At 65.6% G+C, this 112135-nt stretch carries 105 protein-coding genes, 5 tRNA genes and 5 pseudogenes (1 of these 115 cut by a window edge); 47 read left to right on the top strand and 68 right to left on the bottom strand.

Features of this window, described 5'->3' with window-relative positions; translation table 11 throughout:
• Positions 1 to 34 precede the first annotated feature (34 nt).
• Positions 35 to 472 (bottom strand): nucleoside deaminase, encoded by a 438-nt coding sequence (locus BLT81_RS10015; RefSeq protein WP_019193718.1) that lies wholly within the window; start codon positions 470 to 472, stop codon positions 35 to 37.
• Between the two features lie 35 nt (positions 473 to 507).
• A complete protein-coding gene (locus BLT81_RS10020; protein ID WP_019193717.1) occupies positions 508 to 990 on the bottom strand; it encodes a tRNA adenosine deaminase-associated protein in 483 nt (160 codons plus the stop codon).
• Positions 991 to 1029: 39 nt separating this feature from the next.
• Between BLT81_RS10020 and BLT81_RS10025 the strand changes: the two genes are divergently transcribed.
• Positions 1030 to 2064 carry a prephenate dehydrogenase gene (locus BLT81_RS10025; protein WP_019193716.1) on the top strand — a complete coding sequence of 345 codons (1035 nt, stop codon included), beginning with the start codon at positions 1030 to 1032 and terminating at the stop codon, positions 2062 to 2064.
• A 50-nt stretch (positions 2065 to 2114) separates the two neighbouring features.
• On the opposite strand, the gene BLT81_RS10030 is transcribed toward BLT81_RS10025, so the two are convergent.
• The 6 genes from BLT81_RS10030 to wzm form a co-directional block, all read right to left on the bottom strand.
• A tRNA-Arg gene (locus BLT81_RS10030) sits at positions 2115 to 2187 on the bottom strand.
• 77 nt (positions 2188 to 2264) lie between these two features.
• A complete protein-coding gene (mgtE, locus tag BLT81_RS10035; protein WP_019193715.1) occupies positions 2265 to 3608 on the bottom strand; it encodes a magnesium transporter in 1344 nt (447 codons plus the stop codon).
• Positions 3609 to 4326: 718 nt separating this feature from the next.
• Positions 4327 to 5517 (bottom strand): trypsin-like serine protease, encoded by a 1191-nt coding sequence (locus tag BLT81_RS10040; protein WP_019193714.1) that lies wholly within the window; start codon positions 5515 to 5517, stop codon positions 4327 to 4329.
• A gap of 5 nt (positions 5518 to 5522) precedes the next feature.
• Positions 5523 to 6446, bottom strand: coding sequence for a DUF418 domain-containing protein (locus BLT81_RS10045; RefSeq protein WP_040421005.1), 924 nt, complete (start codon positions 6444 to 6446; stop codon positions 5523 to 5525).
• A 148-nt stretch (positions 6447 to 6594) separates the two neighbouring features.
• Positions 6595 to 7380: a galactan export ABC transporter ATP-binding subunit Wzt/RfbE gene (gene wzt / locus BLT81_RS10050; protein ID WP_019193712.1), complete on the bottom strand. Its 786-nt coding sequence runs from the start codon at positions 7378 to 7380 to the stop codon at positions 6595 to 6597.
• A 13-nt stretch (positions 7381 to 7393) separates the two neighbouring features.
• Positions 7394 to 8242, bottom strand: coding sequence for a galactan export ABC transporter permease subunit Wzm/RfbD (gene wzm / locus BLT81_RS10055; RefSeq protein ID WP_051011435.1), 849 nt, complete (start codon positions 8240 to 8242; stop codon positions 7394 to 7396).
• A gap of 213 nt (positions 8243 to 8455) precedes the next feature.
• Here wzm and BLT81_RS10060 point away from each other — a divergent pair, with 213 nt between their 5' ends.
• Positions 8456 to 9697: an aminotransferase class V-fold PLP-dependent enzyme gene (locus BLT81_RS10060; RefSeq protein WP_019193710.1), complete on the top strand. Its 1242-nt coding sequence runs from the start codon at positions 8456 to 8458 to the stop codon at positions 9695 to 9697.
• A 137-nt stretch (positions 9698 to 9834) separates the two neighbouring features.
• Here the strand turns inward: BLT81_RS10060 and BLT81_RS10065 are convergent, their stop codons facing one another.
• Positions 9835 to 9990, bottom strand: coding sequence for a zinc-binding dehydrogenase (locus tag BLT81_RS10065; protein WP_231286579.1), 156 nt, complete (start codon positions 9988 to 9990; stop codon positions 9835 to 9837).
• A gap of 78 nt (positions 9991 to 10068) precedes the next feature.
• Complete coding sequence (locus BLT81_RS10070) at positions 10069 to 11025, bottom strand: NAD(P)H-quinone oxidoreductase (protein ID WP_019193708.1); 957 nt, start codon at positions 11023 to 11025, stop codon at positions 10069 to 10071.
• A gap of 51 nt (positions 11026 to 11076) precedes the next feature.
• Between BLT81_RS10070 and BLT81_RS10075 the strand changes: the two genes are divergently transcribed.
• A tRNA-Ser gene (locus BLT81_RS10075) sits at positions 11077 to 11161 on the top strand.
• Between the two features lie 24 nt (positions 11162 to 11185).
• On the opposite strand, the gene BLT81_RS10080 is transcribed toward BLT81_RS10075, so the two are convergent.
• The gene (locus BLT81_RS10080) at positions 11186 to 12316 is read right to left on the bottom strand and encodes an aminotransferase class V-fold PLP-dependent enzyme (protein ID WP_019193707.1); all 1131 of its coding nucleotides are present in this window, start codon (positions 12314 to 12316) and stop codon (positions 11186 to 11188) included.
• A 94-nt stretch (positions 12317 to 12410) separates the two neighbouring features.
• Here BLT81_RS10080 and BLT81_RS10085 point away from each other — a divergent pair.
• The 3 genes from BLT81_RS10085 (at position 12411) to glfT1 (ending at position 13528) form a co-directional block, all read left to right on the top strand.
• A tRNA-Ser gene (locus BLT81_RS10085) sits at positions 12411 to 12502 on the top strand.
• A 1-nt stretch (position 12503) separates the two neighbouring features.
• A tRNA-Arg gene (locus tag BLT81_RS10090) sits at positions 12504 to 12579 on the top strand.
• A gap of 40 nt (positions 12580 to 12619) precedes the next feature.
• On the top strand, positions 12620 to 13528 hold the full coding sequence (gene glfT1, locus BLT81_RS10095) for a galactofuranosyltransferase GlfT1 (RefSeq protein WP_040421003.1): 909 nt from the start codon (positions 12620 to 12622) through the stop codon (positions 13526 to 13528).
• On the opposite strand, the gene BLT81_RS10100 is transcribed toward glfT1, so the two are convergent.
• The 3 genes from BLT81_RS10100 to BLT81_RS10110 are packed head-to-tail and all read right to left on the bottom strand — an operon-like array spanning position 13479 to position 15309.
• Positions 13479 to 13982 carry a GtrA family protein gene (locus BLT81_RS10100; RefSeq protein WP_019193705.1) on the bottom strand — a complete coding sequence of 168 codons (504 nt, stop codon included), beginning with the start codon at positions 13980 to 13982 and terminating at the stop codon, positions 13479 to 13481. The genes glfT1 and BLT81_RS10100 overlap by 50 nt on opposite strands.
• Before the next feature lie 11 nt (positions 13983 to 13993).
• Positions 13994 to 14857, bottom strand: a complete 864-nt coding sequence (locus BLT81_RS10105; RefSeq protein WP_019193704.1) for a hypothetical protein — start codon at positions 14855 to 14857, stop codon at positions 13994 to 13996.
• 2 nt (positions 14858 to 14859) lie between these two features.
• Positions 14860 to 15309 (bottom strand): hypothetical protein, encoded by a 450-nt coding sequence (locus BLT81_RS10110; RefSeq protein WP_019193703.1) that lies wholly within the window; start codon positions 15307 to 15309, stop codon positions 14860 to 14862.
• Positions 15310 to 15346: 37 nt separating this feature from the next.
• On the opposite strand from BLT81_RS10110, the gene BLT81_RS10115 reads away from it, so the two are divergent.
• The 7 genes from BLT81_RS10115 to BLT81_RS10145 all read left to right on the top strand — a co-directional run bounded on the left by BLT81_RS10115 (position 15347) and on the right by BLT81_RS10145 (position 26006).
• Positions 15347 to 15583: a hypothetical protein gene (locus BLT81_RS10115; RefSeq protein ID WP_019193702.1), complete on the top strand. Its 237-nt coding sequence runs from the start codon at positions 15347 to 15349 to the stop codon at positions 15581 to 15583.
• Positions 15584 to 15670: 87 nt separating this feature from the next.
• Complete coding sequence (locus tag BLT81_RS10120; RefSeq protein ID WP_019193701.1) at positions 15671 to 17086, top strand: FAD-binding oxidoreductase; 1416 nt, start codon at positions 15671 to 15673, stop codon at positions 17084 to 17086.
• Positions 17087 to 17110: 24 nt separating this feature from the next.
• The gene (locus BLT81_RS10125; RefSeq protein ID WP_019193700.1) at positions 17111 to 17875 is read left to right on the top strand and encodes a decaprenylphospho-beta-D-erythro-pentofuranosid-2-ulose 2-reductase; all 765 of its coding nucleotides are present in this window, start codon (positions 17111 to 17113) and stop codon (positions 17873 to 17875) included.
• Positions 17876 to 17925: 50 nt separating this feature from the next.
• A complete protein-coding gene (locus BLT81_RS10130) occupies positions 17926 to 19905 on the top strand; it encodes an arabinofuranosyltransferase (protein WP_019193699.1) in 1980 nt (659 codons plus the stop codon).
• 11 nt (positions 19906 to 19916) lie between these two features.
• Positions 19917 to 23348, top strand: coding sequence for an arabinosyltransferase domain-containing protein (locus tag BLT81_RS10135; RefSeq protein WP_331271096.1), 3432 nt, complete (start codon positions 19917 to 19919; stop codon positions 23346 to 23348).
• A gap of 55 nt (positions 23349 to 23403) precedes the next feature.
• Positions 23404 to 25311 (top strand): M13 family metallopeptidase, encoded by a 1908-nt coding sequence (locus tag BLT81_RS10140; RefSeq protein WP_040421133.1) that lies wholly within the window; start codon positions 23404 to 23406, stop codon positions 25309 to 25311.
• Positions 25308 to 26006 (top strand): hypothetical protein, encoded by a 699-nt coding sequence (locus BLT81_RS10145; RefSeq protein ID WP_019193696.1) that lies wholly within the window; start codon positions 25308 to 25310, stop codon positions 26004 to 26006. Before BLT81_RS10140 ends, BLT81_RS10145 begins: the two co-directional genes overlap by 4 nt.
• Before the next feature lie 200 nt (positions 26007 to 26206).
• On the opposite strand, the gene BLT81_RS10150 is transcribed toward BLT81_RS10145, so the two are convergent.
• Complete coding sequence (locus BLT81_RS10150) at positions 26207 to 26986, bottom strand: VOC family protein (protein ID WP_019193695.1); 780 nt, start codon at positions 26984 to 26986, stop codon at positions 26207 to 26209.
• Positions 26987 to 27268 (bottom strand): RNA-binding S4 domain-containing protein, encoded by a 282-nt coding sequence (locus tag BLT81_RS10155; RefSeq protein WP_019193694.1) that lies wholly within the window; start codon positions 27266 to 27268, stop codon positions 26987 to 26989.
• 35 nt (positions 27269 to 27303) lie between these two features.
• Between BLT81_RS10155 and BLT81_RS10160 the strand changes: the two genes are divergently transcribed.
• A complete protein-coding gene (locus BLT81_RS10160) occupies positions 27304 to 27846 on the top strand; it encodes a sugar O-acetyltransferase (RefSeq protein ID WP_019193693.1) in 543 nt (180 codons plus the stop codon).
• Here BLT81_RS10160 and BLT81_RS10165 read toward each other — a convergent pair.
• Both BLT81_RS10165 and BLT81_RS10170 read right to left on the bottom strand, forming a co-directional pair.
• The gene (locus BLT81_RS10165) at positions 27843 to 28550 is read right to left on the bottom strand and encodes an SDR family oxidoreductase (RefSeq protein WP_051011434.1); all 708 of its coding nucleotides are present in this window, start codon (positions 28548 to 28550) and stop codon (positions 27843 to 27845) included. The two genes, BLT81_RS10160 and BLT81_RS10165, sit on opposite strands and share 4 nt — an antisense overlap.
• An 11-nt stretch (positions 28551 to 28561) precedes the next feature.
• Positions 28562 to 29209, bottom strand: coding sequence for an alpha-ketoglutarate-dependent dioxygenase AlkB (locus tag BLT81_RS10170; RefSeq protein ID WP_019193691.1), 648 nt, complete (start codon positions 29207 to 29209; stop codon positions 28562 to 28564).
• Between the two features lie 23 nt (positions 29210 to 29232).
• On the opposite strand from BLT81_RS10170, the gene BLT81_RS12755 reads away from it, so the two are divergent.
• Positions 29233 to 29409: a hypothetical protein gene (locus BLT81_RS12755; RefSeq protein WP_155860802.1), complete on the top strand. Its 177-nt coding sequence runs from the start codon at positions 29233 to 29235 to the stop codon at positions 29407 to 29409.
• On the opposite strand, the gene thpR (BLT81_RS10175) is transcribed toward BLT81_RS12755, so the two are convergent.
• The 5 genes from thpR (BLT81_RS10175) to BLT81_RS10195 form a co-directional block, all read right to left on the bottom strand.
• Entirely contained in the window at positions 29406 to 29927 is a 522-nt protein-coding gene (gene thpR, locus BLT81_RS10175) for an RNA 2',3'-cyclic phosphodiesterase (protein ID WP_040420994.1), read from the bottom strand. The genes BLT81_RS12755 and thpR (BLT81_RS10175) overlap by 4 nt on opposite strands.
• A 101-nt stretch (positions 29928 to 30028) precedes the next feature.
• The gene (locus tag BLT81_RS10180; RefSeq protein ID WP_019193688.1) at positions 30029 to 32131 is read right to left on the bottom strand and encodes an HtaA domain-containing protein; all 2103 of its coding nucleotides are present in this window, start codon (positions 32129 to 32131) and stop codon (positions 30029 to 30031) included.
• Between the two features lie 346 nt (positions 32132 to 32477).
• Positions 32478 to 33017 carry an RNA 2',3'-cyclic phosphodiesterase gene (thpR, locus tag BLT81_RS10185; RefSeq protein ID WP_040421130.1) on the bottom strand — a complete coding sequence of 180 codons (540 nt, stop codon included), beginning with the start codon at positions 33015 to 33017 and terminating at the stop codon, positions 32478 to 32480.
• A 24-nt stretch (positions 33018 to 33041) separates the two neighbouring features.
• Positions 33042 to 33218: a metal-sensing transcriptional repressor gene (locus BLT81_RS13015; protein WP_081582896.1), complete on the bottom strand. Its 177-nt coding sequence runs from the start codon at positions 33216 to 33218 to the stop codon at positions 33042 to 33044.
• 91 nt (positions 33219 to 33309) lie between these two features.
• Positions 33310 to 33951 (bottom strand): hypothetical protein, encoded by a 642-nt coding sequence (locus BLT81_RS10195; protein ID WP_407918952.1) that lies wholly within the window; start codon positions 33949 to 33951, stop codon positions 33310 to 33312.
• 98 nt (positions 33952 to 34049) lie between these two features.
• On the opposite strand from BLT81_RS10195, the gene BLT81_RS10200 reads away from it, so the two are divergent.
• From BLT81_RS10200 to BLT81_RS10210, 3 genes are read left to right on the top strand one after another with little or no spacing between them, the layout of a single operon-like run.
• Entirely contained in the window at positions 34050 to 36290 is a 2241-nt protein-coding gene (locus tag BLT81_RS10200) for an ATP-dependent RNA helicase (RefSeq protein WP_040420992.1), read from the top strand.
• A 29-nt stretch (positions 36291 to 36319) separates the two neighbouring features.
• Positions 36320 to 37621 (top strand): glycoside hydrolase family 1 protein, encoded by a 1302-nt coding sequence (locus BLT81_RS10205; protein ID WP_019193684.1) that lies wholly within the window; start codon positions 36320 to 36322, stop codon positions 37619 to 37621.
• On the top strand, positions 37618 to 38886 hold the full coding sequence (locus BLT81_RS10210; RefSeq protein ID WP_019193683.1) for an MFS transporter: 1269 nt from the start codon (positions 37618 to 37620) through the stop codon (positions 38884 to 38886). The genes BLT81_RS10205 and BLT81_RS10210 overlap by 4 nt, the downstream gene beginning before the upstream one ends.
• Here the strand turns inward: BLT81_RS10210 and BLT81_RS13415 are convergent.
• The gene (locus BLT81_RS13415) at positions 38883 to 39167 is read right to left on the bottom strand and encodes an integrase core domain-containing protein (protein ID WP_081582895.1); all 285 of its coding nucleotides are present in this window, start codon (positions 39165 to 39167) and stop codon (positions 38883 to 38885) included. The genes BLT81_RS10210 and BLT81_RS13415 overlap by 4 nt on opposite strands.
• Here BLT81_RS13415 and BLT81_RS13120 point away from each other — a divergent pair.
• Positions 39142 to 39501, top strand: coding sequence for a hypothetical protein (locus BLT81_RS13120; protein WP_231286577.1), 360 nt, complete (start codon positions 39142 to 39144; stop codon positions 39499 to 39501). The two genes, BLT81_RS13415 and BLT81_RS13120, sit on opposite strands and share 26 nt — an antisense overlap.
• Here the strand turns inward: BLT81_RS13120 and BLT81_RS10225 are convergent.
• Complete coding sequence (locus BLT81_RS10225) at positions 39498 to 40742, bottom strand: HNH endonuclease signature motif containing protein (protein ID WP_083337270.1); 1245 nt, start codon at positions 40740 to 40742, stop codon at positions 39498 to 39500. The genes BLT81_RS13120 and BLT81_RS10225 overlap by 4 nt on opposite strands.
• 189 nt (positions 40743 to 40931) lie before the next feature.
• On the opposite strand from BLT81_RS10225, the gene BLT81_RS10230 reads away from it, so the two are divergent.
• Both BLT81_RS10230 and BLT81_RS10235 read left to right on the top strand, forming a co-directional pair.
• Positions 40932 to 42281, top strand: coding sequence for an IS256 family transposase (locus BLT81_RS10230; RefSeq protein WP_019193680.1), 1350 nt, complete (start codon positions 40932 to 40934; stop codon positions 42279 to 42281).
• Positions 42282 to 43558: 1277 nt separating this feature from the next.
• Positions 43559 to 44542, top strand: a complete 984-nt coding sequence (locus tag BLT81_RS10235; protein ID WP_019193679.1) for a S41 family peptidase — start codon at positions 43559 to 43561, stop codon at positions 44540 to 44542.
• Between the two features lie 382 nt (positions 44543 to 44924).
• On the opposite strand, the gene BLT81_RS10240 is transcribed toward BLT81_RS10235, so the two are convergent.
• Positions 44925 to 45410, bottom strand: a complete 486-nt coding sequence (locus BLT81_RS10240) for a hypothetical protein (protein WP_040420987.1) — start codon at positions 45408 to 45410, stop codon at positions 44925 to 44927.
• A 253-nt stretch (positions 45411 to 45663) separates the two neighbouring features.
• On the opposite strand from BLT81_RS10240, the gene BLT81_RS10245 reads away from it, so the two are divergent.
• Positions 45664 to 47094, top strand: a complete 1431-nt coding sequence (locus BLT81_RS10245; RefSeq protein WP_019193677.1) for a basic amino acid/polyamine antiporter — start codon at positions 45664 to 45666, stop codon at positions 47092 to 47094.
• On the opposite strand, the gene BLT81_RS10250 is transcribed toward BLT81_RS10245, so the two are convergent.
• A complete protein-coding gene (locus BLT81_RS10250) occupies positions 47091 to 47678 on the bottom strand; it encodes a TetR/AcrR family transcriptional regulator (protein WP_019193676.1) in 588 nt (195 codons plus the stop codon). The genes BLT81_RS10245 and BLT81_RS10250 overlap by 4 nt on opposite strands.
• 79 nt (positions 47679 to 47757) lie before the next feature.
• Here BLT81_RS10250 and BLT81_RS10255 point away from each other — a divergent pair, with 79 nt between their 5' ends.
• Entirely contained in the window at positions 47758 to 48777 is a 1020-nt protein-coding gene (locus BLT81_RS10255; RefSeq protein WP_019193675.1) for an AbrB family transcriptional regulator, read from the top strand.
• Here BLT81_RS10255 and BLT81_RS12775 read toward each other — a convergent pair.
• Both BLT81_RS12775 and BLT81_RS10260 read right to left on the bottom strand, forming a co-directional pair.
• A complete protein-coding gene (locus tag BLT81_RS12775) occupies positions 48774 to 48950 on the bottom strand; it encodes a hypothetical protein (RefSeq protein ID WP_019193674.1) in 177 nt (58 codons plus the stop codon). The genes BLT81_RS10255 and BLT81_RS12775 overlap by 4 nt on opposite strands.
• Before the next feature lie 121 nt (positions 48951 to 49071).
• On the bottom strand, positions 49072 to 50790 hold the full coding sequence (locus tag BLT81_RS10260) for a DUF885 domain-containing protein (RefSeq protein WP_081582870.1): 1719 nt from the start codon (positions 50788 to 50790) through the stop codon (positions 49072 to 49074).
• A gap of 58 nt (positions 50791 to 50848) precedes the next feature.
• Between BLT81_RS10260 and BLT81_RS10265 the strand changes: the two genes are divergently transcribed.
• On the top strand, positions 50849 to 51601 hold the full coding sequence (locus BLT81_RS10265) for an NAD-dependent deacylase (RefSeq protein ID WP_019193672.1): 753 nt from the start codon (positions 50849 to 50851) through the stop codon (positions 51599 to 51601).
• A gap of 39 nt (positions 51602 to 51640) precedes the next feature.
• Positions 51641 to 52720 (top strand): ROK family transcriptional regulator, encoded by a 1080-nt coding sequence (locus BLT81_RS10270; RefSeq protein WP_040420985.1) that lies wholly within the window; start codon positions 51641 to 51643, stop codon positions 52718 to 52720.
• Here BLT81_RS10270 and BLT81_RS10275 read toward each other — a convergent pair.
• Entirely contained in the window at positions 52676 to 53200 is a 525-nt protein-coding gene (locus BLT81_RS10275; protein ID WP_019193670.1) for a gamma carbonic anhydrase family protein, read from the bottom strand. The genes BLT81_RS10270 and BLT81_RS10275 overlap by 45 nt on opposite strands.
• Positions 53201 to 53375: 175 nt before the next feature.
• On the opposite strand from BLT81_RS10275, the gene BLT81_RS10280 reads away from it, so the two are divergent.
• Positions 53376 to 54671: a dicarboxylate/amino acid:cation symporter gene (locus tag BLT81_RS10280; protein WP_019193669.1), complete on the top strand. Its 1296-nt coding sequence runs from the start codon at positions 53376 to 53378 to the stop codon at positions 54669 to 54671.
• A gap of 51 nt (positions 54672 to 54722) precedes the next feature.
• Here the strand turns inward: BLT81_RS10280 and BLT81_RS10285 are convergent, their stop codons facing one another.
• A complete protein-coding gene (locus BLT81_RS10285; RefSeq protein ID WP_040421127.1) occupies positions 54723 to 55628 on the bottom strand; it encodes a Sir2 family NAD-dependent protein deacetylase in 906 nt (301 codons plus the stop codon).
• Positions 55629 to 55691: 63 nt separating this feature from the next.
• A complete protein-coding gene (amn, locus tag BLT81_RS10290) occupies positions 55692 to 57071 on the bottom strand; it encodes an AMP nucleosidase (protein WP_083337271.1) in 1380 nt (459 codons plus the stop codon).
• A gap of 39 nt (positions 57072 to 57110) precedes the next feature.
• Here amn and BLT81_RS10295 point away from each other — a divergent pair, with 39 nt between their 5' ends.
• Positions 57111 to 58112 (top strand): App1 family protein, encoded by a 1002-nt coding sequence (locus tag BLT81_RS10295; protein ID WP_040420984.1) that lies wholly within the window; start codon positions 57111 to 57113, stop codon positions 58110 to 58112.
• Here the strand turns inward: BLT81_RS10295 and BLT81_RS12780 are convergent.
• The 4 genes from BLT81_RS12780 to BLT81_RS10315 form a co-directional block, all read right to left on the bottom strand.
• Entirely contained in the window at positions 58109 to 58984 is an 876-nt protein-coding gene (locus BLT81_RS12780) for a pilin N-terminal domain-containing protein (protein WP_155860800.1), read from the bottom strand. The two genes, BLT81_RS10295 and BLT81_RS12780, sit on opposite strands and share 4 nt — an antisense overlap.
• The gene (locus BLT81_RS10305; RefSeq protein ID WP_019193665.1) at positions 58971 to 59894 is read right to left on the bottom strand and encodes a class C sortase; all 924 of its coding nucleotides are present in this window, start codon (positions 59892 to 59894) and stop codon (positions 58971 to 58973) included. The genes BLT81_RS12780 and BLT81_RS10305 overlap by 14 nt, the downstream gene beginning before the upstream one ends.
• 131 nt (positions 59895 to 60025) lie before the next feature.
• Positions 60026 to 61588: a SpaH/EbpB family LPXTG-anchored major pilin gene (locus BLT81_RS10310; protein WP_019193664.1), complete on the bottom strand. Its 1563-nt coding sequence runs from the start codon at positions 61586 to 61588 to the stop codon at positions 60026 to 60028.
• Positions 61589 to 61746: 158 nt separating this feature from the next.
• Positions 61747 to 65127: a DUF6923 family protein gene (locus tag BLT81_RS10315; protein ID WP_083337272.1), complete on the bottom strand. Its 3381-nt coding sequence runs from the start codon at positions 65125 to 65127 to the stop codon at positions 61747 to 61749.
• Between the two features lie 789 nt (positions 65128 to 65916).
• Here BLT81_RS10315 and BLT81_RS10320 point away from each other — a divergent pair.
• A pseudogene (locus tag BLT81_RS10320) lies at positions 65917 to 66777 on the top strand (transposase family protein); the annotation flags it as partial.
• A 14-nt stretch (positions 66778 to 66791) separates the two neighbouring features.
• On the opposite strand, the gene bsaP reads toward BLT81_RS10320, so the two are convergent.
• Positions 66792 to 66995: a biotin synthase auxiliary protein BsaP gene (bsaP, locus tag BLT81_RS10325; protein ID WP_019193662.1), complete on the bottom strand. Its 204-nt coding sequence runs from the start codon at positions 66993 to 66995 to the stop codon at positions 66792 to 66794.
• A 4-nt stretch (positions 66996 to 66999) separates the two neighbouring features.
• Positions 67000 to 68019: a biotin synthase BioB gene (bioB, locus tag BLT81_RS10330; RefSeq protein WP_019193661.1), complete on the bottom strand. Its 1020-nt coding sequence runs from the start codon at positions 68017 to 68019 to the stop codon at positions 67000 to 67002.
• A 95-nt stretch (positions 68020 to 68114) separates the two neighbouring features.
• Between bioB and BLT81_RS10335 the strand changes: the two genes are divergently transcribed.
• Positions 68115 to 69440 carry a M20/M25/M40 family metallo-hydrolase gene (locus BLT81_RS10335; RefSeq protein WP_019193660.1) on the top strand — a complete coding sequence of 442 codons (1326 nt, stop codon included), beginning with the start codon at positions 68115 to 68117 and terminating at the stop codon, positions 69438 to 69440.
• A gap of 32 nt (positions 69441 to 69472) precedes the next feature.
• Here BLT81_RS10335 and BLT81_RS10340 read toward each other — a convergent pair whose 3' ends face one another.
• The 3 genes from BLT81_RS10340 to BLT81_RS10350 all read right to left on the bottom strand — a co-directional run bounded on the left by BLT81_RS10340 (position 69473) and on the right by BLT81_RS10350 (position 74246).
• Entirely contained in the window at positions 69473 to 70645 is a 1173-nt protein-coding gene (locus BLT81_RS10340) for an alpha-amylase family protein (RefSeq protein ID WP_019193659.1), read from the bottom strand.
• A gap of 4 nt (positions 70646 to 70649) precedes the next feature.
• A complete protein-coding gene (locus tag BLT81_RS10345; RefSeq protein WP_040420982.1) occupies positions 70650 to 72293 on the bottom strand; it encodes a glutaminase in 1644 nt (547 codons plus the stop codon).
• Between the two features lie 531 nt (positions 72294 to 72824).
• Complete coding sequence (locus BLT81_RS10350; protein WP_019193656.1) at positions 72825 to 74246, bottom strand: MFS transporter; 1422 nt, start codon at positions 74244 to 74246, stop codon at positions 72825 to 72827.
• A gap of 356 nt (positions 74247 to 74602) precedes the next feature.
• Here BLT81_RS10350 and BLT81_RS10355 point away from each other — a divergent pair, with 356 nt between their 5' ends.
• Positions 74603 to 75295 carry an SPFH domain-containing protein gene (locus tag BLT81_RS10355; protein ID WP_019193655.1) on the top strand — a complete coding sequence of 231 codons (693 nt, stop codon included), beginning with the start codon at positions 74603 to 74605 and terminating at the stop codon, positions 75293 to 75295.
• Positions 75296 to 75299: 4 nt separating this feature from the next.
• Here BLT81_RS10355 and BLT81_RS10360 read toward each other — a convergent pair whose 3' ends face one another.
• Both BLT81_RS10360 and BLT81_RS10365 read right to left on the bottom strand, forming a co-directional pair.
• Positions 75300 to 76289, bottom strand: coding sequence for a cation efflux transmembrane domain-containing protein (locus tag BLT81_RS10360; RefSeq protein ID WP_019193654.1), 990 nt, complete (start codon positions 76287 to 76289; stop codon positions 75300 to 75302).
• The gene (locus BLT81_RS10365; RefSeq protein ID WP_019193653.1) at positions 76289 to 76750 is read right to left on the bottom strand and encodes a transporter substrate-binding domain-containing protein; all 462 of its coding nucleotides are present in this window, start codon (positions 76748 to 76750) and stop codon (positions 76289 to 76291) included. The genes BLT81_RS10360 and BLT81_RS10365 overlap by 1 nt, the downstream gene beginning before the upstream one ends.
• Positions 76751 to 76929: 179 nt before the next feature.
• Between BLT81_RS10365 and BLT81_RS10370 the strand changes: the two are divergent.
• Both BLT81_RS10370 and BLT81_RS10375 read left to right on the top strand, forming a co-directional pair.
• Positions 76930 to 78093, top strand: a pseudogene (locus BLT81_RS10370) (alcohol dehydrogenase catalytic domain-containing protein).
• A 12-nt stretch (positions 78094 to 78105) separates the two neighbouring features.
• Complete coding sequence (locus BLT81_RS10375; protein ID WP_019193650.1) at positions 78106 to 78504, top strand: DoxX family protein; 399 nt, start codon at positions 78106 to 78108, stop codon at positions 78502 to 78504.
• 255 nt (positions 78505 to 78759) lie between these two features.
• Here BLT81_RS10375 and BLT81_RS10380 read toward each other — a convergent pair whose 3' ends face one another.
• The 4 genes from BLT81_RS10380 to BLT81_RS10395 form a co-directional block, all read right to left on the bottom strand.
• A complete protein-coding gene (locus BLT81_RS10380) occupies positions 78760 to 80199 on the bottom strand; it encodes an ABC-2 family transporter permease (protein WP_019193649.1) in 1440 nt (479 codons plus the stop codon).
• Positions 80196 to 80900, bottom strand: a complete 705-nt coding sequence (locus tag BLT81_RS10385; protein WP_019193648.1) for an ATP-binding cassette domain-containing protein — start codon at positions 80898 to 80900, stop codon at positions 80196 to 80198. The genes BLT81_RS10380 and BLT81_RS10385 overlap by 4 nt, the downstream gene beginning before the upstream one ends.
• 75 nt (positions 80901 to 80975) lie before the next feature.
• Entirely contained in the window at positions 80976 to 81638 is a 663-nt protein-coding gene (locus BLT81_RS10390) for a response regulator (protein ID WP_019193647.1), read from the bottom strand.
• Positions 81635 to 82807: a sensor histidine kinase gene (locus BLT81_RS10395; protein ID WP_040420981.1), complete on the bottom strand. Its 1173-nt coding sequence runs from the start codon at positions 82805 to 82807 to the stop codon at positions 81635 to 81637. Before BLT81_RS10395 ends, BLT81_RS10390 begins: the two co-directional genes overlap by 4 nt.
• A 39-nt stretch (positions 82808 to 82846) precedes the next feature.
• On the opposite strand from BLT81_RS10395, the gene BLT81_RS10400 reads away from it, so the two are divergent.
• Positions 82847 to 83512, top strand: a complete 666-nt coding sequence (locus tag BLT81_RS10400; RefSeq protein WP_081582892.1) for a DJ-1/PfpI family protein — start codon at positions 82847 to 82849, stop codon at positions 83510 to 83512.
• Here the strand turns inward: BLT81_RS10400 and BLT81_RS10405 are convergent.
• The gene (locus BLT81_RS10405; protein WP_019193644.1) at positions 83479 to 84294 is read right to left on the bottom strand and encodes a hypothetical protein; all 816 of its coding nucleotides are present in this window, start codon (positions 84292 to 84294) and stop codon (positions 83479 to 83481) included. The genes BLT81_RS10400 and BLT81_RS10405 overlap by 34 nt on opposite strands.
• A gap of 8 nt (positions 84295 to 84302) precedes the next feature.
• The gene (locus BLT81_RS10410; protein WP_019193643.1) at positions 84303 to 85259 is read right to left on the bottom strand and encodes a type IV toxin-antitoxin system AbiEi family antitoxin; all 957 of its coding nucleotides are present in this window, start codon (positions 85257 to 85259) and stop codon (positions 84303 to 84305) included.
• 605 nt (positions 85260 to 85864) lie between these two features.
• On the opposite strand from BLT81_RS10410, the gene BLT81_RS10415 reads away from it, so the two are divergent.
• Entirely contained in the window at positions 85865 to 86701 is an 837-nt protein-coding gene (locus BLT81_RS10415; RefSeq protein WP_051011429.1) for an IS481 family transposase, read from the top strand.
• A 9-nt stretch (positions 86702 to 86710) separates the two neighbouring features.
• Positions 86711 to 86986, top strand: coding sequence for a hypothetical protein (locus tag BLT81_RS10420; protein ID WP_172812393.1), 276 nt, complete (start codon positions 86711 to 86713; stop codon positions 86984 to 86986).
• Positions 86987 to 87129: 143 nt separating this feature from the next.
• Here the strand turns inward: BLT81_RS10420 and BLT81_RS10425 are convergent, their stop codons facing one another.
• The 5 genes from BLT81_RS10425 to lanKC form a co-directional block, all read right to left on the bottom strand.
• The gene (locus BLT81_RS10425) at positions 87130 to 88332 is read right to left on the bottom strand and encodes a prolyl oligopeptidase family serine peptidase (protein WP_019193639.1); all 1203 of its coding nucleotides are present in this window, start codon (positions 88330 to 88332) and stop codon (positions 87130 to 87132) included.
• Between the two features lie 578 nt (positions 88333 to 88910).
• Positions 88911 to 90293, bottom strand: a complete 1383-nt coding sequence (locus BLT81_RS10430; protein ID WP_231286576.1) for an FtsX-like permease family protein — start codon at positions 90291 to 90293, stop codon at positions 88911 to 88913.
• Positions 90294 to 90318: 25 nt separating this feature from the next.
• On the bottom strand, positions 90319 to 91041 hold the full coding sequence (locus BLT81_RS10435) for an ABC transporter ATP-binding protein (RefSeq protein ID WP_019193637.1): 723 nt from the start codon (positions 91039 to 91041) through the stop codon (positions 90319 to 90321).
• An 85-nt stretch (positions 91042 to 91126) separates the two neighbouring features.
• On the bottom strand, positions 91127 to 91258 hold the full coding sequence (locus BLT81_RS13220) for a hypothetical protein (protein WP_019193636.1): 132 nt from the start codon (positions 91256 to 91258) through the stop codon (positions 91127 to 91129).
• Positions 91259 to 91291: 33 nt separating this feature from the next.
• A complete protein-coding gene (lanKC, locus tag BLT81_RS10440; RefSeq protein ID WP_019193635.1) occupies positions 91292 to 93787 on the bottom strand; it encodes a class III lanthionine synthetase LanKC in 2496 nt (831 codons plus the stop codon).
• A gap of 151 nt (positions 93788 to 93938) precedes the next feature.
• Between lanKC and BLT81_RS10445 the strand changes: the two genes are divergently transcribed.
• Positions 93939 to 95177 (top strand): sensor histidine kinase, encoded by a 1239-nt coding sequence (locus tag BLT81_RS10445; RefSeq protein WP_019193634.1) that lies wholly within the window; start codon positions 93939 to 93941, stop codon positions 95175 to 95177.
• Positions 95174 to 95812: a response regulator transcription factor gene (locus BLT81_RS10450; protein WP_019193633.1), complete on the top strand. Its 639-nt coding sequence runs from the start codon at positions 95174 to 95176 to the stop codon at positions 95810 to 95812. The genes BLT81_RS10445 and BLT81_RS10450 overlap by 4 nt, the downstream gene beginning before the upstream one ends.
• 475 nt (positions 95813 to 96287) lie before the next feature.
• Here the strand turns inward: BLT81_RS10450 and BLT81_RS10455 are convergent, their stop codons facing one another.
• Positions 96288 to 96539 carry a hypothetical protein gene (locus BLT81_RS10455; RefSeq protein WP_155860796.1) on the bottom strand — a complete coding sequence of 84 codons (252 nt, stop codon included), beginning with the start codon at positions 96537 to 96539 and terminating at the stop codon, positions 96288 to 96290.
• 432 nt (positions 96540 to 96971) lie between these two features.
• Positions 96972 to 97175: a hypothetical protein gene (locus BLT81_RS10460; protein ID WP_019193631.1), complete on the bottom strand. Its 204-nt coding sequence runs from the start codon at positions 97173 to 97175 to the stop codon at positions 96972 to 96974.
• A 190-nt stretch (positions 97176 to 97365) separates the two neighbouring features.
• Here BLT81_RS10460 and BLT81_RS10465 point away from each other — a divergent pair.
• From BLT81_RS10465 to BLT81_RS10475, 3 genes and pseudogenes are all read left to right on the top strand, one after another.
• A pseudogene (locus BLT81_RS10465) lies at positions 97366 to 97836 on the top strand (ABC transporter ATP-binding protein); the annotation flags it as partial.
• 237 nt (positions 97837 to 98073) lie between these two features.
• A complete protein-coding gene (locus BLT81_RS13420; RefSeq protein ID WP_081582866.1) occupies positions 98074 to 98967 on the top strand; it encodes a serine hydrolase domain-containing protein in 894 nt (297 codons plus the stop codon).
• 108 nt (positions 98968 to 99075) lie between these two features.
• Positions 99076 to 99321, top strand: a complete 246-nt coding sequence (locus tag BLT81_RS10475) for a hypothetical protein (RefSeq protein WP_019193629.1) — start codon at positions 99076 to 99078, stop codon at positions 99319 to 99321.
• Positions 99322 to 99355: 34 nt separating this feature from the next.
• On the opposite strand, the gene BLT81_RS10480 is transcribed toward BLT81_RS10475, so the two are convergent.
• Genes BLT81_RS10480 through BLT81_RS10510 form a run of 7 tightly spaced genes read right to left on the bottom strand, consistent with a single transcriptional unit; the run spans position 99356 to position 104710 of the window.
• A complete protein-coding gene (locus tag BLT81_RS10480; protein WP_019193628.1) occupies positions 99356 to 100015 on the bottom strand; it encodes a helix-turn-helix transcriptional regulator in 660 nt (219 codons plus the stop codon).
• Positions 100012 to 100776, bottom strand: coding sequence for a class I SAM-dependent methyltransferase (locus tag BLT81_RS10485; RefSeq protein ID WP_019193627.1), 765 nt, complete (start codon positions 100774 to 100776; stop codon positions 100012 to 100014). Before BLT81_RS10485 ends, BLT81_RS10480 begins: the two co-directional genes overlap by 4 nt.
• The gene (locus BLT81_RS10490; protein WP_019193626.1) at positions 100773 to 101324 is read right to left on the bottom strand and encodes a hypothetical protein; all 552 of its coding nucleotides are present in this window, start codon (positions 101322 to 101324) and stop codon (positions 100773 to 100775) included. The genes BLT81_RS10485 and BLT81_RS10490 overlap by 4 nt, the downstream gene beginning before the upstream one ends.
• Positions 101321 to 102202, bottom strand: a complete 882-nt coding sequence (locus BLT81_RS13425; protein WP_081582865.1) for an alpha/beta fold hydrolase — start codon at positions 102200 to 102202, stop codon at positions 101321 to 101323. The genes BLT81_RS10490 and BLT81_RS13425 overlap by 4 nt, the downstream gene beginning before the upstream one ends.
• A gap of 6 nt (positions 102203 to 102208) precedes the next feature.
• Positions 102209 to 103069 carry a hypothetical protein gene (locus tag BLT81_RS10500; protein ID WP_019193624.1) on the bottom strand — a complete coding sequence of 287 codons (861 nt, stop codon included), beginning with the start codon at positions 103067 to 103069 and terminating at the stop codon, positions 102209 to 102211.
• A gap of 22 nt (positions 103070 to 103091) precedes the next feature.
• On the bottom strand, positions 103092 to 103799 hold the full coding sequence (locus BLT81_RS10505) for a hypothetical protein (RefSeq protein WP_019193623.1): 708 nt from the start codon (positions 103797 to 103799) through the stop codon (positions 103092 to 103094).
• A 23-nt stretch (positions 103800 to 103822) separates the two neighbouring features.
• Positions 103823 to 104710 carry an ABC transporter ATP-binding protein gene (locus BLT81_RS10510; protein ID WP_019193622.1) on the bottom strand — a complete coding sequence of 296 codons (888 nt, stop codon included), beginning with the start codon at positions 104708 to 104710 and terminating at the stop codon, positions 103823 to 103825.
• 167 nt (positions 104711 to 104877) lie between these two features.
• On the opposite strand from BLT81_RS10510, the gene BLT81_RS10515 reads away from it, so the two are divergent.
• From BLT81_RS10515 to BLT81_RS10525, 3 genes are read left to right on the top strand one after another with little or no spacing between them, the layout of a single operon-like run.
• A complete protein-coding gene (locus tag BLT81_RS10515) occupies positions 104878 to 105129 on the top strand; it encodes a hypothetical protein (protein WP_019193621.1) in 252 nt (83 codons plus the stop codon).
• A gap of 16 nt (positions 105130 to 105145) precedes the next feature.
• Positions 105146 to 106243 (top strand): histidine kinase, encoded by a 1098-nt coding sequence (locus BLT81_RS10520; protein WP_081582864.1) that lies wholly within the window; start codon positions 105146 to 105148, stop codon positions 106241 to 106243.
• 3 nt (positions 106244 to 106246) lie between these two features.
• Entirely contained in the window at positions 106247 to 106852 is a 606-nt protein-coding gene (locus tag BLT81_RS10525) for a response regulator (RefSeq protein ID WP_019193619.1), read from the top strand.
• A gap of 22 nt (positions 106853 to 106874) precedes the next feature.
• On the opposite strand, the gene BLT81_RS10530 is transcribed toward BLT81_RS10525, so the two are convergent.
• Positions 106875 to 107207 carry a hypothetical protein gene (locus BLT81_RS10530; RefSeq protein WP_019193618.1) on the bottom strand — a complete coding sequence of 111 codons (333 nt, stop codon included), beginning with the start codon at positions 107205 to 107207 and terminating at the stop codon, positions 106875 to 106877.
• Entirely contained in the window at positions 107189 to 107719 is a 531-nt protein-coding gene (locus BLT81_RS10535) for a thiol-disulfide oxidoreductase DCC family protein (protein ID WP_081582863.1), read from the bottom strand. The genes BLT81_RS10530 and BLT81_RS10535 overlap by 19 nt, the downstream gene beginning before the upstream one ends.
• Positions 107720 to 108526: 807 nt before the next feature.
• Here BLT81_RS10535 and BLT81_RS12785 point away from each other — a divergent pair.
• Positions 108527 to 108703 (top strand): annotated as a pseudogene (locus BLT81_RS12785) (IS256 family transposase); the annotation flags it as partial.
• A gap of 555 nt (positions 108704 to 109258) precedes the next feature.
• On the opposite strand, the gene BLT81_RS10545 reads toward BLT81_RS12785, so the two are convergent.
• A complete protein-coding gene (locus tag BLT81_RS10545; protein WP_231908941.1) occupies positions 109259 to 109723 on the bottom strand; it encodes an ATP-binding protein in 465 nt (154 codons plus the stop codon).
• 329 nt (positions 109724 to 110052) lie between these two features.
• Here BLT81_RS10545 and BLT81_RS10550 point away from each other — a divergent pair.
• Positions 110053 to 110169 (top strand): annotated as a pseudogene (locus BLT81_RS10550) (DNA-binding response regulator); the annotation flags it as partial.
• A gap of 37 nt (positions 110170 to 110206) precedes the next feature.
• Here BLT81_RS10550 and BLT81_RS10555 read toward each other — a convergent pair.
• A complete protein-coding gene (locus BLT81_RS10555; RefSeq protein ID WP_019193615.1) occupies positions 110207 to 110581 on the bottom strand; it encodes a hypothetical protein in 375 nt (124 codons plus the stop codon).
• A 290-nt stretch (positions 110582 to 110871) separates the two neighbouring features.
• Positions 110872 to 110956: transfer RNA gene (locus BLT81_RS10560), tRNA-Leu, on the bottom strand.
• A gap of 222 nt (positions 110957 to 111178) precedes the next feature.
• Here BLT81_RS10560 and BLT81_RS10565 point away from each other — a divergent pair.
• Positions 111179 to 112066, top strand: a complete 888-nt coding sequence (locus BLT81_RS10565; protein ID WP_040420973.1) for a DUF3662 and FHA domain-containing protein — start codon at positions 111179 to 111181, stop codon at positions 112064 to 112066.
• Positions 112067 to 112074: 8 nt separating this feature from the next.
• A protein-coding gene (locus BLT81_RS10570) for an FHA domain-containing protein FhaB/FipA (protein WP_019193613.1) crosses the window boundary here: on the top strand, positions 112075 to 112135 show its beginning. The gene runs 386 nt beyond the window's last position; 61 of the gene's 447 nt are visible here — the first part of the coding sequence; it begins with the start codon at positions 112075 to 112077; the stop codon falls past the right edge of the window.

Below are 112135 nucleotides of genomic sequence, written 5' to 3' on the forward strand. Positions count from 1 at the left end.
AATAGCTACGTGGAGCCGCCCGCAAGTAACAATTTCATCTCGGATCGCGCAGCGCACCAAAGAAATCAGTGATAAGCTGCGCGTTTTCCGCCTCCAGAATTCCGCCACGCACCTCGACGCGGTGGAGGTGGTGGGGGTCACGCAGGGCGTCGAAAAGCGAGCCCGCGGCCCCGGTCTTGGGCTCCCACGCGCCGAAGACCAGGCTTTTTACCCGCGCCCCGAGGATCGCTCCCGCGCACATCGTGCACGGCTCGAGGGTGACCACCAGCTCGCAGCCGTCGAGGCGCCACGAGCCCAGGGTGCGCGCGGCGTCGCGGATCGCCTCCACCTCCGCGTGGGCCGTCGGGTCGCAGTTCGCTTCTCGACGGTTCACCCCGCGCCCCACCACACGCCCGGCCGCATCGAAGACGAGGGCGCCCACGGGGACGTCTCCACGCGGCGTCGTCCCCGCGAGCCCGATCGCGCGACGCATCCGCTCCTCCGCGCGGCGGGTGGGCGCGTCGCGGGCTATCCCAGGCACTCGTCGAGCTCGTCGGCGAAACCGATCTCCTCGGCGATGCGCTCGATGGCCACGGACGGGTCGTCGTCGCCGTCGAGGAGGATGCTCAAGACCTGCTCGGACAGGCCAAGGTCGGCGAAGATGTCAAAGTCGCCGTCGGCCCAGCCGTCGATGTCGTCGAGCGTTTCCGGCGCGATGTCGGGGATGTCAATGCCGGCCTCGTCGAGGACGTCGGCCGCGAAGTCGTCGTCGACCGCCATCGTCGCGTCCGAGATGAGCAGGCGTGTGCGCGAGGGGCCGGGGCGGACCACCACGAAGTAGTCCTCCTCGACGTTCAAGATGGCAAAGGCCGCGCCCTCGCTGCGCAACGCGCGCACGGCGTCGATGGAGGTGGACAGCGAGGCGAAGTCGTCCTCGAACTCGCGCACCTCCCAGCGGCCGTCGCGGGAGGCGACGGTGACGGCGAATCCGTCCTCGTAATCCAGGCTCATGCCTAGTGAGGATAGCCGGGGTGTGCAAGACTTGTCACCGTGACTGGACAGTACCCGCAAGCACTCCGGCCCCTCTGCATCATCGGACTTGGCCTCATCGGCGGGTCACTCCTGCGCGACGCTGCCGCGGCCGACGCCACTGCGTTCGGGCACACCCTCTCGCGCTCCGGTGCCCGCCAGGCCGAGCGCGACGGCTTCGACGTCTCCACCGACCTCACCGCGACGCTTGAGCGCGCCGCCGAGGTCGACGCCCTCATCGTCATTGCCACCCCCATGAGCTCCGTCGCGGAGGTGCTCGACGCGATCGTTGAGCACGCCCCGACCTGCGGAATCACCGACGTGGTGAGCGTCAAGCGCCCCGTCTACGACCTCGTGGTCGAGCGCGGCCTGCAGGCCCGATACGTGGGCGGGCACCCCATGGCCGGCACCGAACACTCCGGCTGGAGTGCCTCCCAGGCGGGCCTGTTCCGTCGCGCCGCGTGGGCCGTCACCTACGACTGGGCGGACGAGCTGGACCGCGCTTCCAAGCCCGTCCCGCAGCAGTGGGCCGACCTGTTTACCCAGGTCTGCTTGCTCGCCGCCCTCGCCGGCGCCGAGGCCGTCCCCGTCTCCGGGGCGCGCCACGACGAGGCCGTCGCCCGGGTCTCCCACCTGCCCCACGTCGTCGCCGAGGCGCTGTCCATCGTCGGCGACAAGGGCGACACACTCGCCCAATCACTTGCCGCCGGCTCCTTCAAGGGTGCCACCCGCGTCGCCGGAACGAGCCCCGAACTCGTGCGCAACATGGTGGAAACCAACGCGAAAGCGCTCGTGCCCACCATCGATGAGCTCATCGAGTTGCTTCGCGACGCCCGAGACTCCCTCGCCGCCGACACACCCGACATGGCGCAGCTCGCCGAGGCAGGCAACCGCGCCTACACCCGCTTCACCGCCCGCTCCGGAGCGCGCCGCGAATCCGTCTCCCCCGTCCGCATCTCCTCGCGCCCCGTCGTACGGGTCCACCCCGGCTCCCCCCACTGGGTGCGCGACCTCAAACAGATCGAATCACTCGGCGCACGCGTCGAGGTGTTTTAGGGCGCGGGTTAAACGACAAAACCCCGGGCATAACACCCGGGGGCACCACGTGCGCCCGGAGGGATTCGAACCCCCAACCTTCTGATCCGTAGTCAGATGCTCTATCCGTTGAGCTACGGGCGCTGAGTTTTCCGTTGTCCTTGACAACGAAGAGAAACTTTACACCCACCCACCATGCGCACCAAAACAGCAGCTTAACGCTAGATTTGCAGGATCGCGCGGGCGATCAAGAAGTAGATGATCAGGCCAGTCGCGTCGCAGAAGGTGGAGATAAACGGGTTGGAAAACACGGCCGGGTCCGCGCCGATCGCCTTCGCCACGATCGGCATCATCCCGCCCACCGTCGCGGAGACCGAACAGATCATAAACAGCGTCGCGCCGATGGTCAGGCCGATGTTTGTGTCGTACACCAGGCCGGCGATCACCACGCCGAGCAAGCCCAGCACGGCCCCGAGCATCATGCCGACGCGCAGCTCGCGCCACATGACGTGGAAGACGTCGCGCTTTCGGACGTCGTCAAGCGCAAGCGCACGGGTGACGGTCGTGGCCGCCTGATTGCCCGTGTTGCCGCCGGTGCCCGTGAGCAGCGGGATAAACGCGGCGAGAACGACCGCCTGCTCGAGCGTCTCCTCGAAGACGTCGAGGACCTTGACGGTCAGTGTCGCGGAGATCGCGAGCACCAGCAGCCACACCACGCGGCTGCGCACCAGCTGCGTCACCGGTGTGGACAGGTAGGGCTTGCCCAACGGCTCGGACGCACCGACGCGGGCCGAGTCCTCGGTGTCCGCTTGCTCGACGACGTCCTGAGCCTCGTCGTACGTGAAGATCCCCACGAGCCGCTCGTCCTCATCGACGACAGGGACAGCGAGCAGGTCCGTGGACATCAGCCAGCGGGCGGCGCCCTCGTCCTCGTCCATCGCGTGCACCGACTCCGGCTCGTACATGACCTCGCCGATCGTCTCGTCGCCGCGCGCCCGGAAAAGGCGGCGCAGGCTGACCATGCCCACGAGCGTGCGGTCCTCATCAATGACCGGGACGGTATAGATCGTCTCCAGCTCCTCGACGTCCGCGCGCAGCATTTCCACCACTTCGCGCACCGTCATGTCAGGCGTGACGTCCGGCACCGCCGGCGACATGGTGCGGCCCACCGTGCCCTTGCCGTAGCCCAGGACCACGTTGGTCACGCGCTGATCGTCCTCGTCCAAGTCCTGGAGCAGACGCTCCGCGATCTGCGCAGGCAGGTTGTCCAGCAAGGCCACGCGGTCCTCGGCGCCCATCGAATCGAAGTAGGCGACGACTCGTTCGTCGCCAAGCGCCGAGACAAGCTCCGCCTGGTGGGCGGGATCGAGCACGTCGAACACCGCCAGCGAACGGTCCGGCGGCAGCATCCGCAGGACCTTCGCGCCGTCGACAGAGGGCATGCGTTCCACCAGGTTCGTGATCTCGCGCAGCGCCATCTCGTCGAGCTGGTGCTGCATCTGCGCCAGCTCGTCCGCGCTGACGTCGTCGCGTCGGCCAAGGCGGCGGAACTTCTTCAAGCGCATAATCAGTGTCCCTTCCGGGTGCCCGGCCCCGGCACAGCGGGAGCGGGACGGTAGGTCGCGGTGGTCATCCGGTCAATGTCATTCGCAAACGAAGGACATGCGCAACCTTACGGGTGCGCACAGCCCTCCACATCTTTGCAGACGCCGGCGCCTCGGGGTGAGTAAAGGTATGGGCGCCTTGCGGAACTCTGTTTGGCGGGGAGAAAGGGTCAAGTCCACAATGTCGCAACACGCGATCATACAAGTATGCAATGCATAGTGCGGCCACGACCAAAAAGTCCGCAATGCGGAGTGCGCTCACGCGTATGCAATGCATAGTGCGGCCGCGACCAAAAGTCCGCAATGCGGAGTGCGCTCGTGCCCAAAAAGTCCGCAGTGCCGAGTGCGGCCACACGAGTATGCAATGCATAGTGCGGCCGAGCCCAAAAAGTCCGCAATGCGGAGTGCGCCCGCATGGCTTCACCCGCACCCAAAAAGTCCGCAATGTCGCAACACGCGGTCATACGAGTATGCAATGCATAGTTGAGTCGCGTCGAAAAAGTCCGCAATGCGGAGTGCGCCCGCATGGCTCCGCCCCGCGCCCGCGCCTATGAGTCTCACGACACCCTCGCGCCTGAGAATCGGCCGATCCCCGGCGCCGCTCACGACCAGTGGGGCACGACAATAGCGGTACTGCGGCCGACCTGAGGCTTTCCGCCGTGGGGTCGGCGACCAGCACCTAGCTCTTCGCGCTGGCCAGGGCCTGCGCGTCACGCTTGCGCTGCTGCCCGACGATGATGGCCACGGCGAGCCCGCCGATGGCGATGGCGAGGTAGAGCCACAAGTGCTCGCTGGCCACCTGGGGCACGACCGCCGGGGTCGGTGTGGTCTCCGCGGTGAGGACAACCTGCGGGTTATTCCCGCTAATCACGCTTTCGATCCACTCCTTCGTGCCCGCCAGTGCGGTGATTGCGGCGGTCGGCGACGGCAGGTCGGGGTCGCCGTTCGCGGTACCGGCGGTGGCAAGGCCGGCCAGCTTGCCGTTTAGGAAGAAGGGGCTGCCGGAGTCGCCGCCCTGCATGCCAGCGCCGTTGGTGGACTGGGCGTTGAGGATGGCGTTCTCAATGAGCGGCATTCCTGCGCTCGGGTCGGACGAGCCCGCGCCCGGTTCTGCAGGACCGGAACCAGCGGAACGCGGATCCTTAAACCCCGGCATGGCCTCGCTGGCCGGAATGCTCAGGGTCCCGTCGGGCCCCTCGACAGGGCCAGTGGAACCCGCACCCGCCGCGCCCGGCTCTGCAGGACCGGAACCAGCGGAACGCGGATCCTTAAACCCCGGCATGGCCTCGCTGGCCGGAATGCTCAGGGTCCCGTCGGGCCCCTCGACAGGGCCAGTTGAGCCCGAGCCGTCGGACCCACCAGCCCCACCTTGGTCACCGACGGGGATCGGCGGACCGCCGAGCATCTCGACGATTTCCATCTCCGCCATCGGCAGTTGGCCCTTGCGCGCCATGGAGGAGCTGCTGCTCCAGCCGTAGAGCGTGCCGCGGTCGCCGGTCTCGGGAATGGTGTCGGCGATCTCGGCGGGCGTGACGCCCTTCACCGGTCTCGTCAGGTGTATCAGCCCCGCGTCGGAGACAGGCGACAGCGCCCAGGAGTCCACGTCGTAGGTCTCGCCGTTGATACGCGCCTGCGTGCCTTCGTTGTTGACGGATTCGAGGCAGTGCCGGGCGGTGAGGACCCACTGCTCGGCGACGAGGGTGCCGGTGCAGTCGCCGAAGTTGCCCACGCGGCCGATGCGCAGGGAGGCGACGGTGCGGGTTTCTTCGTTGTCGGGGGCGGGCTCGCCAAACTCGAGGGCGCTTGCCGGGGCTGCGCTCAGGGCGAGGATGCCGGCGCTGATCAGGCCGGCGGCGTATTTCTTGTACACGATAGTTACACCTTCTTTACTGCGGGAACGGCCAGGGTGATAGCGCGGGAGACGACCCGCTCGAGGGGGCCTTTGCCCATAAACATCCGCCACAGCGTGGCCAGGACGAGGAAGAGCACGATGAAGGCCAACGCCCACGGGGTCGAGTGCAACGAAACGCTCTGCTGCCAGAAGAACGCGGTGATGACGTGGAGGACGTAAACGGTGAGTGACATCGCGCCCATGGCCTGCAGCGGGTAAGTCAGGGTCCCCGCGTAGCGCCCGAGCAGGATGCACAGGTGGAGGACGACCGCCGCGACGGCGACGGACAGCACGATCTCGCCCAGCACGCCGGTGTGGCCGGTAAAGCGCAGCCAGTTCGGGATCTCGGTGGTGAAGCGGAAGTAGGTGCCCACGACCGCGACGACGGCGCCGAACGCGGTGGCCGTCCATTGCACGGCGGCGCGGGAGGAGCGGATGTAGACCTCGTAGAGCAGCATGCCGGCGAGGAAGTAGGCGATCCACGCCAGCAGCGGGTACACCTGCGGCAGCGTGAACGGCGCGTAGCGCACGGTCGCGGCCGCGGTGGCCACGGCGAACAGGCCGAGCTTCCACCACACGTTGAGCGGGGGCACCCACGAGACGATCACCATGGTGATGCCCATGGCGACGAGGACCACCTGGATGCTGCCGCCCAGGGGCAGCAGCGCCAGGCCGAGGAGGGCGATGATGCTGCCGCGAGCGACGATGCGCAGGAAGGTCGTCGTCGTGTAGCTGCGCCCGATGATCATGAGGGTCACGCCCGCAAGGATCGCGAAGAGGGCGGCCGGGAGGCCGGACAGGATGACCTTGGTGCTCCAGAGGAGCGAGGCCATGTGGAGGATTATCATGCCGATAATCGCGAGTGCGCGGGCGATGTCGAGGCCCGCGATGCGCAAAGGTGCAGACACCTAGCACTCTCCTTCATACGAGGTGGGGCGCGGCGACCGCGCCCGTGGAATAGCGACCCTCTTTGTGTACTCAGGAGTACTGGTAAATCCCTGTGTTAAGAATATTCTTACACTGCTTAAATGTAATCATGTTCATACATAAGGTGCGCTACTCGTGGAAGCGCTTCACCATCTCCGCCACATGCGCCCCCGCCTCGGGCCCCTCGTAGGCCTCCACGACGTCAGCGACGAGGCCCGCTTGGCGGATCTCCCCCTTGTCCACCCACATCGCGGTCGTGCACAGCTGCGCCAGGAAATCGTTGGAGTGGGAGGCGAAGACGAGGATGCCGGAACGCTCCACCATCTCGGCGAGGCGCACGCGGGCTTTGGCCATGAAGGCGGCGTCGACGGCGCCGATGCCTTCGTCGAGAAGCAAAATCTCGGGCTCGATCGACGTGACCACCCCGAGGGCGAGGCGCACGCGCATGCCGGTGGAGTAGGTGCGCAGCGGCATGTCCAAGTAGTCGCCGAGCTCGGAGAACTCCGCGATCTCGTCGATCTTCGCCTTCATCTGCTTGCGCGTCTGGCCGAGGAAGAGGCCGCGGATGATGATGTTTTCGTAGCCGGAGATCTCCGGGTCCATGCCCACGCCGAGGTCAAAGACCGGGGCGACGCGGCCGCGCACGTCGGCCACTCCGCGGGTGGGCTCGTAGATGCCCGACAGAAGCCGCAGCAGCGTGGACTTGCCGGCGCCGTTGTGCCCCACCAGGCCGACGCGGTCGCCCTCCCTCAGGTGGAGGTTGACGTCGCGCAGGGCCTCGACGACGACGGTGTTCGCGTCGTTTCTCCCGATCGCGCCGCCGGCGGAGGAGATCACCGCCTTCTTCAGCGAGCGGGACTTGGCGTCGAAGATGGGGAAATCGACGCAGGCGTTGTACGTGTCAATGGAAACCATGTGGTGACATCCTTTACACCCAGTACGGCACGCGGAAGCGCCACTGGCGCATGACCACGAGCGCGAGGATCAGGCCGACGACGGTGCAGCCCCCGACGATGGCCCAGTGGTAGGCGGCCAGTGGTTCGTCGATAAGCGGGGCCCGAATGATCTCGAGGTAGTGGTAGAGCGGGTTGATCTCCGCGATGCGCGCGCGTTCGGCGACCTCGCCGCCCTGCTCGCGCAGCGTCGCCGTGGTCCACACGATCGGAGTGACGTAGAACAGCAGCTGCACGAGCGCCTCAAGCAGCGGCGCGACGTCGCGAAAACGCGTGGCCACGATACCGAACAGCATGGCCACCCACACCCCGTTGATGACCAGAAGCGCAAGCGCCGGCACCGCCAGAAGCGTCTCCCACGACAACCGGATGCGGAAGACGATGACCAAGATCACCCAAATGACCATGTTGTGGGCCAAAAACAGCAGCTGGCGCCACACCAACCGGTACACGTGCACCGACAGCGCCGACGGCAGCTGCTTAATCAGGCCCTCGTTGTCGATGAAGACGTTCGCGCCTTCCTTAATACAGCCCGCGAGGAATCCCCAGATGATGAAGCCCACCGTGACGTGCGGCAAAAAGTCGCGCACGGGAATCTGGAAAAGCATCGAATACAGCAGGCCCAGCGCCAGCGACATCACGCCGGTGGCGATGGTGATCCACAGCGGGCCGAGCGTGGAACGGCGGTAGCGCTGCTTGATGTCCTGCCACCCCAGCTGCAGCCACAGTTCGTGCTGGCGCCAGCCGTGTATGAGGTCAGCCCACGCCATCCCCAGCGTCCTCGAGCGCGAGCGCGGGGTGTTCTCGGCGGCCGCCGAGGTCATCCGGGCGACGTCGGCGCGCAATTGTTTCTTGTCCTGCACGTGGCTAACCCTATCGCGTGGGGCCGCACATCCGTTACCCGCAACAGCGGAAACGCTCCACGCGCGCCCTAGCAGGGGGTGTGCATCAAGGAAGACAGCCGTGCATAATTGGATTCGTTGTTTGCGCAGGAGCATGTACAGGGGCATGTTCGGACGAAGTGGGAGGTTCAACCCGTGGCCTACGATGTCGCCAGCGTGCGCGGCCTCTACACCTCGTTGTCCGACGGCTGGACGTACCTCAACGCGCAGGCCTTCCCGCAGATCCCCGAGCGGGTCTCCGCCGCCGTCGCCCGCTCCTTCCGCATGTCCCCCGCGATCACCCGCCCCGAGCCCGCCGGGGGCTCCCACTCCCGCCGGTCCGCCGGCCAGCCCGAGGGCTTCGCCTTCCTTCACGACGCCCGAACGGCCATCGCCGACCTCACCGGCGCCACCCCCGACCGCGTGGTCCTCGGCCCGAGCCTCCACGCCCTCTACTCCGCGCTCGCCGCCGCGATGCGCCCCATGTTCCGCCACAACTCCACCGTCGTGCTCAACAACGCGGACCGCCCCGAGCTCACCGCGGCGCTTTTGCGCACCGACGCCGCGCCCCGCTGGGCGCAGGCCGACCTCGCCACCGGCGAGCTGCCCGCCTGGCAGTACGACACGCTTGTCGACGGCACCACCCGCCTCGTCTCCATCCCCGCGGCGCACAGCCTGCTGGGCAACGTCACCGCCGTCGCCGACATCGTCGACCGCGTCCGCACCCGCTCCCGCGCCTGGGTCGTCGTCGACGCCTCCGCCTACGCGCCCTACCGCGCCGTTCACGTCGACGACTGGGGCGCCGACGCCGTCGCCATCGACATCGCCGAGATGGGCGGGCCGCAGATCGCCGCCCTCATCGTCCGCGACGCCGCCATGTTCGGGCGCCTCGAGCCCCTCGGCCACCCGTCCGCAACCGGCGCGGAGAAGCTGGCCCAGCAGGTCTCCCCCGGCCTCGCCGGCGGCGTCCCCGCCCTCGTCGAGCACTACGCCACCCTCTCCGAGCAACCCCCCGCCGGCCGCACCAGCCGCCGCGCCCGCCTCCTCGCCTCGATGTCCGACACCGCCGCCTACCTCAACAGCCTGCGCGACGACCTGCACACCTTCCTGGGAACCCTCCCCGCCGTCCACATCGTCGGCGTCTCCGGCGAAGCCGCCGACGGCGCCACCATCGACCGCGTCCCCCGCCTCAGCTTCGGCGTGCGCGGCGTGCCCTCCGCCACCGTGAACCAGCGCCTCTTTGCCAACAACATCGTGGCCACCAAAACGCCCGCCACGCCGCTTTTTGACGACATGGGCGTCCCCGAAATGGGCGGCGCCGTCACCGTCGGCCTCAGTCCCTTCAACACCACCGGCGACGTCGACCACCTCATCCGCGCCGTCGCGTCGCTGGCGTAGGGCTCTGGGGTTTTGCGACCTGGGGTGTCGCTGAGGTCGACCAAGGCCCACAACCCCAAAAGCGGAACTCTAAAAATCGGCGATATCTGGCCCGGAACGCGGATTTTTAGGGCTCCGTTTTTAGGGGGAAGGAGCGCCTACACCGTCAGCACGATCTTGCCGGTACGCGCCTCGGCGTCCAGGTGCTTGTGCGCCTCGGCAGCTTCGGCAAGAGGGAAGGTCCGCGTCACGTTCGCTTTAATGCTGCCGTCCTCGAGCAGCGCCCAGAAACCCGCAGGCACCCACAACTCCAAAAACAGAACTCTAAAAATCCGCGATATCCGGCCCCGAACGCGGATTTTTAGTGTTCTGTTTTTAGGGGGAAGGAGCGTCTACACCGTCAGCACGATTTTGCCGGTACGCGCGTCGGTGTCGAGGTGTTTGTGCGCCTGCGCAGCCTCGGCGAGGGGGAAGGTCCGCGTCACGTTCGCTTTGATGGTGCCGTCCTCGAGGAGCGGCCAGACGTTCTTCACGGTGTCCGCGACGATCTCGGCTTTCATCTCCACGGGCCGGGCGCGCAGGGTGGTCGCGTGCACGGACTGGCGGCGCGGCATCATGCGCCCGAGGCTGAGGGTGCCTTTCGGGCCGCCTTGCAGGGCGATGACGACGAGGCGACCGTCCATGTCGAGGCACTTGATGTTGCGTTCGAGGTAGTCGCCGCCGACGACGTCGAGGATGATGTCGCGGCTTCCCTCGAGTTCCTCGAGGAAGTCCTGCTCCTTGTAGTTGATGAGGATGTCGGCGCCGAGCTCGCGGCAGTAGTCGAGCTTCTCCTGGCTGCCGGCGGTGACGGCGACCTCGCAGCCGAGCGCCTTGCACAGTTGGATGGCGAAGGACCCGATGCCGCCGGAGCCGCCGTGGATGAGCACGCGGTCGCCCTTCTTCACGCCCGCGACCATGCCCAGGTTGGACCACACGGTGGCCGCGACCTCGACGATGCCCGCGGTGTGTTCCAGGCTGAAGCCCTTCGGCACGGGGGTGAGCTGGCCTTCCGGCACGGCGACGTACTCGGCGTAGCCGCCGCCGGCGAGGAGGCAGCCGACTTCTTCGCCGACGGTGCGGCCGGTGTCGCCGGCGTCAACGATGGCGCCGGCGCATTCGAGGCCGATGATCTCGGAGGCGCCCTTCGGCGGCGGGTAGTTGCCCTGGGCCTGGACGAGGTCGGCGCGGTTGACGCCCGCGGCCTTGACCTGGACCAGAACGTCGCCGGGGCGCAGCTCAGGGGTGTCGACCTCGGTGAGCGCGAGGGAGTGGGGGTCGTTGGGATCGTGCAGGGTGATTGCCTTCATGCCGCCCCAGATTATCTAAGTTTCGCCCCCGCGGGCTAAGATCGGGGCGCTGGAGACGTGGCAGAGCGGCCGAATGCACCGGTCTTGAAAACCGGCGAGGGTCACACCTCCGCGGGTTCAAATCCCGCCGTCTCCGCAGGTTCCCCGGGGCCGCTGCCGTCTACGCCAGCGCGTCGAGCGCCTCGACGAAGCGCGCGGCCGCGGCCTCGGGGTCCGCCCACTTGTCCAGGCCGAACAGGCCGACGCGGAAGGTGGCAAAGTCGTCGCCCTCGTCGATTTTCAGCGGCACGCCCGCGGCGATCTGCAGCCCCTGGGCTTTGAAGGCGGCGCCCGACTGCAGCTCAGGCGAGGTGGCGTAGAGGACGACGACCCCGTTGGACTGGTAGCCCTCCGCCGCGACGGAGATGTAGCCGCGCGCGGCGGCGGCGCCGCGCACGAGGCGCCCGAGCGTTTCTTGGCGCTGCGCCAGCTCGTCGAGCCCGACGCGCACGGATTCCTTCATCGCCTCGAGGTTGTGCAGGATCGTGTCCGTCGGCAGCGTCGAGTGGTACCCGGCCGTGCCGTCGCGGTAGCCGTCGAAAATGTCGAGCCACTTCTTCAGGTCCAGCGTGAACGAGCTGCTTGTCGACGCCTCAACGGCGCCCCTCCCCTTCTCCCCGAGCAGGACGTAGCCCGTCGCAGGCGACCCGGACCACGACTTCTGCGGGGCGGAGACGAGAACGTCGACGCCGGTGGCCTTCATGTCCGTGAACGAGGCGCCGGCGGCGATGCAGTCGAGGACGAACAGCGCGCCGTTCTCGCTGGCGATCTCCCCGAGGCCGCGCAGGTAGTCCGGGGGAAGGGTGAGGCCGGCGGCCGTTTCCGTGTGCGCGGTGACGATGATGTCGGGGGAGAATGTGGAGGCGGCCTGGCGGACGTCGTCAAGCGAAGGCGGAGCGAAGGAGGGGGTGGCGGAGTCCGAGGTGGGTCGGGCGTTGAGGACCGTGACAGTGTCGGTGAGGGAGGCGGCGTCGATGATCTGCGACCAGCGGAAGGTGAACAGGCCCGAGCGGATGATGAGAACCTTCTTGCCGGCGAAGAGCTGGCGGGCCACCGCCTCCATCGCCCCGGTGCCGCCGCCGGGCACGAGGGCGGCGGAGTCGGCGTTGTAGGTGGAGGTCAGCAGCCCGAGGATCTCCTGCGCAGCCGTGATGAACTTCTGCGACATGTGGTTGAGGGAGCGGTCGGTGAAGACCACGGAGTACTCGAGGAGGCCGTCGGGGTCGATGTCGGTGCGGGGCAGATCAGTCATACAGCCAGAGACTAGCCCGGATCCGGCGGCGAGGCGCCGAATACGACGGCATTTTGTGGCAGGGGCGTTCGTTGGGTACGATGCATCAAGGTCTGGAGACGTGCCAGAGCGGCCGAATGGGGCTCCCTGCTAAGGAGTTGCCCTCTTTGCGGAGGGCCGCAGGTTCAAATCCTGTCGTCTCCGCCACGCGCCCGTAGCTCAACGGATAGAGCATCTGACTACGGATCAGAAGGTTGGGGGTTCGAATCCCTCCGGGCGCACCATGTGTCTTCGGCTCGGGCTCCCTCGTGCACAATGGAGCCCATGACTGCCCCCCTGAACCCGCGCGGGACGACCGCGGCGGTGATTGTCACCCATGACCGCGTCGAGCTGCTGCGGCACTCCCTGGAGCAGGTGGTCGGCCAGACGCACCCGGTCGACTGGGTCATCGTGGTGGACAACGCGGCGCAGGACGAGGTCCGCGCGCTCGTGGAGGAGCTCGCCGGGCAGCGGGCGGTGTACCTCGCCTCGCGGACGAACCTCGGCGGGGCGGGCGGCTTCGCCTACGGGTTCCTGCACGCGCTCGCGCTCGGCGCCGACGCCGTGTGGTGCGCGGACGACGACGGCCGCCCGGCCGACGTGCACGTCCTCGAGACGCTCTACGCCACCGCCACCGAGCGCGGCCTGCACGAGGTCAGCCCCCTCGTGCTCAGCCTGAGCGACCCCGACCAGCTGGCGTTTCCCCTGCGCCAGGGCCTGACGTGGAAGCGCTCCGTGTCGGAGCTCGAAGGCGAGTTCCTCCCCCAGTACGCGTCCCTGTTCAACGGCGCGCTCATCAGCGCGGCGGCGATGGAGCGCATCGGCGTGCCGGACTACCGGCTGTTCATCCGCGGCGACGAGGTGGAGTACCACCGGCGCCTGTCCCAGTCGGGCCTGCGCTACGGCACGGCCCTCAACGCCGCCTACCTGCACCCGGACGGCTCGGGGGAGTTCGTGCCCATCATGGGCGGGCGCGCGCACGCGCAGTGGCCGGACAACGACACGAAGCGCTTTTTCACCTACCGCAACCGCGGCTACATCATGAACCAGCGGGGGATGCGAAAGATGAAGCTGCAAGAGGTGGTGCGTTTCGGCTGGTTTTTCCTAGTGCAGAAAAAAAGCCCGCGCGAGTTCGGGCAGTGGATCAGCCTTGTGCGGCGCGGGGCGAGGGAGGATTTCCGTCGCCCCCAGTAGGCGGCAGCGGGTCGATCTCCTGCTCGAGCACCACCTTCGTCTCCTCCCGGAAGATCACGCGGCGCTGCAGCACGAAGTTGGTCACGGTGGCCACGCCTTGGGCGATGATGAAGGAAACTGTGTCCTTGAACGGGTTGACCAGCCCGAGGCTTTGCAGGGGCGCGTCGGTGATCTGGTACAGAAACCATTGCACGCCGAACGTCACGGCGTAAAGGGCGAACACGGCGCCCGCCTTCTTCACGTTGATCTGCGCCTGGAAGGCGAACCGGGAGTTGAGCAGGTACGCCACGATCGTGCCAAAGACCCAGCCGATCGCTTTCGACAGCCCGCGTGTCAGGGGGGTCAACTCCGTGAGCGAGTAGGTGATTCCGAAGTCGATGATCGCGCAGCCGACGCCGATGATGACGAAGGGAACCAGCTGGCGCTGAACGGATTGCCGGTACTCTTTGGACACGGGCGACTAGCTTACCCCCGCAACAGCTCGCGGAAGATATCCAAACGGTCCACCGGCGCCGACTCGGCGGGCCCGTAGACCCCGAGCCCGGCGAGCCTGACCAGGGACCCCGCGCACAAAGAGCGCACCTGTGACGCCGGGCAATGCCCCCACCCCAGCGCGGCAAAGGTGGAAGAAATGATCGAGTCGGTGGTGTCCTCGTCGGCGAAGCACGCCAGCCCCAGCAGCACGCTCCAGTACGCGTCGCGGCCCTTCGCGGTTCGCTCCCGCGGCAGCCGGGCGGCCGCGTCCCGCACGCGCTTATCGACGCCCCCGCGGCGCACATCCAGCGCATGCAGCAGCAGCACGTAGTCGAACATGCGCGAGCGGGTGACCACCTCGCGCAGCTCCGGGCGCACGGAGCGCAGCACGTCGGCGGCGCGGTCGTCGCCGATGAGGCGGCGGTTGACCTCCGCGATGTCGAAGGGGGTGTCGCCGAAGTCCCCGGCGCCGGCGATGCACACGGCGGGAGGGGTGGCCTCGTCGCGCGGGTAGGTCTCCGCCAGCTCGAACACGAAGCGCCACAGGCCCCACGAGTAATGCAGGGGGCCACTGCCCGGACGCAGGACGTCTCCCAGGGTGCGGCCTGAGCGGCTGAAGTGGGAGGGCGCTGGTGGGGCGTCGTCAAGCACAAAGGCCGTGGCGACGACCCGCTGGGCCTCCCGCAGCGTGGTGGCCTCGTCGAAGCCGATGTAGCGGAAGATCTCTTCGTCCGCCTTCATGGTGGACACGCGGGCGACGAGGGTGAAGCGGCTGCGCCGCGACGCCTCGCGTCGCGCGCGGGCAAGCGCGAGGTCGACGACCGGCGCCCGGGTGCGCCCGGTGGCGGTGCTCATTCCTACCGCCCCGACGGGAGCGCCTTCGCCGCGAGGTAGCCGCCAGCGGCGACGACCCCCATGAGCGTCCACGGGGCGCCCACGCCGCGGCGGCTCAGCCAACGGGCGGCGGCCCGGTGCAGCCGCGCCCCGACGACCGCGGCCCCGACGGCCACCCCGGCGACCCCGCCGAGAGCCGCCCATGTCGCAGCGGGCCCCGCGGTGCCTTCGCCGCGCTCTCTCAGCACGGTGGTGAGGTCGTTGGCGGGGTCCTCGTCGAAGGCGTTGAATGCTGCGACGAGCGCGAGGTTCGCGGCGGCGAGCCCGGCGCGGGTCAGTCCCGTGCCCCGCGTCAGGTCGCCTGCCGCGTAGTACGCGAGGATGAAGGCGGCCTGCGCCGCCTGCCCGCCGAGGGTGTTGTCCAACGCGTTGTAGTCGGTCGCGCTGTCGTCGGTGGTCTCGGGTGCGTCCATGCCAGCCCATGGTAGACACGCATTAGGCTCGGCGTTTATGAAAAAGCATTACAAAGGCGACGACCCGAACGCCATCCACGAGGCCGCGCAGCGCATCGAGGCCCCGCTGTCCGACTTCATGGCGCGCCTGTTCGCCGAAGAGCTCCCCTTCCTCGACTCCACCTCCCGCACGCGCGTCTACGAGCTGCTACGCGAGTACAAAGCGGCAGGCCGCCCGGTGATTTCCTCGCAGGAGGAGCTGCCCGCCGAGATCCGGGAATTGATGGACCTGTAAGGGTGGCGGACTAGGCTGGGGCGCGTCGCTTCGTCGCGCCGCTTCGCCGCGCACTCGCGAGACTTACCAAGGAGAACGCTGACGCACATGGAACTGCACACAACCGTTGAATCGCTCCACGGCTGGGGCCGGACAGCTCCGTCGACGGCCCACGTCCTGTCCACGCCTGACGTTGAGGCCATCAAGCAGGCCGTGGCGCAGGTCGCGGCCGACAACGAGTCGCTGCCCGCCGGCCGCCGCCGCGGCGTCATCGCCCGCGGCATGGGCCGCTCCTACGGCGACCCGGCCCAAAACGGCGGCGGTCTGGTCGTCGATATGCAAGCCCTGAACCAGATCCACTCGGTCGACCCCGAGAGCGCGATTGTCGACGTCGACGCGGGCGTCACCCTCGACCAGCTGATGAAGGCCGCGCTGCCCTACGGCCTGTGGGTGCCCGTTTTGCCCGGTACCCGGCAGGTGACCATCGGCGGCGCCATCGGGCCCGACATCCACGGCAAGAACCACCACACGGCGGGCTCCTTCGGCAACCACGTCGTCTCGCTTGAACTCCTCGTCGCCGACGGCCGCGTCCTCCACCTCACGCCCGAGGGCGGCGAGGACGACCCGGACGGCACGCTGTTCTGGGCCACCGTCGGCGGCATGGGCCTGACCGGCATCATCCTGCGCGCGCGCATCCGCATGACCAAGACGGAGACCGCCTATTTCATCGCGGACACCGACCGCACGGACACCCTCGACGAGACCATCGCCGCGCACTCCGACGGCTCCGAGGTCAACTACGAGTACTCCTCCGCCTGGTTCGACGCCATCTCCGGCCCGCCGAAGACAGGCCGTTCCACCATTTCCCGCGGCTCCCTGGCCACCCTGGCGCAGCTGGAAGAGTTCGCCCCGAAGCTGGCCAAGGAGCCGCTGAAGTTCAACGCCCCGCAGCTCATGACGGTGCCGGACATCTTCCCCTCCTGGACCATGAACAAACTCTCGCTCATGGCCATCGGCGAGGCGTACTACCTGATGGGCGCCCCGGCGCGGAACCAGGTGAAAAACCTCACGCAGTTCTACCAGCCGCTCGACCTCATCGGCGAGTGGAACCGCGGCTACGGCTCGGCCGGCTTTTTGCAGTACCAGTTCGTCGTGCCGACCGACGCCGTCGAGCCGTTCAAGGACATCATCTACCAGATCCAGGCCAGCGGGCACTACAGCGCGCTCAACGTGTTCAAGCTGTTCGGCGAGGGCAACCGCGCGCCACTGTCCTACCCGATGAAGGGCTGGAACGTGTGCGTCGACTTCCCCATCCGCCCCGGCCTCGGCGAGTTCCTCGACCGCCTCGACGACCAAGTCATGGAGTTCGGCGGGCGCCTCTACCTGGCCAAGGAGTCGCGCACCTCGGCGGAGAAGTTCCACGCCATGTACCCGGGCCTGGAGGGCTGGCTGGAGACCCGCCGCGCCATCGACCCGACCGGCGTCTTCGCCTCCGACATGTCCCGCCGCCTCGAGCTCAGCTAGTTCCAAACCTCAAGGAGAAACCACATGCTCAACGCTGTAGGCCAAGCCCAGCACATCCTGCTCATCGGCGGCACCTCCGAGATCGGACTCGCCACCGTGCGCGAGCTCCTCTCCCGCGGCGCCGCGCCCACGGTCACCCTGGCGCTGCGCAAGGAATCCCCGCGCGCCGACGCCGCCGTGGAGGAGGTCACCCGCGCCGGGGCAGGCGAGGTGCGCGTGGTGGACTTCCACGCCACCGACTTCGCCTCCCACCCCGCCACGATCGAGGAGGCCTTCGTCGGCGGCGACGTCGACGTCGCCATCGTCGCCTTCGGCACCCTGGGCGACCAGGAGGCGCTCTGGCAGGACCAGGAGCTCGCCGTCGAATCCGTCCAGACCAACTACACCGCCTTCGTCTCCGTCGGCGTGCTGTTGGGCCAGGCGCTGCGCGCGCAGGGCCACGGCACGATCATCGCTCTGAGCTCGGTCGCCGGCCAAAAGGTGCGCCGCTCTAACTTCGTCTACGGCTCCGCCAAGGCCGGCATGGACGGGTTCTACCTGCAGCTCGGCGAGGCGCTGCGCAACGACGGCGTGAGCGTCACCGTGGTGCGCCCGGGCCAGGTGCGCACCAAGATGACTCACGGGCTGAAGGAGGCCCCGCTGACGGTGGACAAAGAGCAGGTCGCCGAGGCCGCCGTGGAGGCCGCGCTGAAGGGAGAGCGCACGGTGTTCGTCCACCCGCTCTTCGGCCCGATTTCGTTCGTGCTGCAGCACATCCCGGCGCCGATCATGCGGCGGCTGAGCTTCTAGGCCGAGCTTCTCACGCGGCGGTGTCCGGGCCGTGTGAGAGACTGTTACCCATGCAGTTTTCTCAGACGGAAACAGCGCCACCGCTTCGCCCCAGCTCCGGCGCCCCGGACGCGCTGAGCTCCGGCACCACCGCGTGGCGCATGGCCGCCGCGGTGGTTGGCGCGGGCGTCGTCTCGCTCGCGGCGTGGTACGCCCTGCGTGCGACGTCGTTCCCCGCGTTCAACACCTCGATGGTGCCCCGGGCCCTCGCCACCGCCGGCGGCTTTGCCGTTGTGCTCGTCACCGCGCTGCTTCTGTGGCTGTGGCACCGCGAGGCCGCCGGCGCACGCCCCGTCTGGCGGCGCGTGCTCACCGAGGTCGTCGCCGTGCTCTCCCCCGCCGGGCTCGTGGTGGCCACGCTCGGCGTGCCGCTCAGCGCGACCCGCCTGTACCTCGACGGCATCCAGGTGGACCAGGGCTTTCGCACCCAGTTCCTCTCCCGCATGGCGGCCGAGCTGGGCCACCACGACATGAACTACCTGGGCCTTCCTTCCTTCTACCCGCTCGGCTGGTTCTGGCTCGGCGGCCGCATGGCCACCCTGCTGGGCATGCCGGGATGGGAGGTCTACCAGCCGTGGGCGATTGTCTCGCTCGCCGCGGGCGCGGCGGCGCTGGTTCCGCTGTGGCGCAAGCTCACCGGCTCGTTGCCGTTGGCCACGGCCATCGCCGCGGTGACCACGGCGGTGGTGCTCACGCTCACGCCCGACGAGCCCTACGCGGCGCTCGTCGCTCTGTTCGTCCCCGCCGCCGCGGCCATGTCCTCGCGCGCGCTGCGCGGGTCGTGGACGGCGACGGCGGCGCTCGCCGTCTACCTGGGCATCTCGGCCACCTTTTACACGCTGTTCACCGCCATTTCCGCCGCGAGCGTCGTCGTATTCGCCCTCGTGCTCTGGGCGCGCCGCTGGCGCGACCTCACCGCGCTGGTGCACCTCGTGGTCATCGGCGTGGGAGCCTGCCTCATCGCGCTCATCTCGTGGGGGCCCTACCTTGCTGCCCTCGTGTTCGGAGACTACGAGGCCATCAGTACCGCGAACCGCTTCCTGCCGGTCGAGGGCACGGTGTTCCCGCTGCCCTTCTTCGCCTTCTCGCTCGTCGGTCTGCTCAGCCTCGTCGGCCTCGTCTTCCTGCTCATGCGCTTCCGCCAGCTCACCTACACGGGCCTGTTTGTCACGGCGATTGTGTCCTACCTGTGGGTGTTGGCGTCCATGCTGGCCAGCCTGGCCGGAACGTCGCTGCTGGGCTTCCGCCTCGAGGTCGTGGTCACCCTCATCTTCGTCACCGCGGGCCTGCTCGCGCTGCCGGAGATCCGGCTCTGGGCGGCCGACGTAGCCGCCCCCGCAGGGGAAAAGACCGCCGCCCGCTCCATCGCCGCGACGGTCCTCGCGATCGTGCTGGGCACGGCGACGCTGTCGCTCGTGCAGCAGATCCCGAAGGAGAACGAGCGCCACATCGACCAGGCCTACGCCGACACCGACGGCTACGGCGAGCGCGCCGACAGGTTCCCGCCGGACCCCGGCCAGTACTACGGCGAGATCGTCGACTACCTCGGCGAGCACGGCTACGCGCCCACCGAGACGGTCGTCTACACCGACGAGATCAATTTCATGGCCTTCAACCCCTTCTACGGCTTCAACGCCTTCACCAGCCACTACGCCAACCCGCTGGGTGAGTTCGACCTGCGCAACGAGGCGCTCGCCTCCTGGTCGGCGGGCTCTTTCGAGGAGCTTTCCAGCCCTGACGAGTTCCTCGCCGCCCTCGACGGCGTGCAGTGGCGCGCCCCGGACGCCTTCATCTTCCGCGGGGACTTAAGCACCAGCACCCCGGAGGAGCCGTGGAAGACCCACATCGCCCACGACATCTTCCCCAGCGAACCAAACGTGCGCTACGAGGCGCTCTTTTTCAACCCCGAGGCCTTCGACTCCCCCGCCTGGGACGTGGAGCAGATTGGCCCCTTCGTGGTTGCGGTTCGGATTCAGGGCGACGAGAAGTAGAGTTACACGTCGTGACAGCACCTGAAACAGCTCCCCACCGGACACCGGACGCGGCCGTGAAGGCGCGCACGGAGGCGTCGTCAAGCTTCGCGGGCCTCGCCGCGGTCTCTGGCATCCTCGCCTTCCTCTGCTTCGTGCTCACACCCCTGCTGCCGGTCAACCAGGTCCAATCCTCGCTGAGTTGGCCGCAGAACGGCGAACTGAACTCGGTGAACGCCCCGCTGATCTCGCTCGCCCCCGACGAGCTCGAGATCACGGTGCCGCTCTCCGCGGTCGACGCGCTGCGCGAGGGCCAGAGCCTGATCGTGGGCACCCTGCCCGAGGACTCCACAGAGGCGTTCGACCGCGGCATGTTCATCACCTCGCCCGACGGCGGCATCATCGTCAACTCCGTCAACGAGGTCCTGTTCGAGCTCACCCCGCAGGAGGTCGCCGAGCTGCCCGAGGGCGCAGACGTCGTTGTCCGCGCCACCAGCGAGGGCACCTCCGTCACCATCCCCGGCACCGACTACGAGGAGGAGGGCGAGGAGGACCTGCGCCCCCAGGTCACCGGCCTCTACACCGAGCTCGAGGGCGACGCCGCCGCGCTTATCGACGACGGACTTAACGCCCAGGTACAGATCAACTCGCGGTTCACCTCCACGCCCACCACACTCAAGACGGCGGCGATGGTGCTCGGCGCGGTCTCCGCGCTCATCGCGCTGTTTAGCCTGTGGCGCCTCGACCACCTCGACGGGCGCCGCTGGCGCTTCTTCCCCCGCACCTGGCGCACCTTCACCCCCCTGGACGCCGTGGTGCTGGCCATCCTCGGCTTCTGGCACGTGTTCGGCGCGAACACCTCGGACGACGGCTTCCTGCTCACCATGGCGCGGGTGTCCAACGAGTCCGACTACATGGCCAACTACTACCGCTGGTACGGCGTGCCGGAGTCGCCCTTCGGCTCGCCGTTCTACGACATCCTCGCGCTCCTCGCGAAGGTGTCCACCGCGTCGATGTGGATGCGCCTGCCTACGCTCATCGCCGGCATCCTGACCTGGTGGATTCTCTCCCGCGAGATCCTGCCGCGCCTCGGCGAGGCCATCGGCCAGCGGCGCATGGCGTACTGGACCGCCGCCTTTGTGTTCCTCGCCTTTTGGCTGCCCTACAACAACGGCACGCGCCCCGAGCCGATCATCGCTCTCGGGCTCATCGCCACCTGGGCCGCCTTCGAACGCGCCATCGCCGCGCAGCGCCTCGCCCCGGCCGCGGTGGGCACCGTGTTCGCCGCGTTCACCCTGGCCTGCGGCCCGACGGGCCTGGCCGCGGTCGGCGTGTTCCTCATTTCCCTGCCTGCGGTGTTCCGTATCATGCACCGCCGCCGGGCCTACGCGCCGTGGGTGTCCTACATCGCGGTGTTCCTCGGCGTGGGCACCTCCGTGATGATCGCGGTGTTCCACGACCAGACCCTCGCTGCGGTCATCGAGGCCACCGCCGTGCGCGCCGAGGTCGGCCCGGCCCTGCCGTGGTACTCGGAGCCGGCGCGCTACTACACCCTCTTCCAGGAGTCAGTCGACGGCTCGATGACGCGCCGCTTCCCCGTGTTCATCCTGGTGTTCTGCGTCGCGCTGATCCTGTGGGCCCTGGCCCGCTTCGGGCGGGTGCCGGGCGCTGCACGCGGCCCGGTCCAGCGCCTCGTGGCCATCGTGGCGCTGAGCACCTTCTTCTTCATGTTCACGCCGACGAAGTGGACCCACCACTTCGGTATCTACGCCGGCGTCGGCGGCGCCGCGGCGGCCGTCGGCGCCGTGGTGCTCAGCGCGGTGGCGCTGCGCTCTGCGCGCAACCGCACGCTCTCCATCGCGGCCGTGCTGTTCATCATGGCCTTCACCCTCGGCGGGTGGAACGCGTGGTGGTACGTCTCCTCCTTCGGCGTGCCGTGGTGGGACCGCACGGTGCAGCTGCGCGGCGTCGAGGCAAACACGGTGATGCTGGCCATCACGCTTGTGGTACTCGCGATCGGGATCGTGCAATCGCTGCGCAAGGACGGCGCGCTCACCCCGAGCGAGCGCAGCCGCTGGGCGGGGGTCATGTCGGCCCCCATCGCCGTGATCTCCATACTCATGGTGGCGTTTTCGTGCCTGACCTTCCTCAAGGCCTTCATCGACCAGGCTCCCGCCTACTCCGTGGGCATGGGCAACGTGAAGACCTTCGGCGGCAACGTTTGCGCCCTCGGCGGCGACGTGCTGCTGGAGACGGATACGAACGACTCCTTCCTCACCCCCGTCGGGGGCGTGCCTCTGGGGCGCTCGCTCGAGGCGGGCGACAACCGCGGCTTCCACCCGGAGGGCGTGCCCGCCTACATCGTTTCCGAGGCGGATAACGTGGCCACCTCCGACCCCCGCACCGCCGCGGACGACAGCGCCGCGGCGGCTGTGGCTCCCGCCGACACCACCGGTACCGGCGCCGGCACGAGTTCCAGAACTGGCACCTCGACCGGCACCGGCAGCAGCACTGACGCCGGGCGGGCCGACGCCGCCGCCCAGCCCTCGGATGCCTCCGCGCAGGAGCAGTCCACCACCCGTACGAACACCCAGGGCAACCGCCCGGCGGACCAGCCGGGCATCAACGGCTCGACGGTGCGCCTCCCGTTCAACCTCGACTACACCCGCGTCCCGGTGCTGGGCACCTTCTCCGACGAGCCATCGGGCGCCGCCTCCCTCGAGACCGCCTGGTACGAGCTGCCGGCCTCGCGCGAGGACGCCCCGCTGCTCGTCACCTCCGTCGCCGGGCGCATCGCCCACCACGACATCAACGGCATTAAGCAGCGCGGCAACGAGCTCATGCTGGAGTACGGCTCCCGCTCCGGCGACGGCACCGTCGAGGTCCTCGGCGAGGTGGAGATGCTCGACCAGGGCCCGACGCCGTCGTGGCGCAACCTGCGCTACCCGCTGGCGGACCTGCCCGCGGAGGCCGACGTTGTGCGCCTCGTCGCGGAGGATTCCTCGCTGAAGAAGGAGGACTGGCTGGCGTTGACGCCGCTGCGCGTGCCCACGCTTGCCCCGCTCGGCGAGGTGCTCCCCGCCGACGAACCGGGTCTGCTGGACTGGGCCGTGGCCTTCCAGTATCCCTGCCAGCGCACGTTCAACCACTTCGCGGGCGTGACCGAGATCCCCGAGTACCGCATCATGCCGGACGCCCCCGGCAAGAAGCAGCTCTCCGGGTTCATGGACTTCCTCGGCGGCGGCGCCCTGGCCACCGCCGAGGCCGTGAACTACTCCTACGAGATCCCGGGCTACCTCAATAACGACTGGCAGCGTGACTGGGGCTCGGTGGCCAGGTACGAGCGGCGCCCGAACTCCGTCGGCGAGGCCCCCCAGGTGGCGCAGATTGACCACGAGGAGATCGAACGCTCCGGCTGGTGGAGCCCCGGCCCGATGACGATTCGCGACCCGAACGAGTCGTAGAGCTCGGGTCACGGAGTTCAGGTGCGCTGTCGGGCGCCGCGTTAGAGTAGTGGGCATGAAAGACCTGTTTGAGTTTGTCAACGGCCGCTGGGTCGATGCCCACACTATTCCCGCCGACCGCGGCATTGACGGCGCGTTCTACGAGCTGCGCGACAAGGCGGAGGAGGACGTCCACGCCCTGCTGGGCGAGGGCGTCGGCCGCGGCGGCGACCTCTTCGTGTCCTTCATGGACACCGACGCGGTCAACGGCGCAGGGATGGAGCCGCTCGAGGCGGACCTGGACCGCCTGTCCGCCACGGACATCGAGGACTTCGTGTCCAACCTCGGCGCCCTCGAGCGTGAGGGCGTGGGCGGGCCGCTGAGCTACTGGGTGGAAAAGGACTCCCAGGGCGACAACAGTGTGGCCTACCTGGTCCAGAGCGGGCTCGGGCTTCCCGACGAAGCCTACTACCGCTCCCCCGAGCACGCCGAGACGCTGGAGAAGTACGGCCGCCACGTGGAGAAGATGCTCGGGTTCCTCGACCCGTCGTACCTGTTCGGCCTGAGCCCAGAGGTGGCGGCCAAGCGCATTGTCACGCTCGAGTCGCAGGTGGCGCACAGCCACTGGGACGTCGTCGCGGCCCGCGACGCGATCGGCACGTACAACCCGGTGGACTTTGAGGAGTTGCCGGCGATCATCCAGACGCTCTTGCGCGCCTCCGGGTTGACGGGGGGCCGGGTGATCAACATGATGCCCTCGTTCACCGAGGAGCTGGCGGGCATGCTGCGCCCCGAAGCCCTGGCGGACTGGCAGCTGTGGGGCGCGTGGCACATCCTGCGCTCGCGCGCCGGCGTCCTGCCGGAAGAGGTGGGCGCGGCGAACTTCGAGTTCTACGGCACGGTGCTCTCCGGCGCGACGGAGCAGCGCGACCGCTGGAAGCGGGGCGTGGGGCTGGCCGAGTCGCTGGTGGGCGAGGAGATTGGCCAGGGGTACGTCGATAAGCACTTCCCCCCTGCCTCGAAGGAGCACATGCTTGAGCTCGTCGACTACCTGGTGCGGGCCTACCGCGAGCGCATTTCCACGCTCGAGTGGATGGGCGCGCAGACGCGCGAGCGGGCGCTGCAGAAGCTGGAGAAGTTCCGCGCCAAGATCGGCTACCCGGACCGGTGGCGCGACTACTCCGGCCTGGAGTTTTCGCCGAACGGCGCGGACCTGCTGGACAACGTGCGCCGCGGCGCCGCGTTCGAGCACGCCTATCAGCTGGACAAGATCGGCCGGCCCGCCGACCGCGACGAGTGGGTGACCACCCCGCAGACGGTCAACGCCTTCTACAACCCGGTGGTCAACGACATCACCTTCCCCGCCGCGATCCTGCAGCCGCCGTTCTTCGACCCGGAGGCGGACGCCGCCGAGAACTTCGGCGGCATCGGCGCCGTCATCGGCCACGAGATCGGCCACGGCTTCGACGACCAGGGATCGCGCTACGACGGCGACGGAAACCTCAACTCCTGGTGGACCGACGAGGACCGCGAGCGCTTCGACCAGCTGACCTCCACGCTGGTCAAACAGTACGACGGCCTCATTCCCGCCGTGCTCGAGGGACGCGAGGGCGTCAGCGGCGTCAACGGCAAGTTCACCCTCGGCGAGAATATCGGCGATTTGGGTGGGCTCGGCATTGCGGTCGTGGCGTACCAGCTATACCTGAAGGACAAGGAGCTCACGGACGGCTCCTCCCTGCCCTTCGGCGATCTCGACGGCGAGTACACCGGCTTCCAGCGCCTCTTCCTGTCCTGGGCGCGCGTGTGGCGCTCCAAGGTGCGCCCGGAGATGGCGGCCCAGCTGCTCGCCATCGACCCGCACTCGCCCAACGAGTTCCGGTGCAACGTCATCGCCGCGAACATCCCCAAGTTCTACAGCGCCTTCGACGTCGCGGAGGGCTCGCGCGTGTGGATCGCCCCCGAGGACAGGGTGACCATCTGGTGAGAAAGCCCTTGGAGAAGGGCTCGCTTGACGACGCCTACCCCGAAAACGTCCAGGGCGACAGCGCCTTCAACGTCGGCGGTGTTGATCGCCTGCTGCCCGACGAGCTGCAGCTCGAGCAGATCTACGCCTACATGGAGGCAACCTACCCCTGCGACGGCGCGCCCACGGATACCTACCTGGCCCTGCTGCCCGACCGCCTCACCCACGCCGCGATGCTCATGCTCGGCTCGGCGGCCGACCACGCGATGCCCGGCGTCGCCTTCCCCGGGGGCGTCGGGGTGACGGAGACCGAGTGGGGCGCCCTGTTCACCCCGACGGAGCCGACCGGGGCATGGGCTGTTTCCTGCGCCCCCGCGCTCGGGCCGAAGGCCCGGGAGCACGCGTGGCGCCCCGAGGTCGCCGGGGCGGCGGAGCTGTCGGGGGCGCGCATCCTTGACGTCGATACGCCCAGCGACGCCCCCGCCGCCGTCGCCTACGCCCGCGAGCGCGGCGCCACCCGCGTCGCGCTGTGGGGGCTCGGCGCGCTGCCCGAGGCTACCGCCGACGCGACCGTGCTCACCTTCCCCGCCAACGGCGGCAGCGCCGACTACGTCCAACACCGCGCGGACTACTTCACGCGCGGCGTCATTTCCACGCCCGAACAAGCGCGGCGCCGCGTGCGCGACGTCGCCGACTTTTTACGACGGGGAGCATAGGCGGGCGCGCCCGCGAGCGGGACGTATCTGGGGCCCGGCTCGGGGACCTTGCCCCTGTGAGGTAGCAGGCGGCTACCACGGTGGCCAAGGCGCGTTCAACGCACACGCTGAGCACTGAGGCGGTGAGGGAGAGTTGGCGTCCGATGATGTGTCTCGCCCTCCACGGATCACTCCTACCTAGCGGGGTGCGCAACGCCGCCCTAGAGGCCGAACACGGAGTCGGCCTCGCTGATCTCCTCGAATGTGGGTTCCTCGACCTCGCAGAGGACAACACCCGCGCTGGTCGCGTCGGCGGCGAACACGATCGGGCCGAAGGAACTGTCGCCTGGGCCGGCGATGACGTCGCCGCCGAGGGTCGTCACCCCAGCCGCGGCTGCACTCACATCGGACACGCCGAAGAAGACGTCCCAGTACCCCTCGTTCTCTCGGAAGCGTTCGACCTCGGACAGGTCGCGCATGCCGAGGAAAGCGGCGCCGTCGCGCATCGCGGTGTAGTAGCCGTCGGCGTAGCGGATCTCCCAGTCGAACAGCTCACCGTAGAAGTCGATGCACTCCTTTGCCTTGGCGGTGCCGACGTACTCGTGCCACACCGGCGTCCCGGGCTCGCCGGCGGCGACGAACTGGTCCTCGCCCGCAGGACGGATCAGGCCGAACACCGCGCCGGACGGGTCGGTGCACAGCGTCATCTCGCCGAGTGACGCCTCTGTGCTGGCCAGCACGGTGCCGCCGAGCTTTTCCACAGTGGCGCGGTCGCTGTCTGGGTCGCGGGTGAGGAAGTAGGTCACCCAGGTGTTCGGGAACTGTCCCTCTTGTTCGATGAATCCGGCGACGGGCAGTCCCTGGCTGCGGGCGACCCGGTAGGGGCCGTCGGAAACCTCCCAGTCGAGCAGCTTGGAGTAAAAATAGGCGGCCTTCATCGGCTCGTCGGTGGCCAAATCCAGCCAGTAGGGCATGCCGTCCACGGCTTCGAATGCGGGCATTTACAGGTTCCTCCACTTTTCCGGGTCGAAGTCGTCGTTCGCGGTGCGCTCGTCGAAGTAGTCGTCGCCCTCCGAGTCGGCCACCACGGTGGCGGTGATGCCGGCGACGGTGACCGTGTCGGCGTCGTGAAGCAACAAGCCCCTGGATGTGACAACCTCGCCGTTGACCGCCACCTCGCCGGAGGCGATGAGCTCCTTGGCGTGGCCGCCGGTCTCGGCGAGGGTGGCGAGTTTGAGGAATTGGCCGAGCTTGATCGACTCTCCGCTGATGGCAACGTCCATGCCGTCCAGCTTAGCGGGCAGGTAGCGTGGGGCTCATGTATCCCGTTGGACGCTGGTACCTGCCGACGAACCACCCGACGGCCAACGAACAGCATCAAGCCACGTGGTCGATCCTGCGCGAGTTCAACGCGCTGTCCAACACGGACCCGGCGCGCTCCCGCGAGCTGCTGAGGCATCTGTTTCCCCGCAGCGAGTTCCTGCCAGAGGCGTGGGCGCCGCTGCACCTAGAGCTCGGGGTGAACACACGCTTTGGCGAGGGCTGCTTTATCAACTTCAATTGCACCATCCTCGACGTCGCGCCGGTGGACATCGGTGCGCGTACGTTGTTTGGCCCTGGCTGCCAGCTCATTACCGTCGGTCACCCCGTCGACGACCACGCCGCGCGCGCCGAAGGGTGGGAGATCGCCCACCCCATCGCCATCGGCGACGACTGCTGGTTCGGCGCGGGCGCCATGGTCATGCCGGGGGTGACGGTGGGTGATCGCTGCGTTGTTGCGGCCGGGGCGGTGGTCACGCGCGACCTGCCGGCCGGCTCGCTCGCGGCGGGAGTGCCCGCCTCGGTCAAGCGTCAGCTTTAGCGTTCCGCCTGATCGGTCGGCATGATGCTCAGGGTGTCGATGTTGACGTGCGCCGGCAGGCTGGCCACCCACCGGATCGACTCGGCGATGTCCTCGGCGGTGAGGTTGAGTTTGCCCTCGTAGACCCCGTTGGCGCGGGCTTCGTCGCCGCCGAAGCGGTTGAGCGAAAAGTCGGTTTTGACGCGGCCTGGGTCGATCTCCGTGACGCGGATCAGGTTGTCCGCCTCCTCGCGGCGCAGCGCGCGCGTGAGGCCGCGCAGCCCGTACTTCGCTGCGTTGTAGCCGGCGCCGCCCTTGTACGCGTCGGTGCCCGCCACCGACCCGATGTTGATCACCAGCCCGCGCGCCGCCTTGAGCTGGGGGTACAGCGCCTTGGTCACGCGCACGGTGCCGAAGACATTGGTGCGGTACATCCACTCCCAATCCTCTTCGCGCGCGTCGCGCAGGTAATCGAGGTTTTTCGCGCCGCCCGCGTTGTTGACCAGCAGGTCTACGCGGTCCAGCTTCGCCGCAAGCGTATCGACGCTCCGTTGGTCCGTCACATCCAGCTCAACGGCAACACCGTTGATCTCGCGGGCGATGGCCTCGCAGCGCTCGAGACGCCGCGCCGCCACGTAGACCGTCCACCCGTCCCCCGCCAGCGCGCGGGCCGCCGCCTCCCCGATGCCGGCCGAGCCGCCTGTCACTACCGCAATCTTGCTCATGGCCACGCAGTCTACGCGGGGTGGACCTGGCGCATCGTGATGTTGATCCGCCCCTCTTTCAGGCCCGTGTGCTCCGGCCCCGTGCCCGGCCGCGGAGGGGTCACCCCGTGGCGCGCGCGCCTGGCTGGCCCGCCGAACACAAGGGCGTCACCAGACATGAGCACCACCTTGTGTCCCTCGATGCGAAAGGTAGTCTCCTCTCCAATAGAGAGGCTGACCACCGGGTTGTCCGCCTCCTCCTGAGCGTCGACATGCTCGCCCATGCCCGCTCCCGGCGGGTAGAAGTTCACCAGGGCGGTCTCGACCGCCATCTGATTAATCTGCGCGTCCAGCTCCTGCGCGCGCGCAATAATGGCGTCCGCCATGACCTGGTAGTTCTCCGGCACCGGCGGGACCGCGTGGCCGTCAACCTCCTGCACCAACCGGTACGGGTTCGTGGCCCAGAACCACCCTAATGACATCAGGTAGGCCTTCATGTGGTGCTGGCCCACCTGTGGGCGGCGCATCGCCACCGGGGTGCCCGCGACGCCGCGGGCGATGGCGCGAGCCTGTCTCACCAGGTCCGCCTGGGTGTCGGGGGACAAAAACGCGGGCAGGTGCACCACCCCTTCGGCGATGCGGGTGGGCGGCCGGGGCAGGTCTGTGGCGTCGAAAAGCATGCCCACACGCTACCCTCGTCCCTATGGCAAACAATGTGAACGGGAACGTGAACATGAACTTGAATACAGTGGCCGTGGGGGCCACGATCGTGGGCGTCGTTCTCGTGGCGCTCCTGCTGTCCGAGGGCAACTGGCTCGGCCCCGTCGTCGCGCTAGCAGCCGCGCTGCTGGCGGTGTTCGCGGCGCAGCGCACCCGTTAACGCAGGTAAAACCTGTCCACCACCTCGTAGCGCGACCCGCCACCGCGCCCCTCGCCCAGGTGAGACTCCACGAGTGCGACCTCGTCCGCCGTGAAATCCGGGCCGCGGTAGACGCTCAGGGCGTGGGCGTGGTCCGCGATGAGCCAGCCGTCGCGGCCCCGGGCGACGGTGAGGTGGGCGCGCTGGCAGTGACGCTCGGCCGGGCCGAGCAGGCAGTCCGCCATCAGATCACGAAGCTGCTGCGTCTCCCCGCCGACGCCGACCCACAGGGTGCGGGAGCTGAAACTACCTGCCCCCTGCAGGTGCAGCGCGAGCGGGCGCCGGAATGCGGTCGCCTGCGCCAGGGCGTCGGTGACGCGGCCGGCGTCGTTCGGCTGGTCGCCGTAGAACCCCAGGGTGAGGTGCCAGTTGTCGGGGTCCGTCCAGCGCAGCTCGCGGCCGCGCAGGGGCCGCAGGGCCGTGACCAGGTGCTCCCGCGCGGCGTCGGGAAGCATGATCGCCGCGAACAACCTTCTCATGTTTAACGACGCTACCCGGGCTCCTCGCTGGCATCGACTGCTCGGCGGAAATGCCGGCGCCTACGCCGCTTGTGCACCCGCCGTGTCCAGAGGCGCAGGCACTAGCTGCTGAGCTTGCCGATGCCGCCTGGGAACATTCCACCGAGGAACTGGCTCAACACACCGAACGCGGCCGCCACCCCTCCGAGAGCGCCCAAAATGCCCAAGATGATTGCCCATACCGGCGTCTCGGAGCGGGAGCTGTCGTCAGGCTGCTTGCTGTCGTCAGGCTGCTTGCTGTCGTCAGGCTGCTTGCCGTCGTCCTCTGCTGCGCCATCATCCGGCAGCGTTGGTGGCTCCCGGCCCTCGTCATAGGTGGGCGGCACGAAACGGGGGTCGTAGACCTTGCGCAGGATGTAGCGTTCTGCGCTTTCACCGAAGGAATCATCGTAGGAGGGCACGTAGAACGTTTTCTCGTCAAGCTGCAGGATGCTGCCGTGGAGGAATTCGTTTGTCTTTGCACCGTGCGGGACGGCGATGTCATCGTCGCCAGCCCTCTTAAACGTGGTTGCGTCGAGGGTCTTGAGCTTGCCGTCGGTGGCGTCGAGAGCAAGCAACGTTCCGTTCTCGGTGAGGACTGCGTTACCCCACGTCATCACGTCGGAGACTCGTCCGTTGACCGCATCCAGAGAGTGGGGCGAACTCCCGTTGAGGCGGGTGACCTTGCCGTTGTCGTAGCGGAAGGACTGCGCGAATGCATAGTCGGCACTCTTGTTGCTGCTGTAGCGTACGATGGTCTCGCCGTTGGTGCGAGCCTCTGTGATCTTTAGACCTGCCGTCGCGCTGCCGGTGTCCGGGAGCAGGCGGGCGGGCGCGTCGGTGCTGCCCGGGTTGAGGGCAACCATAAAGCCGTAAAACTTCGTGGGCTCGCCCCCATCATCCATCATTCCGCTACTGTCGTTCGCGTTCAGGATGAAAGAGCCGTCCTTCATGGGCAGAAGGTGGTTCTTGAACGGATGGAAGTTGAGGTACCCGCCGTAGGGGGTTTCCAGCTCTGTGATGCCGTGCGGCGCACCGAGCTCCTGCTGAGACGGCAGGTTGACTGGGGTGATCGCTCCGGCGTTGACCACGGCAAGCTGTTTCGTCGTCACCGCGACAACCTGCTTTGACCACGGGTTGTACCCCAACGCCGTGACGGTGTCGGGGAAGGTGTGGACGGCGGTCGGCTCGCCGAAGCCGGTCTTCGTGTCCACGTGCACCTTGTACAGCGTCTTTGTGTTGTCGTCGGCAGGCCCGCGGCCTCCGGCGGGGGCGTCCCTGACCATGTAGTAGAGGTCCTGCTTGTCTTCGTCGAAGGCGACCGCGCCGTAGCCGTTGAGCATGGCGTGCATGTGGTGAAGCTCGTTGAGGTCGCGGTCGAGCAGCGCAAAGCCCGCCTTTTCCAGTGGGGTGAAGCGGGCGTCGGCTGTTGCGACGAGGACGTGGCCATTGACCTTAAACAGTTCGCGGCGGTGCTCGTAGATGGCGCCGTTGTCGAACTTTTGAGTGGACACGGCGTAGGAAGCCGTATCCTTCGACAGGCGCTTGTAGTCATCGAGTCCGCTCTTATCAAAGCTGAACGTGAGCGAGTCCAACCCCGCGCCAAGGGGGTAGAACTCGGAGAACATCTGGTAGCCCTCGCGGGTCAGGGTCGCCGGTATTTCCGACCACGTGACGGTGTTTCCGTTTTCAATGAAGTCAGCATTAGCTGTGTAGAGCTGCGCGATCGGACGAGCGGAATCGTTTCCAGGATTGGTGTAAACGTGGCCGCTGGGGTATTGCCGCGAGGAGACTGTGGCGTAGACGTAGGAGCCGTCGGGGCTAAGGACAATGCGCAGGTTCTCAATCTTGAGGTCGAGCGCACAATTGTTCAGGGTTCCTTTGTCGCAGTACTTCAGGTAGTGCACGCCTCCGGTGAAGGTGGCCTCGAAGCGCTCCGTGGCCTTGTCGTAGGTGGTTGTGTCCAGGGCGAAATCGAATCGGTTCTTCTGCTCGTTTGTAGTGGCACCGCCGAGCATGTGGGTCGGGCCCTTGGAGTAGTTGTTGAAGGAGGCCCGCACACCCCAACTCAGCGAGAGCGGCCTTTCCACTGCCGCCGCGACCGGGCTGAGCACTGGGTTAAGCGGGGACAGCGTGAGGCAGACGGCGAGGGCGATCGCGCCGCGACGTTTATATGCGATTTTCATTAGGCTCCGATGTGAGTCTGACAAACAAGGACGATAAAAGTTTATCAGTAAGTGTTGCCTTACCTAACATCGACACCCCCACGGGGGTATCTCCTTGCCGCCTTGTACAACCCAACGACAGCGATCCGTCATGGTGACGGCACCACATCGTCGGACCTTCGGCCTATGCTCTTTCGGTGTGCGGGCCGCATCTTGCCCACGTCGCCTTTCCGCTCCTACCGCACTGGACTAGGCAGCACATGGTGGTGGTGAACGCGTTCCCGGGAGATGTACACGGCTGGGGGCCATCTCCGTCCGCTACTCCCCCACCGGGGCACTTCACCCTAAAACTGTTCACACGAACCTCCTAGCGCAGGTAAAGCGTGTCCACAATGTCGTAGCACAGGCCACCACCGCGCCCCTGACCCAGATGCGACTCCATCAGGTGCACCTCATCGACCCAGAACTCGGGGCCGCAATACACGGACAGCGCGCGGGAGTGATCCTCCATCAGCCACACATCCCGGGTGTGGTTGCACCGTTTGGCAACCGTAAGATGGGCCCGCTGCCGGCGCCGCTCCTCGGAATCCATAGAACAGTCCGCCATGAGCTCGCGCAGCTGGGACTTGTCCCCGCCGACTCCGATCCAGAGGGTACGACGATCAAACGCCCCCGCTCCTCTCAGGTGGAGGCGCAAGGGGCGTCGAAAAGCAGTTGCCTGCGACAGGTGATCGGTGACCGCGGCAGCATCATTGGGCTGGTTGCCGTAAAACGCCATCGTAAGGTGCCAGGTGTCCGGGTCCGTCCACCTCAGCTCGGCAGAGGAGTCCCGAATCGGGCGAAGCGCCCGGACGAGATGTTCGCGGACCTCGTCCGGCGGAAGCACGGCAGCGAAAAGGCGTCTCATGACGACGCTCATTCTCACCACGTATCAGGCGAATGAGAGGAACATCTTCTCCACGTCCGCCGGGTCCATTCCCGCCGCCTCGTCCCCGTAGCAGCGCTTCATGATCGTCGACAGGACCTGGAAGCTCGCCCGGCTCACCGCCTTGTTCGCCGCAGACAGCCGCGTGACCACGTCGGTGCACTCCCGGCCCTCCTCCATCATGCGGATCACCGCATCGAGCTGGCCGCCCTGGCAGAACACGAGGGCTTTGGTGTGCTTGAGCTCGTCGATACGGTCGCGCAGAGAATCGAGCTCAATATTGATTGCGCCGGTGATGGTACCGTTGGCGTGCTCGCCGGGGGGTGCGGACGTCGATAAGCGTCCAGCCCTCGTCGACGTAGCGCTCGATCTCGTTGAAGGCCACGGTGCGCTCGCCGTTTTTGATGGTGTCGTTGATGAAGCCGGCCATGTTGACCGGGTCCTTCGCGGAGCCGAACTGCGGCGCGTAGGCGAGCTCGAGGTCCGCCAGGTCGGAGGCGCTCAGGCCGCCGCGCATCGCGGTGGCGATGACGTCGATTCGCTTGTCCGCGCCGTCCTCACCGATTGCCTGGGCGCCGAGGATGGCGTCCGTGTCGGTGTCGACGACGAGCTTGAGATGGATCTGGCTCGCCCGTTGCGGCCCCGCGTGCGGGCGCTCTTTTCCGCCCAGCCGACGGTGGCGACGGTGAGGCCGAACACGCCGACAACGGCGGTGCCCAGGACCTTCTTCGCCCGCGTGGTGCGGCCAGTGATCACGTCCGCGACGAGGCGGCCGTGGCGGTTCGCGGTCTGCGCCAGCGGCACGAGAGCCAACTCGCCGTCGTTGGCATGACGCTTCTCGACGACACCCCCGACCGCCCAGATATTCGGGTCCGAGCCCCCAAACCCCGATTTCCAAACCCCGACAGATCGCCATCCCGCTCTGGTCACACCTTTTCTGACGGCGATGTGTCGCACTTTGAAAGTCGGACTCTGGGAGTCGCGCTCCACCCCCGCCCCGCTACCCTGACACCCATGCGCCCCTTTGACCTTGACGCCATTGGAAAAGGCCTGCCGGTCAGCCGAGTTATCGGTGACCTGCCCCCGGAAGGCCCCCTAGTCGTCGAGGCCCCGCCCGGCACGGGCAAGACCACGCTGATCCCGCCGGCGATCAGTAACCTGACGGGGAAAACACTGGTCACGGCACCACGCAGGGTGGCCGTGCGGGCGGCGGCGCGCCGTCTGAAGCAGCTGGACACCCGGCCGGAGAAGAATCGGGTCGGGTACTCGATCCGCGGGGAGCACGCGCCGGGCGAGTTAGTGGAGTTCGTCACCCCAGGCGTGCTGCTCAACCGGCTTCTCACAGACCCCGGCCTCGACGGGGTCAGCGCCGTGGTCATCGACGAGGTGCACGAGCGCCAGCTGGACACCGACCTCGTGCTCGCGATGTGCATGGAGCTGGCCGTGCTCCGGGACGACTTCTACCTTGCCGCCATGTCGGCGACCCTCGACGCGAAGGAGTTCGCCGAGCACATGGGCGCGCGCATCCTGAGCACGGAGGCGGTGACCCACCCGCTGGAGATCAGCTACGCGCCACACCCAGGCCGCGCCGAGGGTACGCGCGAGTTCTATCAGCACGTCGCCGAGCTGGCCCAGGTCAGTGACCGGCGCACGCTCGTCTTCGTGCCCGGCGCGCGAGAGGTCGACCTGGTCTGCCAGCACCTGGACAGCGCCGCCCCGCTGCACGGGCGGCTGAGCAGCAGGGAGCAGGACGAGGCGCTGAACGGCACCGCCCGCGTTGTGGTGGCCACTTCCATCGCCGAGTCCTCGCTGACCGTCCCCGGGGTCACACGCGTCGTCGACGCCGGTCTGGCGCGCGTCCCGCGCCGCGACGCCGCCCGCAACATGACCGGTCTGGTCACCGTCTCCGCTGCGACAACGAGCGCCGACCAGCGGGCGGGCCGCGCCGGCCGCCTCGGGCCGGGCGAGGTTGTCCGCGCCTACTCGCAGGCGGACTACCGGCACTTTCCCGCCGACATCGCCCCGGAGATCACCACGAGCGACCTCACCGGTGCCGCACTGACCATGGCCGCGTGGGGCTCGCCCGACCTGCCGCTGCTCACGCCTGCGCCGGCCCAGGCGCTCCGCGACGCCCACGACACCCTCAGGGCCCTCGGCGCCCTCGACGGGGACAACGCCATCACCGGCCTCGGCGCGACACTCGCCCGCATGCCGGTTGACCCCCGCCTCGGCGCCGCCCTCATCGAGCACGGCTCGGGGGCCGCGGCGACCGTCGCGGCGCTCGCGGAGGGGATGAGCGGCGACCTCACCACGGCCAACCCGCCGAAGCGCCAGGTGGACAGGCTGGCCCGCCTTGTCTCCCGCACCGCGCCCGTCCCCGCCGGCGAGGTCGTCGCTACGGCCTTCCCGCGGTGGGTGGCCACACGCGCCGGGGAGGACTACCTGCTGGCCAGCGGCACGCGCGCCCGCCTGGGGGTCCCGCTGGGCAACCCCGAGTGGCTCGCGGCGGCCGAGGTCCAGCTCACCCGCGGCGGCGCGATCATCCGCGCGGCCGCGCCCATCGACGTTCCCCGGCACAGGGTGACCACGCACACGAAGGCATCGCTTATCGACGGCAGAATCCACGCCCGGAAAATCACAGCCGTCGGCGCCATCGAGCTGACCTCCACGCCGGTACGCCTCGACCCCGCAGACGCCGCCGAGGCCCTTCGAGGCGTCGGGTTCAGCGATTTCCGCCTCGACGATGCCGCGCGCGAGCTCAAGGAGCGCCTTGACTTCCTCCGCGCGCAGCTCGGCGAGCCGTGGCCGGATGTAGAGTGCGGTGATTATTCGCCCGAGGTGGCCAGGTTGGCCGAGGGGGCGTCGATACGCGAGCTCGACATGCGGGCCGCGCTCATGCGGCAGCTGCCCTGGCCCGAGGCGGGGCGCCTCGACGAGCTCGCGCCGCCGCGGTTGGAGGTGCCCAGCGGCTCTCACCCACGGGTGAGCTATGCCACTGGGCGGCCGGTCGTGCGCGTTAAGCTGCAGGAATGCTTCGGTCTGGCCGCGAGCCCGGAGGTGTGCGGGGTGCGCGTGCTGTTCCACCTGCTCTCCCCCGCCGGGCGCGAGCTCGCCGTCACCGACGACCTCCGCAGCTTCTGGGACGGGCCGTACCACGACGTGCGCAAAGAGATGCGCGGGCGCTACCCCAAGCACCCCTGGCCGGAGGACCCATGGGCGGCAACCGCCACGGCGCGCACGAAAAAACGCATGTGAGGCGCAGCCGCTCTCGCTATTCTTTTCCCATGGCTAACATCCCCCTGAACGGGCTGCGCATTGGCACCGCCTCCGCGGGCCTGCAGATCGAAGGGTCCCCGCAACCCAGCAACTGGACCGAGTGGGCGGCGGCCGGCACCATCGCGGACGGCACCACCCCGGACCCCACCACTGACCACTGGCGGCGGTGGCGGGAGGACAACGAGCTCATGGAGCGCCTCGAGTACCCAATCGCCCGCGTCGGCGTGGAGTGGTCGCGGGTGGAGCCGCGGCCCGGGGAGTTCGACGAGGAGGCCCTGGCGCGCTACGCGGAGGAGTACCGGGACCTCACAGCCAGGGGCATCGAACCGCTGGTCACCCTCCACCACTTCGGGCAGCCCCTCTGGCTCGAGCGCCGCGGCGGCTGGACCAACCCGGAGATCGTGCCGCTGTTTCTGCGCTACGTCAACCGTGTGCTCGACGCGTTGGGGGACATCGTCACCGACTGGGTGACCATCAACGAGCCCAACGTGTTCGCCACCGAGGCCTACCTCTTCGGCTCCACCCCGCCCGGCACGGGAGGCTACCGCGCCGTGCGCGCCTGCCTGCAGAACATGGCCGCGGCGCACCTTCAGGCTTACGAGCTCCTCCACGCGCGGCTGGACAACCCCACGGTCACCTTCGCCCACCACAAGCGCGTCTTCGCCCCGGCCAACCGGGCGAACCCGGTGCACAGGGCGCTGACACCCCTCGTGGAGTACCTCTTCCAAGGGGTTGTGGAAAAAGCCTTCTATCGCGGCGTGTTCGACCGCGTCCTCGGGCGCCCGCGCAGCCTCCCCGCGGACTTCACGCCCAAGGGCGTCTACGCCGACGCCATCGCCATCAACTACTACTCGCGCACCGCGGTCAAGGGGTTCGACGACGCCACGTTCCCCGGCCGCCCCACCAACGACCTCGGGTGGGAGATCTACCCGCGCGGCATCGCCGAGGTCTCCGCCCCGCTCGCCCGCGAGTACGGCCTGCCCATCTGGATCACCGAAAACGGCACCGCCGACAACAGCGAATCCTTCCGCTGCGGGTTTATCCTCGACCACCTCGCGGAGCTCGCACGCCTCAACGCCGAGCCGGGCGGGGTGCGCGTGGAGCGCTACTACCACTGGTGCTTCGTGGACAACTGGGAATGGTCCGAGGGCATGGCGCAGCACTTCGGCGTGGTGGGGCTCGACGAGAACCTCGACCGCCACGTCAAGCCCGCCGGCTACATGCTGCGCGACCTCAACCGCGCGGGGGCGATCACGCCCGAAATCGTCGAGACGTACCGCGAGGCTCCCGCGGGGGGAGTGGACCCGTGACCTCGACCGTCGCGGAGCGCGAGCCCAGAGCGTTCTTCCGCAAGTTCGCGGTGGCCTACTTTGGCACGTGCCTCGTGTGGGTCGCGCCCTCCCAGCTGTTGCTGGCCAACCAGATGATCGCGGTGCGCCCCGACACCTACGAGCGCGCCCTCGCGCTGCTCATGTTGTGCGGCGGAGCCACCGCCGTGGTGATGAGCCTCGTCGTCGGCGTCATCTCGGACCGTTCGCGGCTGTCCACCGCGTCTACGTGGGCGGCGCGGTGGGGCAAGCGTTTCCCGTGGGTTGTGGTGGCGGTGCCTGTGGCGTCGATAAGCATGCTGCTCATGGCGGCGACCCCCGGCTATTGGGCGCTGGTGGTGCTGTGGTGCCTGGTGCAATGCTTCGTCGCGTTTATGACGAACAACCTGTTCACCATCACCGCCGACGTCGTGCCGCAGCGCAGGTTCGGGGCGATCTCGAGCGTGCTCGGCGTGACGTACGTGCTGGGGCTGGTGGGCGGCACGGCGGTGGCAAGCGTCCTCGAGCTCAGTTGGGCCTACATCGTCACCGCGCTCGTGTTCCCGTGGTTGGTGCTGCAGCTGGGCTACGGCCGCGGCGCCATCGACCCAGCCGTGAACGAATCGACGCTGGACGGGCAGGCCGAGCTCGGGGCCGTCGTCCTCGGGTCGGGCGACGCCCCGGCCGAAACCCTCCCGGCGCGCGCGTACCGCAACTACTGGACGGTCTTTGCCACGCGCTTTGTCATGCACGCCACCAATTACACCGCCCTGTTCTACCTGCTGTACTACCTGCGCGACCACATCGGCGTCGCCGACCCCGACACGTGGGTGCTCATCCTCACCATCGTCTTCGCCGGGGTCACCATGGCCACCGCCGCGGTCTCCGGGGTGCTCTCCGACAAGCTGGAGCGGCGGCGCATTTTCCTCATCGCGGCGGCGCTGACCATGGCTCTCGCCACCGGCATGATGACCATCGCTGGCAGCATCGGCGCCGTCACCGCGGCCGCCGCCGTGCTCGGGCTCGCGTGGGGCGTGTGGTCCTCGGTCGAGCAGGCGACGATCAACGAGTCGCTGCCCTCGCGCCGCAACCGCGCCCGCGACGTGTCCGTCATGACGCTCGCCCAAGGCGTCGCCAACATGGTCGCCGGCCTCCTCGCCGCCGCCGCGCTGCAGTTTTTGGGCGGGTACCCCGGCCTCTACCAGGCCTGCGCGGCCGCCTGCGTCCTCGCGGCCGGGCTGGCGCTGTTCATCCGCTCGTCGCGCTAGATGTACTTTCCCGTGACGTTGTGAACGCGTTGTGCGGGGGTGAGGCCGTCGATGACGGTGTGGGATCGATGGTCGTTGTAGTCGTGGATAAACTCCGCGTGCGTCTGCTGCCGGGCCTTTTCGGTGCTGCAGGGGCGAATGTGGGCCGATTCCTGCTTGAGGGTGCGGTTGAACCGCTCGACCGTGCCGATAGTCTGCGGCCGGTACGCCTTGGTGTCAACATGCTTAATCGCACCCGGGGCAGCGTTGAACGCCGTGGAACGGCAGCAGGCTCCGTATATCCGTTATCACCCGGGTCACGTCGATGCCTTGCTCGGTGAAGAACTGGCAGGCACGCCGCATAAACCCGGCGGCGGTGTCTTTCTTCTCGTCGGCCAAGGTTTCCGAGTACACCAGCCCCGAATAGTCGTCGACGGCGTGATGCAGGTAGGAATACCCGCGCCCAGCGATCCTGCGCGAAGCCTCGCCCGCGCTGCTCACCGCACTGAAGAGATGCCGCTGACGTTCCTGGGTTGGTTCGAGACCTTTGTTCCTTTCGTCGCCGGTGCCACCTGCGCCCTGCTCATGCTCGGCTGGCGTGGCATCGCGAAGCTCGCCGTGTCGAGGCGCTTTTAAACCCAGCTGAGCTCGTTGAACTCTTCCAGCGTCCGGGCGTCGTCGTTGCGCACCGGCAGCCCGCGGTCTGTGCTGACGTAGCGCACCCCACCCGGGCCCAGGAAATGAAAGTCCCCACCGTCGCGCAAAATCGTGACGTGGTTGTCGCTGACGAGGCTGTGGCACGCCGAACACAACGGCAGCAAGTTGTCCAGGTCCGTCGGCCCGCCGTCCGCCCAGTCGTGGACGTGGTGCATTTCCATAAAGCGCGTGTGACTGCACCCGGGCATCGCGCACTGGTGACGCCACATGAGCATCAGCGCGTTGACCTGGGCGTCGGAGGCAAGCCGAAACGAGCGCCCACTGTTGAGCACCAGCCCTTTATCGTCGACCCTGTTGATTCGGTAGTGGGCGTTGGCGAGGAAGTTTTTCACCGCCTCTGAGGGCGCACCAGGGTTGTAGGGCAGGTAGGCCTTTCCGTCGGTGGTCATAACGACATTGACGTGCGCCCCCGGTGCGCGCAACGGGTTACGCGGCCGCGACAACGTCATGTTGACCATACCCATAAACGCGCTAACCAGCACTTCCCCGATGGGCAGGCCGAAACCGGAGCAGCCGCGTGTTTTCTTATCCTGGCGGTCCATTTCAGCGTCGATACGCTCCGGATCCACTGTCCCGTCGTTGCCTGCTAAGGATGTCCAGTCCACGTCGTGCCAGGCGAGTTCCCCGACCTTCATCGCCGCCATCACACGCGCGCCTTCCGCCGCGTTGAAATCCGCCCACAGCTTTATACGCCCATCCGGCGCGGCTTTTAGACGCACGTAGGACGTCCTCGTCGCTTTCTGTGCTGGCTGGCGGAATTGCAGCAGCGCGATCTCCAACTCGTGGAACGTCATGGTGCAGGCCAGCTCCACCAGTTCAGCCTCGTTGTCCTTTGTGAGCAGTGGCAGTATCAGTCTGACCTTGGAGTAGTTTGTTCGCCCTTCCAAGAATGCTTGTGCCATCACCTCGAAGCGCAGCATTGCGCGGGCAACCCTGACGTATTCGTGGGCGGTGGAGTTCGGTACCGCGATGCTCCTGACCAGCCATAATGCGGTAGTTTGTGCGCCGAACTGGGGGGCGAGCCCGAGGACGTCGAAAAGTGCTATGGCGTAGAGTATCTGCGCCTTGCGGCGCGAGAATACGCCGAACCCTTTTTCGATGGTGTGCGCGATATGTGCGGGTGCGCTGTCCCTGCTGACGGTGGTCGGTGGTGTGTCCATTGCTCCCCCAAGCGTGTCGATCGTGTGTTTGATTGACAGTATAACGACGCGTCGGACATGTGGGTTGAGCTGGATAAAGGCAGCTTTTCGACGTTTGCATAGCGCGCGTGTTTGAACGCGTCGAACTATGCAAGAGGGTGTCAGGTGTTTTGTGTGTGAGGCTCTGATCCAGAAGGAGTTTCACTGATAATGACTACCGTGTCACCGAAGAAAGGCCATGACCCGAGCAGGGTCAACGAGATCAGCGCGAAGCTGATGGAAAACCCGGAAATCGCCGCACTGATCGGCGAGCTATCAACCTCCGTCGACGATGCCAGCGACCTGGTCAAAGGTCTTTTGCAAGCCTCGATCAACGCGGGTCTGCAGGCGGAGATGGACGCCCATTTGGGGTACGGGCACTCAGATCGCGCGGCCAAAGCCCAGGTAAGCCCCTCAAACGGTGGCAATCACCGCAACGGGTCGTACACCAAAACTGTGGGCACCGGCTACGGCCCGGTGGATATCACAGTGCCTCGGGATAGAGCGGGCACGTTTCACCCGGTCATGGTGCCTAAAGGGGCACGCCGGCTGACAGAGCTCGACGACATGATCGTCTCGCTCTACGCCGGCGGCATGACGGTACGCGATATCCAGCACCACCTGGCATCGACCCTGGCGGTGGACATCAGCCCGGATACCATCAGTACCATCACCGATGCGGTCCTCGATGAGGTGATGGTGTGGCAAAACCGTCAGCTCGACGAGTTCTACCCGGTCATTTTCCTCGACGCGCTACGGGTGAAAATCCGTGACGGCCACCGGGTGGTCAATAAAGCCTGCTACATGGCTGTTGGCATCGACATCGACGGGACCAAACACATCCTGGGCTTGTGGATCGCCGACAATGAAGGGGCCGCATTCTGGGCATCCGTGTGCGCGGACCTGGCGAACCGTGGAGTCAATGACGTGTTCATCGTCTGCTGCGACGGGCTTACAGGCCTGCCTGAGGCCGTGGAAGCGACCTGGCCGAACTCGATGGTACAAACCTGCATCGTGCACCTGATCCGGGCTGCCAACAGGTGGGTGTCCTACCAGGACCGCAAATCTGTATCCAGCGCACTGCGCAAGGTCTACACCGCACCGAACGAGGACGCCGCTTGCGCCGCACTCGATGCCTTCGAAGCCTCGGAACTGGGGCGGAAGTACCCCCAGTCGGTGAAGGTCTGGCGTGACGCGTGGGAGAGGTTTATACCGTTTCTGCAGTTCCCGCCTGCAGCTCGCCGGGTGCTCTATACCACCAATGCCATCGAGTCGCTTAACGCTGAGCTGCGGAAAGCGACCCGCAACCGTGGCCAATTCCCCACGGATGCTGCGGCGTTGAAGACGCTGTGGTTGATGGTCTGCAACATCGAGGACAAACGCGCCGCCCAACGCGCGAAAAAAGCGAAGCGGGCAATCGACTGCAACGGCTATATTGAAGGGGCGAAAACCTCAGGGTGGAAACAAGCCATCAACCAACTATCCGTGGCCTACCCAGACCGGTTCGCCAACTACTTGTAAACCAAGCCCCCGCACACAAACAAACGGACACTCTCCTATGCAATGCATACCGATCAACGCCCGACCGTCGAGCGCCCGGCTATGCAATGCATACCCCCGGCCGCATGCGGACGGGCCCGAAACTATGCCATGCATACGGATCAACGCCCGCGCGTCGAGCGCACCGACTATGCAACGCATACGGATCAACCCCCGACCACCAAGCGCCGAAACTATGCAATGCATACCGATCAGCCCCCGACCGTCGAGCGCCGCAACTATGCAACGCATACCGATCAGCCCCCGACCGCCGAGCGCCGCAACTATGCAATGCGTACCGATCAGCCCCCGACCGTCGAGCGCCGCAACTATGCAATGCAGACCGATCAGCCCCCGACCGTCGAGCGCCGCGACTATGCAATGCATACGGATCAACGCCCAACCGTCGAGCGCCGCGACTATGCAATGCATACGGATCAACGCCCAACCGTCGAGCGCCGCAACTATGCAATGCATACACCCCAGCCCCAAGCGGACGGGCCCGAAACTATGCACTGCATACCGATCAACCCTCGACCGTCGAGCGCCGCGACTATGCAATGCATACGTACCGACCCCTGTTCGCGACGGTCGAAAAGTAGCCCAAAACGCTCCTCGAAAAGTAGCCCACCCGAAAAAAATGAATGGGTGATTTCATTGGAGGAATGGGCGCAGATCCGGTACCTGCGTGGGCAGGGTCTGTCATTGAGGAAGATCGCGGCCGAAGTCGGCTGTGCGAAGAAGACGGTGGAGAAGGCTCTGGCTTCAGATTCGCCGCCTTGTTACAAGCCACGGGACGCCAAAGGCACGGGTTTCGATCGGTTTGAATCGCACGCTAGGTGTACTTCCCCGTGACGTTGTGAACGCGTTGCGCGGGGGTGAGGCCGCCGATGGCGGTGATGGTGCCGCTGCGCGCCCTGGTTTTGTCGTGAGCCTAAAGCGCTGTGATCACCAACGTCGCCGGACTGGCTGCTCGGGTGGCGGCACTCGTAGTGATGGGCGCCACGTACTCCTGGTTCATCCCCACCGCGCGGGCTACAGGGCGGGTCTCCGGTTCGTCGGCGCGGAGTACGCAGCAGAAAGTGCTGCAAACCTCGGGAACGGTACCGTTGCCTGGGCTGCGGCTACCGCTACCGCGTGTGGGGTCGCGCTGTTCGCCGCCGCACGCCCTGACGTTATCAATGCTCCACTGCAATGAATCTCCGCCGTGCCTAGTATCGGTATTCAAGATCCTGACCCATTCCCGCAGGGAGATAGTGATGACCCGCGCAAGAAAAGTCGCTACCGGCTGCGGCGCCGTGTTCGCCGTTATCCTCATAGCCCTCGCGGCCGCCGCCTACACGTGGGGCCCGGCGACCACCGCGATCTTCACGGGAAAAACTCAATATGTGATCAAGCCCTCGCCCCAGAAGTACGCGAAAGACGTCATCCGGATCGTGGAGACTCTCGGTATCTACGCCGAGTCTGACGAGTTCACCGCCGCGAAAGCCACGGCCCTGGAGGAGATCAAGGGTGCCACCTCCTACGAGGAGACGTACGAACCGCTGCGCGCGGTGATCAAGGCGGCGGGAGGCAAGCACTCCAACATTCTCACTGCGGAAGACGAAGCAGCCGAGGACCCGGACCAGCTCGCACCCGCTGTGGAAGCCCGCGGCAACATCGCTTTCGCTACGGTCCCGGATGTCACCCGCCACGACGACGGGCAAGCCTACGCCGACACGCTTACCGAGGGGATCCTCACCCACGCAACGTGCGGCGCGATCGTTGACCTGCGCGGCAACGGCGGTGGCGATATGGGCCCCATGGTCGCGGGAATCTCACCGCTGCTTCCTGACGGCCCCGTGCTCTCCTTCGTCTCCCGCACCAGCACCACCGACGTGACCGTCGACGGCAACTCCGTCACCGGTGGCGGCACCCCTGTGACCACGCAGGGAGGCAAACGCGAAGTACCGGTCGCCGTGCTTGTCGACGCAGAAACCGCCTCCTCAGGCGAAGCCACCATGCTCACTTTCCGCGGCCTCGACCGGTCGCGCAGCTTCGGCGAGCCCACGGCGGGATTCGCATCCGCAAACATGGTCGTCGATCTTTACGACGGCGCCAGCGTGATGATCACCACCGCCAAAGATAGAGCACGCACCGGCGAGGAGTTCGCCGAAGACCCCGTCCGGCCGGACGTCGCCACGAATGACGCCGAACGCGAAGCCGTCGCCTGGCTGGAGGGACAAGGCTGCTCGACGCAGTAGCTATCCGCCTGCCCGGGAGCGACGAGCATCGCCGCGGCGGCGAGGAACTCGCGGGCGGGCAGCGCGAGCACCCTCCGATCCCCATCAGGATTGAGACTGTGGGATACATCTCTCTATCGTCGATCCGCCGCTGACGGTAGACGTCGTCGACCTCAAACAGCCTGCCGAGTAGAGCTCGATTGAGGGAAAAAGTCACAGCTGGGAAGAATCACCCGGCTCCAGTGGGCTTCTTTTTAAACACCGGTAATGGTCAGCCGCCAAACCAGCAGCAACCAGCATCGCAGCCGACGCCAGAAAATTATTGCTTGCTAACACTAAGATGCCCCCAATTCCCATCAGTACGGAAGCAACCAAGTAAAGATGTGCCATGTTCATTTCACATTCACTCCCCGTCCCTTGATCGCGAGCTGAAGCAGTACTCGGCTACCCCAGCTACCCCGATAGTTTCAGCACCGAGGTCACGGAGTGCGCCGCCGGTACGCTGTATGCTCGGCCAACTGAAATTGTGCGCCCTCACCTGGTAAAACGCAGCCTTGAGCCCACCGCGCTGCTGAATGCAACGCTTAATCGTGAGGATCTTTGCGGCGGGGATCACAGTTGAACCGATGACCCCCGGCACCGGCTGTTTCTGCAGCCCAATAGGGAAAACAGTTGTATTGGGATACTTTTCTCGAAGCCATTCTGCGGTGGCTTCGTCCCCTTCAGCCAGCACTTCGACTAGGTCATTGGACATTCCAAGATCGTTGTGCGCAGCTGTAGGGGTGATCGACGCGGCGTGAGGGTTATTGCTTTGAGGCCCACTCGCTGGTGCATGTGGCGTCAGAAATATCGACGCAGACAACAGGCACACTGAGACGCGCTTCTTCATGAGAGACCTCCAAGGCAACCGATATGTACAGTCGCGCAGTTCTGCGCAGCGCCCCTCCACTCCCTGGTGAGCACCCCGCTTTTCCAGACTATATATGGCCTGTGCTTTTCCCGGCTCACTAGCGCGTTTTTTTATACGAAAGTCTAATAAGACGGCACGAAAGTACCGACTTCCTTGAGATCCGGGGGTTGTTCCTGTAGCAGGACCGCGTCCTATTTAATAAATGGGGGAGCACCAAGTATTCTTGTCCTCCATGACGACCGCGCATACGACGCACACGGTGACCATGTGGACGCTGGTCTCGTTGATTATCGGCTCGACGATCGGCTCGGGCATCTTCGCGCTGCCCCAAAACATCGCGTCCGTGGCCAGCCCCGGCGCGATGCTCATCGGCTGGGTCATCGCGGGCGTGGGCATGCTGTCCGTCGCCTTCGTCTTCCAGGTCCTCGCCCGGCGCGAGCCGCACCTAGACTCGGGCGTCTACGCCTACGTGCGCGCGGGCCTGGGCGATTTCATCGGGTTCACCGCCGGTCTGGGGTACTGGCTGGGCTCGGTCATGGCGCAGGTAGGCTACGCCACGCTGTTTTTCCGCACGCTCGGCTACTACGTCCCGGTGCTGCACAACCAGTGGGTGCTCGCAGTGGCGGTCTCGACGCTGACCTGGGTGATCTTCGCGGGCCTGTCGCGCGGGATTCAGCAGGCGGCGGTGATGAACCTGGTCACGACGATCGCCAAGCTCGTGCCCATCGTGAGCTTCATCGTGCTGGTGGCCTTCCTCGGTTTCTCCTGGAACACGTTCACGTTGGACTTCTGGGGCGAGGGCTCCGGCATCCCGTTCAGCCAGCAGCTGCAGGGCATCATGCTGTTCACGGTGTGGGTGTTCATCGGCATCGAGGGGGCGTCCGTGTACTCGAAGCAGTCGAAGACGCGTCGCGACGTCGGACGCGCCACCGTCATCGGCTTCCTCTCCGTCCTCGTGCTTCTCGTCGCGGTGTCAACGCTGTCCTACGGCGTGCTCACGCGTGAGGAGCTGGCGGCGCTGCCCGAAAACTCCATGGGCGCGGTGCTCGAGGCCGTCGTCGGCCCCTGGGGCGGGGCGTTCATCTCGCTCGGGCTGTGCCTGTCAGTGCTCGGCGCCTACGTGTCGTGGCAGATGCTGTGCGCGGAGCCGCTGGTGATGATGGCCCGCGACGGCCTGCTGCCCCGCCAGCTCGGCGCCACGAACCGCCTCGGCGCGCCGTGGCTCGCGCAGCTGGTGTCCACCGCGGTCATCCAGCTCTTTGTCATCATCTTCTTCGCCAGCGAGGCCTCCTACAACGCGATGGTGCAGCTGGCCACCATCATGTACCTGCTGCCCTACATCTTCTCGGCGCTCTACCTCGTGCTGCTGGCCGCGCGATCGCACGGGGGCGCGCGGTGGACGCGCCGGGACAACCGGAAGCACGTCGTCCTCGGCGTCGTCGCCTTTGTGTACTCGCTCTGGCTGATCTACGCCGCCGACCCCATCTACGTGCTGCTCGGCGCGCTCGCCGTCCTGCCCGGCGTCATCCCCTACGTGCTCACGCGCCGCGCCCGCGGCGAGCGTGCGTTCAACCCCTTCGAGTGGGTGGTGGTCGCGCTCTTCGTCGTCGCGGCCGTCGTCGCCGTCGCCGGGCTTATCGACGGCACACTCACCCTCACCTAGGAATCCTCCCCGCGCAGCATCGGCCAGACGAGCTTGGCGATGTAGCGGGCGTGCTTCTTCGGGTCGCCGAAGTCGAAGGCGGCGCGGACGAGGATGCTGCCCACCACCATCGTGACAATCGTGCGCGCATCCGCCCCCGGGGCGAACATGCCGCGCTCGACGCCTCTGCGCACGTACACGGTCAGGCCGCCGAGGATCTCCTTCTTGATGCGCTCGCTCCACTCGTCGACGTGTTCCTCGCGGCCGGCCAGCAGGGACCCGATGAGCCGGATGCCCACCTCCTCCTCCAGGTGCTCCTGCAACCGGGTGAGGAAGGTCTCGAACTCCTCGTACGTTTCGGGGTAGCGCCGAGGGATGCGGATGACCACGTTCGACAGGGCGTCGGCAAGCATCTCCTTGCGGTCGTCGTAGCGCCTGTAGATGGTCGTCTTCGCCACCCCCGAATCCGCGACCACCGCGTCGATGGTCACCGCGTTGAAGCCCTTCTCCCGCGCCAAGCGCAACACGGAGCGGTAGATCTTCTCCTCTGTCGCCTGCCGGCGCCGTGGCCGCTGCCCGGCCGTGCTCAGTGTCTCAGAACCCATCTGATTACTATGACACACATTCGTAACGCCTAAGGATGGTTTGCGTCGGCATTAAGCACGAACGGTAGGATTAGCCCCCATGAATCGCTGGTTCGTAGTCGCCCCCGCCTCCGTGGCGCTCGGGTGGCTGCTGAACTACCTGCACGTCCCCGCCGCCTGGATCCTCGGCGCGATCCTCTGCTCCGGCGCGATGGCCCTCGGCACCGGACGCGACCTGAAGGTGAACACGCACTTCTACGCCCTCTGCCGCGGCATCATCGGCGTCCTCGCCGCCGTCCCGCTCATCGGCATCCCCGGCAGCGTCCTCGCCCGCTACCTCATCCCCGGGCTCGTCGTCGCCGCCCTCGCCATCAGCCTCGGGTTTCTCGCTGGCTACGCCCTCCACCGCTTCGGCAGGGTGAGCCGGGAAACGGGCGTGCTTTCCATGCTCGCCGGCGGGGCGTCGATGATGCCCGCCATCGCCGACGAGGTCGGCGCCGACATGCGCTACGTGGCGCTCACCCAATACCTGCGCCTTCTCACTGTCTCCATCACGCTGCCCGCCGTCACCTCGCTTCTGGAGACCCCCGCCGACACCCCTCCCGCAGTGACGACCCCCGAGTGGTGGGTGTGGCTCGTCGTCCTCGCCATCGCCGCCGGCGCCGGGCCCATCGCCACACGCCTGCACATCCCCGTCCCCAGCGTGTTCGGCCCCCTCCTCGTGACCATCCTCGTCGGGGCGCTCCTGCCCGTCGAGATCACCATGCCGCCCGCACTCGCCGTCGTTGCCTTCCTCTCCATCGGGTGGGTCTGCGGAGGCGGGCTGTCCGTCCCCTCGCTCAAGCACTTCGGCGCACTGCTCCCCCTGACCGTCGGCTGCATCGTCGCCATGATGCTCACCTGCGCCACCATGGGCGGGCTGATCGCCTGGTGGCTCGACATCTCTTTCCTCGAGGGGTACCTCGCCACCAGCCCAGGCGCCATCGAAACAGTGCTGGCCCTGTCCGCCGAAAGCGGCGCAGGGCCAGCAGTGATCACGCTTCAGCTCATCCGCCTCATCGCTATCATGCTCGTCGCCGGATACCTACCGCAGATCCTCCGGCGCGCGACAGGGCGCTAGTACGAGGCTGGCGGGTCACTCGCCGGGAAGCTCTGGTCGACCTGCTCGTCCACCAGCTCGTCCTCGCTCAGGGTCCCCTTCGTGTCGCCCGCGTTGTCGGGGGTGTCGTGCTTCTCGGCGTTACCACTATTGTTGCCGCCGTTGTTCTGGTTGCTGTTTCCGGGTGTGCTCATTACTTCCTCCTCTCCCGTGTGGTGCGCCCGAGGCTACACGCGTCGGCGCGGTCATGGCAGGCGCGCAGGTCGCGCGATAGACATGCCAGGTCAAGGGCGAGAAAACCGGCGGGCGACACCCCTAGTCCCGCAGCACCTCGCGGGAGAGCAGGCCCATGGGCATCGAGCCGAGGCTCAGGGCGCGGTCGTGGAATTCGCGCAGGTCCATGCCGTGGGCGAGGGCGTCGTAACGCAGCTGCAGCCACGCGCGGTAGCCGACGGCGTAGGAGGGGGCCTGGCCGGGCCAACCCATGTACCGGTCGAGCTCGAAAGCGAGGCCGGTTTCGGGCAGGGCGGCGTTGTCGCGGAGGAAGGCCTTCGCGTACTGGGCGTCCCACGTGCCGGTCTTGTCCGGGGTCTTTTTGCCGAGGTGGACGCCGAGGTCGACGGCGACGCGGGCGAGGCGGAGGCGACGAGAACTGAGCATGCCGAGGCGGGCGGCGGGGTCCTCGAAGGCGCCGCGCTCGTCCATGAGGTGCTCGGCGTAAAGGGCCCAGCCCTCGCTGTGGGCGGAGTTCCAGTTCACGGCGCGGCGCCACAGGTTGAGTTCGGGCCGGCGCGACAGGGCGATGGCGTGCTGGAGGTGGTGGCCCGGGATGCCCTCGTGGAAGACGTGGGACTTTTCCTGCCAGGCGTGGAAGACATCGCGGCCTTCGGGGACGGACCAGTGCAGGATGCCGGGACGCAGCAGGTCGTCGGTGGGCGGGGTGTAGTAGACCCCGCCGGTGCCCTGGGTGTTCACCGCAAAACCGATGCGGCGGACCTCGTCGGGGACGGTGAAGCACTCGGCGGCGATGCCCATCGCCTCGTCGGTGGTGCGCTGCATCCATTCGTGCAGCTGGTCGGTGCCTTGGAGGGTGTACTGGTCGTCGTCATTGAGGCGTCGATACGCGCCCTGCACCGTGCAGTCGGAACCGAAGAGGGACTGGGCGATCTTCTGCTGCTGCGCGGCAATCTCTCGGAGGTCCTCGATGACGCGGGAGTAGGCCTCGTCGAGGTCGATCTTGGCGCCGAGGAAGAACTCGGAAAAGAGCTCGTAGCGCTCGCGGCCGACGCTGTCGCCGTACTCGGCCTGGGGCGACAGCTCCGTAGAGAGCCAGTCGGCCATCTCCTGGAAGGCCTCCTTGGCTCCAAGGACGGCGTCGCTTTCGGGCGGGACGCCGAGGCGGTCGAGGAGTGAGTCGTCGCCCCCCAAGGCCTCGCACTGGCTGATCACGGCGTCGATCTGGCGGTGGGTGGACACGTTGCCCTGGCTGGCGGCCTCGGACAGGGACTCGCGGTAGCCCTGCAGCGAGGTGCGCACGCGGGAGAGGCGTTCCGCGACGTTGTCGATGTCCTCCTCGGTCACCTTGGGCATGAGGGTGAGGCAGTCGCGGATGTTCTGCACCGGCGAGTCGATGTTGTTGAGCATGCGCAGGTACTCGCCGCGGTGGTGCAGCTCAAGCTCCAGGGTCATGCGCTGGCGCAGGATCGCGGCGGTGAGGTGGTCGACGGCGTCGAAGTCGTCCTCGTCGTCGGAGTCGTCGGTGGCGTCGTTGAGCGCGTCCACGTCGGCCACGAGGTCGCGGATGCGGTCCGCGACGGAATCCCAGTACTCGGGGCTGAAATCTTGCAGCTCGTGGTCGTGGCCCTCCACCCCCACGCGGCTGGCCAGAGTCGGTGAGAGGGCCGCGAGGTCGTAGACGAAGTCTTCGCAGGTGGCGTCAAGGAGAGACGGGGCCCGGCTAGGAGTCACCGGGCCCTCTCCACGTGCATCCTGGTTCGTGCCGCATAGCGTGCCGTCCTGGGCATCCACACTCATGAGCGGAGAGTCTAGTGAACATACCCGCATTTGCCCACCTGAGCTTATGGTGGAAGCCATGAGCAGACCGATTTCGGAGGCCGCCGAGATCCTGTCCGCCGCGCGCCACATCGAGGTGTTCACCGGCGCGGGCATGTCGGCGGACAGCGGCATCGCCACCTACCGCGACGCCGTGACAGGCCTGTGGGAAAACGTCGACCCCACTGCGCTCGCGTCTATCGACGCCTGGGCTACCCGCCCCGCGGAAATGTTCGCCTGGTACCTGTGGCGCGCCTCGCTCGTCACCGCGGCGCAGCCGAACGCCGGCCACCGCGCTATCGCCGAGTGGGCGCGCACCCCCGGCAAGCGCGTCACGGTGACCACCCAGAACATCGACAACCTGCACGAGCGGGCCGGGTCCGAGGACGTGGTGCACCTGCACGGCTCGCTGTTCGAGTTCCGCTGCAGCATCTGCTCCCGGCCCTGGCGCGGCGAGCCGCCGTTTCCCGCCGAGCCCGTCGCCAAGATCGCCCCGCCGGAGTGCCCGCTGTGCGGCAACCTGGTCCGCCCTGGCGTCGTGTGGTTCGGCGAGGCCCTGCCGCAGCGCGAGTGGGCCGAGGCGCAGCGGCGCATGGCGGAGGCGGACGCCGTGGTCATCGTCGGCACCTCCGGGGTTGTCTACCCGGCGGCGGGCCTACCCATCGAGGCCCATTGGCGCGGGGTGCCCATCATCGAGGTGACACCTATGCGGACCGAGCTGTCTTCCATCGCGAGCATCGTCATCGAGGATACCGCGGCAAATGCGCTGCCCAGAATCGATTTTCGGGGTTGACGGACAAAGCGGTCTATTGCAGCGCTACAATATGTAGACATGATCCCAACTGGCTCCGTTTTCTCTCGCCCGAGCACGCCCGCGGCGAAGTGCCTCCATGTGATCCGGCTGCGCGAGGTGACGTCGAGAAGCGAGCTCGTGGAGGCGACGGGGCTGTCGCAGCCGACGATCACCCGGGCCGTCGCCGCGCTCGTCGTGGCGGGGTATGTCACGGAGCGCACCGACCTCATCCGCGCTCGGGGGCGGGGCCGGCCCACGATCCCCCTGACGCTCGGCTCGCCGCGCGCGATCCACGCGGGCATCGCGGTGGGCACGACGTCGACGTACGTGGCGCTGTTTAACCTGCGCGGGCAGGCCCTGCGCAGCATGGACATCGACATCGCCGTGGCGCGCCTGAGCGAGGACGACTTCATCCAACACATCATGGCTGGCCTGAACAGGCTGCGCGCGGGCCTGGACAGGCCGCTGGCCACGATCGGGGTGACCACCTCCGGCACCGTCTCGAGCAACGGCGAGGTCTACGCCCCCAACCTCAACTGGCACGGAGTGAACATCGGCGCGCACATGCGCGAGCAGTTCGGCGTGCCGGTCTCGGTGACCTCGGCGGCCGCCGCGATCGTGGGCAGCGAGGCGCAATCGCGCGACACCCTCGGCGGCCCCGGCATCATGGCGCTGTTCGCCGACGATTCCATCGCCTGCGCCGTCGGCTCCGGCGACGAGGTCGTGCCCGTCCCCGTCTCCCGCGAGGACCTCACCACCGACGGCCTCATCCGAGCCATCGGCATCCCCAGCATTCGCACGCTTAGCGACGCCCTCACCAGCGCCCACCGCGCCACCACGCGCCCTGCCCTCACCCGGCGTGCCCGCCAGCTCGGCGAGCTCACCGCCCAACTGTACGAGCAGCACACCCCCGACACCGTCGTCGTCGCGGGGTCCGCCTTCATCGACGACCCGCTCGCCCCCGCCCCCTTCGCCCGGGCGGTGCGCAACGGGACGCCGGCCGGCACGCGGGTGAGCCTGCGCATGATCCCCACCCACCGCGAAGTCGTGCGCGACATCGCCCGCGCCGTCGCGCTAGACCTCGTGCTTCGTGAGCCCCTCGCGGTGTCGTCGCGCTAACTCCACGTAGTGCGCGGCGTGGGCAACCCGGTCCGCCCGCGACGCCTCCTCCAGGCTTTTGCGCACCTTCGCCGGAACCCCGGCCGCCACGCTGAACGGCGCGATCTCCTGTCCTTCCAGCACGACCGCGCCCCCGGCGACGATCGTGCCCTCCCCCACGCGTGCGCGCGAGAGCACCGTCGCGCTCATGCCGATCAGGCACGCGGCCTCCACATGGCAGCTGTGCACCATCGCCATGTGGCCGACAGTGACGTCGTCGTCCAGCACCGTCTCCGCGCCCGTGTCCACGTGGATGACGGTGCCGTCCTGGATGTTCGTGCGCGCCCCGATGCGGATCCGGCCGACGTCGCCGCGAATCACGGCGCCGGGCCAGATGTTGGCGTCCTCGCCGACGATCACGTCGCCGATGATTGTGGCCTCGGGGGCAACGTAAGCACTGGGGTGGATCGTGGGGCGGGTGCCCTCAAAGGCGTAGATCACGGCTGTCTCCTTCGGTCGAACATCGTAGGCGCCACCTTACCTTTTACTCAGACACAGACCGTTCGGTTCACTTACATACGCTCGCCGAGATGTGTTGTTTTTTGCGCGCGAGGTGTAGTGTTCCTGCCTGAGTAAAGGATTCACAGACAGATTAGTCTATTAAGTGAGGAACGCTATGCGTCTACCACAATGGGCCACCGGATTCGGAGCCCAAGTCATCGCCGGCCTGGTCGCCGGCCTCGTCCTCGGCTTTATCGCGCGCAGCGCGGACGTCGACTGGCTCGCCGAGACCCTCAGCTGGGTCGGCTCGACCTACGTCCAGCTGCTCAAACTCCTCATCCCGCCGTTGGTGTTCACCGCCGTGGTGACCTCGGTGGCCAACCTGCGCAAGGTGGCCAACGCCGCCCGCCTTGCGGTGACCACCCTCGTCTGGTTCGCCATCACCGCCTTCGCCTCGGTGCTCATCGGCCTCGCCGTCGGCGCCCTCCTGCAGCCCGGCGCGAACTCCACCGTCAGCCCCGACGCGGCCGCCGACCCGTCCACGACCGGCTCCTGGCTCGGCTTCCTCCAGTCCGTCGTGCCCGCCAACTTCCTCGGCCTCACCGGCAGCGTGACTGACGACGGCGGCGTCTCCCTCTCCTTCAACGTCCTGCAGATCCTGGTGATCTCCCTCCTCATCGGCGTGGCCGCCATGAAGGCGGGCGACGCCGCCGAGCCGTTCCTCTCCTTCTCCGAGTCCCTGCTCAAGGTCATCCAGGTGGTCCTGTGGTGGATCATCCGCCTCGCCCCCATCGGCGCCGCCGCCCTCATCGGCCGGGCCGTGGCCTCCTACGGGTGGGAAGCCCTCGGCTCGCTGGGCATGTTTGTCCTGGCCATCTACCTCGGCCTCGCCCTGGTCATCTTCGCCCTCTACCCCGCCGTCCTGGCCGCGAACCGCCTGCCGGTCCTCGAGTTCTTCCGCCGCGTCTGGCCCGTGACCACCCTCGGCTTTGCCACCCGCTCCTCCATGGGCGTCATGCCCGTCAACCAGCGCACCGTCGAAGAGTCGATGGGCGTGCCCAGGGAGTACGCCTCCTTCGCCATGCCGCTCGGCGCCACCACGAAAATGGACGGCTGCGCCTCCATTTACCCGGCCATCTCCGCCCTCTTCGTCGCCCAGTTCTACGGCATTGACCTCCATTTCACCGACTACCTGCTCATCGTGATCGTCTCCGTCCTCGGCTCCGCCGCCACCGCGGGCACCACCGGGGCGACGGTCATGCTCACCCTGACGCTGTCCACCCTGGGCCTGCCGCTGGCGGGCGTGGGCCTCCTCCTCGCCGTCGACCCCATCGTCGACATGGGCCGCACCGCCGTCAACGTCACCGGCCAAGCCGTCGTTGCCGCCGTCGTGGCCAAGCGCCAGGGCATCCTCGACGAGGAGGTCTGGGAGGACGAGCCGAGCGCCGAGGCGCTCGGGCGCGTCTCCTAAGCCCACAGAGCCCGCAACCGGCGTTTCCGTTGCGTTCTTCCGTCCCCCGCCCTAGACACCGAGCGCGTCCACGACGCTGCCCAGGGCGTCGCCGACGTTGGCGCGCCACAGGGTCTGCACCTTCTGGTCGGCGCGCCCGGGGCCGCCGTTGATGACGGCGACGCGTTTGCCCTGCTTGAGGGCGTCGATGACAAACTTGTAGCCGCTCATCACCGCGAGCGAGGTGCCCAAGGCAAGGACGCTGGTCGAGGCGTCGAGCCACTGCTCGGCCGCGGCGCGGCGGGGTTTGGGGACGGATTCGCCGAAGTACACCACGTCGGGTTTGAGGCGGTGCCCGCCGCAGCGGACGCAGCTGATCATGCGGAAGCGCTCGATGTCGCTGGCGCGCAGCTCGACGTCGCCGTCGGGGTTGATCATCGAGCCGGTGATCTCGACGGAGTCGACAAAGGTGGGGTTGGCGGCGGCAAGTCGGGCGTCGAAAAGCGAGCGTGTTTCCTCGTAGCCGCAGTCGAGGCAGATGACGTGCTCCATGTCGCCGTGGAGGGCGAGGACGCGCTGGGTGCCGGCCTGGGTGTGCAGGCCGTCGACGTTTTGGGTGATGACGCCGGTGAGCAGCCCGGCGCGCTCGAGTTCGGTGAGCGCGAAGTGGGCGCGGTTGGGCGCGGCTGCGCGCATGAAGCGCATGCCCACGAAGGCGCGGGCCCAGTAGCGGCGGACCTGCTCGGGGGCGTGCGCGAACTCCTGGTAGGTCATCGGGCGGCCCTTTGTCAGGCGCCCTCCTTTGGAGCGGTAGTCGGGGATGCCCGACTCGGTGGACATACCGGCGCCGGTGATCACGAGCACTCTGCCGCGCGCCAGCTGCTCGGTGACCTGGCGCAACGCCCGGCGCGGCTCAGTCGGCGTGGCCGTTTCCACCACGACGCGCTGAATGGAGCGCACCGCGCTGCGGTGCGCCATGGCGATCGCAGGGTCGGCGAAGTGGGTTCTGTCGTCCGTCACCACGGTGAAGCTACCGCAAAGCTAGCGGAACGGCACCTCGCCGATGGTGCGGCGCAGCTTCCGGGTGCGCAGCCGCTCGGGGTTTTCCGCGAGGCGTTCCATGGCGCGCACCGCGCACATAACGTGCGCTTCCTTGGAGTTGGAGTAGAACGCCTGCGCGGCGGCGGGCAGTTTGGGCACGGCGTGCAGGGGCAGGTCGGACACGGCGAGGAGCGTGCCGTAGGGCACGCGGTAGCGGTAGCCGTTGGCGGCGAGGGCGCAGGATTCCATGTCCACCGCGGCGGCCGTGGAGCCGCGCAGCCATTCCCACAGTTCGCGCGGGGTTTTCCACTCCCAGTTGCGGTCGGAGGAGGAGAGGACGGTGCCGGTGCGCATGAGCTCCGCGTCCTCGCCGTAGACCTCCCGCACGGCTTTTTCCAGGGTGCGCTGGATTTCGGGGACGGCGGGCAGGGGCGACTCGGGGCGGATGTAGTCGTCGAGCACGCCGTCGTGGCGCTCGTAGGCGTTGCCGAGGATGAGGTCGCCAATGCGCATGCGCCCGTCAAGCCCGGCGCAGTGGCCGATCATGATCCACGCCTCGGGGCGCAGCACGGCCAGGGAGTCCGTGATGGTTTTGGCGTTGGAGGGGCCGACGCCGATGTTAATCATGGTGATGCCGTCGCCCTCGGGGGTGATGAGGTCGTAGCGCGGCATCTGGTAGCGGGAGGCGAGGTCGAGGTCCTCGAAGGCGACGGTGTCGGAGACGGTTTCGCCGCTGGGCAGTTTCAGGGCGGTGTAGCGCGAGCCTGGCTCGGCGAGCTGGCGCAGGCCGAAGCGCACGAACTCGGTGACGTGCATGGCGTAGTTGGTGAACAGGATGTATTTCTGCAGCGTGTCCACTTCGATGCCCGTGTAGTGCTCGAGGCGGGCGCAGGCGATGTCGAAGCGCTGCGGGCCGAAATGGAACAGGGGTTTCTCGGCGCCGTGGAAGGCGTCCCAGTCGCCGTCGACGATGGCGTCGTGCACCGAGTCGAGGGTGGGCCGGGGGATCGAGTTGGCGCCGTCGGGGCGCGTCGCGCCGCGGATGTACTCGGGCGGGATGCGCACGTCGGAGTAGCCGACGGTGATCTCGGTGTCGTAGTTGGCGCACAGGGCGCCGAGCTGGGCGCGCAGGTAGCTGGACATGAGGTCGGGGCGGGAGATGACGGCGGAGTACACGCCGGCCTCGTCGACGTAGCCGAAGGGCTCGGTGCGGTCGATGGGCACCCACGTCTTGATGTTCACGCTGATTGTGGGGTAGCGCACGTCGTCGTAGCGCTCGTAGCCCCCCGAGTCCACGATCTCCCGCGCGAGTGCGCACGAGCGTTCGTAGAGCTCAATAAGCTTATCGACGGCCCCATCCACGTCCACTGCATCCACCATGCCCCCTACCCTACGTGCGCTTTATTAAGGTTGGTGCCCATGGCGATAGCGGATGCGGCACGGTGGGTGGAGGCGCGGGTGCGGCGCGCGGGCGTGCGCGCGAAAGCGCGCAAAGCGTGGATCCCCGCGGCGACCGGCTTTACGGGCTACGGAACCCCAGGGCGGGCCCGCGTGCTGGGCCGCGTGCTCATGGCCGACCCCGCTGCCGACGCCTCGGCTGCCCGCCCGCAGCGCGGCTACCGGCAGTTTTTGACCACCCCCGTGCCCGACATGCCCGTCACGGTGCGCCTGGGCGCGCGCACCGTGCGCACGCGCACCGACGACCAGGGCTACGTGGTCGCCCTCGTCGAAGGCCACGGCCTCGAGCCCGGATGGCACACGGCGCTTCTCGACGCCCCCTTAAGCGCCCACCCCGCCCCCGCCCCCGTGCGCATCATCGCCGACGACGTCACCCACGGCGTCATCTCCGACATCGACGACACGATCATGGTGACGAACCTTCCGCGCGCCCTGCTTGCCGCGTGGAACTCGTGGGTGCTGCGCGCCACCAACCGCCGCCCTGTCGACGGCATGGCACGCTTCCTCCACGCCGCCCACGGCCCCGGCGAGCCGGTGTTCTACGTCTCCACCGGCGCCTGGAACACCTACGGAATGCTGCACGACTTCATGCAGCGCCACGGCTTCCCTGCCGGGCCCATGCTGCTGACGGACTGGGGCCCCACCCCGACGGCCCTGTTCCGCTCCGGGCCGGAGCACAAGCGGGTGCAGCTGCGCAACCTGCTCATCGACTTCCCCGGTATCACCTGGACGCTCGTGGGCGACGACGGCCAGCACGACCCCATGATCTACTCAGGGCTCGTCGCCGAGCACCCCGGGCGCGTGAAGCTGGTGGCGCTGCGCGAGCTCACCGCCCCGCAGCACCTCCTCGCGCACGGCACCGCTACCACCATGGAGCAGCCCGGCGACTACCGCGGGGTCCCCGCCATCTACGGCGCCGACGGCGACGAGCTTCTCGAGCAGCTGCGCCGGGCGGGGGGCTAGTCCGCCGACTGGCCGCCGTTGCGGCGTCGAGCAAGTACTAATCCGAGCGCAATCAGCAGCCCACCGATCAGCGCAATCGAGATCACGCCCGCACCTGTGCTGGCGAGCCGAGGCGTTTCACGCGTCCCATCCTGTCCCGTCCCTGGAATTTCTGGGGTGGACCCGTCCGGCGGGGATCCCGGCGGCACCTCGGGTGTTGTTGTCCCGGGCGTCGACGTGCCAGGCCCCGGCCCTGGTCCCGGCGTTGGTGGAGGTCCCGGCGTCGGCGGTGGGCCCGGAACAGGCGGTGGGCCGGGAGGTGGGGGCTGCGTGGGCGGGGTCGTGGGAGTACCCGGCTCGTAGGTGAGGCCAGACTTTGCGGTGATCTCGACGTCGTAAAGCCACCGCTCGCCGCTCATATCTCCAATGGGAAGTGTGATGAGGAACGGGCCGCCGTAGCGCCACTGATAACCAGCTGTTTCAGGCGGGGTTTCCACCACGTAGTACAGGCCGATCGGCAGGTCGGTGAAGCGTGCGGTGCCGGATGCGTCTGTCGTCGCTGTGAACCTCGGACCCGTGGCTGCTGCACGCGCCTCGTCGAGCGTCATGGTGCAAGCGCGATCCCAACCTTCGCTTGTGGTCAAATCAACACCTTCGACGCGCCGCAGTTCGAAGGTGAAGCCAGCACGGCCACCGTCAGGCAGCGCTCCGGGAGGTGGTTCGTCGTACGGGTTCCGCGGGGCCTTGTAGATGGTGAGATCGACGGAGCGTCCGGCGTCGATCGACTCGATGGCGACGTTGTCAACGTTCCCCGTCACCGTCTTGGCCTCTGCGGCGGGAGACAACACTACGGCACCCGCTAAGATGAGCGCGGCGAGTTTAGTTCTGTTCATCACTCTTCTCCTTCTCCCCGGCGAGCGTGCGCCGGATCCACCACGTCAATCCGACCGCGACCGCGAGCGCCACCGCTAGCACCAGCCACATCCACCACTGCATGGTCCACCCACCTGTGGCGCTCACAATGTCCTCATCTCCTTGATCGAAGGGGACTCGCTCGGCGTGAACGAGGAGGCGGTGGCTGTTGATGCCATACGGGGTGCAGGTAACCAGCGTCAGCAGGTCACGCCCCTCCTGCGCTTTCAGCGAGTCCGTCTCATTCGGCAACACTGTCTCGATGTCATACACTTTGTATTTCAGCTGTTCGCCGAACGTACTGACGTAGACGTCGTCGCCCTCCTTGACATCGATGAGGTTGTCCCACAGTGTCGCGTTGGTAATCCCCGTGTGGCCTGTGATGACGGAGTGCATACCTTCCCCGCCGATCGGCAGGGCACTGCCGAAGAGGTGGCCTAGGCCTTTCTGCAACGTTGATTCGTCCGTTCCGTGGTAGACGGGCAATTTCGAGTTGATCGCCGGGATGGTCACCTGGCTCATCGCAGGGAATCCAGACAGTTGACTGAGGTAGTGCTGGTATTCCCCGTTGTCTTTGCTCACGCGGGCTAGCCACGGGTCGAGAATCGGACCGTCAGTGTGCTCTTCGTTGTACACGCGTGCGTCGACAAGCGAGCGCTGGATGAACTCGGGCTCGTTAGCCTTTTGCTCCTCCATAATGTCGTGGTACTGCTGGGCGACGCCGCGCTGCACGTGGTTGTTCCACTGCGACGCCACGACGGGATACAGCATCACGATTAAGCCAAGAACGACCAAGAGTGCGGGCACCACGATGCGACGTAGCGCGGACTGCTTAACTGCCGCGGTGCGGTGCCTCCCTCCGGCGCGGCCGCTGGGGAATGTGGTGCTCATGCGTACTCCTGGTTGTGTTGGTTGATGTGTTCAGTTGTAGGAAAAGTGCCGGGGTGCCTCCCCGGATGAGGGGGGCCACAGGAGCGTGGCCCCTCGCAACGCGTCAGCCGTGAAAGGCCAAAACGCTACCTTTAGGCCTCAGCGGAGTTTCGGCGAGCGGCATACACACCGCCACCGACGATGCCAGCGCCGAGGAGCAGAAGCAGAGCAACACCCGCGCCACCGGTGGCCGGAAGTGTCGGGGTACCGGTCTGGACGTTAGCAACCTCAATGGTCTTCAGGGGAACGGTCTGCCCCGCCGCGTGGGTCTCGGTGTGCAGCAACTCCACGGCGATCGGCTGGGTCAGCAACTGGAAGCCGGCCGGGGCTTTGGTCTCCACCAGGCAGAAGTTCGGCAGCTTCGCGTCAGCGTTGTTGGCGAAGTCGGTGACGTGCAAACCGTCAATGATGAACTCGCCCTCCGCGTTCGTGACCCACGTGTTGTTGCCACCCACCGTGAGCGGCGTCTCGGTAGCAAGGCCCTCCGTGGTGCAGGCATCAGCCTGGTACAGCTGGAATTCAGCGCCTTGCAGCCTGCGCGATTTGTCACCCTCTGCGTGCTTGATCACCTGCACCCTGGCCAGGTAGGTGACCACCTCATCCTTGGGGGTCTCAAACTCGTGCGTGGCGTCACCCTCCCGGGTGAACCCGGTGGTCTGCGTCTCGTTGACGATCTCACCGTCGCCGTTATCACCGAGCGCCAAGAGCGCCGCGGTGAGGTTCACGACGACAGTGGCACCCGAGTTCGCCGCTAGCAGCGCCCGGCCGGCCTCAGTGAACGCGACCGTCTTCTGCGCCCGGCCGTCCGGGAGGACAGTATCTTCGACTGTGTAGTGAATCCCCTCGACAAGCGCATCATCGCGGCCCTGGATAGTCACCGAACCCACCGTGACATTACCGAGCTCCGTCGTATCGTAACGGTCGTGGATGTGGTACTCACCGAGCGTCTGGCCAGCGGGCACCGCCGGGACGGTCGAACGGATCTGGTAGTTGACCTCATCTCCGACGTTGTCGCCCTTACCGTCGGCTGCATCGACGACGCTCTTTTCGGTCGTCAGCGAGGAGTTCTTGGGGTAGACGACGGGGTCGTAGTTCCACGAGGTACCACCAGCCTCGCCCCGTTGAGTGAAGGGAACGAAGACAATGAAGGCGGGGCCGGACACGATCTGGCCGGGCTGCAGAGTCTGGCCGCCTGCCGTGACGGGGCCGTTGATCGATTCCTGAACCAGGTAGGCGCCAACCGGCAGGTCATCGAACCGCACCTGGCCGTCAGCGCCGGTGTCGCCGGTGCGAGTTACCGTCACGTCCAGGTTTTGTGCAGCTTCTGCCGGGGTCATGGCGGCGAGCTGAGCGAACCCCTCCGGAGTGGTGATGTTGCGGTTGATCTTGGTCGCGGTGAAGGTCACGCCCGCCGCCGGGCTGCCCGACGCATTAGGCTGCTCGACTCCGAGGCCGGGAAGGATCTGCTCGGGGTTCAGGCGCTTGTTGATGGTGATCGAGCCGAGGCGGGCGGGATCGATGTTGGCGGCCGACACGGTCGGCGCTGGGTTGGTGTCCTGCGCGAAAACGACCGGGGCGGTGGCAGCGGCGGTGGACAGAGCGATGCCGGCGGCCGCGCAGGCGGCGACGGTGCGGGACGTTGCGATGAAACGCATGGGAAACTCTCTTTCAAAACGGGAGCGCGGAGTAGCGCTACGGAGGTGGGCCCAAAGGGGAGGGCACGAGGTGCGTGACCTATCGGCATATGTGCACGGTGCGGTCGCGATCTGGGCCCGCTCGGGGCCAGCACGCATGGCTGTGACGCATCATTGTTTTAGCTTTCCTTCCGACGCGCTGTCGCGGCACCTATCAGCACGAGGAGCGCGGAGAGCAGGGCCCAGGGAAGGTACCCATTCCCACCGGTCTTCGGCATATCGCCCTGCCTAAAATCGGCGATGGTGATATACGCGCTGCTTGGCGATGCACCCTCGTGGTCTGGGTCGGTGACGAGGCCAATCGCGTGTAGGCTCTGCGCCACATCAACCCTGGCGTTGCCGTTCTCACCAGTGGTAATGGTGAAAGCGATGGGCTGCGGCAGGAGCGAGTAGCCCAGCGGAGATCGGGTCTCCACAAGGTAGTACTGCGTCCCCTTGCGTAGCCCGGACGCGGAGTAGAAACCGGTGTTTGCGGCGTCCGGCGTGTCCATCACCGCTACGACGCCTCCCTCCGCGTCGCGGACCTCAAAGGCGGCCCCCGCCAGTGGCGTGTTGCGGTTGTCGTTGCCGACCTTTTGGAGCAACAACGTGACCGTTTCATCCCTCACAATTGGGCCGCACGCTCGTCCTTTCACCTCTCCGCCCGGATAGGTCACCTGTGCTTCGTTGAACAATCCCCGGCCCGGCGTGCCAGCCTGGCATTCTGCCGTGGAGAAGTCGGCGGCCGCGGGCGGCGCCGAGTAGCGCAGTGTCACGCGGTACGTATGGGTCGCACCCTTCTCAATCCGCGTATTTTCGACGAGCGGGAACCTGATACTGTTTTGATTCTGCGGTTTGCCAAGGTTGGCCCACCCGCCATCCGGGAAGACAACAATGCCACCTTGGACTTCGACCAATCCCGAGAACCGCGGGGACTCAATGAGACTGTATGTCGTGGCGTTGTTCGGGTCGCGGTTTGTCACCTTGATTTCGTACTGGATGGTCCGGTCCGTGGACCCCGGCACGGGTTGGCTGGAGTCGACCCCGTCGATGACGCCGTCGCCGTTGACGTCTACAACGTTCTTTTCCACGACAACCTCGCACGCCCCGTCAGACGCCGTATTGTTATCGGGCTGAGGGTCGTCCTCGTTGCCGAGCACCGTCGCGGTGTTGGATACGCAGGCATTATTGGACGCGCCGTAGCGTGCCGTCAGGCGAAGCGTAGCTTTCTGGCCGACAGCAAGCGGCCCATGGAGCGCAACGATGGTGTTGCCCACCTGGGATTGAGTCCTCACCCAGCCATCAGTTTCGAACTCCATGCGCACACCCGTATACGTCGACGGGACCTGGTCCGTGACGTTGAAGCCCGAGGACCCGCATGGGCCGTTGTTTGTTACGTTAATTTCCCACGTAGCCACGCCGTTTTCTAGCGCGATCAGGTTCTTTTCAATTGACAGATTCGTATCGTTTACAACCAGTGCGTTCGACGCGGCATCGTTCGACTGCGATGTCGGGGCGGGTGCCTTCGCAATCAGGCGGGCCTTAAAACTATTGGGCTGAGAGTCGTAGATCTCAATCTGGTACGACTCTTGCCGACCATTCAACCCAAACCCTAGGTTTCCGTTCGGGAAGGTCCACGCGGTGCCGTAGATGCCTGTCGGCATGGTGTTGCCCAATGGATCTCTGATCCCGCTCATACTAAACGTGGTCAGGTCGCCGTCGGAGATCCGCGTGCGCTCGATGATGTTCGTGCCGTTGCGGATGCCGTAAATGTAGCCGTCAGAACCGTCGCCGAAAAAGGCATAGTCATTCGCGCGCATGTCGGCGGCGCTGTTGCGATTGGCCCACCACTGCGCGCTGGGGCGCGACAGATCCAGCGTGTAGCGGTCCTTCGTGCCTGAGTCGGAGGAGTTGGAAAAGATGTAGGTGCCGTCCGCCATGATCACGCCGGAGGTAATGCCTCCCCACAGGTCGTTGGGCCAGGTGCCCGGAGTCTGCTGCTGGATACCTTCAATAAAACCGAGGTCTCTCACCGCGCCGTTCACCGGGGAGATGCGGAGGAGGTGGCCAGCTGGGTAGCGCGGGTCCTCGTCGTAGGTGTTGCCCTGCCCGGGCGTAGAGCGAGGGGTCTGGATGCGCCCCTGGCTAATGGCGTAGAGGTACCCGTCGAGCGGGTTGTAGGCCAACGCGTTGTACACCCAATTGGTTACCGGGCCGACGGTTTCGTACCGCGTGCTGCCGTACGTCTGGCGGTACAGCTGGGTTGTATTTCGCGTGTTGAATGTGTTGCCTTGGTCCTGGTGCGCCGAGACGCCCACCCATACGGTGCCGCCGCCCGACGGGCTGCACCGCTGCCCAAAAGCTGGATCCGGGCCGCCATCGGGGATCGGCGCGGAGTGCGCAGTTCCGTCGACCGTCAAACTCGCCTGCGCCGCGTTTGCGGTCGGTGCGCCGCCACCGGAGTTTTGCCACCTGAATTGGAGCCTCGCCGGTGTGTGTGCCGGCACCGGGATCTCTATCGGGTTGTCGTTGGTGTTAAAGAAGGAAACGTTGATTCCGTAGGGGCTTTGCTGTCGGCCGCCGGTCAGGTTCACGGTCACCTCAACCCACACTGGGCCCAGGTTGGCCACGTTGACAAGGTATTGGTAGCCCGCGCGCGTCCCGGAGTACGAGACGGCGACGCTGCGAGTGGCGTCGTTCGTATCCAAAATGCCGTCTATCACCACCCGGAAATAGTCATCGTTCGTCGGAATAATCCCCTTGTTCTGTCCCGCAGGGAAGCGGTAGGAGATCCCGCGAATATCGGCCCCGTTATTTCCGCCCAGCGCGAAATTTTCAGTCCATTCCCTGTTCCCAGACCGTCCTGTCGTGAGCGTGTGCGTGGACGACGCCATGGGACCCGGGTTGTTCGCCCACGGGGACGTATACGTGGGAGTAGCTGCGAATTGCGTCAACTGAGTACCCTGCGGAATCAACGACACAGGCAGACCGGAGCGGATCAGGGCGGCCAGCATCTCGTCCGCAACTGCCGCAGCATCAGCCACCTCCGCCTCTGCGGCGTTGGCCGCGGGATCCTCCGCCGAGCGCGAAGGCTCTGCTCGTTCTTCAGCGGGAGCGGGGGTCTCAGCTGCATCCACGTAGTGGCCGTATACGTCGTAGCTGTAGCGGGAGGCGCCTTCAGCGCTGTCGTCTGTGAAGCTGACCTCCACCTTGTCGCCGTCCCGCAGCGCTAGCGCTGCGCCACCGCCGGCGGGGGCCATGAGGTCAATGGTCAGGGTCTGGCCGCCGTCAAAGCAGGTACGGCACTCGCGGACTCCGTCGCCGGACGAGTCGCCATTACGCACTACTTTCCATGTTCCGTCAAAGTTAGCGGGGAGCGGGGACGAGACCGTGATGCCGGTGACCACGAGCGCCTTTCCAGGCTGAGCATCGAGCGCGGTGAAGGCGACGCGATTCTTGGCAGTACCGAGCACCCGCCGCTTGGTCGAGTCTTTGTAATCGACGCCGACGGTGAGCTTCACGCCCGAGGGTACGCTCGCGCTCGGGGCTGGGGTACTCGGCTGGTACGGCAGGTTCGGAGCTGTGGCTGCGGGGGCTGTCGCCTCCGGCCTCACCTGGTCAGGCGTATCCGCGGGGGTGGGGTCGACCTGTTCGACGGCCGCGGTTGGCTCGCCCGAATTCAGCTCTGGACCCCGGTCTGAAACCGAGAGTGGAGTGTCTGCGTAGGCCGGAACGGCCACAGGCGCGGCGAGGACCGCGGCGACGAGCAGGAGCGCCCTCCAAGCCCGCCCGTGGGGCCGGTCGGTGCTGCGCGGGTCACGAACGCGGGTACGCAAAGCAGAAGCCTTTCCTCACCCTGGCATTTCGCTCCGAAAATACTTCGAACGGGCCATGAGTATCAGAGCATGGTCGGACGAACAGTCGGGTGAACGGCAGGTGAAACGATGGAGTCGAGAAACGATGGCAGCCCCTCATGGTGCTATAGGCTGTACCTATGTTGACCTGACAACCAGCAGGGCTACGCTCAAGTTACCTGACAGGCTTCACAAAGGAAATCGGAAGCACAAAATGTTGAACATGTGCCTACCTTGAACGCTTCCCCCTCGACCGCCGAACATTATCCTCGCAGTTCACCGCATATATGGTCGTTCCTTTATATTCCACCCCCGGTACCCCCGCCCCTCCCCCCGTAGGCGCTCCCTCTCAGCGCTTTTTGCTAGTGGGGCTTCCTCGGGAGGTTGTGAACGAAAAGGGGGGAGCCTCCGGTAGAGGTGTAGGTATCCAGACGAACACCGGTCGCGAGGGCTTCCATGACGCACCGTCACGCACCTTTGCCCCCGGACGACAAAGTAAGGATGCTAGAGCTGGTCATCACCCACGGATGGACGCAGCGCCGAGCCGCCGAACGCTTCCAAGTCTGCTCAGCTACCGTCAACAGGGGGGTGAGCCGGGCCCGCCGCGGCGACGTGCTCACCGACCGCTCCAGCCGGCCCCGCAGCCGTGCGCGCCAGCTGCCGGTGCGCACTCTGCGCCGCATCATCACACCGCGATTGACCCCCGTGGGGCCTGCACCGCATCGGTTACTATCTCGGTGTCGCACGCTACACCACGCCGAAACGAGCCTGCGTCGACCGGGCCACAGGCCTGCCGGTGCGCACAGCACCACCAGTACGCTACGAGCACAGCCAACCCGGCGGACATGATCCATGCAGACAGCAAAAAGCTAGGTCGCATCCCCGACGGCGGGGCTGGCGCGTGCACGGGCGAGGCTTCGCACAGGATCGCCGGGCGGGTCGCCAGCGCAGCAAAGCGCATCGTTGCGGTGCGCCCGCCGGACGCGGGTACTCCTATCTGCATCACGCCGTGGATAACTACTCACGGATGGTGTCCTCGGAGATCCTTTCTGACGAGAAGCAGATACCGCGGCCGGGTTTATGCGGTATGCCTGTGCGTTCTTTTCCGCCTACGGTGTCGAGGTCACACGGGTGATGACCGGCAGCGGTGCCTGCTACCGTTCCAAAGCGTCCGACGCTTCCCTGGGTGCGGTTAAGCATGTTGACACCAAGCCGTACCGGCCGCAGACGTATACGGAATTCATCCACGACTACAACTACCATCGAGCCCACACCGCCACCGGTGGCCTCACCCCCGCACAACCCGTTCACAACGTCACGGGAAAGTGCACCTACCGCTCGAGCCACTCCGAACGAAACAGGCCGTGCCGCGAGCAGGCGGCCTCCCAGCCGAAGGGGTTGATTTTGACCACCATGCGCCGCTGGCAGAGCGGGCAGATGCGCGGGGCGTCGTAGGGGCGGTCGTCGCGCACGGCGAAGCTCACCGAGCCGGACAAGATGGCGTCGGCAAGCTCAGTGCTGTTTGGGATCTTCACGGCCTTAGAGGGCCTTGATCGTCTCTTCGATGGGGGTGATCCCCAGGTTGCGGCGCGGGGCGATCTTGTCCACCAGGGCGCGGTCACGCTCGATCGGGCGGCCCAGGGTGGTCAGGTAGTTGCCGCCGATGATGGCGTTAGCGCCGCCGAGGAGGCCGGCTTCGGTTCCGTCGTCGCCAAGCGCGAGCTCCGTGCCGCCCGCGAACCGCAGCTGCGCAGTGGGCATGGCCAGGCGGAACGCGGCGACCGCGCGCAGCGCCTCGCCCTGCGGGACGAGCGGGCGATCGGCGAACGGGGTGCCCGGGCGCGGGTCGAGGAAGTTCATGGGCACCTCGTGCGGCTCCACCGCGGCAAGCTGCGTGGCAAACTCCGCGCGCTGCTCCAGGGTCTCGCCGAGGCCGATGATGCCGCCGCAGCAGGTCTCCATGCCCTCGGCGCGAACGAACTCAAGGGTGTTCTTGCGGTCCTGCCACGTGTGGGTGGTGACCACGTTGGGGAAGAAGGACCGGGCCGTTTCAAAGTTGTGGTTGTAGCGACTCACGCCCATCGCGCGCAGCTGGGCCGCCTGCTCGCGGGTGAGGATGCCCAAGGAGGCCGAGATGGAGATATCGACCTCGGCGGTGATCGCGGTGATGGCCTCGCGCACCTGGTCCAGGAGGTTCTGGGTGGGGCCTTTCACGGCGGCGACGATGCAGAACTCGCTGGCGCCCATCTTTTCGGACTGCTTCGCGGCCTCGACCAGCTCGGCGATGTTCAGCGTCACCGAGCGCACGGGCGACTCGAACAGGCCGGACTGGGAGCAGAAGTGGCAGTCCTCGGGGCAGCCGCCGGTCTTGAGCGAGATGATTCCCTCCAGGCTCACCTCCACGCCGCAGTGGCGGATGCGGACCTGGTGCGCGAGGTCGAGCAGGTCCTGCAGGTGCTCGTCGGGGATGGTGAGGACCTCCAGCAGCTCAGCCTCCGAGAGGCCTTCGCCGCCCTCGAGGACTTTGGTGCGGGCGATGTCGAGGATAGGTGCAGACATGTGTTGAACTCCGTTCAGTCGAGGTGGCAACACTATACCCCACCGCCTGAACGGCGTTCAGGAGCACTCGACGCGGCGCGCGGTACGGTCGAGGCATGGCCACTTCACTCACAGACTCCTCGCTCGCGCTCCTCAGAGAGCTCATCGCCAACGCCTGCGTCAACGACCTCACCGCCGACTCCGGCAACGAGGTGCGCAACGCGGACACCCTCGAGCGCTTCTTCGCCGGCGCCGACGTGACAGTCCAGCGCTTCGAGCCGCACCCGGGGCGCGTCTCCATCGCCTTTACCGTCGAGGGCAGCGACCCAGACGCGGAGCCTCTGACCCTGCTCGGCCACACCGACGTCGTCCCCGTCGACGAAGATAAATGGACGAAAGAACCCTTCGCCGCCGAGGAGATCGACGGACGCATTTACGGCCGCGGCGCCACCGACATGCTCTACATCACCGCGGCCATGGCGGCGGTGACCAGGGAGGTCGCCCTCGGCGACACGCCCCCGCGCGGCACGCTAACGTTCGTCGGCTGCGCAGACGAGGAGGCCCGCGGCGGGCTCGGCGCCGGCTGGCTGGCCGAGAACGCGCCCGACGCGTTTAGCTGGAAAAACTGCCTGTCCGAGGAGGGCGGCTCCCACCTGCCCGTCGCCGACGACTCAGACGCCATCGTCGTGGTCGTCGGCGAAAAGGGCGCGGCGCAGCGCCGCCTCACCGTGCGCGGCGACGCCGGCCACGGCTCCGCGCCCTACGGCCGCGAATCCGCGGTGGCGCTCATCGCTGAGGTCGCCCGGCGCATCGCCGCCATCGAACCCGAGGTGCGCTCCGACGAGCTGTGGGAAAACTACGTGCGGGCCTTCCGCTTCGACCCCGACACCGAGCGCGAGCTGCTCAACGGGCGCAACTACGCGGCGCTCGGCGCGCTCGCGCGGAACTCGCACGCGATGAGCCACCTCACCATCGCGCCGACCGTCCTACGCGCCGGATCTGCCATCAACGTGCTGCCCTCCACCGCCTTCCTCGAGCTAGACATCCGCCCCCTGCCAGGCCACACGCAAGACGACATCGACGCCCTTCTGCGCGACGCCCTCGGGGACCTCGCGGACAGGGTCGAGATCACCCACCTCATCACCGAGGACGCCACCGTCTCTCCCGCCGAAGGCCCGCTCTACGAGGCGCTCGTGGACACCATCGGAGAGTTCTTCCCCAACGTTCCCGTCGTGCCTATCCTCTCCGCGGGAGGATCCGACCTGCGCTTCGGCCGCCGCAAGGGCGGGGTAGGCTACGGCTTTGCCCTGCACCAGCCCTCGAGCACCCTGGGCTCCGTGCTCGACCAGCTCCACGGCCACGACGAGTACGTCGAGGTCCGCGACGTCGAGCTGACCACCCTGGCGTACCGCTCGGTTGTGCGCCGCTTCCTCGGGGTGTAAACGGCCGGGGCGTAAACGGCCGGGGCACAGCCTTAACCGGCCGCCCAGCTGTAGATCACCTCGCCGCCCTCGCTGACCTCGAGGGACGGGCGGGGCGCCAGCTCGGCGCGGACGCGCACCTCGTGCTCGGCGTCGAAGGTGCGAAACGCAATCGTCTCGTTCGTCTTCTCCAGCACCTCGACGCTGGCGTGGGTGATCCACGGGTGGCGGCGGCGCAATCCGATGAGCGCCTGGTGCTGCTCGAGGACCCAGCCGCCCAGCGGCGAAAGCTCGGCCGGGGTGGCGGGCAGCGCGGGGCGCACCGCGTCGTCCGCCGCGAAGCCCTCGGCGCGCACACCCGTGAAGGCCTGCTCGTCGCCGTAGTAGATGCTGGGCATTCCCGGCAGAACCATCACCAGCGCGACGGCGAGAACCGCGCCGTCAGGGCCGACGGTGCTGGCGATGCGGTCCACGTCGTGGTTGCCCACGAACGTGTTGGGCAGCACCGTCTCGCACACCACGCGGTGGCGCCCGAGGGCGTGGTCGAGCTCCCAGAAGTTGACGTCCTTGATGGAGGACCACAGCGCTTTCCACAGCTCGTACTGCGTCACCGAGTCCAGCGAGGCCTGCTCGGCGATCTCGGCGTAGTCGCCGTGGATGACCTCGCCGAGAAACAGCGCGTCGGGGAACTCCGCGCGCACGCGCCCGAGCACCTCTCGCCAGAACTCCGGGGGCACCGCGTAGGCCACGTCGAGGCGCCAGCCGGCGATGCCGCGGCGCAGCCAGTAGACCATGACGTCGGCGACGAGGTCGACCACGCGCGGGTCGTCGTGGTGCAGGGCGGCCAGCTCCTCGTGGCCTTCCCACGACGCGCGCCCCGCCAGGCCCTGCTCCACCGCCGGGTGGGTGCGGGCAACGTGGTTGAACACGCCGTCGAGCATGACGTTGATGCCGCGTTCGCGGCACGCGCCAATGAGCCACTCAAAATCGGCGTCGTCGCCCAGGCGCGGATCGATGGCGTAATGGTCGAGGGTGTCGTAGCCGTGGCCGACGGATTCGAAGATCGGCCCGAGCAACAGCCCGTTGCAGCCGAGGTCGATGAGGTAGTCCAGCCAGGGCTCGAGGGCGCGCAGTCGGTGGCCGGAGTCGCCGCCCGCGCGTTCGCGCACCGGGGCGCCGGTCGCGCCGAGCGGGTAGACGTGCCACCAGATCGTCTGCTCGATCATGTTCTTATTCCTCTTCCGAGCGCTTCTTCAGCTCGTCCATGCGCTTGCGCCAGCCGTCGGCCATCTGCTCGTAGCGCTCGTCGTGGGGCAGCATCCCGCGGTGGGTGAGCGTGACGCGGGTCTCGTCGCCCTTTCCTTCCTCGAGCTCGAAGATGATGTCGGTGCCGCTCCACGAAGTCTCGTCCGCGCTCTCCTCGCCGGGTTCGGCATGCCACACCAGGCGGTCGCCATCGGCGGCCTCCTCGACGGTGAACCGGGCGTGCTGCTCCTGCTCGTCGAGCTCGAAGGCGTTGCCCGGCTCGCTCGCGCTGCCGCTGATCTGGGCGTTGTCCCACCATTCCTTCGGGTTGGAGATCGCCCGGTAGACCCTCTCGCGCGGGGCCGGAACCTCGAAGGAGGTGGAGAAGTCCTCGATGGCCTCGACGGAGGTGCCGTCCGAAAACTCGTAGTCCGTCATCGCGCCGTCAGGGTCGTAGATCTTCACCTCGCAGCCGGCGTCACGGAACTCGCGGAAGCCCTCCTTGATCAGCATCCGCCCCGCCTTGTTAAAGCTGGTCACGTGCGAGACGTCAAGCACCAGGTACTCCGTCTGCAGATCCATCTCCGTCAGGTCATGGACGATCTTCTCCGCCGCGGTGAAATTGATCATGCCCTGCAGCTCCACCACGGTGCGCTCGCGGGAGCGGTCAACGGACTTGATCCCCGGCGCGGCGTAGTAGTCGGAGGACATGAGGTTGAGCCCCAGCGTCTTGGACAGCTGGCGGAAAATTTCCACCCCGCGCACGGAGTTGCCTTCCTTGTTCAGCCGCGGGCTAAGCGACGCTATCCCAAGCTGCCCCGGCATCGTGCCGATCAATCCCCCGGCGACGCCCGACTTCGCCGGGATACCCACGTTGACCATCCAACGCCCCGAGCCGTCGTACATGCCGCACGACGTCATGACCGCCTGGGTCACGCGGCACGCCTGCGCCGACAAGACACGCTCGCCCGTCACCGGCTGCACGCCGCCGTTGGCCAAGGTCGCCGCCATGACCGCGAGGTCCTTGACCGTCACCATCACCGCGCACTGCTGCGTGTAGCTGTTGACGGCGTCATGCGCTTCGTCGGAAAGCATGCCGAACTCGCGCAGCAAGAAGGCAATGGCCAGGTTACGGTACGCCGTGCCCAGCTCGTGGTCGACGAGCTGATCGTCGATGCGGAGCTCGCGCCCGGCAAGGCGGGACAGGAAGACACGGATCTTTTCCACCCGCTCCTCCACGCTCGAGTCGGAGCCGTTGATGAGTTGGTTCACGGTGATCGCGCCGGCATTGATCATCGGATTGGACGGCTTGCGCGTCTCCTCATCCAGCGAGAGCTCGTTGAACGCCTCGCCGGAGGGCTCGACGCCGACGCTATCGTGCACCGTCTCCGGGCCGAGCTCCTCAAGCGCGAGGGCGTAGACGAAGGGCTTGGAGATGGACTGGATGGAAAACTCGTAGTCGTCGTCGCCGACCGAGTACAGGTGCCCGGTGGCGGTACACACGGCAAGGCCCAGCTTGTCGGGGTCCGCGCTCTTCAGGTCCTCGATGTGATCCGCTACCTCACCAGCATCGTCGTCGCGGACGTTGTCGAGGATACGGTTCAAGTACTCGGGCACAGGTGTGGTCATGCAGGCCAGTGTAATGGCGCGGCGCGGCGCGGGTCGCGGGCACGTTCTCGCAGTTCAAAAGCTTTTTACCCCCTTACGGGGGGAGCACGGCCTAGGTCACTTCTCTGTGAAAATCCGCGGCCCGCCGATCGCGGCCCTCGCAACGGCGCCACAATGGTCTCTTCGCGTACCTGCAGAAACACATAACGTGATACTTATTTCGCGTTACATATTCCATTAACCTTTTAGTCTTTTTTACGAAACTTTTCGTTCCGCTACTCTTACGTAGCAGCAAGGCTCTGCCCGCCCCTTTAGTGTCAGAGGTGCAAGAACGATCACCGACCCACTGAAAGGACACGATCATGTTCGAGATCATCATCGACTCCGTCTCCCAGCTCTTCGCCGCCCTGGTCAACGTCGTGAAGGTTCCGCTCGGCCTCGGCGAGCAGCTCTCCTCCACGCTGTCGTCCCGCAAGTAATGGCGCAGGAGAAAGGGCCGCTTCCCTCCCTCGGGAAGCGGCCCTTTCTTGTCTCTTTTTCTCACCCCCGCCGCTACGGGCTCGGCCGTATCTCGCCCGACTTCGGGTTGTCCCGGAAGCACCACCACGTCACCACCGCGAACACCGCCGCCGCTCCCGCAAGCAACAGCAGGATGGAGTTGTAGGCCGACACGTAGGCCGCGTCGAAGCTCGCCCGCTCAAGGTTGCGCGCGAGCCACAGCGGCAACAGCGACCCCGTCACGGATACGGTAAGCAGAGTGCCAAACTCGTAGGACACCTCCTCCACCCCGGCCGCCATACCCGAGCGCGACATCGGCGCCGCCCCGATGATGGCCACGGAGGCCACCGACATGATCGAGCCGGCGCTCCACCCCAGAACCGCCAGCGCAACCAGGAAACCCACGAGGTGATCGGCCCGCGAGGCCCACGTGGCCAGGCCGAGGCCCACCACCGCGGCCGCGAAACCCCCCGCGACCAGCGGCAAAAAGCCCACGCGGTGCAGGTTCGCCCCGCCTAGGATCGAGGCGGGCAGCGCAGCCGCGGCGACCGCAAGGAGCACGGCGCCGGCTTGGAGGGGCGTGAAGCCGTCGACAAGCTGCAGCCTCTGCGTCGTCTGCAGCTCCGCGCCCGCCATGACCACCATGGCCCCCGCCGCCGCGACGACGCCGCCCGTAAACAGGCGCGAGCGGAAAATATCGAAGGTGAGCAGCGGGTCGTCGAGCCGCGCTTGGCGACGCCCAAACAGCGCCCCGCCCACCACAGCCGCCGCCACCACCGCGACGAGCAGGGCAGCCGAGCGCTCCGGGTTCGCCGCCTCCTTGATCGCCGCCGTCGCCCCCGACAGCGCCACCAACGCATAGAGCGAGGACACCACGTCCCAGTGCTTGCTCGGGTGCGGCACGTTCTCGGGGGCGAGCAGGAGGGTGAGCAGCAGCGCGACGACCGCGACGGGCACGTTGATGAGGAAGACAGAGCCCCACCAGAACGCCTCCAAAAGTGCGCCGCCGACGAGCGGACCCACCCCCGCTCCGACGACCGCGACCGAGCCCCAGATGCCGATGGCGGTGTTGCGCTCCTGCTCGTCCGGGAACGTCAGGCGGATCAGGGCCAGCGTCGCCGGCATCATGGTCGCCGCGCCGACCCCGAGCAGCGCCCGCGCGCCGATGAGCGCCAGCGGCGACGGCGAGTACGCCGCCGCCAGCGAGGCCACCCCGAAAATCACCAGCCCGATGACGAACATGAGGCGGTGGCCGATCTTGTCGCCCAGCGTGCCGGTGCCCAGCAACAGGCCCGAGAGCACGAGCGGGTAGGCGTTGATGATCCACAGCGCCTCGGTGGTCGAGGTCTCCAGCTGCGCCTCGAGCGTGGGCAGCGCGGTGTAGAGGATGGAGTTGTCCAGGCCGATCATGAACAGGCCCAGAGAAATGACAGCGAAAAAGCCCCAGCGCTGGGTGGGCGTCGACAAGTTGCTCATTCTCAAAATTCACCAAGAGGTACGTGGCAATGCCCCCTTACCATAGTCCCCGGCGCTATGCTGGGCGAAGCGTCGGACTGGGTGTTATGGAGCGTCCTCTTTTTCATTGGGGCGTTTTCCGGATAATGGACCACCGGCGCACGGCACGGGCCCTGCGCCCAAGGAGGTTCGAGTCCTCTTTGACCCATCTCTCTCCGCGCCGCCCGGGACTCCGCGTTCCTGGGGCCTGCGGCCTGGCACCGAATCACGTCTGCGGGCGTGACAACGCGCCAGTGCCCCGCCCCGGGAACGCCCCGCGCGGCGCGGACCATACACACCTCACGACACACTCACGACACGAAGGCACGGTGGTGGCAATGTTTTCCGGTCTTTTCACCCGCCAATACGACCTCGAGGCCTGGCAGCCCTCCTTCCCGCGTAGCCCCGTCCCCCGGCCAGGCCACATCGTGCTGCGCTCCCGGAACGGGGAGGTCACCGCGTTGCGACGCCCGGGCCTCGCCCGCCCCTCCGACCTGTTCCAGCAGGTGGACCAGCGCCGCCGCCAGCTCTCCTTCGCCCCGCAGCGCATCCCCACCGCCGAGGGGCTCGACGTGACGCTCACCTTCGTGCTCACGGTGCGCGTTGCCGACGCCGTGCGCTACGTCAGCGCCTCGGCCGACCCGGCCAGCGAGGTGTACCTGGCGGCGCAGATCGCGCTGCGCGAGCTGATCTCCACCACCCAGCTTCCCGAGCTCATCGGCACCCGCATCGACCTCTCCCCCGTCGCCTCCGCCGCCGCCACGGCGGGCCTGGACGTCGGCCTCGCGGTGGAGGACGAAGTCCACCTCAAGGACCTCTCGCTGCCGTACGCCGTCTCCGAAGCGCTGAGCCAGGCCGAGGTGGACAAGCTCACCGCCGCCGCCGACCTCGAGCGCGCCCGCACCGAAGTCAAGATCACCCGCGCGCGCTTGGGCACGGCGAAGGTCCTCGAGCAGAACCCGCTGCTGGCCAAGATCCGGCTCTTGGAAGCCCTGCCGCCCGGCACGACGCTCGAGGTGCGCGACTCCTAGCCGGCTACCTGTCCTCCTCTTTTAGGTACACGGGGATCGTACGCACGGCTGCGACCACCACGTCGTGCACCTTGAAATCCACGGCGTGGAGCGATTCCCGCAGCTCGCGCAGTTGCGCGACCGACGGGTCCTGCCCCTCGTGCGGGACGGCGAAAAGCTCGACGTGGAACACGTGGCCCTCGTCGCGCACGCGCGCGGCCGCCGTGTCCACCCAGTCCGCCCCGCGCGCGGTCTGTTCGATGCGCTCAATCAGCGGGTGCGGGGCGCCGTCCAAGTCGGTCGCGCGGGCGTCCGTGAGGTCAAGCATGGCGGTGCGCAGGTTAAGCACCCCGTCCCGCACGATGGAAACGGCCACGATGGACGCGGCAACCGCGTCCATCCACCACAGGCCCACACCGATTCCCAGCACGCCAACGATGGTGGACGCCGAGGTCATCCAGTTCGCCTTGTTCATGTCGGCGTCGGCGTAGAGAACCTTGTCGTGCAGCGGCTCCGCCAGCTTCAGCTTCATCCGGCCGAGGATCACCGGCGGGATCCCCGTGACCACGAGGACCGCGACCATGAGCCACCCCAGCCACACGCTGTGGCCGAACAACACCACGGTGCCAATCGGCGGCTTTTCCCGCCCGATCAGCCCCGTCACCGCCCCGTAGAGCAGCAGAAGGCCCATGGCCAGCAGCGCCGCCCCGGCGACGACGTGGCCCACCTCGATGGCGCGGTGGTGGCCGTACGGGTTCTTGGCGTCGGGGCGCTTCTTGATCACCCGCGTGCCCACGAGGAACGCGAGGGGAGGAAGGAATGACAACAGGTCCTCGAACCAGGCGGTTTTCATGGCCTGCGACTGCCCGGTGACAAGGCCGACCGCCGTCACGGTCACCGCGAGGACAAGCAGACTGATGAGGTTAAGGCGCACGGCCTTGCGCAGCACCTCGCCGACCTCGGCCGGGAGCACCTCGACGCCCGAGCCCGTGCTCGCCTCGTTGACGGTGCCCATCAGATCTCCCCCGCCTCGCGCGCCAGGTAGCGCTCCAGGGCGACCAAGAGCTTGTTTTCGCCCATCGGCACCGCCATGACCATCTTCTCTTTCTCCCCCGCCGCGCTCTCCACGGTGGTGTACGGCCTGGTCAGCGCGACCGTGTCCGACCACGGCGAGGACGCGGTCAGCCCGCCGATCATCACGTCGGCCTCGCCCTTATCCACCCAGTCGGCGAGCACGCTTTCGGGGCCCACCTTCCACTCCACGTCCGCGCCGATGGAGTCCGCGAAGCCGCGCACCAAATCAGCCTCGACGCCCGTGACCTCCCCCGTGCCGTCGTCCACGACGGCCCAGGGGTGGTGCTCGGAGACGCCGACCACGAGGGTGGCGCCGCGGGCGCGGTCATAGGTTCCCTCGGAGTCGGCGGGGATCGACCCGCAGGCGCCGAGAAGCGAGGCGCCGAGGGCGAGCGCCGCCATCCGTAGTGTTCTTCGCACCGCGTTGACCTCCAGTTTTCCCGTGCCCGGCAGGCAGCTTCCGCCGCCCGACACATAGCTATTGTTTTATACCGCGAAGAGCACACGGCGGGAGAAATCGTGGCGCGCCCAGTGTAGCCGTGATTACTCTCGAACCCGTACCGTCGCATGAAAAATTCCTTATGAAAGCCCTCACCTGGCAAGCCGCCCGCACCGTCAGCATCGAAGAAGTCCCCGACCCCACAATTATCGAGCCCACCGACGCCATCATCCGCGTCACCTCCACCGCCATCTGCGGCTCCGACCTCCACCTCTACGAGGTCCTCGGCCCGTTCATGGACAAGGGCGACATTATCGGCCACGAACCCATGGGAATCGTCGAGGAGGTCGGCTCCGCGGTGACCAACCTCTCCCCCGGCGACCGCGTCGTGGTCCCCTTCAACGTCTCCTGCGGCCACTGCTACATGTGCGAGCGCGGCCTGCAGTCCCAGTGCGAGACCACTCAGGTCCGCGAGTACGGCAGCGGCGCCACCCTCCTCGGCTACTCCCGCCTCTACGGTTCGCTGCCCGGCGGCCAGGCCGAGTACCTGCGCGTCCCGCACGCCGACTACGGCCCCATCAAGGTCCCGAACGTCGGTGAGGACGAGCGCTTCCTCTTCCTTTCCGACGTGCTGCCCACCGCCTGACAGGCGGTCCAGTACGCCGACGTGCCCGACGGCGGCACCCTCGCCGTGCTCGGCCTCGGCCCCGTTGGGCAGATGTCCGCCCGCATCGGCGCACACCTGGGGTACCGCGTCATCGGCGTCGATCCCGTCCCCGAGCGGCGCGCCATGGCCGCCCGCCACGGCATCGAGGTGATCGAGGGCGGCGAGGGGGTCCGGGAAGACGCGGAGAAGCTGCGCGAGCTTAGCGGCGGCCGCGGGCCCGATTTCGTCGTCGACGCCGTCGGCATGGAAGCCCACGGCTCCCCCGTCGCCGGCACCGCGCAGGCCGCGGCCGGCCTACTGCCCTCCGCACTGGGACGCGCCGCCGTGCAGAAGGCGGGCGTGGACCGCCTCGGCGCGCTCTACACCGCCATCGACGCCGTGCGCCGCGGCGGAACCATCTCGCTCAGCGGCGTCTATGGCGGGATGAAGGATCCCCTGCCGATGATGACGCTGTTCGACAAGCAGGTGCAGATGCGGATGGGCCAGTGCAACGTGCGCAACTGGACCGACGACCCCTCCGACCCCCTCGGCGTGCTCGACCTGAGAACCCACACCGCGCCGCTTGACGACGCCCCAGCCATGTACGAGAAGTTCCAGAAGAAGCAGGACGGCTGCATCAAGGTCGTCCTCAAGCCCTGAAAGGACTAATCCATGCGAATTGATTCGCAGAACCTGGCCCGCCTCGCCCTCGGCGCCTTCATGAGCTTCGCCGGCACCAGCCACCTCACCTTCGCCCGCAAGGACTTCCAGGCCCAGGTGCCCGACTGGTTCCCCATGAACAAGGACCTCGTGGTCCTCGGCTCCGGCGTCGCCGAAATCGCCCTCGGCGCCTCCCTGCTCGCCCTGCCCCGAAAAAGGAAAGTGACCGGAACCGCCCTCGCCGCGTTCTACACCGCGATCTTCCCCGGCAACATCGCCCAGTACGCCGAGCGCAACGACGCCTTCGGCCTGGACACCGACCGCAAGCGCCTGATCCGGCTGTTCGGGCAGCCCGCGCTCATCGCCGCGGCGCTGTGGGCGGCGGGGCTTCCGAAAAAACGCGGGAAGTAGTCCGCGGGCGGGGCGTCGCTAAGCAGTTTCGTTCCGGGTAAGAGCGGAAGGGCAAGAATCCGGCAATCCGCGCCGAAATCGTGAATTCTTGCCCTTCCGTTCTTACCCTCGAGCGCCGCCCCCGGGATCGGATCCACATGCTCGTTAGTGAATGCGTGTTAGTCGAGAAGAGCCGCGCCACTCCTCGGCGGTTAATCGACTGACTAGCATTTACTAACGAGCATTTGTTATATCGCGCCGAAAGCTTCGCCCCGCTCACCCGACGCGCCGGCCGAGCGCCCGCTCCGCCCGCCAGTGCAGGAGAACCGCCAGCGCTCCCCCAAGAGCCAGCGCCGTGCCCAGGCGCCCCGCCCCCTCCGCCGTCTCGGGCCAGGAGGGCAGCGCGACGATCCACAGTGGAGTCTGCGCCAGGACATCCCCGCCGAGGGTGACGGAGAAGATTGCCAGGACCACCACCGTTGCGACGGCGGCCGCGGCCCCGGCGCGCAGCAGCACCAGAAACGACAGGAGGAGGACCACGTAGCCCACGAGGGCGGCGACGAGGAACCGGCGCGCTTCGTCGACAAGCGTGCCTCCCGCGGCGAGTCCGAACAAGCTGGCGGCGAAGCACACGGCGAGGGCGCACAGCAAGCACCACAGCAGCAAGACCCGCGCGCTGCGCGCGTACTCCGCGCGCATCACGGCCCACGCCCCCTCCACCTGAGGCCACACCAGCACCGGCAGCAGCCCCGCGCCAAGCGGCAGGACCACGAAGGAAAACAAGCCGTGCACGTACGAGGCCGGGTAGATCAGGCAGGTCAGGCCCATCGCCACCACCGACAGCGCCACGCATCCTGCCAGGGCCGGGGTGAGCCCCGCGCTGGTCATCGCCCGCAACGGGCGCGGCCGCCCCGACCCGCGGCGGGCGACGGCGGGCGCGTGGACAGCGGCGGAAACGGCGCTTTTCGCTTCTCGACGCCCCCTCCCCCGCCCTGTCCATCCGGGGGTGAACACCGCGGCCGCCGCACTGACCGCCGCCAGCGCAATGCACAGCCCGAGCGCCAGCCAGGGCTTTTCGGCGGCCAGAGGCGACCCCGGCTCGAGGGGCACCGCGTTCTGGTGCACCCCCAGCACCGGCAGCACCAGCCGGACGGGCCAGGACATGGGCCACACCCACCAGTGCTCGCCCTCCGCGAAGGGTTTCAGCGTCCCCACGATCTGCCACACGAAGAACACCGCGACGGCCACGATGAGGTTGCTCACCCGCGCCAGCGCGGCCCCCAGTCCGGCGAGGCCGATCGCCCCGGCGAAGGCCAGCGCCCCGAGCAGCAGGATTGTCCCGCTCCCGGGTCGGGACACGGTAAGCAGCCACGTGCCGCCGAAGTTGAGCACATGGAACACGGCCAGGCTGAGCAGCACGACCGCCAGGCGCGCGGCACGCTGGCGACGCATACTCACCGGCCGCCACTGCGTCCCCCCGCAGCGGGCCTTCTTTTCCCGCGCCTCGGCCACAGCTCCGAAAAGCGCGGCCAGCGGCGCAGCCAGCCCTGTGAGGTAGATGGCCTGCCACATCAGCACGCCCACGGCATCTTCGCGCGGGTCGGTCACGCTGGCGAGGGCGTAGGTGACCAGGACGAGGGGCACCGCCAGCAGCGGCAGCCACTGCAACGCCGACCCGCGCGCCCGGAGCAGCTCCGCAGAAAGGTACCGGCTCATGCTTCCTCCCCCGCGGCAGTGAGGCGGAAGAACTCGGTCTCCAGGTCGCCGGTGGGGGCCAGCTCACCCAGCGGCCCGGAGTAGCGCACGTCGCCTCCCGCCAGGATGGTGGCGTCGTCGGCGAGGTGCACCACCTCGCCGAGCTGGTGCGAGCTGACAAGCACGGTGCCTCCCCGGCGTGCCCAGTCCCGCAGCAGGCCGCGCAGCTCGGTGATGCCCTGGGGGTCGAGCCCGTTCTGCGGTTCGTCCAGCACCAGGATCTCCGGGTCTCCCAGGATGGCTTGAGCGAGGGCCAGGCGCGCTTTCATTCCCGTCGAGAAGCTGCGGGCCTTCTTCGAGCCGGCGTCCGACAGCCCGACCACGGCGAGTGCGCGGTCCGCTTCGGCGTCCGGCAGTCCAAGCAGGCGCGTGTGCACCAGCAGGTTCCGACGCGCCGAAAGGTGGGCGTAGTAGGCCGGGCCGTTGACGGAGGCGCCGATGTGGCGCAGCGACGCCCGGGTGCGGGGTTTGTCTCCGACGAGCACCTGGCCCGCGTCCTCGGGGATGAGGCCGAGGAGGATCGAGATGAGAGTGGATTTGCCCGCGCCGTTGCGGCCGAGCAGGGCGTGGACGCGGCCCTGCGCCACATCGAAGCTGACCGAGTCGAGAACGCGCTGGGCGCCAAAGCTCTTGGATACTCCGCGGAAGGAAATGCTGTTCATACCTGGGAGTCTTCCGCGCGACGGACGCCGGCGGATCCGCCCCGGAGACGAAATCCCGCGCCGCGGACTCCTCCCCTAGGAGGAGGCGCCTGCTCGCTGCGCGATGAGCACGAGCGCGACCCGGTCCCGGGCATGCAGCTTGGCCAAAAGCGAGGAGATGTGCGTCTTCACCGTCGTCTCCGCGACGCACAGCTGCTGCGCGATCTCGGCGTTCGTGGCGCCTTCGGCAACGAGCAGCAGCACGTCCATCTCGCGCGGGGTGACCAGGCTCAGCCCCTGGCGCTGCTGCGGGGACAGCTCCCCACCCGAGCTCAGCGCCGCCCGGTAGGCGGCGAGGACGTGCCCGGTGACCCGGCTGGCCAGCACCGACTCTCCCCTGGCGACACTGCGCACGGCGGAGACGAGCACCTCAGGGTCGGCGTCCTTGAGCAGGAACCCGTGCACCCCGGCCGCGAGCGCAGCCTCGACGAGCTCGGGGTCGTCGAAGGTGGTCAGCATGATGACCCGCACATCGGGGTGCGCCGCCATGATCGCCTTCGCCGCGGCGATCCCGTCGATGACGGGCATGCGGATGTCCAGCACGGCTACGTCGACAATGTGGCGCCCGGCTGCCGCGATCGCCTCGGCGCCGTCGGCGGCCCGGGCGACAACCTTGATGCCGGGCGCCGCGTTGAGGATGGTGGAGAGGGCCTCGGCGAGCATGGCCTGGTCGTCGGCAAGCAGGACGCGGGTGTTCATCTGTCACTCCTCAGGGGTAGTTCGGCGTGAACGCGGAATAACTCGGGCGTGCCCCCGGCGCTCAGCGTGCCGCCGAGGGAGCGGGCCCGCTCCTCCAGGCCGACCAGCCCGGCTCCCCCGCCCTGCGTCGTCTGCGGTGTTCCCCGGGACGTGATGTCCAGCACCAGGGCCTCGCCGGGCTCGAGCTCCACCACGACGCTACTGCCCGAACCCTGGTGGCGCAGCACGTTCGTCAGGGCCTCCGTCACGATCCGCGCCGCCGCCAGGCCCACCAGCGACGACACCTCGGGCAGCTCGCGCGGCAGCTTCGCCTCGACAGTCAACCCGGCGGCCCGGAAACCCTCCAGGATTCCTGGGATGTCCCCGAGGGTGCGTGAAGGCTGCAGGTCGGCGTCCCCCGCCCCGCGCAGCGCGCGCACGATACCGCGGACCTCGGCCAGAGCCCGGTCGGATGTCGAGCGGATGGTCTCGAGCGCCTCCACCGCAGACCGGGCATCGCCTCTCGACGCCACAATGCCCGCACTGGCCTGCACCTTCATCAGGGTGAGAGAGTGCGCGAGGACGTCGTGAAGCTCGCGCGCGATGAGCAGCTTCTCCTCCTCCTGCGCCGCGTGCAGGCGACCCAGCTTTTCCGCCTCCTCCGCGCGCCGCCGCAGCATCGCCCCGTGCCCGCGCGCGCCCGCGACGTACATCAGCGCGATGAGCAGCCAGTGGATCGCCACCAGGTACGTTGCATCGGCCGCGCCCACGTAGCGCAACTCCAGGTTGTCCAGCAGCCGCCACATAACCGGCGAAACGAAGGTGCCCGCGAACATGATGGCCGTGACCACCCGCGGCACCCGGCGGTCCTCGCAGTAGCGCGACGTGGAATAGACCGCCATCGGGGCCGCCACGAGCCACGGGGAAACTCCCGAGTTCAGCGGCAGCGCCAGAAACCACGTCCCCGCCCATGCGGCAAGACACGCCGTAAACCCCGCGGCGCTGACCACCGGGCGCGAGCGCCACACCCAGAAGAACGGGACGAAGCACCACGACACCAGCGCCTGCAGCACCGCCACGCTTGTCGACGTCTCCCCCAGCCCCCCGGAGTACAGCAGCGCCAGGACTGCGGCGAAACCGGCGAGGACGCGATCCCCCGGGAGCGAGTCACGCCACCAGTTCTTCAGCATGGGGTCATGGTACGTGGCGCGGTGGGTGGCGTGAAGGCCATGAGCCTCTGCCGCACCTCCGTTGTCCTCTTCCCCGACGTCGAGCTCCTTGATGTGGCCGGCCCCGTTGAACTCCTCGCTCGAGTCGAGGGACTGGACGTCCAGCTCGTCTCCCGGAACGGCACCCAAGTGCGGAGCTCCCAGAGGGTTGCGCTGGCGGAGCACGGCGACCCCGCGGCAATGGACGGTGATGTCCTCCTGGTCCCCGGTGGAATGGGCACGCGCGCCCTCGTCCACGACGGCGCATTTCTGGCCGAGCTCGCTCGCATGGCGCGCACGGCCGACATCGTCGCCTCGGTCTGCACCGGCTCGGCACTGCTCGCTGCCGCGGGCCTGCTGGCGGGGTACTCCGCCACCAGCAACAAGCGAGCCTTCGACTGGGCTTCCTCCTTCGGCACCGACATCGACTGGCGACGAAGCGCCCGGTGGGTCCACGACCGCGACCGCTGGACCTCCTCCGGTGTCGCAGCAGGAATGGATATGGCCAGCGCCCTCGTCGCCCACTATGTCGGCGAAACGACGGCGCAGGAGATCACCGACGCGATTGAGCGGAAAGCGCAGGATTTTGGTGAGACTGGAATCGGTGCAGCTGGGGGTCGTCGACAAGCAAAACGCGCAATTCGCGTCGGCTGTCACCTCTCAGGTGCCGAATCCTCCATCGCCTGAAGCAGCGCCTCGATCTGGGCACGTCGTCGGTCCACAGGGTAGATGAGCTCCCCCGGAGCCTTTAGCTGCTCGGCCAACTTGTTTATTCCTTCGCTGGGCCCACACGTGAACCGAGCCAACAAGGCCGCAGTCTCCCGTTCTCCGAGCACGGATGCCACATCGACTCCCAGCAGGTAGGCCGACATCAGGTCCGGTTCCCCGAGGAACTCCGTCCAGTTCGCCATGTAACGATCCCACAGCGCCTCGTCTTCCTCATACCACGCCAAGACCAACGCAGTATCGCTCGCATCCTTGTATTTTCCCACTGGCCACCGATCACACCACGCGTGCAACTTCAGTGCTGCGAACCCGGGGACGGTGGGGATCTTGACCCGCGCTCCGTTAGGCAGGTCCACCGTCCTAGCACTAGCGAAAACCTCCCCGAACCCAGCGACGTTGAGAGTGAACCCCCCGTCGTGGCTTATCTCGCCCGGAGGACTTTCCACCTCACCAAAGGGAATCAGGTCAATCCTCAGACCGCCGATCGTGATCTCTTGCCAAGGCGCCGCCGGAGCAGAAAACCTGCGCTTCAGTTCGCGAAAGCGCTCCCAAGAACCGATTGTGACGCCAAAATCTATGTCGTGAGTGATGCGACCCGCAGAGGTCGAGCGAAAGTGGCGCTGATAGACGTCTCTACACCGCGCTCCCACGAGCATCATCGTTTCAGGATCGATGACACGAGCAAGTTCACCCACCACGTAGGCGATGTCTTCGTCGTCTATGTGCTCTGGCTGTACGTCCACCGCATCCCCTAAAATTTGAATCTCGACCTCACCTGTTCGGCTACCTCCATCAGCCTGGGCTCACCCGTCGACACAAGGTCCGCGTAAACAATCGGTAGAGGCGCGACCGGCCACCCAGCAAGAGGGCTCGATGGCGAGAGCACCCGCTCTGGAGGCCGCAAGTCTGATTCGCGGCCACCGTCAGTCGACCAAAAAGCCGTGCAAATATGAATCTCCCCCTTTTCTGCGCGACGAAATCTGCCTTGACGCAGCACTTCGGACAGCGCTGCCGGATCGTCCAGGTAGATGTGCGCCGTCTCCCCGCCCACCACGAGGTGAGAAAGGGCCTGCTCACCACTGACCCACCCCAATGGGTGGAGGTGGGCGAGCCGCTTGAGATCGCCCGTCCCCCGGAAAATTTCCAGCTCTGCGCCCAAACCAGTTGCAAACGACTGCGCCCAGGCCGAGAGGAGCTCGTCTCCGCGCTCCAACCGATAGCCGCCGTTGACTTGATTAGAGCTCAAGTAGCCACTTCGTGCGAGCAGCTCGAGGGTCTGCATGGCGGTGCCTGTCGACACCCCAGCCTGCTGTGCGACATACCGGATCGGTAATGCGGCAATCTCGGGGCGGGCCAGAAGAACAGCGGCAACTTGCGCACGTCGAGGTGTGAAGAGCGAGGCGGTGCGCTTTCTTGGGCGCGCGTCGACAAACCCCGGGTGGCCCGGACCACCGGCGGCTGATGCTGTCGTTCTACCGCGGACGTCGATGAATATGCCCGGCCGGGAAACGAAGCAGTTTCCCCGTTCGTCGAGGAACATGACCCCGTTTTCCCGGAAGAATTCCGCAACCCTCGGGGTGACACGCGGAGCAAGAACGAAATCACTGTGCTCTGAGGGGTAGAAGTGTCGCGGATCCTCCACAACGACCGGACGAACCAGCAGCGTCGGCTCCCTTCCCTTCTCACCGTACGCTGCCCCGATCAACATGAGCTGGGCACCTTCGCCTGGGGTGTCAACAGTACCGAGAGTGAGCGGAATCTCGTTCCGCCGCAAAACCTCGTTCCAGTGCGTGAAATCAGTTGGGACCACATACACATCATAGCTTGTCCACTAAAGATGAACGTTCAATACGATTGAACATTTATCAGTCGGCAGCCCCATGCTCCTGGCGGGGTCGGCGGCCATGACGCGGGCGGCGACCGTCAAAACCGCGGAGGGAGAACCACCGGTTTCCAGGTGCGACAGAACCCGGCGAAGCTGCAGGTCGTCGGTCACGCAAAGAGAAGCATGTGCCAAGGGCCATCCTGCGTCCGGATAAGAGCGGAAGGGCAAGAATCCGGCAATCCGCACAGAAATCGCGGATTCTTACCCTTCCGTTCTTCACCTGAGCCGCGGGTCACCACACCGTAACCCTCCCCGGCTACGAAAACCGCCCCGCCCGTCGCAAGACGGTGCGGGGCGTGTCCCGAAAAGTGCCCGAGTCTTAGAACCTAGATGTACTTCCTCGGGAGGTTGTGAACGGTGTGAACGAAAAGGGGAAGCCTCCGGTAGAGGTGTAGGTATCCACACGAACACCGATCCGGAAGGCTTCCATGACACACCGTAACGCACCTTTGACCCCGACCGGCAGAGCAAGGATGGTTGAGCTGGTCATCACCCACGGATGGACGCAGCGCCGAGTCGCTGAACGCTTCCAGATCTGCCCAGCCACCGTCAACAGGTGGGTGAGCCGGGCACGCCGTGGCGAAGTGCTCACTGACCGGTCACACCGTCCCCGCGCGTGCCCGCACCAGCTGCCGGTGCGCACAGCACCACCAGTGCGCTATGAACGCAGCCAACCCGGGGACATGATCCATGTCGACATCAAAAAGCTTGGCCGCATCCCCGACGGTGGCGGCTGGCGCGTGCACGGGCGTGGCTCTGAACAGGATCGCCGGGCAGGTCGCGCCCGCAACGCACAAAGACAGGCTAGTGCGCCCGCGGGGCGGGGATATTCCTACCTGCATCACGCCGAGGATGACTACTCACGGATGGTGTACTCGGAGATCCTTCCTGACGAGAAGAAGCACACCGCCGCCGGGTTTATGCGGCGCGCCTGCCAGTTCTTCACCGAGCAAGGCATCGAGGTGACCCGGGTGATGACCGACAACGGTGCCTGCTACCGTTCCACGGCGTGCAACGCTGCCCTGGGCACGATTAAGCATGTCTACACCAAGCCGTACCGGCCGCAGACCAACGGCAAAGTAGAACGGTTCAACCGCACCCTGATGCAGGAACGGGCCTACATCCGCCCATACGCCAGCGAAAAGGCCCGACAGCAGACGTACGCGGAGTTTATCCACGAGTACAACTACCATCGAGCCCACACCGCTATCGGAGGCCTCACCCCCGCACAACGCGTTCACAACGTCACGGGGAAGTACACCTAGAGGAAGATCTTGACGATCTTGCCGATGAACTCGAAAACCTTGCCGGCGACGCCGGTGACGTCCTCAAACTTCTGGGCGCCGTCGGTGTTCTCGTCCCAGCCGAAGAACTTCTCGGAAGAGCCGGAGGCGGTGCCCTCGGCGTCATCGGACTCGCTGGAGGAGCCGAAGGTGGAGCTGGAGTCGTCCTGGGTAGTGGCGGCGGGGGTCTCGGCGGTGGCGGTCTCGGCGGAGGCAACGCCGGCGTCGGCGGCCGCGATGACGGTCGCGGTAACCGCGGTGAACTAGCCCCCTTGCGGTTGACGGGGGACCCACGAGCTATGTCCCGTTCCTGCATTCCCGGTTCACTATCTCGCCCGCTGCGGGCTGCACCTAGCGCCGCTGGTGTCACGTAGCACACACTGTCAGCTGGTTAGATTTGCGTTTGCGGACTAGTTCCAACCGTCGGATACTCCGAGTGCATCGAGCATCCAGGCGTGGGCGAGCGTGTTCTCCTCGATGGAGGCCTTGACGGAGCGCCCTGTGAGGTGACCGCCGGGGGTGATTCGTTGAATGACGTGTCCAGGGTCGCGCGAGATCGAGACGTCGCGGTAGAGCTGGCTGAAGCGCGTAATCGCAACGTTGTCAGCTCGCGCGTCGTGTTCTGCTACACGTATCCAGGCACGTGGGAGCGGACGGCTCTGAGTGGGAAATTCCTGTACTTGCTTCATGGGTGAGAGTTGTTGCAGGAGGTTCCGGATGCAGGGGTCGCGCCTGGGGTCGCCGTACTCGACACGGTCGGTGGAGGCCAGATTGGATGTCGAGTTCGTCAGTGTGGCGAGTGGGTCGATGAAGGGATGTACGAGGTGCAGGCCTCGTAGCCATGATGGCTGCCGCAGGCACGCGGAGGCAGCGGTTAGCCCGCCGGCACTGGCGGCGGTGACGACGATGCGGTCGGCCGCGATCGAGGGTTCTGTCCGGAGCGCTGACAAGCAAGCGAGGAAGTCATCGACACTGCGGTATCGGTGCTCGCCTGTTGCCTGCCGATGCCACTGTGGCCCCAGTTCTCCTCCACCACGAATATGGCAGAAGGCAACTGCTACGCCGCGAGCCAGTAGGTCATCAGTGAATGGGTCGAAGGGGCCTTCCAGGTTGATTCCGTAAGCGCCGTACACGTGGGCCACCAGGGGGCACTTCCGCTCTCCTGGCGGAAGAAACAGTGTGATCGGGACCATCGTGCCGTCGTCGTTTTCACCCACAAGGTACGTCGTTGAGGCGCGCCCGGTGGACGCAAGAGAGAGGTTTTTGCCCACCTCTGCGAGCACAACCTGGGGTCGATGTACGGGCGATGAGATAAGGAGCATCAATTGCTCAGTTGTCGAGTCGAAAGCCGGGAGCATCGTGCCAGCGGGAGGTGCAGTCCACACAGCCTGCGATCCGTGGGATGGCTGCCAGATGGCTTGCCGCCCGCCAGCTCTCCCTATCACAAGGAGCGTGTCGCCTGATGTTTGGAGGTGTTCGGCGCAGAATCCGGGCGGAGCCTCAGCGAAGGCGCGTTGGCGGCCATGATCCCAGACGATTCCGTTTGGTCGGTCGAGCACGATCGTCGTCTCCCGCCAGACTGTGACGTCCACGTCGGCGGCAGGCTGCGTCATCGGGCGACAGGCTGGGAGCGTGCCATCGTGATCAGAGATGATCCAATGACGAGCGGTGCCTGAACCGCGGGAGGACAGGATCGCGGTCTCGTCCGTGACGCTGCGAAGTTCGAGTCGGTGTGTGGAGTCCGGTTCTTCTGATACGACTGTCGGTCGGCAGCTCTGGGGATGCCACCAGAGTAGTTTGTGTGGTCTGAGGGATCTGTCTCGGCGTATCCAGAGAAACCCGCTACCGAAGGCACGCACACGAGGTGAGACAGGGGCTTCGGTATGCACAAGCTCAGCGCCGCTCGGGGCAACAGCATAGATCCGGAGTCGGTAGTTCTCGTTACCCTCGGTATCGCCGATAACAGCGACCATAGTGTTGCCTGCCGCTTGAACCAGCGACTCGCTGGGACCGAGCGTGATCGTCTCGGTGACCGTGGCTCCGGTAGGGGTCTGAAGCCGAATGGTGTGGACGCGCTCTGGCGGTGTCTGCGCTGGGTCCTGTTCCCATGGTCGGAGTGTTTCGAGCGCGCGCAGGTGTTCGGCGAAAGCACGAATACGTGGCGCGATGACTCCGACAACAGTTTGACCCATCATATTACCTGCTCCCGCAAGTGTGAGCCCGGCCCTTCGCGGAGAGGCGCGATAGTTGGGATGACCAGAATGAGGAACAGCAGGAGCCAGGATGCGAGCAAACCGGTGAGCATGCTGGGCAGAGGCCACACCACAACGGAGGTACCGCCGAGAGTAGCCGCCGACACGAAGGCGCAGACCAAGCCGCCGATGACCACCGGGACGACTGCCGTCACTGCGGCGGTGGCGGACATTGCGAGGCTTTCAGCGGCGATGAGAATGTGGACCTGGCGAGCATGCATGCCGGCTGCTTGGAGCAGCGCGATCTCGCGTCCTCGTCCGTGGGCCGAGAGAGCGACAACTGCCGCGCTCGTGGCGAGCATTGACACGGCGATAACAGCAACGATCGTCCACACGTCGGTGAGATCCGTCGGGGTGCCGGGCTGAAGTATCTGGGTCATCGCGGCCACCGAGTTCACAGCGCACAGCAGCAGGCCGATTCCGCCGAGACCGCCAGCCAGCGGGGCAATCGTCGTGGCACTGATTTGTGCTCGGGCAGCCGCGGCTCGCGTGCCCAATGCCGAGATCACCAATCCTGTACTCGTGAAGAGCTTGTGGAGGATCCAGAAGACAGATCTGACAATCTCGGGACAGAACAGGTAGACAGCGATCAGCGCCGAACTACCGGCGTTGATCGCGAGGTTGAACATCGGGCCGGGGCCAGTGGAACCGAGCTGGGAGGCAAAGCTCGACGCCACGACCAGCGCCGCGGCGACCAACAGAAAGAACGACCCACAGATGATCCGGAAGACCGTCGAGGGGCTACGCTGGACGGGTGGATGGAACGTGCGCAGGGCGACGCTGGGTTGAATACGGGATGCCCGCCGGGCAGGTAACAGTCCACCGACCATGGTGGTGACGACACTGACGAGGATGATCGCCATAGGAGCCCAGGCTGCGATGGTAAATCCAGGCAGGTTGACCGCGGACGATACGGCCGTATTGAACGCCGGTATCGCCCAGAAGCTCAGGAGACTCGAGACGAGGGCGCCAAGGATTGCACCGCAGAGACTGACGAGGAGCAGAACGAGCAGAGCGGACCGGAACACCGTTCGTGGAGATGCTCCAAGGAGGAGCCAGAGCGCATGGGAGTGACGGGTGGCTTGGATACTTGCTCGGCCGACCACGGTCAAGGCAACCCAGGAGACGAGGGCGATCACCACGTAGATGGTGACCGAGAGAATCTGGAATTCCGCGAGGGGAACGCTGGCATTGGAGACCGCGGTACGGAACTGCGGTGTCGTCGTCCAAGCGAATTGATGGATGCAAAGTCCGATCATTATTGCAATCACGGTAACGACAGCGATGGCGGGTGCCCACTGCCGCCATTCGTCGGCAAACATTCTCAGAACGTAGCGTTGCATGGGCTCAAGCTCCGAGACCGGACATGATGTGCAGCAGATCCTGGCTGGTGGTGCGACCGACTGTCTCAACGGTGCATCCATCGCGCATCACGATGACTGTGTCAGCGCAGGCCGCTGCTTCTAGGTCGTGAGTAACCATGACGATCATCTGCCCGTCATCTGCCATTTGCCTTAACGTGTGGAGGACGATGCCGGTGCTCTGGGAGTCGAGTGCGCCAGTCGGCTCATCTGCGAAGACGATGCCGGGCCGCCGGGCGAGAGCGCGACACAACGCGGTCCGCTGCTGTTCGCCACCGGAGAGCGACCTCGCAGACGCGCGGCGACGATGGCCGAGACCAAACGATTCGATGAGTTGGTTGATCGTGTCGCGGGGCACCTTCGCCCGGTCGAGTTGGAATGGAAGCGCAATGTTCTCTTCGACGGTAAGGAACGGAACAAGGTTGTACTGCTGGAAAACGAATCCGATTTGGGTCCGAAGCATGCTCGCACGTCTGTTTGACGATAAGCGGTAGATGTCTTGCCCGTTAATAGTCACTGTTCCCGACGTCGGTTCATCGAGGCCGCCGAGGCACATCAGCAATGACGACTTTCCTGAGCCGGAATGCCCCACCACCGCCGTCAGACCACCACCGTGGAGATCGAGGTTGCATCCGCGCAGGATCTCGGTCGTGCTCGGCCCCGATTTCACGACTCGTCGAAGGTCTGTGGCGCTGAGCGTGGTGGTCAAGGAAGTTCCTTTCGTGAGTTGGGTGGTGGGCACGATTCTGACTACGTGTGCACTCCGAATCGCGCCCACCGGTTGTGAGCGCGCCTTAGCAATTGCCCCACGTGATCGAGCTGGGCCAACCCGGGCACGGCGGGTTCACGCTGAAGCTGCTCACGCGCGCCGCATCGTGCGCGTCGATCTCGCCTTCAATAGTCTGGAACTCAAGAATGCTGTTCATGATTCACCTCCTTTCATCGCGGATGTCACCCGTTCAGATTCCGAACGGGAGGCTGGGGCTGTCATCGAGGACCTCGTTCAGGGCAGCGAGTACGCCACTGGCCCCTGTGAGGTAGTCCGACGACAGGCGAAGATTCTGGTTTCCTCGGAAGAACACACCCGTGTCATCTGCGACTGCGTGCAAACGCAAGGACTGAAGATGTGAGGCGATGACGTCTTCGAGTTCTGGGCTCGGTCTATGTCGTACTCGCCGTTTGAGGTAGATCAGGAAGCCTGAGAGACCGTGGGCAAGAGATGCTTGAGCGCACTGGTGGTACGTGGCTGCCGCGTCGATTCCGGACAGGGGCTCCGAGTAGGCCTGCGTGTCCGTCACACGTTGCAGCTCGAGGATCGCCAACCCGACGCCGAGGGACCCAACGCCAAGATATGGCAGGGTTCGCCATCCCTCGTCGAACTCCAGGGTCGCGTTCTTCGTCGTCGTACAACGAGCGAGATCCGCCTCAATCGCTCGTGTGGCAAGGGAGACAAATTCGCCGTCGCCAGTCAACTCGTGGAGACGGGCAAACAGGATTGCGGCCGCACACCAGCCATGGAGCAGGCCTACAGTTTCTCCTTGGGCACCAGCGTCGAGGAGCTTCGCTAAGCGGTGTGCGGCCCGCAGCGGATCGCCACCCGAGACGAGTTGGTACAGGCCTACGCCGGCCCAGCCTGACCACAAAGTCGGGTCCGTCGGTTCCGGTCCGGGCCCGGTCTCAAGAACAGCAAGTGTGTGGTGGAGACCAGCGTCGCGGGCAACCTGCGCCACACCTTCCCAGCCGCGCAAGCCCCTCGACTGAATAACCCCGGCATGGGCAGCCAACCACGCATCTGCAGTATCACGGTCAATGGAGGCGGATGAGCGGCGTAATTGGTCGATAATTCCCGCTGCGCCGTAGGAGTATCCGGCGTGATGCTCCGCCCCGTCTGGGGCGAACAGGGCGATATCTCCCGGTGCGAGCGGACCCTCATCGCTCCAGTCGAGCAGGCTCAAAAGCCCGCGTGCGATCTCCTCGCGCAGCCCGATATCAGAGAGAGCTTCGATTCCCCGAACTCGCTCGTTGAACACTTCTCTTCTGGTCGCCGGCAACACATCGACCGTGGCGCTGCGGATCGAGGTGCGCACCGAGTCGGGCACAGCAAGGGACTGTACTCCGCTGTTGAGCAACTGTTCGATCTTCCAGGCGTTGCCCTGGTCGGTAATCGTGGTCTGGGGGTAGATCAGGTCCAGTTTCAGCATTCCCATCGACCACTGATCAGCAGCAACGCCGGTCAAGCCAAAATAGGGTTCGTACCCGGGAGCGCCCTGCTGGCAGCGCCAGTCGGGGTCCATGCTGTGAGCGAATTCGCAATCGATGAAAACCGGTATGGTTCCGTCCCGCATGATGACGTTCTTGGGATGAATATCGCCAAGCAACCATCCCGCATCGTGTACGGCGGCCAGCGCGCGGTCCAGGCGTTCGACAGTTGAGGCGAGCCAATTCACGAACGCCCTGTCGCGAAGGCGCCACGGTGCCGGTCGAAGTACCGGGGTGCGGGTCATCCATTCGCGTTTGAGATCATGCCCCCGGACGTGTTCCATGACGAGGAACCTGTGCTCCCATGCGGTGAATGACCCGTAATAGGCTGGAACGCAGCCCAGCCCTTGTAACCCTTCGAGCACCTCGGCTTCATGCTTCAGCCTGGTCACTGCGTCGGTTCCGTCGACGTCCAAACCCGCGTGCGGGCGGGCTTCCTTCAAGACGATCAGCGTGCCCGCCGACACGTATTCGTCCGTAGTGGCTTCAGCGAGGTATACCCCTCCGCCATTGGAGAAATGGAGCGCAGAGCGCATCGTAAAAGGGAAGTGAACCTCTTCGTCACCGGTCGATGCGGCCACTTTTTCCGGCAAGACAGCCCACTCTGGGGGCGTGTATGCCGGCCGGCGAAGGTCTTCGACTTCATTGCCCTCTGGGTCGATCAACGTTGAAACGAACGGAGCGTCATCGGACGGCGGCACGAAGGCGCCATACCGGAAATAGACCGGGCCGGATCTCCATCGCCTGTCGGAGAGGATGTACGGCCCTTCATTACCAGCGAGGACCGCGTCAAGCCCCTCAAGCGCGGACGTGAACTCCCCATCAGAACTCGGGTAGACCGTGACGAATTCTCCGGCAGCAGACCGGTCCGCATATTTGCTGTTCTGGGTCAGGAGGTCGCGGGCGGATGCTAGATGTTTGAACGGCAGGCCGGTGCTGAAGCAAAATCGCGCCGCGGATGTGAGCACGGTGTTAGCGTTCTCGGATGTCGCCGATATATGAATCTTCCATCCCTGCCTCGGGAACGGCCACTCATCCGGGATCCAATTGATCCACGGGTGAGTAATTTTCGAACTCCACCCGGCTGGCGCATGAGTTGAGACGTCGAAGACCCCATCTGTCTGGTCAATCTCCGCAGGAGCATAGAAGGGGTTCCCTGGCTGGCAGTACCGCAGATACTGAATATCAAGTGGCATCGTTTCACCCTTCCCCGTTCTTCAAATTCCAGCGGTCGATGTGTGGTTTACGCTATGCCGGTGTGCGAAATAGCACATCTACCCATGGTCACGACATTCTCATGACCACAGTCATGGGCGCACAGCTGTCAGCGAAGCTAGGTTTAACGGCATGGTTTCGTTCCACGCGAGTGTCGAGCGCACGCTAGTGGTGCTCCAGGCAGTCGCGCTCTGTTGCCTGCTCACAGCAGCGGTCCTGGGCATCGCAGACTCCGCGCAAACAGGAAGCGGGCTCTTCGTCGCTCTCACGTGGCTGGCACTCGTACCGATAATCACCGCTCTCTGGACCTTACGTCCGTGCATGGTTCGCGTCGGCCATGGAGTCGAATGGACAATACTGGCCGTCGTCCTGGCCACTCCGGTCGCCGTCTTCGGCACCCTGGACTTCACGATCCCCGTCCTGCTTCTGGTGGTCGCGTTCGCGGTCATTGACGTTTCCCTCAGAGCCGGTATTTACGCAACCATTTGGATCTCGTGCGTCGGATTCGCACTGCATGTACTCAGCAACACGGGGTCGTGGGATGAGTTCCTCGTCGGCGCGGCACAGGGCCTGATCAACGTCGTTCCCGTCGCTGTGCTCTTGTGTTTTGGGATCGCGCTGGGCCTTTCGCTTCGCAGTTTTGAACAACGTCGGCATGATGATCAGCAGGTGATTGATCGTCTGCGCCACGCCGCGGAGATAGAAAAGGAGCTCCTTCTTTCCGACGAACGAGCACGAAGCGCCAGGGAACTTCACGACGGGCTTGGTCACCGACTCACCCTGATTTCGATGAGCCTTGAGCTCGCTGAAAGAATGCGTGGAGCCGATGTTGACCAGGCGTGGGAAGAGATCCGCACCGCCAAAGACACCACCAGTGATGCTCTTGCCGAAATGCGCATGTGGGTGCGTGCACTGAACCCAGTCCGCGATGCCGGTGCCCGAGGGCTTGCCGCACTTGAACTCATTGCCGAATCTTTTCGAGGCACCGGCCTGACAGTAGACGTCTCCGGGGATGAAGCCTCAGACCACGAACTCGCCAGTGACGACGCGGTCTCGCTGCTGATCTACCGCGCAGTACAAGAGGGATTGACCAACGCCCTGCGGCATAGCCGCGCCCGAACAGTGCGCATCTTCCTCAGCGTGGAGGCCCGCCGCCTGAAGCTTGCCATCATCAATGACTTCGGACGGGTTTCGGCAACCAAGCTGCCAGAAGCAGAACCCGAGTTCGGGTTCGGATTACGCGGCATCTCCGACCGCGCCGCAGAGCACGGCGGCTCCATGCGCGCACGCCGAATCAGCGGCGAGTTCCACCTCGACGTCATTGTGCCACTCGGTGGTTCTGGAGTAGCCGATCGAGAGGAGACCCCGTGACCGACTCAAGAGCGACACGAGTACTGCTGGTCGAAGACCAACAACTGATACGTCGCGGCCTGACCCTGCTCCTCGGCACCGTCGGCGGGATCGATATCGTGGCCCAGGCACCGGACGGGAAGACCGCACTCGAAGCGTTAGCCAAAGAAGACGTGGATGTGGTGCTCACCGACGCACGGATGCCCGGTATGGATGGCGTAGAACTTACAGCACAATGCGCCGCCCTTTACCCTGGGCTGCCGATCTTGGTCCTGACCACTTTCGATGATGATGCGCTGGTGCAGTCGGCACTTGCTGCCGGCGCGTCGGGTTTCTTGCTCAAAGACACATCTGTCGAGGGACTCACCGCTGCATTACACGCGGTTATTGACGGCGGGATGATCCTCGATCCACGGGTGGCGAAGGCAGCGATACGCCCTAGGGATTCCCACGACGAACCGTTGGCGATTCTCACTCGCAGTGAACGCACGGTGGCCGAACTCGTTGCCCGTGGGCTGACAAACACTGAGATCGCCCAGACTCTCGTCCTCGCCGAGGGAACCGTCAAGAACCATGTCTCGGCACTCCTGCGAAAACTCGCCGCACGGGACAGAACAGCGTTGGCGCTCACATTGTATAAAGCATTAGGCGATTGATTCCTCCAGTTCAACATGCCGCCGCCTGCTCCACCTGGACATAACTATTGGGATACGCGCCCGCCCGGGCTGGTCGAGGAATGAGGCGGCTGATCCTGCACGAGCTCACTGATTTCTGGAGGTCCAGGTTTCCGGTTCGGGTTCGCCGTTATTGGTCGACATCTTTGCGAAGACGCCCGGCCGGCCCTCGGCCCATCACTCGGGGCTCGGGACGCTGCGCGGAGCCGAGGGCTTCGAGCCTCGCACCTGACCAGCTGGCGTCGATGTAGGCGAACCGCCGACTATGTTCCCAGCCTTCAAAGCAGGGAGTCCCTTGACGCCGACCCATTCCTCGATGGTCTCAGGCAGGCACGAAGTCCAGCACCCGAGGTAATGGAAAGGCGAGCGGCGACGCTGCTGATGAGCTCGATGCGCGGAGCTTCGCGGGTGAAGAGGAGTGAGTATGGTCACGAACCGTCACGCTTTTGTTGCGCCTTTAGATTGGCGTCGCCGCCTTCACGGGGCTCAGTGATTGTAGCGCGCCCAGCCCAGTAGGTCTTTTGTACTCCGCGGGAGGGAGCATGCGCAGGGTAAAATGCGATCGTCGGTTGTTGTGACACTGCACCGGCGGCATAGTCGCAAGCCCGACATCCACGATCGACTCCGTCAGCGCATTGTCATAGGCATCACCCACGCTGCAGACCTGCGGCGCGATCTCCTGCACGGCTACGTTGTCGGTGAATTCCACCGCCGTGTACTTAACCGCCGGCACCCGAGTGGTGGGTTCGGTCGCATTCCCACAACGCCAGGCGCAGCGGGGCGAGCACCAGTTCCACCCCGCGAAAGGTCTGGGCATGACAGCCGACGATGAAGGCGACACACATCCGGTTGCCGGGCTTGGGCGGTGACATCCCTTTTGGGCAGACCCGGGGCACTCACCCCGGGCCCCAGGAATCGTTATGCGGGGTTTTATCCGGCGCCTGGAGATACCGCCCATCCCGGCTACTCACGTCAAACGGTTAACGGCCCAGTGCGCCACCGAGTAACCCTGTCTGCGCCGGTAGAACCCCGTCACAACCTGCGCGCCTTGCGTACGCAGGCACCACACGCTGGCTCGACGGCGAAGAAGCCGATGGCGTTTTTCAGTATCTCCTCAGCCGCCCGCAGCCGGGTCACTTCCTTATTCCTCCTCGGTGGTGACACCGGGCGCGTGGTCGGCGTCGACCTCAGCCTGCTGAACCCAATTACGCAGCGTTTCTCGGAAAAACTCCCATCTAATCACCATGGCCATTGACGCCGCAGCCAGCAAACGGGAATCAACACGGCGCTGCCGGACCAGCCGCACGGGCCGACCCGTGAACTCGAGGTCGTAAGACTTCTTCACGGCGCTGTTCCTTCCCCATTGGAAGGCGGCAAAAACCATGACGGTTCAGTTCGAGGCGTTGCCCCCGAAGGCCGTTAATCAAGCAATTGTGCGCGCCACCCCGACCGTCGCTGCTCGCTGACAAATGTCACACAGAATTCGTGACAAGCATCCCTACCGGCGGAAACGCCACCCAGGCACGCTGGTAAACATGAGCACGGTCATTGAAGTAGACAAACTCACCCGAAAATACGGCGAGTACACCGCCGTGGACTCGATCAGTTTCTCGGTCCACCCCGGAGAGGTCTTCGGCCTGCTAGGTACAAACGGGGCGGGCAAAACGTCAGCTCTCGAGGTAGTGGAGGGTCTGGCCAAAGCTGACGGGGGCAGAGTGCGTATCAACGGAATGGACCCCTACCAGCAGCACGCCAAGGTGCGCCCGCGCCTGGGGATCATGCTGCAATCGGGAGGGCTGCCACAGGCGCTGACGGTAAAGGAATCGCTGGCAATGTGGGCGGGCACCTGCTCTACGCCGCGACCGGTTGGCGAAGTCATGGATGAAGTGGAGCTAAGCCACCGCGACGACGTCACGGTGGGCGCGCTTTCCGGGGGAGAGCAGCGCCGCCTCGATTTGGTGTGTGCGCTGCTCGGCGAACCTAGCGTGCTCTTCCTCGACGAGCCGAACATGCTCAAGGGAGATACCTACTGTGCGCGCCCTCAGCCTATCGGATATGACTCGGCAGCGTAAGCGGTCGGAAAGCTTGACGCGATAGAGAAAGCCTTGGCCCCGCCAAGCATGCGTGAGCTGAACTGGAGCCGATCAGGAGGCAGCGACCATCCCTCGCATCCACAGTTCTGTTGATGTCGACTCCCGCGCCTGGAACTATGGTTTCTGTTGTGAGAGGCGTGGATAAGTGTTATGCGTGATAGTCGGCGGCTATACGCCGTGCGCAGCAGTCAATCCGGCTCGCGCGAGGTTCTAAGTCACAGCTCCATCTATCGCGGTGGAGCGCTTGTAGAGTGGGCCTCCCTCACCAAGCCCGTCACCGCACGTCTCGCGTCTGTATTGGCGGAAGAAGGACAGCTCCCACTGTCAACTCCGGTGAGCGATCTAGTGCCTGAACTGACCGGCCTCAATGCAACTTTGCAAGACTTGATCTTTCATCGCTCAGGACTGCCGCATATTCATCCCGGCGCGCGGTCGTGGTTGCTGCATGATCCTTATGGGGAGGTTGACGCTTCGACACTCTTAACTAGCCTGACCGCCTTGGATAGGCCAGTGAGTCCGTCGGGCTTCGCGTATTCGAACGTTGGATACGCACTGCTTGGAATCGCTATCGAGCGCGCAATGGCGACTGATTGGTTTACCCTCGTTCGTGATTTTGTGCTACTTCCTCATCGGTATCCAACGGTGACGGTCACACCGGAAAGCGGTCAGCCCCTCGCCTCCAGGCTGCTTGGGCTACCTCGTCGTCCTTGGGCAATCTCGACAAGCGCCTATCGCCCCGCGGGAGGGCTATGGTCCACGACGGACGATTTAGTGAGATTCGCAGAAGACTCGTTGGAGTTGGAATCGCGGATTGGCTGGTTTGTGCTGCGCAGGGGCGTTGTGTACCACACGGGACAGGGGCGCGATTCCGGTTCATGCATTGTCGTGGACTTCGAACGCAGAGTCTCAGGCACGGCGCATGCAATGCTTCGAGGGCCGAACGCCACCAAGGAGTATCTCGTAAAGGCGCTGTGGCCCGACATTGCTAAGGATGCGAGCATTCCCTCCAGAAGAAGGATGAGACGCGCGCCACAAGATCCATAGTTCTGTGGATGATGACGAGGGCCAGGCTCCGTAGCCTATGGGTATCGGGGTTGCTCGCAAGGCTTCCCGATAGGCCATCAGCCGACTGACGGACAAAGGAGATCGATCATGAGGAACAACATCACCAAGTTCGCTGACGAAGCGGACCTTCAGCAGGTCGGGTCGCTCTACGGTGACAGCGAGCCGGTGCTCGCAACCATTATCACCACGACGATCACGGCGACGACCGCCACCACCGCAACGACGGCCGCCGGCTACCACAGCTCCCGGCCGGACGAGGTGATGGCAGGCATCGATGAGGACGCCCCCGTCTCGGAGATGCTCGCCGCCCGCAAGGACGCGATGCTCGTCTGAGCCTCGTCCCCCAAGGGAGTCGGACCCCATATCATCAAGGGGTTCGGCTCCCTTTCTGCGTGAGATCTGAACCGTGCGTGGCGGCATCGGCAATCGGCAACGTGGGCGGTATGAAGCCGAGTTCGATAGCTTTGACAACCGCATGAGTTCGATTCCGCGCATCGAGCTTCCGCCGGAGGTTGAGCAGGTGGGTGTGGACCGTCGCGGGAGTGACGAAGAGTTCGGTGGCGATATCAGTATCCGACAGGCCCGCTGACAAGAGGGCGAGCACCTGAACCTCACGTGGCGACAGATGAGGAGACCCGTCGGCGGCTCTTGCTGTCCATGCCGCAGAGGCAGCGAGAATTCGCTGTGAGAGGTACCTGCCTGGTTTAGCTATCGCGTAGACAGCGCTTGTGAGTTCAGCTGCGTCCACAGGAAGACCAATGACCGCTGCCGCGCCGTCATGAAGTGCGTCGACCGCGTAGGTCGGGTCGGCGCAAGCCACAATGACGGGATGCGCGTCAACGACCCGTGAGGCTGCGGTGTGCTTCTGTCTGGTTTGGCAGAAAGTGGCGTAGTCGGCTAGGACAGCATCGATGCCAATGTACTCGTCGCCTTTTCGGACGACGATGGTCTCGCCATCAGGAAGGGCGATCCGGGATGGCAGGATGATGCTATCCGCCTCGGAGTCGAGAATCAACACGGTGATCATGGTGCTCCGTCACGTTCAGTCCGGAGTGTGTAAACCGACACGAAGTTACGGCTGTGTTCGGTGACTGGTGACCGATCGAAGTCGGCGTAACGGTGCGTGAGCTGGAGGCCGGCGGACTCGGCCACGAGATCGAGTTCGCGTGGCGTGAGCCAGTGGCTTTCCTCAGTAATGGTATCGATGCGGTCGGGCCTGGAGACGGCATGGATCTGGGTGACCCTGCACTCGCGACGGTCGGTGATCACTGTGTCGGTCAGCAGCATGGATGGCGCCAGTGGCACCGTTACGGAGAACGGCGACTGTCGTTCCAGATAGACTTGGGGGTCGTATGTCTCGATGACGAGCTTGCCTGTCTGGGTGAGGTTGTTCGCTGCCTGGGTGATGACGCGACGCTGCTCGTCGAGAGCTGGAAGCATGAAGAGCGTGTTGGTGAGGATGAGGACGATGTCGAACTGCTCTGATATCACCGTGCTGCGGAAGTCGCCGTGGACACCTGTGACGGGCAGCCCCTGAATGCGAGATGAGAGCACATCGAGCATCGCGACGGAGGAGTCGATGCCGGCCACCTCATACCCGGAACGGGCCATCGGGAGCGCGAGGCGTCCGGTTCCGATGCCGTACTCAAGCACGCGGGCTGCCGCTGGGTCGAGCTGACGACAGAAATCCGGAAGCAGATGGACGTCACTGCGACCGGCGTACATGAGATCGTAGACGTCGATGAGTTCGTCACCATAGCTCCCGGTTGACGGGTCTGCTGTGGTCATGATGCCACCTCGATTCGGTGGAGGTCGGATAAGAACAAGGGGTCAGGGATCACTGTCGGCTCGTACTCGGCGGCCCGAATGATGAGGAACTGCACCCTCCTGGCCCCTTCTGGGGCCACGACTTGATGCGTGACGACGTTCAAGAGCGCGAGGTAGGCCGGGGTGATTTTCATTGAGGCCAGGTTCTTCGCGGCTTTCGTCGTCTGGATCAGCTCGCTGACGGCATCGAAGAGGCCCTTCTCGCTTCGCCGATGGGGTGCCCAGATGAGGTGAAGCAGCGAGCGTCGTTGTGAGAAGCCGATTTCCTGCCAGGGGGTCAGTTCCTCCTCGAGTTCGTGCCGATAGAGAAGGTGATACTCATGCTCGGCCGGTGCCGGGGCGAAGAATCGCCAGTCCGGTACGTAGAGCCCGGTCGGGTCAACTCGACGCACGAGCTTCTCGCCCCTGCCGAGTTGGACGGCGATCGTCGCGGCGGCCCAGATCGTGACCGGCGCGGCGAACAAGATTGTGGATAGGCGTCCGCGCTGGCTGGCTGTTGCGGTGTTCATGACGTCTCCTTCTGCTGTGGGACCATCGACAAGATCGCGCCTGCGGTCTTGCCAGCGTGGAAGGGGTTCATGACGATGCCTTGATGGGTGGCTTCTGGGACGATGTGATGTCGACCGACAGCGCTCAGGGCCGCGAGTTCGCGCTGCAATACCCTATGTGAAGGGTCATCGTAGGCGACCGAACCAGCAGTGAGTACTGTCAGCGGAGTACCGTCCAGGCGATGGTTCGCGGCGTCAGGCGCCCATGCGCGTGTGCTCTGGTCAACCTCGGCCAATGCGGCCCGCATGCCTCGTGGGCTTGTCGCCATGCGGTATGTGAGCTCGTCGTATGGCGGGGGAAGCATCTCGACGTCCGTCCCGGCGATGTCCGGACGAGGGTGTCGGTGTGCCCGGCGGAGCTGGTGCCGCAAGTTCCTCAACGCTTCTCGCTGGCGAGATGAGCGGAGGTGCTGCTCGGGGTGAGTGCAATCGATGAACACGACTCCGGCAATCTGCTTCGGGAATCGTCCAGCGAATGACAGTGCGAGCAGTCCACCTACCGAGTGAGCTACGAGTACGACGGGAGCGGTCGTAACGGAACCGATTAGTTCGCTAAGTAGAGCTGCCTGTGCCTCGCTGTTCAGGGGGCCTCGCGCCGGTGGAGACCATCCGACGCCTGGGCGGTCGTAGGCGAGTGAGCTGACCCCGTTTCCTGCGAGGATTCTCTGTACGGTGACCCATTCGGTGCAGGGGCAGCCGAGGGCGGATTCGAAGACGACTTTCGGGGTGCTGCCGCCTGGTTCGAGGTGAGTGAGGACATGCACGGAGCGGCCTGTCACAGTTACGAATGCACCTGGAAGAGGGGAGGCCGGGGCGGTTGGATCGAGACGAGGGGTCATTGCTGGTTACTTTCGTGATTGCTCTTGCCATGCCTGGCGGAGGAACGCTGCGTTGTGTTCGACGTGGGGGTATGTGCCGAGAAACGCCCAGAAGAACCGATTGAGGCCCATGAAGCGCGCGTTGCCGACATGGAAACCTGCGGCGACGAGGAACTGTGCTCGCCGTGCGACGGGCGGCAGGGCGAGGATGATGGGGAAGATGGTCTCGGCCACGATCACGGACCACGCCAAGGTCAGCCGTGCCCACCGATGACGGTGGACGAACTGATACAGCCACTCGTCGCCGTACGTCTTGGTCCGGAAGATCCCTTCGATCGCAGAGCCGTCGCGCCATACGGGTGACCGCAACTTCGCGACGCCGGCTGAGAAGTAGGACAGCACGCTTTGGAACGCCACGAACCCCGACATCACGTCTTGCTGTTGAGGCGTCAGGCGCGGAGTCTCAGCGATGGCCGTCGATGCTGCGGAGATGAAGGACATCTGATCCGAGCCATCGGAGCCGTAGGAGGATCGGTAGCTCTTCACGAGCAAAAGGCCTGAGAGGGCGAACAATGACACGAGGCGTGACTTGGATCGACGAGGCGCGACGATCACCCCGAGTGAAGCCAGGGCACGTGCGCCAACTAACCAGCGGTATCGGGGGTGTCCAAGAGTTCTCAGCGGCTTATCGAGCTTCGGGTGGCTCAACGCTCGAAAGGCGGTGCGTCGAATAGGCCAGGAGAACAGACCTGTGTCGCTCATCTCCCGTGAGCGGGAAAACTCTTCGGCGGCGCTGATGAACGTGCCGACGGCGGTGATCCTGCTCCCCGCCGAGAAAGCGCGGGCCGTGTCTGATACGGGGTCGCGATGAGGGCTCTTGGTGAACATGTGCTTGCTCCGATCTTGAGAATTAGCGGCGGGGCTCCCAACGGAAGAGCTGACTTGCGACGACGAACGCGACGAAGACCCAGGCCAGCGTCGGCAAAAGGAGGGCGAGCATTGAGGCTGGTTCGATGCCATTCCAGGACGCGATCACCAGCTCCGTGAGTGCGCCACCGGGGATGAGCCGCTTGACCATGAGAAGGTCCTCGGTCCCGGTGAAGGCGATCCACATGGCGACACCGACGGTGATGATGAAGACCGGCAGAGAGGTCACTTGCGCGTGATCGGGCGAGTTCGTGAATCCCGACGTGGCCACGGCCAATCCGAGGAAGAGCGCTTCGATGGTCACGACGCAGAGGATGAGTCCGACGAAGTTGGCGGGCATCTGGTCGATCAGTGCCAACGCGGCAAGAATGACGGCGAGTTGGACGACGTTGATCACGACCAAAGGCACCAGTATACCGGCGACAATTCCGGCGTCCCCAGCCGCTGTGGAACGAAGCCGCTTGAGGAAGAGGGTCTGGCGTCGCGACGCCAGGGTGGTGGTCGCGGTGATGTACGTGCCCATCGCTGGGACGACGACGGTGACCAGTGCTGCCACGACGGCTGAACCTCCGAAGTTGTCTCGTGTGGCAATTAACACGACAGCGAAGAATAGGGGCACGAGCACCGCGGTGGCCGCTACAAGGCGGTTTCGGAAGAACTGGGTCAGTTCACTGAGAGCAATAGCGCGCATTCTAGGCTCCTTTGTTTCGTCGGTCAGTCGTTCAGGGCGCGGAAGACGTCGTCAAGGCTGGTGGGACCCGCTGCGAGGTCGTCGAAAGCAATGGAGCGTTCGGCGGCCCAATTGAGCAGTAGGTGGAGATCCCGTTGCAAATCCTGGGTCTCAATCACCCACGCGGATTCGCCAGCCGAGTCGCGGCGAACGGCTCCCCTCGGTGTGGCGGTGCCGGGTGGGAGGCGGAAGGTAATGGTGGCCGGCAGCATCTGCGTGAGTTCGGTGACGGTGCCTTCCATGCGCAACTGGCCTCGATGCATCACACCGATTCGGTCGGCATACTGTTGGGCTTCTTCGAGGTAGTGTGTGGTCAGGACGATCGTTGTTCCGCCGTGGCGCATCTGCGTGACGGCAGCCCACAGGGCGTCACGCGCGTGGATATCCAACGCGGTGGTCGGCTCGTCGAGAAAGATCAAGTCAGGGCTGCCGAATATCGCGGTTGCGAAATCCAATCGACGCTTTTCACCACCAGAAAGCTGAGCGACCTTCGTGGTGCGTTTCGCCGTGAGATCTGCGACAGCGAGAACGCGATCCAAATCATCGCTGCGGCGAGTGAGGCGGCCAATGAGACGGACGGTCTCACTGACAGTAAGGTCAGGAGCGAATCCGCTTTCTTGAAGCATGATCCCCACTCTCGGCCGCACACGCCGCCGATCAGTGGGATCGAGGCCGAAGACTCTCACCGTACCGCGTGAGGGTTTCCGGTGCCCCTCAATCGTTTCGAGGGTTGAGGTCTTTCCCGCCCCATTCGTTCCGAGCAGCGCGTACAATTCGCCCGGCGCGACCGACAGGGTTATGTCTCGAACTGCCTCATAAGAACCGTAGCTGACGGCGAGATCATTGATTTCAATCACTGGTTTTTCACCCATGCCACTACCTAACTTCGGAAGTCGCTAGTTCGACAGTTCTGCGGCGTCACCAATAATGAGTGACATCCGCGACTCACGGAAGTGACGCAGCGTCACTGTTGCTGCCGGGAAGATCGACATAGGGTAAAGATGCCCTAACGCCCCGGTTGTCTGAAAGGAACGTACTCATGAGAGCTATTCAGTATTTACTCGCGCTTGTAATCATTGCAGCAGGCGTCATCAGCACCATCATGTTGTTAGAGCTGATTCCCGCGACGCGGGACCTGCTACCGGGTTGGGTCGCGGACTGGCTTCCGAGTTTCGACAGCCCTGGCGCAGCCTGGCTGATTGCCGCCGCTGTGACTGTTATCGTCGCAGCAGCGTTCGCCTCATGGGCACTGCAGCAGACCATTGAGCGGCAGAAATCAGTCCAACAGTGAAGGGCAGCCATCAACGATGAGCCGTAGGGAATCGACCCCACTGGCTCGTATGCGGTCGATCGCCACCCTGACCTTTGTGGTGGCCGTGGGAATCGCGGCTGGCGTCCTGATCGTGGTTGGGTCCACGACAATATGGCAGCCGCTGATAGCCGCCCCGAGTATTGCCGTGGCAGTCTGGGAGGCGGCCAGATGGCATACCCCCCTGAATTTACGGGTGGCGATGATTGGCCTCGTCGTCACCGAAATAACCTGGCTTTTTGGCGCGCTATTCACTCTTGGGCCGGTGTTTGCCTTAGGTTTCTGCGTAGTGGGTGCCGTGACAATTTCCAAACTCCCCCGGTGGCAAGGCCCCGCCGCTGGTCTGCTCATGGTTGTCGTCCTCGCTACTGGCCTACTCACCCTTATCGGCGGGCCGGAGGTCTCCGGCCCATATTTGCTTATCGCCATCGGTGGAGCCGCTCTATTTACTGTCGTATTCTGCCTTAACGCAACCGCATGGCGGCTGTTCACCGAGCTCGACGCGAAGCGGCAGACCGAGGTTGAACTGGCTTTGATGAAAGAACGCGTCCGGTTCGCAAGCGACCTGCACGATATCCAGGGTCACACGCTACATGTGGTCAAACTGAAAACAGCACTGGCCCAGAAACTCGTCGGCGAGGATCCATCGCGAGTAGACAAGGAACTCCGACAGGTACAGGAGCTGATTTCCGAGACGATATCGCAGACGAATACGTTAGCGTACGGCAACAGACGTCTGACTCTTTCCGCCGAGATTGAAAACGCTAAAAATCTTTTCGAAGCAGCGGGTATCCGCGTAAATGTCAATCAAGTGGAAAAAATACGTGGTGAGTTCGAGGAACCAATGAGTCTAGTTCTGCGCGAGGCGACGACTAACATCTTGCGACACGCCGAAGCCCGGTCCGTAGGGATTGTGCTGAATCGGGCTTCCATCGCAATCACAAACGACGGGTGTGCCCCCGGGCCAGCACCGCAGTTGCGTGGGCTAGCGGCACTGAGAACGCGCGTTCGTGAACGGGGCGGAGAGATGGAGATAGCAAAATGTGGGAGGTCGTTTGTCACTGCTGCTACGTTCCCCGGCACTGAGAAAGGGTGAAAAATGACCACGCGTATCGTCCTCGCCGATGATGAGAACCTACTGCGCAGCGCCCTCGCTGCCATCCTCCCGCTCGAATCGGACATAACGGTTGTCGCGGAGGCTTCTGACGGCAGCGAAGCCGTAGCCGTGACCCTGCAGCATCGACCCGATGTACTCGTCATCGACATGGAGATGCCAACGATGGACGGGCTCGACGCGACAGAAGCGATACTAGCGGAATGCCCGGAGCAGACGATCCTCATGCTGACTCGCCACGCGCGACCAGGCATCCTTCGCAAAGCACTTGCCTTGGGTGTGCGCGGATTCGTGAGCAAAGCTGCGGAACCCGCACAGATAGGCGAGGTTGTGCAAGCCCTTCATCAAGGACGCCGCTGGATAGACCCTGAAGTGTCCGCGTTAGCAGTCATGGATGACTGTCCGCTGACCGAACGGGAAATTGACGTGCTCAGAGAAACCACCGAAGGGTATTCGGTCGCTGAAATTTCCTCTCGGCTGCACCTAGCAGAAGGTACGGTGCGCAATTATCTATCCCGCGCGATGCAGAAGACACACGCGGCCACACGTCACGAGGCTGCGCGTTATGCCCGGGAGCATGATTGGCTATAACCATGGCTGCCGGTACCGAACTTCAGTAGGCTGGGTCGTTTGGTGGAGCATCCTGGCGGTGCTCGATTCGGCGTGGCCCGTTCTGTAGCACGCGATAGAGAACTTGGCTTGACAAAGCTGCCATCGCGAAGCCCAACGCGCTCGTTACGACAATTCTCATCCACGTCGTCGGACTTCCAGAGCCGCCGACAACGTACACGGAGATCGTGAACGCTACCAGACCCAGCAGCGCCACAACTAGGTGAAAGTAGCGCATTCCTCCGCCCTGCTCCTCCGGCGTGGCGTCTCGTCGATCGAGAAATATCGCAATGAAGAGCATCGGCACCACCTGGATAGTTACGACGAACAAATCCATGCGCGCTCCTCCCCGTCATGCGGCCGATTTGTCGATACGCTGGCTGTTCTGGTCCAACTGATGCTCGCTGACAATCGGCATGACCCCGATGTAGACTGCGCATTGATGCCGCATGATGCGCCCGGTACTGCAGCGCCGCAGTCGTCGGCGTTCGCAGAGCACCATGGTGTCACTCCGCGGAAAAGATAACGTCGCGAAGCAACCCAACCATACACGCGGTCCTGCGCATGTCGGACTCCAGGCAGGCGGTAGAATCGGGAGAACAGCGAAATCCCAAGCGCGGCATCTAGCGCGATGTTGATGGAACCGGCACCACCGTATCGACCAGTACCTGAGATTGCCCACGCCGCGTTCTGGACATCCGGCGGGGTGAGGTCGAACTGATCCAGCACTCCGTCACGTTGAAACGGATGGACTGTGACCCGCCCATTACGATCGAGGCGCTTGATCGCGAGTACGGCGCGTGTGCAAAAACCGCACTGGCCATCGAATACCAAATCAACAGCCGCCATCTCGCCATCACCTTCGGTCCTCAGATGGTACTTGTATCGATGCTCTGATGATATCGCCGGGACGGCGGGGGCACATCCACCATCTTATGGATAGGGCGCAGCGTGCTCTGAAGGCTCACGGACACCCGACTCTTAGGGTCTTAGACTGCCCGCATCGGTCTTAAGGAGGCGGGGCGTGGCTCGGCATCGGAGAAGGAAAAGGCGTGCTCCTCCGAGGCCACGTGACCTCTGCACCGACACCGGGAAGCGGCAGTATGACGACCACGGTGACGCAGCGCATGTCGCGCTGTGGCGGTCGCGTATGCGGGCCCGTTGCGGATCTATGAGTGCCCGTCCTGCGGGTCGTGGCACCTGACTGCCGTTTCCGTGTAGTTGGTAGGGGCAATCTGCGTAGTTGGTAGGGGTTTTCCGGATAGGTGGTAGGGATCCTCTTTTTCGGTCATTTTTGTAGATGACGTCGGCTCAATCTGTGTCGGGGTGTCACCACTTTCTGACTGCAAGGAGGGCCTTTATGGCCAACTTCAGAGACATCATGGCGATGTGTTTGAGCGGAGCGAGCTATGCAGCCATCTCTGCTGCCTTGGAGTGCTCCAACAGGGATATCGCCCCGATGCCAGCTTCCCGGTCCCATACCAGCCGGTCGGGCACGGCTTTGAAGTCACGCTCGATGAGCTGTCACATCCCAGGGTTACGTCCGTTAGCGTGGTGTATCTGTGACTGTCGGTGAGGGGCCTCATGAATGTGTGAGGCGGCCACCGCAGTACCTTTCGAATCAATTCCAACATCTCCTCGAAAGGAATAACCGCGATGGCCGCTGGACCCAATCATATCGACCCGACCGCCTACCTTGATGAGCTGCTCACCCAAGCATCCCCAGATCAGACACACGTCAGATGCTGCAGGACTTCATCAACCAGATCCTTGTCCACCCAAGCAGACAGCGTCTGCGGGGCTGACTACGCCACAGTCAGCGACACCCGCACCAAGGACCTGACCCATCCCAGCTATCAGATCATCAGTTGTGCGAGTCGGAAGCAGACAGGCTGCGGCGAATCGGGAATGCGATGCCGCCATCACCAGCACCGGGAATGGCCGGTGCACACCGCTCGCATCGGGCAACCCGCCGGCGGCAAAAGTCAGGTCACACTGGATTTCACGCCCGGGAAGATGGGTAAGCGTGTCCACGGGGTCTGCGGGAAGATACTCGGGTCGGATCCGGGCAATGTTTTTGCGCAGCCACGATTCTGACCCAGTCCACCCAACGCGTTGTCCGATGACTTTTGCGTTAAGACGTGGAGTTTCAGCCAGCAACGCACGTACTTGTGGTTCAAAGGCGGCGAAACTCGTGGCTCTAGCCCGACGCGGCGGGTACTTCAAACGCGAATCCGAAGCGAGTGCCCGCTCGACAGTCTTCTTCGCGCAACCAACCTCGTTGGCGATCTTGTGTTCAGAAGACCGAAATGGTAGCGGTATGGTGAGTATCTGGTAGCGCCTGAGTGGGTACCCGGTAGCGGTATCTCACTCAGGCGTTGCCGGTTGTTATGCGTTGGTGGTCAGGCGCATGTTTGGTCCTTCGAGTGTGATGATTTCGGCGCCGGAGACGAGTCGGTTGAGGATTGACTCGGAGATCACGGCGTCGGGGATGGACTTGTACCACTCGTGTGGGGTGAACTGTGAGGTCACAATGGTTGAGACTTTGCGTTCCCGCCCGGCGAGGATATTGAGTAGTTGGTGCGCGGTCGCGGCGTCAACAGGTGTGGTGAGAAAGTCATCCAGGACTAGGACGTCGACGTCGTGGAGTTGCTGGATGAACTTCAGCCGTGTGGGGTTATCGGGTTGGAGGACTGCCAGTTCGGCGGCGAGCATGTCGGTGCGGTAGAACCGTGCGGAGTAGTCGTTGCGGCATGCTGCGGTGATGAGTGCTTGGGCGAGGTAGGTTTTACCAACTGAGGATTTGGTTCGCTCGTGAAACCGCGCGGTGCGAGCATCCGAGCTGGTGTTCAATCTGGCGGTAAGAACGCTGCCGAATCAGCAGCGTCATCACCGCACGGTAATCCGTCATAAGCGGACTCCTTCCAGTACGAGCCGCACCCGAGTGGTGCGGCTACCGGAAGTATCACCTTGAGCGCTGTGAGCTGCTACCGGATACTCACTGAAGCGCTACCGGAAAGTCACGACGCTGCTACCAAATAGCCGGTCGCAACAATCTTGCGTATCGATAAACCCTGCCCACGCAGGTAACGGATCTGTGCCCATTGGTCCAAAGAAATCACCCATCCAATCTTTTTCGGATGGGCTACTTTCCGGAGAGCGTTTTGGGCTACTTTTCAAAGAGCGCTGACATCGCCCCCGGCACGACGCGCAACTACCTCTCCTCCGCAATGAGCAAGGTGGGCGCCCACAACCGCTACGAGGCCTACACCCTGGCCCGGGACAGGGGCTGGGTGTAGGCCTCGGGTGCCCACAGCATCTTGGGCCGACGGACTCCTAGGAGGACAGCGGCAGGAAGACCTTGACGGCCTTGAAGATGCCGCTGAAGATCTTCACGATGATGCCGAAGATATCCTCGAACTTCTTGGTACCGGTGGTGGACTCGTCCCAGCCGAAGAACTTGTCGGAGGAGCCGGCGGAGGAGGACTTCTTCTCCCCGGGCTTTTCGCTGCTGCCGCTGCCGGCGCCGTTGTCGGTGTCAGCGCCGGTCTCGGCGCCGGTCTCGGTGCCAGTGCCGGTCTCGGTGCCGGCTGTCTCGGAGGTGAGGGCGGGGTTACCGCTCTCGTCTTCCTGCGCGTTCGCGACGGCCGCGCCGCTGACTGCGATGGTGGATGCGGTGGCGATGGCCAGGAGGGCCTTCTGGATCTTCATGGTGTCTCTCCAGGAATCGGGTGGTCTCTGAAATGTCTTCGGCCCCGCATGTGCAGTGCCGGAACGGAACATTAATGCCGCCTGTGGCGCCAAGGAAGAGGGTTGAGCCCGCGGGGGTGGAGACGAAAGTAGACGATCGGGGCAACGGCGCAGCTGCCGCCGCCCCACGGACTCCGCGGTGCGGGTGTGCACCGAAGGGGAATGGGAGCCCGGAACAGGGTCGGGGGGCCTCACACCAGACACCCTGGGAAAAGAAAAATCGGCCGCCATCGTGGCGACCGATTCGGATCGTGCCCGGGGGGGACTTGAACCCCCACGTTCTTGCGAACACTGGCACCTGAAGCCAGCGCGTCTGCCAATTCCGCCACCCGGGCGGGCGACTTGATTAATATAGCACCCGGCCAGGACGAACTACCAAATCCCATGCCCATCGCGCTTTTTTCGCCGGGGTGGGGTACCTGGTTGTGCCTCGACCCGGCGCTTTCGTCTATGTCGATGGGCGTCGCCCATCTATACTGTCTTGGTTATTGACCGCTCGCGCGGCTGTGAAGATCGTCGATCCGGGTCGTCAGGAAGTGTGGAAGGAGGTGCGGGCCAATGTCATTCATGGACAGGCTGGCCAAACTGGACAGTTCGATGCAGCGCGGCCTGGACAACAGCATGGCCGCGATCTTCGGCGGCAAGGTTGTGCCGGCGGAGATCGAAGAGCTGGTGAAGCAGGAAGCGCAAGACAGCGTCGTCCTGACGGACCAGGACGACCTTCTTGTCCCGAATGTGTACGCGGTCGGGGTGTCCTCGAAGGACCTGGAGAACCTCTCCCAAAGCCCGGACCTTCCCTCGCAGCTGGCGGACCAGCTGACGCGTTACGTGCGCAACCAAGGCTGGTTTCTGGGCGGCCCGGTGGTCGTGCGCGTCGCGGAGGAGTCCGGTCTGCGGACCGGGCAGTTGCGGGTGTCGTCGTACATCGACGCCGCCCCCGACGTCCCCAACGGCTTCGACGCGATCTTTGCGGAACCGACACATGACAACGAGATCGCGGCCGACGCCGGCCGCGAAGAGGAGGATGACATGTCCGACCCCACCACCTCTGGCGAGCCGACAGTAAGCCTGCTGCTCCAAGACGGCTCGTCGCGCACCTACCTCGTGCGCGAGGGTTCCAACATCATCGGCCGCTCCAACGACGCGGACTTCCGCCTCCCCGACACCGGCGTGTCCCGCCAGCACGCGGAGATCACGTGGGACGGCGAGTCCGCCGTTCTGGTCGACCTGCAGTCCACCAACGGCACGACCGTCAACGACGAACCGGTGGAGAACTGGCTGCTTGCCGACGGCGACGTCATCACCGTCGGCCACTCCCACATCGAGGTGCGTATCGTCGAGCCGCAGAAGGGCCTCGCCTCGGACGCGGGCCTCAACCCCGACGACGTGGCCTACCCGAGCACCGAGATGTTCCGCGGCCCGCTCCCGGGCCAGCGAGAATCGTAAGGAGACGCATGGATTCAGCGATCATCCTCGGCTCCCGCTTCGGGCTGCTCATCCTTCTCTGGCTGTTCA

Origin of the sequence: Corynebacterium timonense (assembly GCF_900105305.1) — a bacterium.
Classification (GTDB): Bacteria; Actinomycetota; Actinomycetes; order Mycobacteriales; family Mycobacteriaceae; genus Corynebacterium; species Corynebacterium timonense.

Excerpts from the sequence above, each read along its gene's own strand:
- BLT81_RS12755 (WP_155860802.1), top strand. The coding sequence starts at position 29,233 with ATGGCAAACAATGTGAACGGGAACGTGAACATGAACTTGAATACAGTG.
- BLT81_RS10415 (WP_051011429.1), top strand. The coding sequence starts at position 85,865 with ATGACACACCGTAACGCACCTTTGACCCCGACCGGCAGAGCAAGGATG.
- BLT81_RS10430 (WP_231286576.1), bottom strand. The coding sequence starts at position 90,293 with ATGTTTGCCGACGAATGGCGGCAGTGGGCACCCGCCATCGCTGTCGTT.
- BLT81_RS10410 (WP_019193643.1), bottom strand. The coding sequence starts at position 85,259 with ATGTTGATCGGGGCAGCGTACGGTGAGAAGGGAAGGGAGCCGACGCTG.
- BLT81_RS10310 (WP_019193664.1), bottom strand. The coding sequence starts at position 61,588 with ATGCGTTTCATCGCAACGTCCCGCACCGTCGCCGCCTGCGCGGCCGCC.
- BLT81_RS10390 (WP_019193647.1), bottom strand. The coding sequence starts at position 81,638 with ATGAACACCCGCGTCCTGCTTGCCGACGACCAGGCCATGCTCGCCGAG.
- BLT81_RS10070 (WP_019193708.1), bottom strand. The coding sequence starts at position 11,025 with ATGAAGGCAATCACCCTGCACGATCCCAACGACCCCCACTCCCTCGCG.
- BLT81_RS10525 (WP_019193619.1), top strand. The coding sequence starts at position 106,247 with ATGACCACGCGTATCGTCCTCGCCGATGATGAGAACCTACTGCGCAGC.
- BLT81_RS10380 (WP_019193649.1), bottom strand. The coding sequence starts at position 80,199 with ATGAGCCGGTACCTTTCTGCGGAGCTGCTCCGGGCGCGCGGGTCGGCG.
- BLT81_RS10555 (WP_019193615.1), bottom strand. The coding sequence starts at position 110,581 with ATGAAGATCCAGAAGGCCCTCCTGGCCATCGCCACCGCATCCACCATC.
- BLT81_RS10515 (WP_019193621.1), top strand. The coding sequence starts at position 104,878 with ATGAGAGCTATTCAGTATTTACTCGCGCTTGTAATCATTGCAGCAGGC.
- BLT81_RS13220 (WP_019193636.1), bottom strand. The coding sequence starts at position 91,258 with ATGAACAGCATTCTTGAGTTCCAGACTATTGAAGGCGAGATCGACGCG.
- BLT81_RS10265 (WP_019193672.1), top strand. The coding sequence starts at position 50,849 with ATGAGCAGACCGATTTCGGAGGCCGCCGAGATCCTGTCCGCCGCGCGC.
- BLT81_RS10165 (WP_051011434.1), bottom strand. The coding sequence starts at position 28,550 with ATGAGCAAGATTGCGGTAGTGACAGGCGGCTCGGCCGGCATCGGGGAG.
- BLT81_RS10285 (WP_040421127.1), bottom strand. The coding sequence starts at position 55,628 with ATGGCGCACCGCAGCGCGGTGCGCTCCATTCAGCGCGTCGTGGTGGAA.
- BLT81_RS10535 (WP_081582863.1), bottom strand. The coding sequence starts at position 107,719 with ATGGCGGCTGTTGATTTGGTATTCGATGGCCAGTGCGGTTTTTGCACA.
- BLT81_RS10250 (WP_019193676.1), bottom strand. The coding sequence starts at position 47,678 with ATGGGTTCTGAGACACTGAGCACGGCCGGGCAGCGGCCACGGCGCCGG.
- BLT81_RS10510 (WP_019193622.1), bottom strand. The coding sequence starts at position 104,710 with ATGGGTGAAAAACCAGTGATTGAAATCAATGATCTCGCCGTCAGCTAC.
- BLT81_RS10180 (WP_019193688.1), bottom strand. The coding sequence starts at position 32,131 with ATGAAAATCGCATATAAACGTCGCGGCGCGATCGCCCTCGCCGTCTGC.
- BLT81_RS10365 (WP_019193653.1), bottom strand. The coding sequence starts at position 76,750 with ATGGCGGCGCTCGCCCTCGGCGCCTCGCTTCTCGGCGCCTGCGGGTCG.
- BLT81_RS10520 (WP_081582864.1), top strand. The coding sequence starts at position 105,146 with ATGAGCCGTAGGGAATCGACCCCACTGGCTCGTATGCGGTCGATCGCC.
- BLT81_RS13015 (WP_081582896.1), bottom strand. The coding sequence starts at position 33,218 with ATGATGGAGGAGGGCCGGGAGTGCACCGACGTGGTCACGCGGCTGTCT.
- BLT81_RS10360 (WP_019193654.1), bottom strand. The coding sequence starts at position 76,289 with ATGGGCACCGTCAACGAGGCGAGCACGGGCTCGGGCGTCGAGGTGCTC.
- BLT81_RS10125 (WP_019193700.1), top strand. The coding sequence starts at position 17,111 with ATGCTCAACGCTGTAGGCCAAGCCCAGCACATCCTGCTCATCGGCGGC.
- BLT81_RS10255 (WP_019193675.1), top strand. The coding sequence starts at position 47,758 with ATGAATCGCTGGTTCGTAGTCGCCCCCGCCTCCGTGGCGCTCGGGTGG.
- BLT81_RS10530 (WP_019193618.1), bottom strand. The coding sequence starts at position 107,207 with ATGGATTTGTTCGTCGTAACTATCCAGGTGGTGCCGATGCTCTTCATT.
- BLT81_RS10225 (WP_083337270.1), bottom strand. The coding sequence starts at position 40,742 with ATGGACACACCACCGACCACCGTCAGCAGGGACAGCGCACCCGCACAT.
- glfT1 (WP_040421003.1), top strand. The coding sequence starts at position 12,620 with ATGACTGCCCCCCTGAACCCGCGCGGGACGACCGCGGCGGTGATTGTC.
- BLT81_RS10130 (WP_019193699.1), top strand. The coding sequence starts at position 17,926 with ATGCAGTTTTCTCAGACGGAAACAGCGCCACCGCTTCGCCCCAGCTCC.
- BLT81_RS10200 (WP_040420992.1), top strand. The coding sequence starts at position 34,050 with ATGCGCCCCTTTGACCTTGACGCCATTGGAAAAGGCCTGCCGGTCAGC.
- BLT81_RS10345 (WP_040420982.1), bottom strand. The coding sequence starts at position 72,293 with ATGACCACACCTGTGCCCGAGTACTTGAACCGTATCCTCGACAACGTC.
- BLT81_RS10445 (WP_019193634.1), top strand. The coding sequence starts at position 93,939 with ATGGTTTCGTTCCACGCGAGTGTCGAGCGCACGCTAGTGGTGCTCCAG.
- BLT81_RS10105 (WP_019193704.1), bottom strand. The coding sequence starts at position 14,857 with ATGAGCACCGCCACCGGGCGCACCCGGGCGCCGGTCGTCGACCTCGCG.
- BLT81_RS10235 (WP_019193679.1), top strand. The coding sequence starts at position 43,559 with ATGACCCGCGCAAGAAAAGTCGCTACCGGCTGCGGCGCCGTGTTCGCC.
- amn (WP_083337271.1), bottom strand. The coding sequence starts at position 57,071 with ATGGTGGATGCAGTGGACGTGGATGGGGCCGTCGATAAGCTTATTGAG.
- BLT81_RS10150 (WP_019193695.1), bottom strand. The coding sequence starts at position 26,986 with ATGCCCGCATTCGAAGCCGTGGACGGCATGCCCTACTGGCTGGATTTG.
- wzt (WP_019193712.1), bottom strand. The coding sequence starts at position 7,380 with ATGGTTTCCATTGACACGTACAACGCCTGCGTCGATTTCCCCATCTTC.
- lanKC (WP_019193635.1), bottom strand. The coding sequence starts at position 93,787 with ATGCCACTTGATATTCAGTATCTGCGGTACTGCCAGCCAGGGAACCCC.
- mgtE (WP_019193715.1), bottom strand. The coding sequence starts at position 3,608 with ATGCGCTTGAAGAAGTTCCGCCGCCTTGGCCGACGCGACGACGTCAGC.
- BLT81_RS10335 (WP_019193660.1), top strand. The coding sequence starts at position 68,115 with ATGGCCACTTCACTCACAGACTCCTCGCTCGCGCTCCTCAGAGAGCTC.
- BLT81_RS10170 (WP_019193691.1), bottom strand. The coding sequence starts at position 29,209 with ATGCTTTTCGACGCCACAGACCTGCCCCGGCCGCCCACCCGCATCGCC.
- BLT81_RS10110 (WP_019193703.1), bottom strand. The coding sequence starts at position 15,309 with ATGGACGCACCCGAGACCACCGACGACAGCGCGACCGACTACAACGCG.
- BLT81_RS10565 (WP_040420973.1), top strand. The coding sequence starts at position 111,179 with ATGTCATTCATGGACAGGCTGGCCAAACTGGACAGTTCGATGCAGCGC.
- BLT81_RS12775 (WP_019193674.1), bottom strand. The coding sequence starts at position 48,950 with ATGAGCACACCCGGAAACAGCAACCAGAACAACGGCGGCAACAATAGT.
- BLT81_RS10400 (WP_081582892.1), top strand. The coding sequence starts at position 82,847 with ATGAGCCTCTGCCGCACCTCCGTTGTCCTCTTCCCCGACGTCGAGCTC.
- BLT81_RS10260 (WP_081582870.1), bottom strand. The coding sequence starts at position 50,790 with ATGAGTGTGGATGCCCAGGACGGCACGCTATGCGGCACGAACCAGGAT.
- BLT81_RS10015 (WP_019193718.1), bottom strand. The coding sequence starts at position 472 with ATGCGTCGCGCGATCGGGCTCGCGGGGACGACGCCGCGTGGAGACGTC.
- BLT81_RS10020 (WP_019193717.1), bottom strand. The coding sequence starts at position 990 with ATGAGCCTGGATTACGAGGACGGATTCGCCGTCACCGTCGCCTCCCGC.
- BLT81_RS10195 (WP_407918952.1), bottom strand. The coding sequence starts at position 33,951 with ATGGCGATCTGTCGGGGTTTGGAAATCGGGGTTTGGGGGCTCGGACCC.
- BLT81_RS10240 (WP_040420987.1), bottom strand. The coding sequence starts at position 45,410 with ATGAAGAAGCGCGTCTCAGTGTGCCTGTTGTCTGCGTCGATATTTCTG.
- BLT81_RS10480 (WP_019193628.1), bottom strand. The coding sequence starts at position 100,015 with ATGATCACCGTGTTGATTCTCGACTCCGAGGCGGATAGCATCATCCTG.
- BLT81_RS10140 (WP_040421133.1), top strand. The coding sequence starts at position 23,404 with ATGAAAGACCTGTTTGAGTTTGTCAACGGCCGCTGGGTCGATGCCCAC.
- BLT81_RS10395 (WP_040420981.1), bottom strand. The coding sequence starts at position 82,807 with ATGCTGAAGAACTGGTGGCGTGACTCGCTCCCGGGGGATCGCGTCCTC.
- BLT81_RS10385 (WP_019193648.1), bottom strand. The coding sequence starts at position 80,900 with ATGAACAGCATTTCCTTCCGCGGAGTATCCAAGAGCTTTGGCGCCCAG.
- bioB (WP_019193661.1), bottom strand. The coding sequence starts at position 68,019 with ATGTCTGCACCTATCCTCGACATCGCCCGCACCAAAGTCCTCGAGGGC.
- BLT81_RS13420 (WP_081582866.1), top strand. The coding sequence starts at position 98,074 with ATGCGTGATAGTCGGCGGCTATACGCCGTGCGCAGCAGTCAATCCGGC.
- BLT81_RS13425 (WP_081582865.1), bottom strand. The coding sequence starts at position 102,202 with ATGACCCCTCGTCTCGATCCAACCGCCCCGGCCTCCCCTCTTCCAGGT.
- BLT81_RS10295 (WP_040420984.1), top strand. The coding sequence starts at position 57,111 with ATGGCGATAGCGGATGCGGCACGGTGGGTGGAGGCGCGGGTGCGGCGC.
- BLT81_RS10475 (WP_019193629.1), top strand. The coding sequence starts at position 99,076 with ATGAGGAACAACATCACCAAGTTCGCTGACGAAGCGGACCTTCAGCAG.
- BLT81_RS10245 (WP_019193677.1), top strand. The coding sequence starts at position 45,664 with ATGACGACCGCGCATACGACGCACACGGTGACCATGTGGACGCTGGTC.
- BLT81_RS10375 (WP_019193650.1), top strand. The coding sequence starts at position 78,106 with ATGCGAATTGATTCGCAGAACCTGGCCCGCCTCGCCCTCGGCGCCTTC.
- BLT81_RS10280 (WP_019193669.1), top strand. The coding sequence starts at position 53,376 with ATGCGTCTACCACAATGGGCCACCGGATTCGGAGCCCAAGTCATCGCC.
- BLT81_RS10500 (WP_019193624.1), bottom strand. The coding sequence starts at position 103,069 with ATGTTCACCAAGAGCCCTCATCGCGACCCCGTATCAGACACGGCCCGC.
- thpR (WP_040420994.1), bottom strand. The coding sequence starts at position 29,927 with ATGAGAAGGTTGTTCGCGGCGATCATGCTTCCCGACGCCGCGCGGGAG.
- BLT81_RS10340 (WP_019193659.1), bottom strand. The coding sequence starts at position 70,645 with ATGATCGAGCAGACGATCTGGTGGCACGTCTACCCGCTCGGCGCGACC.
- BLT81_RS10490 (WP_019193626.1), bottom strand. The coding sequence starts at position 101,324 with ATGAACACCGCAACAGCCAGCCAGCGCGGACGCCTATCCACAATCTTG.
- BLT81_RS10485 (WP_019193627.1), bottom strand. The coding sequence starts at position 100,776 with ATGACCACAGCAGACCCGTCAACCGGGAGCTATGGTGACGAACTCATC.
- BLT81_RS10120 (WP_019193701.1), top strand. The coding sequence starts at position 15,671 with ATGGAACTGCACACAACCGTTGAATCGCTCCACGGCTGGGGCCGGACA.
- BLT81_RS10425 (WP_019193639.1), bottom strand. The coding sequence starts at position 88,332 with ATGACGCAGCCTGCCGCCGACGTGGACGTCACAGTCTGGCGGGAGACG.
- BLT81_RS10305 (WP_019193665.1), bottom strand. The coding sequence starts at position 59,894 with ATGAGCACCACATTCCCCAGCGGCCGCGCCGGAGGGAGGCACCGCACC.
- BLT81_RS10270 (WP_040420985.1), top strand. The coding sequence starts at position 51,641 with ATGATCCCAACTGGCTCCGTTTTCTCTCGCCCGAGCACGCCCGCGGCG.
- BLT81_RS10230 (WP_019193680.1), top strand. The coding sequence starts at position 40,932 with ATGACTACCGTGTCACCGAAGAAAGGCCATGACCCGAGCAGGGTCAAC.
- BLT81_RS10155 (WP_019193694.1), bottom strand. The coding sequence starts at position 27,268 with ATGGACGTTGCCATCAGCGGAGAGTCGATCAAGCTCGGCCAATTCCTC.
- wzm (WP_051011435.1), bottom strand. The coding sequence starts at position 8,242 with ATGACCTCGGCGGCCGCCGAGAACACCCCGCGCTCGCGCTCGAGGACG.
- BLT81_RS10505 (WP_019193623.1), bottom strand. The coding sequence starts at position 103,799 with ATGCGCGCTATTGCTCTCAGTGAACTGACCCAGTTCTTCCGAAACCGC.
- BLT81_RS10350 (WP_019193656.1), bottom strand. The coding sequence starts at position 74,246 with ATGAGCAACTTGTCGACGCCCACCCAGCGCTGGGGCTTTTTCGCTGTC.
- BLT81_RS10115 (WP_019193702.1), top strand. The coding sequence starts at position 15,347 with ATGAAAAAGCATTACAAAGGCGACGACCCGAACGCCATCCACGAGGCC.
- thpR (WP_040421130.1), bottom strand. The coding sequence starts at position 33,017 with ATGAGACGCCTTTTCGCTGCCGTGCTTCCGCCGGACGAGGTCCGCGAA.
- BLT81_RS10160 (WP_019193693.1), top strand. The coding sequence starts at position 27,304 with ATGTATCCCGTTGGACGCTGGTACCTGCCGACGAACCACCCGACGGCC.
- BLT81_RS10205 (WP_019193684.1), top strand. The coding sequence starts at position 36,320 with ATGGCTAACATCCCCCTGAACGGGCTGCGCATTGGCACCGCCTCCGCG.
- BLT81_RS10355 (WP_019193655.1), top strand. The coding sequence starts at position 74,603 with ATGTTTTCCGGTCTTTTCACCCGCCAATACGACCTCGAGGCCTGGCAG.
- BLT81_RS12780 (WP_155860800.1), bottom strand. The coding sequence starts at position 58,984 with ATGAACAGAACTAAACTCGCCGCGCTCATCTTAGCGGGTGCCGTAGTG.
- BLT81_RS10080 (WP_019193707.1), bottom strand. The coding sequence starts at position 12,316 with ATGACTGATCTGCCCCGCACCGACATCGACCCCGACGGCCTCCTCGAG.